Raw genomic sequence first — 115,343 nt, 5'->3', positions numbered from 1 at the left:
CTATTTTTTTCTTCTCCTTCTAAATGCTTTCCGTTAAACGTTATCGTAACATCTTTTGTATCAAGTTGTGGATGTAGTGCAAATTTACTTAACCCCCATGCCACAACTGCACTTGGAGGACTCATTAACATTTTGAAAACAAATCCTATCAATATCGAACTAGCCAAAGCCCATGTCATATCAGCTCAACTCCTTCAGTAATAATATCAGGTTAACAATATAGCTATGGGCATTTTTTTACAGCACGTAATATATTATCAGAAGTCTAGTGATTGTCAAATGGAGGATATTTCTAAAATGGAGACATGTACAGCATCTTTGTGTAGAGTTTAGACGATGTACGTTCACCTCTTCTTCAAACAAAGTTTTTCATATAATTTTATAGTCCTCTGTTTTGGATTTGGATAGGAACTACCTGTACTTACCATTATAAAGGACTTTTTGTTTTGATTTTATTTTTGAGTGATTTGTTACTATCGGGTTTAAATTACTGCAACGCAAGTGATTTTTTGTAAAGTAGCATGCGAATTCAGTAATCGACATCAAGGAATTTGATAATCAGCCTAACTTATATCAGCCATCTTATAATAATCATTCATTACCTTATTATACTGCTCGGTAACCTGATTAAATTGTTCAACAACCTCAGACATATGTATACTATCTTCGTTTATGGCATCGATCTCATCTTCAAGTGTATTCAGCTCAAATTTTCCTTGTTCAAGATTTCCAAAGAATGTAGTTTGTGAGTTCAATTGATCTCGATAGGTGTCAAAAAAGTTCTCCATCAGCTTTTTCCGATTGTTCATGAGTGTCATGAGCTTCGTTGCTTGCTTCTTTTGGTCAGCATCTTTAATCAGCTCAATGTTTTCATCAATGGACATCAGTTTACTATAAGCAGTTTGGAAGTTTTCTTCAGCCTCGTTCAACTTCTTTTTTTCCATGGATATTTCGTGATCCCCCACCCTTTGTTTGATGGCGTCAGTGTCATTACTGTCAAGGCTTAGTACATCATGGTAAATCTCTTGTACCCTTTTTCTATTTACATCTAAGTCCTTTTGGTTCTCCACGAATTTCTCTTCGATGGATGCCGACTCCTCCATTTTCTCATGTATTTCGGCGGCTTGCTTATGATCAGATTGACAACCAGACAACAAAGTAAACAAACCTAAGAGCATGACAAGAAAAACTACTCGTTTCAACTTAAATCCCTCCTCGATTCAATCAGTGAATTAGCTGATTGAATGACAGCGACCTTCACATTGAAATGTTACGGGTGGCTGTTCATTGGTTAGTACTTTCGTTTGATACCCTTGCTTCTTAATGTAAGATAGTAGCTCGGGCAAGTATTCAATAGTATGGGGCTTATCATGCAGCAACACGACAGGTGTAACCCCCGCTTGCATATAGCGATCGATTTCCTGCTTTGTATGTTGAACATACCGTCTATCTTTTAGTTCCCAGTCACGACTATCCACATTCCAATCCCACACCTTGAAATCGCTTTTGTCCAATAAATACCGCATATCTTCGGTTAAATACGGGATGCTCCCGTAAGGAAGTCGGATAAGATTGGATCGGACTCCCGTCACGTTCTCGAGAATGTCCCGATCCTCGGACATTTCATCTACTGGAGCAGACGGACTGCTGTAGATTTTTCCTGCTTCATGAGTTATCCCATGTAAGCCGAGACCAAAGCCTTCCTTCTTCATGCGGACTACTGACTTGGAGTGCTCCTTTATATTTGGTCCGATCATGAAGAACGTGGCTTTCATTTGATAGTCATCCAAGATGTCTAGCAACTGATCCGAAACAGCAGACGGACCGTCGTCAAATGTTAAATAAATCGATTTCTCCTGTTGATCGATTTCATTTTGCTTGGCAACTGCTTGCTTTCTAGTAACCTCCTTATCTGCTCTTTCCTTTAAAATAATGGAGTGCCTTAATGGGGATTCCTCAAAACCTTCCATTGGTTCAAATGAAACCGGCAATGTTTCTAAAGAATTTTTATGTAGAGTGGACGCAGCCTCATCGTTCTTATTTGGCATAACTAATTCCACTAATAGAATAACCACTGCAACCACTAGAATAGCCGACAGAACTTTGCCCTTATCGTTTAAATGTTTTTGCAAGTTTCCTCCTCCTATTCTTGATAGATTCAGTATCAACAATGTAATTAAGTCTCGATAAGAGGATAGGATTAACCCTATCCTCCTATGGCTCGTACATCCAAAAATCTCATTGTTTTCCGAGGAATTTGTTCAACTCTATGTATTTATTATATTTGTATATGGTAACACAATTCCACCTATTTCATGTGAAGTGACGTGTTTTTAATTGTCATTTACTCAACCAATAATCTTTCTTAAAATCACATTAATAAGATGTTATTAGTCCATTAAGTATGAACACAGGTAAGTACTATCTCACTGCTTAATCGCTATGTAAAAATCCGACAATCAAAAAAATCCCTATCTAGCAATGATTTATCAGCTAGATAGGGATTTTACCTCCTCAATTGTGTTTAGCATAGATCCAGTATACAGCGTATGAATCACAAATATTTCCCTTTATTCTTCTAACCGCTTTTCAATTAGTACATCCGCACCTTTAGTAAGTCCTTGATGAGCAACATCAGTAATTTGTTTCTTTCTCAATTGCTTGTCCAACAGAGATTTGAATTTATTTAATTCCTTAATGACATTCTTATTTCGTTTCTCCTCTTCCTTCTTTTGTTTATCTTTGTCTTTATCTTTGTCTTTGTCTTTGTCTTTGTCTTTGTCTTTGTCTTTGTCTTTGTCTTTGTCTTTGTTATCTTCCTTCTCGATTTTACCTATCTGCTTTTCTAAGTCTTTGACTACTTTCTTATCTAAAATATCATCCGACTCTTTGTATTGAGCAACTAGCACATAGAGATCCGCTATTTCAGTAATAGGTTGGGGTTGTACTTTTTCTACAGTGACAGTTGCAGTTTTCACTACTGTTTCTACTTTGTCTTCCGCCAACGTAAACGTAACTTCGTAAGTGCCAGGTGTGTTATTATCAAAACCATCTGCTTCGATAACGACGAATTGAGTCGCATCGTTACCTTTAGAATCTAAAGCAATTGTAATCAGAGAGCGTAAATCCAACTCTTCTCCAGCTGTGATTGTTGCGTTTTCAACCTCTAATTCAAGAGTCACAAGATTGACTACTAAATTGTCCAATGCTGCCCTTAGGTTAGTTGTCGCTTGATCCACTTCTGATTGAGTTCCTGTTGTTTTCTTATTCACTTCTTGCGCTACTAGCAATGTTTCACTAAACACTTTCCAGCTTTCCGCAGTATAGTCCGCCTGCTCTTTCTTCTCCGCTTCCGCGATGGTCGAAGCAAGTGCTGTTTTATCAACTTTCTCAACCAAGTCTTTGTTAGTTGAAATATTCATTTCGTAGATAAGCGGCTGGACATCTTCCCAAGACAATTTAATTTCAAAAATATTGTCATACGATGAATTATAGAAGGTATTGAGACTGCTATCCAAAGTCCCAAGTCTCACCCATTCGTCCTCACCGACTCTAGCACTTACGGTAGCATTGGAAATATTTTTCGAGCCTTGCACGATTGTAATTGCTGTCGCATCTGTCTTTTCTGATAAACGATATATCAAAGACCCATCAGTTCGGTCGGTCATGTTAGGCTTGAACGCTGTTGTCAAATCACCATCAAATAACTGCCCCGGACCAAATCCTTCTTCTTCAATTGGATCTGTTGCAAATGTTGGGTTATTCTCTGTCTTCACAAACTCCCCGCCATTAATCAAGATTTCATTGATATGCGCAAATCGCGCTGGATAATTGGCTGTGTAGAGAATTCGAATATATTTCGCTTCAATGCCGCCAATCTTTTCGTTCCCAAAATAGTAATTCCCAGGATTTACAGAATCATGGGTGTAGCCATCTTTAATCTTGTCTGAATAATCCGGTTTTCCTCCTGCCATATTATCTTGACCATCGCCCAATGTTGCGATATCCGTCCATGTTTTGTTATCCATCGACAATTGTATAACCGCGTCTCGAATATAGTTACTATCATTTTCATCATTGTAGATTCGAAGACTGTTAAAGACTCTTGGTTCACCTACCGAATAGGTGATGTATTCACCTTTTCTTTGGTAGTCCGCGAAAATTGTCTTCGTTCCAAGCTTTTTATCAAACAAATTCAGGAGCGTATTCTTCTTTCTAGAGTCATTTTCCGACCAGTTTGGCGCAATGCCCATTGTTGTTTCTACAAATTCTGGACCGTGGATTTCTTTCGATGAAACATTGAATTCGTCCAAGTTGAAAGTAATTGCTTCATTCGTATTGTTAATAAATTTTACATAACGTGCAATTGTTCCTTCTTGCGGCGTTGACCATTCCACTGAATTCGCAGAAGCCTGCAGTGTAAGTTTGCCGCTCGTTTCAGACGCATTTACAACATCCAATTCCTTAATGCGTTCTAATTTCACACCAATATACTCTTCTGGTTGAAGTGTAATGCCCGCTGTTTGATTCAAACTCGTGTTTTCTAGGGAATGCTGAGAAGGAATTCCTTTGTAAGATTCATTGTTTGTATACGTAAACTCAGAATTCGATTTCGCAGACTCTACTTTGATTTCACTAAACTTCAGCCAAACAGGAACGTTTTTGAGATTTTTAACACGTACATATCGCGCTTCTATACCTGTTAAATCTTCTTCGATTTTATCCATTCCTGAAGCTTTCCCTTTATACTCTTTGAACTTTGTATACGTTACATTGTCTGTCGAGTACTCCAACTGATAGTCTGTCCACTTATCTACATTATCTCTACCGATAGCAAATGATACCTTCCCAATATCTCTTACTTTCAATAAATCCACACCAATATAATCGCCAACAACTGACGTATCTTTCACTGTACCTGAAGGATTGTACCAAGCAAACGTCGTGTCATTTCCATCAAATAGATTCGCTTCAGTTCCTTGATAGAGTTTGAAATGGTCTGGTACCATCAACTTTGTTTCCAACTCTTCGACTTCATCTTGTTGTTCATTAATGACAATATCTTTAATTCCAAACCAAGTTCCTTCACGATTTTCTGTTGCAATTAAACGAACACCTTTGACCTTTAAATTCAAGTTTTCGACAGCAGCTTGCGTGACATGACCAAACACTTGTCCATCGACGTCAGTCCATGTTGTCCCGTCTACTGTCACCTGCAACTTACTTGCGTTAAATGTATCGTTATTATTTCCAACTCTCCCCAGTTCAAAGCGAGCTGAATCCAATGTAAACGGCTTTTCATAAAGTACACCAATATACGTTCCGACCGTGATAGCACTCGGTGTTTTATAGACAACATCCGTATTCGTATTGTTGTCTAAAAGGTTTTTCAAATCTCCAGTTGGTGTGTCCGTACGATTTGTAATGACACGTACACTGTTCAAGTCTGGATTCACAATGGATTGCACTTTCGATGACACATCGTTCAGTAGTGTCTTCACAAATGGCACGATATGTTGTACGCCTACTTCTGCATATTGATAGTGGTCAATATAGCTGAACGGGTGATTTTTTGAAGCATCAAATGCAGCCTGCCCTTGGCTGTATTTCTCCCATACTGCAGGCTTGTCCCCTGCTTCATGCGCAATTTCTGCTTCCAATAATGAAATCGCAGCATTCGCTGTATCGATCGCACTATCTAACCAGTAAATGATTTGATCACGTGTTCTTGCATTCCCTGGGTTCTCTTTATATGTCTGTGCCGCATACAAAATAGTTTCAAATTCTGTAATCAGCTCTGTTGCTTGACCTGTGATTGGTTCTTTTCCAAGTGCTGTTTTAAAAGCATTCAACTTCGGAGCTAATTCAACCGACTCTTCTAGTTTCGCTACACGACCGTCCATGTTTTGGTTGATCATATGTTTCGACAGCTCTTTCAACGCATTCGATGCCTCTGTTTCATTATTGTTGGCGTGGTCCACATAAGCAAAAGCGTCATTCCAGTTTTGGTCTGCTTGTTCAGAACTATCCCATATGTTCCAAGCATAATCTGCATTCGCAAAAATCGCTATTTTACTTGGCTCCGCTTGTTGCATTGGATTGAGCACGATGCCTTCAATGTTTTCTGGATTCACATTAGGCTGAAGGAATGTCTCATGCCCACCCATGATTAAGTGCTGTTTAGAGTTATCCGTACACGGCCAGTTAATCCAAAGAAATGGCCCTCTTCCAGCATTTTTAGTGAACGTTGAAGTAAAATTATTCGATACTTCTCCCCAAACCTTACCACCTGTTTGGATCACGCTCACAGACTTCGGCAAATCTCTTAGTGTCTGAATTTGTCCGCTTTCTCCCCATCCCATATAATCATTCGGACAGAAAATCATATCAGTGACGAGACCGTCGTAATCAGCTTGTTTTTTCACTAGCCAATTCGTTAGATCCGTCATTAATCGTACGTAAGTTTCCGCTCCTTGAGGAGGAACGCCAGCGTCATCTGCTAAAATACCGAACTTCCTCACTCCCGAATCCATTAATTGCGTAAACTTTTCTTTTATAATCGCTAAATCGTGTTGGTAATTTTCTTCTGTATTAAATCGAATCGCATTATTCATAAATGGATGCAGAGTATATACAAATCGCGTCTTACTTGCATTTCCTGCCTCAGCAAGTCTACTGATTTTCACTAACTCGTCTTGTGTATATAATTCTCTCCATTTACCATTGTGTTTAGGATCATCTTTTGGCGCATAAATATATGAATTCATTTTAAAGTCGCCGCCAAAAGTCATGAGGTCCGCACGGTCTTCATTTGACCACGGTTCACCGTAATACCCTTCGATAAATCCTCTACCTTTAACATCTGCGTAATCTTTAATGTTTAATTCTTCAATCGAACGGTTCTGCATTTGCTTAAAAATATGCTTAACCGTAGTAACTCCGTAGAAAGCAGAATCGATATCTTTTCCTAGTACGGCAATGACATTATCTTGAACGGAGACAATATTTGCATCGAGCTTCGCCAAGATTGTATCGTCCGTCAACTGGTTGTCCTTAAAATAGCTGTCGACAGTCTCACCTGATTGGTGAATTCCGACCAAAAAGTTCGTTCGATCTGCAACGATTTCTGCAGACTCTGTGATAGTGAGGTCTTTCGAGTTCAACAGTTCTTCCACTCGATTTTTCGTATACTGATCTACTTGTGTTTCATAAACAACGTTAACTGAATCGCTCACTTCGAATTGCTGTCCACTATACGTAATCTCATGTGGATTCGGGTAAATTGTATACGGTTTCATTTCAGCTGTCTGTTCAGCAGCGTGCACCACTTGGACTCCAGACAAACCGATAGACCCAGCAATCGTACTTACCAACATGAGTAAAGCAACAGCCAAACTTGCCATAGACTTTTTACTCTTTTTCAAGCTCCATTCCCCCTTTTAGTTTTGTAATTATTTTCTAGTCATCAACTGGCATATATAACTGGTATATACCAGTTGATAATAGCAATATACCACATGGCGACTAGATAAAGAGGAATATTTTATAAATGATTCAGAATACTTAGATTAAAGGGGTAGTAAATGCCTATTCACCAAACAAACGGGAATGTTAAAACAACCAGAAAATTTTTGTACCAATATTTATTATGTTTAAAAGGTATGCGAAAACAAACATGAATGTTTATACTAACACGAGAATCTCACCAACGTATTATTAGAATAGGGCGATAAAAAGCTCTATCACTATTAAACACTTTGAGTACTTTTTAGCAAAATCGATCGAAATTTTAAAATACAAGGAATAAAAATAGCCTTCTAGTCAGTTGATTGACTAGAAGGCTACTTTAAAAACGAATTCCAAGTTGTCAGTTCAGTTCCTGAATGGTACGATAAAAAATTTTCTTACTGCACATTTAAATCGTTAGCCACCATATTCGGTAATCATATCCTTCGTTTTTGATAACTCATCATCGGGTACCATCAAATACCAAATATTATTAATGAATTTCCCCTGACCTGTCATTTGGTAAGATGTCGTGTTAGCGCTCACATTTCTATAGTTCGTCATTAAATTCTGCATATCGGCAAACTGCATATTCGTTACCATGTTTTCCCCAAGAATATCTATCAATTTATGGATCTTTGTCACAGACGTCAAACTTGCACCACTCTCAAGTACACCTTGAATGACTTGACGTTGTCTTTCATTACGTCCCACATCACCTTCTGGGTCCTTTTTGCGCATCCGTACATAGCTGAGCGCTTGTTTTCCATCTAGCGTATTCGTACCTTTAGTGAATGTATGCCCATCCTGACTAAACTCTAATGCGTTATTTACTGTAATCCCACCAACTGCATCGACTAGCTGTTCCAATCCTTCCATATTCATTCGCACGTAGTAATCCAAGTCAACATCTAAAAAGTTTTCTACAGTAGCGACAGACATCTCACTACCTCCAAAAGCGTAAGCATGGTTAATTTTATCCTCTACGCCTTTGCCGATAATTTCAGTACGACTGTCTCGCGGTATACTAACCATTTGCATTCTAGAATGCGATGCATCCAATGTCATGACAATCATCGTATCAGATCGTCCGCGGTCGCCTTCGCGTTCGTCAACTCCAAGCAATAATACATTCAATGATTCTCGATTCTCCAATTTCTTCTTTGTCACTTCGGTATCAATCGCTTCTACAGGTTCATGGCTCGTTTCATTAACCGTAGATTTGATAGAGCTATAAACTGTGAATAAGTAAATTCCGATACTCGCAACCAATAGAAATACGATGAGAAGCGAAATCCACAACCATTTTAATTTACTACTTTTCTTCGTTACCAATTAGTTCATCTCCTGGTTATTCTGTCTTTCAATAATTTTTTTGTAGATTATCTCCACCAAACATTTACAAATCGGTCTGAATCTAGTATCCATTTGACGAGACTCGTTTTTTTAGATTATAACCTATAGTGAAGAGCAAAACAGCATTAGGAAAAATTAAAGGCTAGCCCTACTTACAGAGTAAACAGTTGAGTTTTTATTGATGAAAACTTTGAGTGTTTTGTATCAACACTGTTGAATTCTACTTTGAAAAGTACCTGTTCGCGAAACAAACGTGAATTTTTACACAAACACGAAAGTTTCATGTACAGGTACTTTTAAAATCTTTCACTCGAAACCATTCAGCTCTCCAATAAAACCAAATCATCTATAGTAATTTCTTTTTTCAATACATCACTCGACTGGTTGCTGCTCCCCACTGCCAGGCGGTAGTCGACTTTTCGGGTCATTTCTTTCGCCATCTTCTTAGATAGACCCGCATTACCAAAGGTTTCGTCCCTTCTTTCATAGATGTCCTGGTAATGTCGAACTAGCGCTTCCTTCGCTTCCGCCGTAATGTCATATCCTTGAATGTAGAGCTCCGTAATCTTCATCAGTTCTTCTGGAGTATAATCTTCAAAATGTAAAGTTAGCCCGAAGCGACGGCGTAGCCCTGCGTTGCTGTCCAAGAAGCGATCCATTTCTTTTTCGTAGCCTGCTGCAATCAGCAAGAACTCACCCTGTCGATCGGACATCTGCTTCAGCAGCACTTCCAACGCTTTTTTTCCGTAGTCATTCTCGCTACTACCTTCTAAGGTGTAAGCTTCGTCGATGAACAGCGCACTGCCCATCGCCTGCTCAATCTGGTCAGCTGTACGCTTTTCTGTTTCGCCAATATGTGTACCGACTAAATCGCTTCGATCCACTTCAATCAGTTCGCCTCTTTCGAGTAATCCAAGCGCTTGGTAGATGCCAGCAAGCACGCGGGCAATCTCTGTTTTGCCTGTCCCAGGTTTTCCAATTAGCAATGTATGGTTCATCAGCTTTTCGGCTGAGTGGTTTTCTCTTTTGTAATACCTCATCAGTTCAATCATTTCATCAATTTCAGCTTTTACTGTCTTAAGACCAATAAACTGATGGAGTTCCGCTCTTTTCTTTTCGAGCAGTTCCTCATCAATCGGAATTTCGTAACTCTTTACATCACGCTCTTTCACTACTTGAAGAACGTCTTCTTCTTCAAAAACCGTCAATAACTCTTCAGTCCATTGCTCACGCGGGGACTTCGAGATCCTTAAGGACTGGGCTACCCCAATCTGGTCGTAAAGCGTGCGCACCATCCGGGCATTACTGAATGTCTCGTCACGCTTGCGATATCGTACAATGAACTCATTGTTCAGAGCCTTCTTGGCAGCATCTGTTATCGAATAACTTCCTTCACATTTGTTTAAGAAGAGTTGCATCAGCTCATCAGGCGTATAATCCTGGAAGTGGATTTTCTCAGTAAAACGATCTTTCAATCCTGGATTGGAGTTTAAGAAGCTATCCATTTCCTCTGTATAACCTGCTGCAATTACAACAAATTCCCCACGATGATTTTCCATTGCTGGAAGCAATGTGTCGATTACCTTTTTTCCGAAATCGTTGCTTGAGTTCTTTCCTGCTGTTAGAGAATAAGCCTCGTCAATGAAGAGGACCCCGCCCATCGCCTCTTTTATCTTCAACTTCGTTAATTCCTCAGAACTCCCTACGTGTGTTCCTACAAGGTCCTCTCGTTTCACTTCAACAAGATGCCCTTTCTTCAACAGACCTAGCCACTTAAAAAATCCGCCCATGAGTCGTGCAATCGTTGTTTTCCCAGTGCCTGGATTTCCTTGAAAGATCATATGAGGTGCTGTCAACTCAATGGTTTTCAATCCACGTTCCGATTTAAAGTGGTTGATCTCCACTAGATTCATCATATCGCGCATTTTGTCTTTTACGTTTTCAAGACCAATGAACTCATCCAGTTCGCTCATTAAAATGTCCAACATTTCTGGATTGCTAAAGACTACTTGTCTTTCAGTCTGTTCTGTCAGTGCTCCTACTCTAGAATTTCTATCTTGTCGACTAGCCACCGTAGGTATCAACAATTCAGTGTTTTTCAGCACCGGTTTGCTATCATCTAGCCTTTTCAAATCCCCCGCACGATTGTTGGCGAAGCGGCAATCTTCAAGTACAGGTGCTGATTTCTCCAGCATTAATCCCGCCTTCGCTCCGTTCATCACCTGCATTGATTTGAAGATAGAGGTAGAGCAATCCTGCATGACGATTTGGTCTTCACGATGTCCGTGGACTCTAGTATCCGTCACTTCAGTTCGTCGCACCTCACTCAACAACACCCCAGATGAGTTGCCATCATAGAGTTCGCATTCCGTCAGGTAAACTTCGGCAGACTTCGTTGCACTTACTTGCTGTCTCTTATGATTGAACAAAACCGTCCGTTCCAGTGAAACAATTACGCCAGGACCTGCAAGTACTCCATTCTTCTCTCCATTTGAAATCCTGCAGTCTGTTATTTCTGCCTTCGCATCAGAACTCAGTAAGATGTTCGACCCTTTGTGACCAATGAGGATACAGTTAGCAATTTCCATTGTAGATTCTTTCGCGGACACACCAGCACTTTTTCCACTCTTGACTTCAGTTGCTGAAACGATTAGTTCTGATTGTTCAGTAGCAAAAATCTGTATATCACCGTGATGGCTGACCTGCGAATCAGATATCTTCACTTGACTGCCAGCTGAATAAATTCCGATGCTTTTCCCATTTTCAATTTCACAACCAAGGATTGTTAAATTACTTTGACTAGATGCAGTCAGCTGCGTCATCTGGTTGTACTTCACCTCAGATTCAGTGACTGTACAAATTGAATTCATGCAAACGATCCCTCGTTCTTTCCCTGAAAGAAACTGCGTTCGTTTAACCGAAACATTGCTTTTCTCAATACAGGTCAACTGATCACCTTTTTGGCCTTTAAACATCGAATCTGAGATTTCAACAGAAGAGCCTTTGATGGTCATTCCCTCGGATTCCCCATTTTCTAACGTACTGGCTACTATTTCAAAATGCGATCCATTTGCAAGTTCTACATGAGCGAGATCTTGCATGTTAAAGGCACAGTTTTTCATGACTCCTTTTGAATGGTCAGAAAAAATCCCCTGTGCCTTCCCCATATAGAAATTCGTCTGTTCTAAATCTAAAAAGCTATCTTTTTCCAAACAAATTTGCGCTCCACTATTTCCAATGATGGAACTCTTCGTAATCGTGCATCGACTGCCACCAGTCAGGCTAATCCCTTCTTCCTGACCACTTAAAATTCCACAATCGTTTAGTGCGACTTCCCCTCCATCGCGCACAGTAAGCTGTGCCTTATCGATTGTTTCTTCTACGATACAATCGAACAGAGACATACGACCAGACACTTCGATACCATGAATATTCTTTTTAAATATCGTATGCTCTGCTGATACTTTTGCAGACGCACCAACTCGCATAGCAATTCCTTGAATCTCAGAGAAGAGGCAGTGATGTAGAGTTAACTGCCCTGACTCAATATGAAGTCCGCACTCAATCGGTGCAGGGCCGCTTCCAACAGTGATCGATTCAATATGCACTACATCGATTAATACAATATGAACACCGCCTGTTATACAGACCGAACGAGCATCCCCATTTAAACTTCTGAGGGTAAGTGGCTTATCGATGTCCAAATACTCATGGTAGATGCCCTCATCAATTTCCACTGTATCTCCTGGCAGAGCTGCCTGTATTGCGGAAGTGATGGTTTGATAGTTTGAAATCACACGCTGAGAAACGTTAATAATCGCCATGAGGCTTTCCTCCTTTCTCTCGTTAAATTCAGTCATTCTGCGTACTATGTATTTTACCGTTATTTCCACACCGTTCTGGTACTCATTCCGAAATACTCAATACACGTATATATAACAGTCATAAAAAAGACGCTGTAAAAGATACAGTCCCCTTACCTATCTCATTCCTAAATCACCCGCAAAATATAACTTCAGTTTAGCATATTATTCAGCATGGAGTCAGTGTAATAACCCTCTCGTGAAGTACTGATATAACTATAAATGAAGCGGGTATACGTTCACTCAAAACTGTTATAATACCTGCCTAGCTGCGCTGTAATACAGTAGTGTCTCTAGATTATTAAATGATTACAAATAAGACTTGCAAGTAATCCAGTTGCACTCTTAAATTCCCCAAAAAAGGTAGAGCTTTTTCAGCTGCCTGATGCTACGATTAAAACGAAAAATAAGTTGCAATTCAGACTTCAGCAACCGAATGAGATTTAATAACAGTTTCACATTCTACTGGGCAGGTGAATGATATGGATTACGTACAATTAAAAGAAGAACTAGACAGAATCGCTTATGAAACAACGGGAGACGTCTCGATTTACGCAACTACACCTGACGGGGTGATTGCTATACGAGAGAATGAAGTGAAACGATCCGCCAGCATTTTGAAAGTGCCAGTCGCCATGGCATGTCTTGCGGCAGCGGACCGAGGAGAGATTGACTTGGATACCCTATTGAAAATAGAAGAACCTGTCGGAGGCTCTGGAGTTTTAGCGTACATGAGCGATATGGAACAGATAACGTTGCGGAATGCCTTGACCTTGTCCATCATTGTCTCAGATAATTCGGCAGCAAACCTCGTCATTGAGCATGTAGGGATTGAGCGCATTCAGAATTTCTTCAAACACGTCGGTGCCACTCACTCGCAGCTGACACGGAAATTCATGGACTATGACGCGTTGGCACAAGGGCTAGAAAATGTTGCAACCGCAAAAGACATGGTCCGTTTCCTTATGTGTCTGGACCCAGCAAGTGAAAACCTATCACAGACAAGTAAACAACAATTGAAAACGATCATGCGTGACCAGCAGCTGATCGATAAGCTCCCTGCCTTCCAGCCGATATTCGATGAAACGCTAATAATCGGTAACAAAACCGGCACGCTCCCTGGTGTCGAACACGACATCGCCTACTTTGAAAACGGTGAAAGGTGCGTCAACATCGCCGTACTGACGACAGATTGGGAATATAACCATGATGGTCAACAGACCCTTGCTCAAATCGGCAAAGCAATTATCAAGTATCTTCAGACAGACTTAAAAAGTATTGAGTCGTGAAACACCTATAGTTTTATTAGACCTACTAGATAAAGGAAGGGTTGTCGATTATGATGCAAGTGGCTAAAGCGCATTTAGTTCAACTTCAATGGGAGGGGCCATATAAATTAGCGGATATCCCATCCTTAAATCATGAAGAATGGGATTATGGAATTTATCAAATTTATGGAAAGCACCCTGTTTACGGAAGTGACGTTTTACTGTATATCGGTAAAGCAGACCTTCAAACGCTAGGAAAAAGAATATCACAGGAAAATTGGCTCGATACGAACGACTCCAATAATACTAAAATTTATGTTGGAAGATTACATGGGCCGGTAAACAAAAGTGAAGAAGAATGGTCAATGGAGATTGATTTAGCAGAGCGCTTATTAATTTATGTCCATAAGCCGGCTTATAATGCTAGAAGCATCACTTCACTTCCTGATTCAAAATTGCAAGATATACATCTTCTTAATTGGGGTCATCATAGAGATTTACTACCTGAAGTATCAGGATTACGGTGGACTCAAAAACTTGATCATTTGCCATACGAAAAGTACAAGTTAATTTAAGGTTATCATTTATAGAAATGTGCCTATGTTCGAAACTAACGTGTCTACCTAGAAATTTTAGTTTCATACATGTGAATCTACTATAACAGCGACAATTCAACTCTTCGTAATCTCCAAACTAACATTTTAGTTTTATATTTGCTTTTTCTTTATACATGGAACTCGCTTTCAAAAGGAGGGAGTTCCGTGAGGCGAACAAAGGAATACATCCATTAAGGGATAACGACTCGATTTTTTTAAGTAAGTCAATCTTATAGCTTCCAAAAGACCGACCCTGAACTAACGAAAAAAATAGAGCGAATGGATATTTGTGTAATGCATAAGCAGCGCTTTTTCGAATACTCGTTCGCCCAAATTGTGTGGTACACAGTGCTCACTCGATATTGTATTGTTTAATTTTATTATAAAGGCTTACTCTCGAGATACCCAATTTTTTTGCCGCAGCACTTTTATTCCCGAAAGTTTCCAGTAGTGTTTCTTTAATTCTATCGCACTCTAGTAAGGCTTTCTCCTGTGCCAAGCCCTCTTTATTTATTGCATTATTCATGGTAACAGGAATAATATTTATTAAATCCTCTGCATGTATAGTAGGTTTATCAGTAAAAATTATCATTCTTTCTACAATATTACGCAGTTCTCTAATATTACCTGGCCATTGATAATTTATAAACGTATCCATTGCACTATTCAACAGACTAGGACGCTGTTTATTGTATTTCGTAGAAAACTCATGAACTAAGCTAGCTACTAAATCCGGAATATCTTCAAGCCTTTCCCGAAGCGGAGGTACGTTCAAAGATACGACATTCAACCGATAAAACAGGTCCTCTCGAAATAATCCTTTTTTAACCATGCTTTCCATGTCGCTATTGGTTGCTGCTACAATTCTAATGTCAACTTTTCTTGAAGTCACTCCTCCTATACGTGATACCTCCCTCTCTTGCAAGACCCTTAATAACTTCACCTGCATATCCAAAGGTAACATCCCGACCTCATCCAGGAATAATGTGCCACCGTCTGCCATTTCCACTTTTCCAGCTTTACCGTCCTTGTTAGCACCTGTAAAAGCACCTTTTTCATATCCAAAAAATTCGCTTTCAAATAGAGCTTCTGGAATAGCCCCACAGTTAATGGGGATAAACGGTTCCTCTTTTCTAAGGCTAGCTTCATGCAGACCTTTCGCAAATAGTTCTTTACCTACTCCACTTTCCCCTTGTATTAGTAAGGTCGCATCCGTTTTAGCTACTTTATGTGTTAGCTCTTTTGCAGTTTGTATAGCGGCACCCTTTCCAATAATCCCAGATAACGGTCCCATCTGTTCTTGCAGGTTATATTGCTGTTTGATTTTTTGCAATTCATTCGTTGTTAAGGCTAGCTTGTCATTTAGTTTTACAATACTTGTTATATCTTGATCGATTGAAATTGCTCCAATTAAATTTCCTTGGTCATCAAAAATTGGAGATGAACTGATTAATACGTGTTTATCCGGTCGTGGTAGATGATAGACATTACTAACCTTTTCTTTTGTTTCGAGAATCTCTAAAATTTTTAAGTCTTCTTTTTTAAAGAAGTTGATAATTTTTTTATTTCTAATGGTAGTAAACGGAATATCATAAATTTGTTCTGCTTGAGAGTTCCAATACTCTACTTCCCCTAGTGTGTTAATAATTATTATTGCATCTGAACTCGTTTCAATTAATGTATTTAAGTAATGAAATAAATGCTTACTTGGAGTTTTAACTATTTTACTCACCCTTTTTCAATAATAATGATTGCGCATCATAGTTGTATTTACACAATTGTAAACATACTGTACACTTTTCATTTTACGGAGTACGAAAAAAAATTGCAATACAAGCATTAGACACATTTCGACAAGTTGGCACGCATCTTGCAAATAGAGACTATTGAAGTAACGAATTCATCTATTTGGGAGGTATTGGAATCTAGTGGTCATACTAAAAAATTATATCGAAACGATTGATGCCCATACGATGGGCGAAGCAGCTAGAATTGTAATGGAAGGGATTCCAGAAATCGTTGGAGATACTATGATGCAAAAGAAAATTTATATGCAATCTGAAATGGATTCTATAAGAAAATTACTGATGCATGAGCCAAGAGGGCATTTAAATATGTTTGGAGCAATTTTAACTGATCCTTGCAATGAAGAATGCGATTTGGGAGTTATGTTTATGGATAGTGGCGGTTATCTGAACATGTGTGGTCATGGAACAATTGCATCAGTGACTGTAGCCATCAATAATGGCTTGATAGCAAAAAAAGAAAAAGTATTACTGGATACCCCTTCAGGAATTGTCGAATGCCATATTGCTTACGAAAATGATCGGGTTAAGGAGGTTTCTTTCATTAACGTTCCTGCATTTGTTTTGAAAAAGAATGTAAGCGTTTCAATAGAAGGAATTGGTACTATCTCTATGGACATCGCATTTGGTGGAAGCTTTTTTGCCATCGTCGATGCGAAACAATTCAATTTCGAACTAATCATTGAGGAACAGGATAAGATAGCCGCACTTGGAATGGAAATCCGAAAAGCCGCTAATGAGCAATTAAACATAATGCACCCGGGAATCCCGGAAATAAACACAATTGACCTTGTTGAATTCACCATGGAAGTGAAAAAAAATCATTTCCGAAACACAGTTGTTTTTGGTGATGGACAAGTAGATAGATCACCTTGTGGGACAGGTACCTGTGCTAAACTTGCCACTTTAAATCTCAATAAAAATGAACCAATCATCCAAGAGAGTATTATTGGTTCAAAATTTAAAGGAGAAATCGTCGGTTATACCACTGTAAACGGTATTGATGCGATTATTCCCAAAATCACAGGTTCTGCTTGGATAACGGGTATCCATAAGTTTTCAATTGATGCAACAGATCCCTATAGAGAAGGTTTTTTATTGAAATAAAGAAGTTGTAGTAGCACTTCTTGAGTAAAAAAATGAGTGTACACTAAGTTATTGGAGGAATGGAAAATGGGCTTTACAAGAGACTTTTTTATTATGCTTTCACAAAATAAGGTGTTAAATAGTGGTGCAAAACGTTGGGGATTAAAACTAGGTGCCCAAACAGTTGTAGCAGGTACAACTATTCCAGAAATGGTTAAAAGTGTTCATCAATTAAACCAAAAAGGTATATCCGTTACTATTGATAACCTAGGTGAATTTGTCTTTGAAAAACAGGAAGCCATTGACGCGAAAATACAGATTCTTGAGGTTATAGAAGCGATACATGAATATAACTTGGATGCACATATTTCACTGAAACCAACACAACTTGGATTGGATATTGGATATGACTTTTGTTTGAATAACCTTAGAGAAATCGTTGCCAAAGCGAATGGATATAATATATTTATCAATTTTGACATGGAAGATTACAGTCATTTGCAGCCTTCATTCAATTTGCTCGATGAACTTTCAAAAGACTATTCGAATATTGGAACTGTCATTCAAGCCTATTTCTATCAAGCGGAAGCAGACATTGAAAAGTACAAGGACTACCGTTTACGTATTGTAAAAGGAGCTTACAAGGAGCCTGTGAACTTAGCTTTTCAAGACAAAAAAGAAATCGATCAGAACTATATCAAGCTGATTGAGTACCACTTGCTAAATGGTAAATTCACATCTATTGCAACACACGATCATCATGTCATTAATCATGTTAAAAAGTTTGTAGAAGAACATAAGATTCCAAAAGATAAATTTGAATTCCAGATGCTCTATGGATTTAGAAAAGAATTGCAGCTCGAACTTGCGGGTGAGGGGTATAATTTCTGTACATATGTCCCATTCGGCATTGATTGGTACGGCTATTTCATGCGTCGATTAGCAGAACGTCCTCAAAACCTTAATCTTGTCGCTAAACAAGTATTCAATAAAAAAACTAATACATTAATTGGAATTGGAACAACAGCATTTCTACTGGGGAGAATAAGCAAGAAGAACATTAATAAGTAAACCGTACAAAGGGATATGCGATGCATGCTTACATTTACAACTTAAGGGGGAACAAGGATGGAGACAAACGTACCATTTTCAAAAATAATCATCATCGGTTTTATGCTTTTTGCTATGTTCTTAGGGGCAGGTAATGTCATATTCGCCCCAATGCTTGGTCAAGAGGCTGGAACAAACACTTGGATTGCCATGAGCGGCTTCTTAATAACAGGAGTTGGACTAGTCTTTCTTGCAATTATCGCGTTAACACGCGGAGGAGGGACAGTAGAAAAACTTGCTGGAAGGGTACATCCTCTATTCGCAACTGTATTTTCCGTCCTACTCTTTTTGACGCTTGGACCTATTTATGTGATACCCCGAACAACATCTGTTGTTTTTGAAATTGGTATAAATCCATTAGTCCAAACAGAATCGAGTAAAGGTGTCTATTTATTTATTTTCTCTTTGCTATTCATTATACTTACCATCATTCTCTCGTGGAATACGACAAAATTTGTAGACCGATTAGGTAAAGTAATAACGCCTATATTTATCGTATTATTAGTAGTTTTAGTTGCCAAGTCCATTTTAACACCTATGGGAGTCTTTGGAGAGCCTAATGGTGAATATATTACAGCTCCTTTCTTAAAAGGATTTACACAAGGATATTATACAATGGATGTTCTTGCAGCTTTTGTATTTGGTGGTATATTCATTAAGTCCATCAGCTCACTGGGCATTAAATCTGAAAAGGCGATCTCCAAGGTATTTATCAAAGCTGGCCTAATTACAGTAGTCGGGTTGGTTGCATTACAAGTTTCCATGGCTTGGATAGGTGCTTCTAGCATAAATTTAATTGGATATAAAGAAAACGGCGGAGAAGTGTTGGCTCAAAGCGCCATAGCCTTATTTGGACAAATTGGAATTTATATCATCGGGGTCGTCATTCTATTAACTGGTATTACAACAAATGTTGCTTGTTTAGCTGCCGTTTCAGAGTATTTCGAAAGAATCATTCCATCTATCAGTTATAAGAAATGGTTAATTGTCTTTGCTCTTTTAGGTCTAGTCATTACAAACTTTGGACTTACTACTATTTTGACACTAGCATCTCCAATTTTGCTTTTACTATATCCTTTAGCAATTTCTTTAATCGTATTGATATTTACAAATAACTTGTTTGATGGCCATCAATCGGTTTATGTTGGTACAGTAATTGGTGCTGGATTTGTCGCAATTCTAGATGCTTTAAAGGATGCGAACATCGCAACAGAAACAATTAACAGTGTTTTCAATTTCATACCGTTATTTGAAAATGGTGCTGGATGGATTATCACAGGTACCCTAGGATTTTTTATAGGTTTAATAATTGCGAAAACAAGGAAAGAACCCACCTCAATAATCAATATCGCAGGAGAAGAAGTCGGTTGATCTTCTCATCTTCATTGGTTAGGTGATGTGCAAGCCTTCTCTCAGAAAAATTGTCGTATACTTTTGAGTAATTCATTTTTTAAAAGGTACGTACGTATGTATGAATACCACATGGATGTTTAAACAAATCCCATAATTCGTGCACAAATACCTTATTTATATCCAAAACAAATACCCTGCCATTCGACAGCTTTAGTCCAATGGCAGGGTTACTCTATCTCATAAAATAAGCGTTATATAGTGCCTACTTGAAAATAAGCTGAAAGTTTCTTGCGTAAGTACTTTTCACTAACTTAGTCATCCTGTGCTAGATGAATGTTACGTACTAAGGGAGTCTAATAAATCATATTTTAGAGCCCACCTAACATTCTAGGTGGGCTCTATTAGACTCTTACTTATAAACATATACCAACATGCACAGTGTTGCGTCTGAACTGTAGGATATAATATGTATACGATTTTATTAGAGAGTAATTCATCATTCAATGCGGTAAATTTCTTTGCGTTGCAGTCCTGTATGCTGTTCAATGCACTTGTGATACCTCATCCGAGATTTCTTCAAATTCGTAGGAAACGAACCATGAAGAGGATGAGGAAGACGATCTGCAATCGGGTAGTCCAGTTGGCCGTCTTTTACCATTTGACGGAGAGTTCTTCCCACTTCTTCACTGAGAGGGACAATGAAAGAAGGCTGTACAATTTTCATCTCTTCCACAAAAGACTCGATAAAATGATGACGAACGTGACGAGGTAGAATATAATAATTCAAGTTCTTGCCGTCACGCATGAAACCATACCAGGAAAGATTGGTTACATATACAGAGTCCTGAAACTCACCGGCTCCATATTCCTCAATGATGGACAGCATGAATTGGGCACTTCTCTCCTTCTCCTGTCGGTCATGTCCGGGTAGCAGTCGACTAATACCGTGGAAGTCGATGAAAGGCACTCCCGTTTTCCCTGCCCCATATTTACCCGGGTTAATACCACAAAAGACGATACGTCGTCCCGGCTTGGAGTAATACTTTGTGTAATATGAGCGGACAAGTTCCGCCTGTTCTGTAAACCCAGGCAATATAGAAATGCGCTCTCGTTCCAACTCCCGCAGTACATCCCCTTCTTCAACTAGGTGGTCCATAAAAGATAGATGCAAATCGATAATCTTGTCCATTGGTCACCCCTCCTTCTTCACAAACCAAAATCACATCTTTTAATCACTTTTCTTTATCATCTGATTTCTCACGCCATATTCTCTATTTCTTAATATTACCAGATGCCACTCTCAAATGACATGATATTTATACTATTCTATATTGTTCACTTTTGTCAGGGTGTGTTGTTAAAATGATTACTGAAAGCGCGGATCTGTCACTCACATACTTAGATAAATTTCTTTCAAGTTTGTTGTGTATGATAATACATTCAGAGTCCTCTTGCCAGTAATGTTAGAGGACTTTCCAAGTCAACTCATTAATGCCGCATAAGACAATACGCTGTCCAGGCTTGAAATAAAATATCTGAGAATACGATTGGACAAGCTCTGACTGATCCGTGAACCCAGACAAGATAGAAATGCCCACTCGTTCAAGTACGTGCAACACGATTCCCTCTTCTACCAGCTGCTCCATAAAGGAAAGATGTAAATCGATAATCTTATCCATTGGCCAACCTCCTGTTTTGTATTTAGAATCTCACTTCATTTCTCATATTAAAGCACGTACCGACACGCAAATTGATGTAACCATTCCATAGCGAGTGCAAAGTTTTACGAATAACGAAAAAATGGCATGGTCCCGGTTGAAAAGCTTAATGATTTAATGGTCAATGCAAAAAAAGAAGAGTACTGTGACACGCTTGACGAATATGATCCTATATTTTAGGAGTCGAAACTGTACTTTCACCAAACAAGGACTCCTTTCTACAATTTCCTGTACACATCGGGTACTTGTTCAGCCTTGGAATCTACGCACATCCACGAGAATGTGGGAGCGATTTGGAGGACGATTGTATCGCCCTCTTACAAGAATTAGGCCGTATGACTGTGGAAGATTTGGCTCTAAAGCACTTGGACGCCTGCCTGACAAAGCCGGACTTCCCGGAAAAAGCAATCCAATTATGCGTGAATGTTGTGGATGAATTCATGCAACTGACAAAGTAACTAAACAATGCCACCATAAGACCCTGAGTAATGCACAACTCGAACAATGCTATGTATTCCACTCGAGTTGTGTGACGCAGAGCAATATAATCATTTTAGGCATCAACTCTTCTCTGCTATCTGCTTTTGGCTTCAACGTTCAACAGCCAAATCTTTTACTCAAAAAGTCTGACAACATGTTGTATAGTTGGCAGACTTTTATTTGAAATGTCTATAAAGTTATCTGAACCCTACCTGAATTACATAGTACACAGGCAAGATTTTTCATGAAAAGTTATTTTCATCTATACTCTTCCAGCTACCAAAGGGTGATTCGTATTTATGTATAAATTCATCTTTTGATATCCTAGCAAACACACTGCAATGTCTTATGTTACGGAATACATTATTCATTTATCAAATAATCTGGATAACGTCTTAATCTTGCAGTTTACGACTTATCAATGTAGGAAAAGTAAATGCCTTCCAACGTATTGTATGGATGACAAACGGATATTAGGTAAGACTCTTCAACTTTATGACTAGTGTTCCTATTACGAGGTGCATTGGCAGCCATTTCAATTAATTATACAGGTATGCTTACTAAAATTTCTTTAATATTTGAGAATTCAATAATAAAAAGAAATAATAAAACACCCTTTAGATAGCGCTTTCAAAATGAAAAATAGTTAGAAAAAACGATTAACATAATTTTCTTTATCAAATGTTGATAATGTGAAATTGACATTTGATAATTTTTTTAGATAATATGAAGCAGAAATTAGAGATTCAAAGACTTTCCGAATAGGAGGAATGCAATGATCACTTTACTGACGATTGGGCAAACTCCAAGACCCGACTTACTGGCACCTTTTGTTTCGAAGAATATTTCTCATGTTCGTTTGGTTGGCGCGCTGGATGATATTACACCAGAAGCGATTCATCAGTTGCCGATTTCCGATAAAGAAGAGAAACTATACGCAGTTTTGAATGACGGTTCTGCTACTGTCGGTCATCAATTTATCGAGCAGCGGTTACAAAAACTTGTACATCAATTTGAACCTACGTCCGAAGCCATTGCGATTTTGTGTATGAGTGAGTTTTCTCATCTATCCAGTGAGGTTCCCTTGCTTTTTCCTTTCGAGGAATTGAAGGTGCAGAGTTCAGTGATCCGCTCAAACAATCGAACTGCAATTTTTGTTCCTATCCCTGAACAGCTCATTACAGCCCCTGCTAAATGGGATTGTGTCGAAGGTGACAAACATTTTTTTGCAGTTGGCCCTAAATCGGAATGCCACTATTCACAAATAATGGCTCAGGTCAGAAAGTATGCGCCTGAATTCGTGATTTTAGACTGCTACGGTTATGGCACGGAATTACCTGACACCATTGAAAATGCCTATCCCTGTAGATGTTTTGGTGCCCAGAATGCATTACTTGATAAAGTGATACAACTTTCCAACTAACTATAAAAGGAGAATGCCTAAGTGAAAATCAATTCAAGCAGGTTGTGGGATATGGTCCATGAATTAGCTGGATTCACAATACCAGGAAAACCTTGGACAAGACGTTCTTTTTCTCCTATCTATAACGAGGGCAGACAGTGGCTGATGAAAGAGATGAAAGCGTGTGGATTGGAAGTCAAGATGGACGCAGCAGCTAATGTTATAGGACGCCTAGAAGGTAAAAATCCAGCATTACCACCTATAATCATCGGCTCCCACACGGACACGGTTACAGACGGGGGAAGATTTGATGGGATTGCAGGTGTGCTGGCAGGTTTGGAAGTTGCCCGTACGCTGCATGATCATTCCTTTCAATTGGATCGCCCGCTTGAAATCGTCGACTTCACTGCAGAAGAACCTTCAGAATATGGGCTGTCCACAGTAGGAAGCAGGGCTTGGAGCGGTAATTTGTCTGAAGAGATGCTTACTTATACCAATACAGAAGGCCAAACATTAGGTGAAGCTATTGCATTCGCTGGAGGAAAACCAGATGAGATTGCTGCTTGTTTAAAAAAACAGCGCGATATCTATTTATATCTTGAACTCCATATTGAACAAGGACCAGTTCTTTTACACGAACAAGCCGATTTAGGAATTGTGACAGGTATTGTGGGTATCCAACGTTATAAAATAATAGTAGATGGCAAGCCCAATCACGCCGGTACGACACCTATGCATTTACGGAATGATGCACTGGCTGCTGCTTCACAAATGATTCTTGCACTGGAAGAAGTAGCTAGTAGAACATACGAAGAGTCAGTCGTTGGCACGGCAGGTGTCATTGCTAATTATCCAAATGGCTCCAACGTAGTACCAGGAAAAGTAGAATTCCTTTTGGAGATCAGAAGCACGTCCGAAAAGGCAATTGATGAAGTCAGTGAGTCATTTATCAAAAAAGCTCAAAATATCGCCAGTCAGCGGGCTGTCCACGTTGCACATGAAGATATTTCTCGCTCTCAAGCGATTACGATAGACAAGGACATCCAGTCCCTTCTTCACAAGGCAGGCAGTAAGGTGACTGACAGGCTCTTAGAATTGCCTAGCGGTGCGGGTCATGATGCGAATCAGATGTCCCTTCTGGCACCTGTCGGTATGCTGTTCATCCCCTGCAAAGACGGAAGAAGCCATTGTCCAGAAGAATGGGCTGACCAACAAGATCTGGCAAAGGGCGCCCAGACTTTGCTGAACACTGTATTAGAGGTCGGCAAGCCGTCCAAATAAGTCGCACCTTTTAATCGCCGATATTTCTGAAAGCAATTACGTCCAATAAATAATTGTAAATGAGTAGTCAATTCTCTATATTATCAAATATAGAGAATTGATAACTACTAATCAGAAAAGGTGATTATATGAGCGCTGAAAAAACATTGGAAATACTGGAACAATTCGATTTTGAAAATCGGGCATATACCGTACCTGAGCTAGCTGAAAGACTTCAGCAGCCACAAAGCTCCGTCTATCGGCATATGCGTCTACTTAAGGAAAAAGGATATATCGTTGAATATTCTCCTGGTGTGTACTGCCTTGGCTATATTTTTCTGAAGCTCGCGAAGATTATCAAAATGGATACCGACCTTCCAGTTATCTCTCAGGAAGCGATGCGGGAACTGACCAAAGTGACCGGTGAAACCTCCATTTTACTAGTACCTTCCAATATGCAAGCAGTCTGCCTGTCTTCCGTACCATCCGGCCATCCGGTAAAAGTGTCGTCTGAACAGGGTAATATTGTACCTCTATATGGTGGAGCTTCCTCCAAGGCTTTACTTGCCTTCATGGGAGATAGCACAGTAGATGAACTGTACGAACGTGTTCCTATCGAGGCTCACACTGACAATACGATTATCCAGGCAAAGAAGATGAAGGAACATTTAGAAGCAATACGGCAAGTGGGCTTTGCATATTCAGACAGTGAAATCGATGAAGGTGTAGTATCCATTGGCCTTCCTATTTTCGATAGTGATGACAAATTATTGGGCTCCTTAAGTGTTGCTGGCCCACGAGACCGAATGACTAAGAAACCGGCAGAGGAGTTTGTAGCCGAAATCAGAAAAGCTGTGACAAAAATCGAAGTACAGCTATAGAGGAGTGTTTAAATTGAATCAAAAATTAGACCGCATCATTCAAGGACACCTAGTATTGCCAAACCGAACCATACAAGGGGAAGTTGGCATCAAAAACGGTAAAATAGTCGCTATCCACGAAGGATCAGGGAAACTGACAGCAGACAACGTCCAGGACTTCGGTCAAGCATATGTATTCCCAGGAATAATTGACGTGCATGTGCACTGCTTCAGCAACCCGGCAGAAGGCTTTGTCACAACAAGCTCATCTGCTGCAGCCGGCGGAATAACAACCTTTATGGACATGCCTTATGACTTGCCGAATCCAATCAATAATGTCGATATCTTTAAAAAGAAAGTGGAACAGCTGGAAAAGGAAGCGGTCGTGGATATTTGTCTCTGGGGAACGATTTCCAAAACGAATGGAACGGACCAAGTAATCCCGATGGCGGAAGCAGGCGCCATCGCATTCAAAATGTCTACATTCGAAACAGACGAATACCGTTTCCCCCGGATTCCTGATCCAGAAATCCTAAGGGCTATGGAACTCATTGAACAAACCGGATTACGTGCCGCTTTCCACTCGGAAAATGATGAGATTATTGTGGATATGATTGACACTTATCAAAATGAAGGAAAAGTATATCCAAAGGCTCATAACGAAACCCGTCCCCCACTAACGGAAACCAGTGCAGTCCTAAAATTGATGGAATTTGCATATTGGACGAATGTAAAGCTTCATATCGTTCATGTCAGCCATCCGCGCACAATCGATTTGATTCAAAACTTTAAACAACAGGGGGTAAATGTTACTTGTGAAACTTGCTATCCTTATCTACTGTTGGATGTAGACGATTTGGACAAGTTGGGACCGATAGCGAAAAACAATCCTCCTCTCCGTGAAAAAGAAGAAGTGGCCGGGCTATGGAATCACCTGGAGGATGGAAATATCAACCTGATTTCTTCCGACCATGCCCCTTGGGGATCTGAACATAAAGCAAAAGGCAACGACAATATCTTCCTCGCGTCTTCTGGCCTGCCCGGTGTTGAAGTCATGACACCACTGATGTTTAATAGCACAGTGGCGGAAGGACGTTTGACAGCAAATCAATTTGCCGATTTAATGTCTACCCATCCAGCAGAAGTCTTTTCTATTCCCGGTAAAGGTAAAATTAGCGAAGGCTACGATGCTGACTTTACAGTTATCGATCCTGCGCAAACAACAATTGTTGACCAGGAAAGCTTCCGCTCACATTCAAAGCTGACTCCGTTTAATGGGCAGAAATTGAGCGGAAAAGTCATTTCAACGATTGTACGCGGTGAAGAGGTATATGATGGCGAGAACGTAAAAAAAGAGCCGGGTTACGGAAAATTCGTACCAGGTTCGGCAGCAAAATAAAAAATATAATAGAAAAGAGCTCCTAAAAGAGCTTCTTTTCTTTCTCCTCAGAAGAAAGCGTTTGCATTACTACAATTAGAAAGGTCAGGTGATTTGATGAAGCCCTATTATCTGCTGGCTGTTCTCCCTTTTATAGCAATATTAGGAGGCGCCGCTTTTGTCAACAAGGTAGAACCTTACGTTTTAGGTCTCCCCTTCTTCTTATTCTGGATAATCCTTTGGTCAGTTCTCTGTTCCATCATTATGTTTACAATCTATCAATTAGATCCTTTAAATAAAGGGAGTGAAGAAGATTGAATATCGCATTGCTTATAATAATTGTATTCCTGGTATTAAGTATTACACTCGGACTGCTTGCGAAACGCGGGAAAGATATGAGCATGGAGCAGTGGGCTATCGGGGGCAGGGGTTTTGGCGGAATCTTCATTTTCTTACTCCTTGCAGGTGAGACCTATTCCGTGTTTACTCTACTCGGAACAAGTGGATTAGCATTTAACAACGGCGCAGCTGCTTTTTATTTACTGGCCTTTACGGCATTGGGCACTATTACCTCCTACTGGATTTTGCCTCCTATTTGGAAATACGCGAAAGAGAAAAATATTGTGTCCCAGTCCCAGTTTTTCTCTGTAAAATACAACAGTAAAGGACTCGGTGTATTTGTAGCCATAATCGGCGTAGTCGCATTGATTCCATACATTACGATTTTGTTCAAATCCATGGGAATCTTAGTCGCAACGACTTCTTACGGGGCCATCTCGCCAACGGTTGCCATTTGGATTGGTATGTTTGCATTACTAGCATACGTAATGGCGTCCGGCATTCACGGTTCTGCCTGGACATCTATCGTAAAAGATATCTTAATATTCTTTGTCATTCTATTTTTAGGTATTTATTTACCAATCCATTATCATGGAAGTTTTCATGGTCTGTTTCAAGCAGTCAAGGAGGTAAAACCGGAAGCGCTCACACTCCCTTCCAAAGGCATGAGTGTCTCCTGGTTTGTCTCAACGGTTGCTATCAGTGCGTTTGCTTATTTCATGTGGCCACATAACGCACCAACCATCTATGCTTCCAAAAGTGCAAAATCCTTTCGGTTGAACGCCGTTCTTCTGCCGCTTTATGCAATAATGGTATTATTCATTTACTTTGTCGGTTTCACAGCAATTGTAGAACTGCCAGGGCTTAAGAACGGAGATTTCGCCTTGTTGGAATTGTCCATGAAAACATTCAATCCTTGGTTTGTTGGCATTATCGGAGCAACAGGTTTGCTGGCCACCCTCGTACCCGGTTCTATGATGCTCATGGCAGCAGCGACCATGATTACCACTAATGTCATCGAACCGCTGAAACCAACGATTTCCGAAAAAAGTAAATCCCTGTCTGCAAAAGGCTTTGTCGTACTGCTATCCTTAGTATGCGCATTCTTTTCAATGAGCGGCAGTGAAACACTGGCCACTTTGTATTTGACATCTTTCAGTCTCATTACACAGATGGCACCTTCTTTATACTTAAGTCTGAGGAAAACGAATACTGTTAACAAATTCGGAGCTGGCATCGGGATGTTTACAGGCGTAGCCATTGTCATATATGTCACTTTCTCCAAAACAACAATGGCGCAATTATTCCCCAGCCTTCCGAGTGTCATACAAGACTTAAACATTGGAATTATCGCACTGTTTACGAACATTATCTTGATGTTTGTCATCAGTCTGGCTACAAGAAAATCACATTCTTTTCAAACAAACACTGCACCAACTGAATAACAATTGCAATATTAGCTAAAAGCATTTGATGGGCATTCTATCTTATCCGATGATAGAATGCCTTAAATTTCTTCTGTTTTCATTTTGAACTTATGTGAGTGAATTTCATTATTCTCAGCCCTTATACACTAAAGATTTAGAGACGTAAAAAGAAGTACCTCCCCAAGTCTAGTAGAATGGTAGTCAACTAAAAAACCAAAAAAGACTGGAGGTACTCCCTTTGCCCTTGATACGACGACAGAGCCTATTTGTCATCTAAGAATTATATAAGAGGGAATCTCCTCGACAATACGAAGGATTCATGAGTGCCATCGACTGGATGCAATCTTCTTCGCAAAAGCTATGCCTGTGCACGACACAATTCCAGAACATTTCTGAATAGTGACCGATTTGTGTGGTGCACAGGCAGCCTTTCTAGATTCGTGGTTTGGTTGTTGAAATAGAACGCAAAAACCCTCCCAACGTTGTATTTGAAGGCTTTGATATCGTTGCCGGGTTTTCCACATACTTCTCAAGAATAATATATATATCACAGAAATAGCCATCTAGCGTCGAACTTATCTAGATGACCACTTTATTGTAAATTGCAGTGCTTTCATACATGAAGTAAAAGTGTCTCCCAGCATGCTGTATAGCTAAAAGACTGCTTTTCAGAAAGGACTATTTAATTATCAGACTAGTATCTGAATTGCACGGTGCACAGGCAGGATTTTTTTCATTCAGTTTTTTTAACTAAGTTCCCCAGCTACAAGCGCTCCTTTGTGAAAAACAGCTGTTCGTTTTGCCCGCCTGGCTACTGCTTCTGCCGAACACTTTGCATCGACTAGAACAAAGTTAGCTAAGTCTCCTTGTACAGGCCATACTTGCTCTCCATTCAACGTAAGCGGTGTCACACCATTCGTGATAAAACGCAAGGATTGAGACAGGGAGAGCTCATCTGTCCAACGATTGATCTCTATTAGTCTACCCAGCCGCTCCAAAATGTCTCCATTCCCTGTCGGCCACCATGAATCGTAAATATTATCATTACCAAGTGCCACGTTTACTCCAACCTCATCCAACAGAGGAATTGGCGGAATGTTTCTGCCAATAGGCACACTGGAGATAACCGACACCCCAGCCTCTTTTAATCGTTCTGCCACGTCTCTTGCTTCTGCAGGTGTAACATCTCCTAATCCAAACGCATGGCTAACTGCAACTTTTCCTTGTAATCCAGCTTCCATAGTCAGGGCAGCTAAACGCTTCATGGTGAATGTTCCTAGATGACCCGGATCATGCAGATGTAAATCGATTCCGGCATTACCTTCCACTGCTATATCGATTAACTGAACGAGAGAGGATTCGATATTCAAGTCAACCGTTGCTGGGTCAACTGCTCCAACTAAACCAGCTCCATTGCGTACTGCTTCTCTCATTAGCTGAACTGTATTTCCATGGAGCAAACCATGCTGGGCAAAAGCTACAATCTCCGAATCCACTTTATGTTGGTAATCAGTCAATACGTTCTGCACACCTTTTAGGTTTGCCAGTCCAACTTCCGGATAGATATCTACATGGGTTCTTATCGAAGTTGATCCATGAGATAGCAGAACATCCAATAAGTTTTTCGCTCTTTCTTCGGTACCCGCATCCATTGACGAAAGAATATTCTTTTCAATTTCACTTCGCTCGATGACAGAATAAGCCGGTACACAGGCACGCCAAGGTTCCCCCATATACGTCTTATCAAGATGAACGTGCCGTTCTTTGAAAGAAGGTAAGACAAGCTGCCCCTTACCATCTATCGTTTTCTCATCTATGGGCAATTCATTTTCGAAGTTGATGATTTCAGCAATATGACCATCGGAAATCTTTAGGTGAAACGATTTAGTCTCTGTAGCCTTTACCTGTTCATTTTCTTTACTATAACCAGTTTCTAATAAGATGTTTTTCAGGATGTACATGTGAGTCCTCCTATGCTTTAGTTCTACTACCTAATAAGTATAGAAGAGATATCCTACTCGAATACCCCTTCTGTACATATCATTTTATGGAGACGTTATTGATTTCCAAATAGCCGGATGGACTAATTTCAAAACCGCTGACATCTTTAGAAATCGCTGCTACGTTTTCGATTATCCGAACCGGAATATAAACGGCATCCTCCGTTTCAATTTCCTGTGCTTTTGCATACATCTCAAGACGCTTTTCGGGATCCGATTCTTTGCGGGCGTCCTCGATTAATTCATCCACTTCCGAGTTGCCATAGAACGATGTATTGCCGCTTGCTCCTTTTGAACTTGAATGCATCAGGTTGTACTGATTATAGTCAGCATCACCCGTCACGTTTCTCCAGCTGGTAATGATCATTTCTGTATTACCTGAGTGCGTGGTCGCCACAAAAGTTCCATATTCCATCACTTCAATGTTTACTTTGATTCCGATTCCTTTTAATTGGGACTGGACCACTTCCGCTAAACCAATTCTCTCCTTATTATCCATTGTAGTCAGCTTAATTTCGAGACCGTCTGAATAGCCTGCTTCAGCAAGCAATCGTTTTGCTTCGGATAGATTGTATTCATAAATTTCCAATCCATCATGGTATCCAAAGACTTTAGTACCTAATAGTGAATTCGCTTCTCCGCCAACATTATTATAGACTCCCTTTCGGATCGCATCCATTTCAATGGCATGTGAAACTGCTTTCCTAACTCTCACATCGTCGAAGGGTTCTTTCTCAACGTTGAATGTAATATACTCTGTTCCAAATCCTTCACTTTGGTAAACTTCCGAGTTTTGAGAATTATTCACTGCATCCATTTGAGAAATCGACAATGGTTCTGCAATATGAGCTTCTCCCAATTCAACCATCGATGTCCGCGTTGACTCTTCCGGTACGACTTTGAATTCAACTCTACTCACTTTCGCTGCTGTTCCCCAATAGTCTTCATTTCGATTTAATACAATTGTTTGACCAGACGTCCACGATTCAAATTTAAATGGTCCCGTTCCACTTGGTTCCTGTATATCATCGCCGCCAAACTTCTCGATTGCTTTCGGATTAATAATTCCGCTTTCATGGCTTGCCAGAATAGAAAGCAGTGGAGAATATGGCCTGGACAATAGAAATTGAACCGTGTACTCATCGATAACTTTCACTTCTTCAACCATTGAAAATACACCTGCTTTTGGAGATCCCACCGCTGGATCCAATAAACGATCTAAGGTAGCTTTGACAGCATCAGCCGTAAAGTTGGTTCCATCATGGAATACAACATCTTGACGAAGCTTAAACTCCCACGTTGTGTCATCGAGCTGCTCCCAGCTTTCGGCTAGCAAAGGTTGAAGGTTCGCACTTTTATCACGTCCGACCAATCCCTCGTAAATATTTCCATGAGTGACACTGGCAGCATTAATGGTTGACATAAAATGATGATCTAAGCTTTCAGCATCTGAAAGTCTTGCGATAATTAACGTATCTTCTGAACTAACGCCTTTACCTTTCCCTTTCCCCTCTTCTGTCATTACGCTTTTCTCTCCGGTTGAGCAGCCAGCCAGAACCATAATAACCATCGCTAAAATCATTCCGTTTCTTAGCCTTCGAATCTTATTCAAATTAGTTACCCCCTCGAGTCGCGTTTTAGTTATTTAGATTATATCAAATATTCATACAATTATTTTTCGATATTTCAACTACATTTTACATAATCTTTACCTAAATCATTGGCGACAGACTCAATAAATGATAAAGATGGATGAAATGGTCTGTATACTTTCGATTTTTGATAGTCTCTTTGTATGCACTTTTCATTTTTTCAAAGTAGGATTGTCACTTTTATTAAAGTTCTTTTAAATCCGCACGTGGAATTATTCTGTCTTTCACAACAATTCCCCATTTATGACGGATAATTTAACAACTCTTCCGGAACCGTACCCGATCAGGGTTCCTTCGGCTCATCATGCTACTTGGGACTTGTGCACAACCCAACCCCAACTCACTTCTGAGTAGTGTTGTTCATCGGCTACAAGTGGATAAGAAGCCAGTGTGGACTTAACCATCCTCACTGGCTTCTTGGAATATCAATCGAAACATCTGGAAGACTACTATCTAGATAAGACCTTTTAATTGTCAGACTAGTTTATGTATCGCGCGGTGCACATGCAGCTATTTTTGGCTTTTTGATTATTATTTAGAATATCGATAGGGACAACTGGAATCCTACTATCTAGGTACGTAATCTGAATTGTGCATTAATAGCGTTGCCTGTGCACGACACAACTCCAGAACAATTCTGAATAGCGTTCTAGTTGTGCAAAGCACAGGCACGGCTTTTAAAAATATAAAAATATCCCCCCAGCCACGGTCTATTGCTGGGAGATTAATACTCGTTTTCTGTTCTTGAATTATCAGACTAATGTCTGTATTGTGTGGTGCACAGGCACGCGATTTTTTTATTTCTTTAGCCTATTTGATGCTCACTTTTACCTACCAATTACATAACAAGCAAAGGTTATCCATTTTTCTCGCCTAAATTGTTAGATTAGTGTATGAATCGTGTAGGGTCCGGGTACCTATTGTAATCACGAACAATTCCGAATAGTATTTAAATCGCATGGTGCAAGGCAGATTTTTTTTAATTGGATACAGTGATTTATTGATCATGTTATGCGCTCGGGATTTCAACCTTACTTTTGTTGTTTTAGAGGGAGATTCTTTTTATGTGCATAACCTTTTTCCATAAATATAAAAAGGAGGGTATCCAATATTTTCATATTTTTCATAGTGGACGATGTATTTTAAAAAAGTGTGTACGTTAAAAAACAATGACACTCGTAGTCATTAAGTAGAAAAGAAGGAACGTAAACTATTTTAAATAGTAAAGGGGAATTCACATGCATTTATCTAGAAAAAAGAAACATTCTTTATTAGCAATACTGATGTCTTTGGTAATGTTAATTTCATTACTACCACCTAGCTTTATTGTACAAGCAGAAGAAGGAAAAAAAGAAGCTAGCAAAAAAGTTAGTACCCCGGCAAAAGCAAAAGATAAGAAAGGTTATGAAATTTACCCACTTCCTCAAAGCATTGTATACAACAAAGGAAATCTTGACTTAGGTTCAGATATTAACGTTGTCTTTGAAAGTGGTTTAGATGAAGCAACAAAAAATCGGTTAAACGAAGTGTTAGCAATTAAAAATATTAACCATACAGTAGGTACAGAAATTCAAGAAGGAAAAACAAACGTTATTGTTGGGATCAACAACTCAGGCGAAATCGTTGATAAGTACTTCAATTCAAAAGGGTTAGATGATGAAGCTCATTTTAAAGAAAACGATTCTCATATCATATCTGTTCGTGATAATGTAATCGCTGTATTAGGTAAAGATACAGATTCTGCTTTCTATGGGATTACATCTTTAAAATTAATCTTTAAGCAATTAGAAGGCTATGAAATTAAAAACCTCTTACTAAAAGATTATTCAGATGGGCATTGGCGAGGATTTATTGAAGGATATTATGGTATTCCTTGGAGCAATGAAAACCGTAAGAGCTTAATGGAATTTGGTGGAGACTTTAAGATGAATGCTTACATCTTCGCACCAAAAGATGATGAGTATCACAGTCTTAAATGGAGAGAACCCTACCCAGTCGGAAAGTTAACTGAAATTAAAGAATTGGTTGAAGTTGGAGCTGCTTCAAAGAACAAATTCATTTGGACGATTCATCCATTCTTACACAATCCAATTCAATTTGAGGATGAAGCAAAATATCAAGAGGATTTAGCAACAATCATTACTAAATTTGAGCAATTATACGATGTTGGTGTACGTCAATTTGGTGTACTTGGTGATGATGCAGCAGAAGGAGAAGCAGCAGATCAAGTAAGGTTAATGAACGACTTAGAAGAGTGGAGCATATCGAAAGGCGATGTTTATAGCTTTATCTTCGTCCCTAAGGTATATACAAAAGAGTCTGCAGGTGGCGATGTTAATAACGAATATTTGAATACAATTGGACAAATGCCTAAATCTACTGAAATTATGTGGACAGGTGACGTAGTTCTTGGTGATGTAAATAAAGAAACATTTGATTTCTTTGAAGAAGCAGTTGGCCGTGAAGCATTCATGTGGTTAAACTGGCCAGTTAATGATATTAACAATAAGAGGTTACTCATGGGGAAAGGTGAAATGCTAGACCCATCTGTTACCAACTTCCGTGGTATTGTAACGAACCCAATGCAAGAAGCTCAATCTTCAAAAGTAGCTCTATTTGCAATCGCAGACTACGGTTGGAATCGAGCAGGTTTCGACATGGACAAAAGCTGGAAGGATTCTTTCAAGTACATCGAACCAGATGCAGCAGAAGAGTTACACACATTTGCAAAACATATGAGTGATCCAACTCCAAACTGGCATGGTTTAGCTTTAGAAGAGTCAGAAGAATTAGCTCCCTATATAAAAGATTTCACAAAAAAACTATTTGCTGGAAAGTCCATTAAAAAAGATAGCAAGTACTTGTTAAAAGAGTATAGCAAGATTGTAGATGATACAAATAGCTTCGCACAAAAATCTGAAAATGAACTATTAAAGACAGAAATTAAAGGTTGGGTTGATTCGTTAAGAGATGAAGCCGAATCAACAATTGCCTATATAAATGCAGCAGTAGCTTTCGAACAAGGTAATTATGATGAGGCCATGAAGTACTATGTTCAAGGTGAAGATGAATACACTGCTTCAAAATCCCATAGAGTTCCAGCAATCAATAATGGTCAAACTAGACCAGAACCAGGAACAAAATATTTAGTACCATTTATTAATGACTTATCAAGATTAATAAGCGAAAAGTTTAATCAAAAAAATAATCCAGATACGAATGGATTAGTACTCTTCCCTTACACAAACATGGGACCAAACTTATATTGGGGACATATTCAAAATATCGTAGATGGTGGTACTGATAGATTATCAACTATGTGGGTACGCCGCGGTGCGAAGGAAGATGACTTTGTTGCGGTAGAATTAAATAAAGTAACTGACGTTCATAGCATTACTTTTGAACAGGGTGAGCCAGGTGCTGGTGACTCATTTAACTATGTTAAATTCCAATATTCCATGAACGGGAAAAAGTGGAAAGACGTAGATGGAAAAATATATGGTCCTAATACGCAAAAAATCGTTATCGATGACTTACATGTAAAAGCGAAACATATAAGAGTAATTCCAACAGGTGAACTTAAGAATAACTGGATATCTGTTCGTGAATTATCCATCAACAAAGATGATGCGGATCATATTAAAAGAAATGTATACACAAACGTTAAAAAGTTAGCAACAAACCAAGTAGATATCTACCCATCGAACGCGACACTTGAGAATCTAAAAGGGATTAAATTAGGAAAAGGTCAATATGTTGGTATCAAACTCAACAAAATTAAAGAATTAACATCGATCATTGCTGATGTTACAAACAATGAACAATTAACATTAGAAGCATCCATCAATGGTGTTGAATGGACAGCAGTAACGGATTTAACAAAGGTTAGAAGTGCAAATTATGTTCGTTTGATTAACAACACAAAACATGCAGTTACATTTGATATTACCAATTTAGAAGTACAATATTCCAATAATGATGTTACATTTGAGGTTAGTCCAACTGCTGAAGCTAAATTTGAAGCAGCTAACATCATCGACAGTAAATTAAACACAGCATTTAAACCAAATGTAAATGCACCTAAGAGTGGCAGCCTGGTATACAAACTTTCTGATAGCACTGATATCAATAAGTTTACTGTAAACCAAAACCCCTCAACTATTTCAAATGCAGTTGTTTCAATAAGAACTGAAAATGGTTGGTCTAAAGTTGGTACGCTAACTAAATCTGAGAATGTATTTAGCACACCTAAATCTAAAAATGTATTTGAAATCAAGATTGAATGGGATGGTGTGGCACCCACACTTCATGAAATCGGTCTTTCATCAGGTAAGAAGAAAGGCAAGTAAATAAAGATGTATTAGTTATATTGTTAAGATGTTATCTGTGTACAACACAACTCCAGAACAATTCTGAATAGTGTTCGAGTTGTTCTGCGCACAGACAATCTATTAATTCACAATTATCAAATTTGTGAAAGACGACTCCCACGACCACGGTAATGGCCGGCAACCAGGGAGGCGTCTTTTCCTTTCTACTGATTTCCTTTCTACTGATTTCCTTTGGACATTATATCCTCCAGAAGCGGGAATGGTAGGCCATCTTAAACACAAATTTCGCATTCCTATAATTCATCGCCCATTATAATTCATATACTCAATATAGTACTTAATCGTCCGCGAATACGCTTTTACTGAATCATTATAATGTACAGCAATCTGCTTCTCCATCTCTTCTGTCAACTCCGGTTCTCCATTATATATTTTAAGCCTCTTCAAGTTTAGCAAGCGTTTATTGTACTGCTCTGCCGAATTATCTTTCAACTGCTTTTCCCCTGAAGTTAAGGTATGTCTAATTTTAAGATAATCAATAAACTCCATTGCTTATTTTCCCCTTATGTCTTATTCTCTACTACTTTTGGTCTCATAGCTAATTTCGCTACTTCGACTAGACGCTTAGCGTGTGTGTAGTGCAAAATAGAAGTACATAGTTTTGAAATGAAAAAGTACATAACGTTGCCTGAGCACGACACAATTCCAGAACAATTCTGGAGTTGTGTCGTGCTCAGGCGGTCGTTTTTTTATTACCTTACTATATCATCTTATTTAGATTCTAATTGTCTTTTTCTCTTATTTGCAAATTCGGCTGATACCTTAAAAGTATAACTTGCACCATTATAGCTCCAGATATCTCCATAGCAGTACCCATTTTGGATAGCATTGAATCGCTTGAATCGATCTCCTGTATACTGTTGCAAGTAGCGACCTGCATCTTGAATGCTTTCACATTCTTTCAACAACTCACCATTTTTATAAATTTCAACAGAAATCATCCAATCACCTTATGTATTTATTTTTTTATAAAAAAACTACTCTTGTTGTATATAACTTATCGAATTATTGAGTGGTGCCTAGTTATTCTTAGTTTTACTAGGTACACTGACAAGTCTTTTCATACTACATAGTTTTAATCACATTTCTATCTTTATCATAGCCGTTTAATTTGAAAGTTCTTTTTGCTGCAGTTGCTATTGTTTTCGTACTAACAACATCAAAACTTCCTCCAATCACTCCGCCTAAAACCGGAACCATCTTCCCTAAATTGATAATACCTTTTTGACCAAACTTAGTGACCAAACGAAAACCAACTTTTTGATTAATCTTTACTAATACTTGTGTTGGAATTCTTTTAACCTGAGCCTCCCCAACATTCAAACCAATTTTCACTCCAGCGGACTTCACTACTTCCGCCACACTTTGTCCAGTTAAACATGCGTATACAAATGTTTGCACATGGTCATCATAACCTCTTAAATGGGCTATCGATGCAACCATTCTCATTTGAACATAGATTAATGATGCAATGTTAGCTGGGATTGCCACGGGCAAAGTGATTACTCCACCCAGCCCAGTAATAAAACCTGAAGTAGCACACTTTGTCGTCTGCCAATTGATTAGACTATCTATATCTTGGTCTATATTTAAGTTTTTCTCTAAGTAGCTATCTGCTAACTCGTAAGCCGTATCCGTTCCTGGAATACCCTCGATAACCTTATTATATGACCACTCAAGTACTTTTCCAATATTATCTTCGCTTAAAGCCCCCATCTAATTCCCACTAATATCCTCTATAATTAGCGATGCCTGTACACGACACAAAATCAGAACAAGTCTAATTAATGTTCGGATTTTGCGGTGCACAGGCAGCCCTTTTAAATCCCAAAAAACTCCTCCACCTTATCAATCGTATACTGGTTCCGCAGTTTGAATGCCGAGTTTTGATTGGAGCGAAGTCCTAGTGTCCAGAATGCCTTCTGGATTGGAACGGTTTTTTGCCATTCAATTGCAACGACATATTCACATTTTTCAAGGTCATCGGCGTCGTGCCCGATATTCGAATTATGCAGATTGCAATCTAGCAGTCGGCGCTCCCCTTCCTCCAGCAAAACAACCGCCTTTTTTGCTGGAACCGCTTCCTTCACGACTTTTCCTATACCGACATAGCCTTTCCCTGGAATCATACAGAAAATCCGGGCACCAAGAAATAAGTTGTTTAGAGTCTGACTGTACCACTTTCCATTGCCCGCAGCGATAAATCCAAAATTCATCGCATCTGCCCAACTGCGATGTGTTCCATCTTCAAAGTTGACGACGAAATCTCGCTTGTTCCATGGCTCTTTCTTTTTCGCTGCCTTGCTGCTGACTAAGGCATTCTCAGGTAAGTGCGGGTCAATCAGCCACGTTCTTGCAAGAAACTCTTCATCATTTTCGACAAAATACCGGAAATATAATGCGTTGATCGGTACGTTATAATTCTCCGTTAAGTAGTTAATAATTCGTTCTGTTGCGTAATCAAGCTCTGCACAGACGATCACCATCCGATGACTTGCATTCAACTCTTCCGGCAGTTGTTCTTGAAACTGTGCAGCAAATCCTTTTTCGAGCGGCTCCTTATATTTCCCCTCATATAGTTCCTCCACGGCCTCATAAGTCAGTGTTTGGGCCCAGCTTGCATAATCCATCGCCTGAGCCGCCACTTCTCTCGATGTCTGGTTTTTCTTCAGTTCATAAATAATCAGATTCCCTTCACGGTCCATGCCAAGTAGATCTATCGATTTCCCATGTTCCGTCATCACTTGTCGGCCAATGATTAGGACGTCCTCCCCAAGAATAGATGTATCCTTTTCTAGCAATGTCTCTAATTTCTTTTCGGACTGGATAGCTGAATAATGCAAGCGCTTCGGGTGGTCGTTCTCCACCTTCCAAATTCCTACTTCGATCGGCATAAACTTCACTCCCCCTCCTAGTTCCCGTTATATTGTCCCTGCTAGTCGCAACTACAATACAGACATATATACAAGACATGCACAGACCAATACTCCGAACTAATAATATTCCATTAATAATTCCAACAACTCTATAGTTAGTTTCACAAATGGTTGGTACAGTGATTGTAGTTTAAAAGCTTTGCTTGTGTACAACACAAAGCCAGAACTATTCTGAATAGCTATTAATTTTCGTGGTACACAGGCAGGTGCTTTACTAAATCTTTTCAGAAAAGCACGAGCAGACCTTCCCTTTATGCAAAACAAATACAAACATTATGCAAAAAATCGCCGTCTTTTAATTCTCCTTCCTCTTCATCATTACCACCCCTTCTTCCACATCAGTTTCCACTAACTCAAATCCTAAACGCATTACCACTATCCAAGATTACTTAGTTCCATTAAAGGTTCAATGAAAAATTTCACTATCCATTACTAAATAAGTGAGTTCTCTAAATATCGCATTCTCTTTGCTTTCATTTTCGAGAAAAGTGTAAAGACAAAGTGCCCATCACCAAATCTGCGATGGGCTTTGATTCTTTATTCTCCAAGTACATCATATCTCAATCCTGCACCCAGAACCTTTTCCGTGCTTAATCATAATTAGCGAATTTTTAAATATACGACTTGTCCTATATATCTTCCGCTTTCAACCTATTTATAATGTAACAGCTAGCGGCACTTCAATTAACCTAACGTGACCAATTCACATGATATCACATCAGTCCTTAAGGTATAATTCCTCTTAATACCGGCACTTTCTTGATGAAACGAACCAGTATTGTACTAATTGTAACGATGAGTAACACTTTATAAGGTATGCCAATAATCGGATGCAAATCGAACCAAACAAAATCGAATTTTTCGTAAAGCGTCTGCATAACCAAGACATGGATAAGATAGATTCCAAAGCTTGCTTGGCTAATGACTTTTCCAATCCATGGCACCTTTACTTCACCTATTTTGCTCGACTTGAACACCATGAAGAGTGCCACTGCCATAAGAAGTACGTTCGGAGAGTGTTCGTCATACCAAAACTGTTCGAGTGGTTCATCGATTTTTAACGACTCATGGTAAGTCATGAAAAACGTAGTGACAAAGCCTGCAATTCCACCAATATATATAAGGATTCTCCACTTAGCATGGAATTCAAATGTAAATAAATAATAGCCCAGCACGTAATAACCTATGTAATGGGTCACGAAGAATAATTCGATTTCGAAACGATACCCTATGAAATATTCCAGCCAATTAGAAAAGACGGATGCAAAAAGCCACAGTATTAAAAAATACTCAATATCTTTACGCTTAGCGTGCTGTATCAGTATTTTAAGCAGAGGAGTAATGAGATACAACCCTGCAATCATATAGAGAAACCATAGATGATACATGATGTCATCGGTTGCAAAACGTTTTATGAAGTCAGCAACGGAAAACGTTATTTCATCTTTTCGTACTTCGTTCGCATAATAAATGACACTCCATGCAAACAGCGGAATCAGGATTTTCGCTAACTTCTTCTTCAAAAACGACAATATTGTGATTTCCCGTGTACTGCCCAGCATGAGCGCTCCACTGATCATGACGAACATCGGTACCGCCCATCTTGAAATCGATTCATAAAAATTGCCCGCCATCCATGGACTTTTATAGTCTTGCGCGTCATCTGTCACAACCCCCGCCGAAACGTGAATTGTCACAACCGCAAGTGCCGCAAGAATGCGGAGCCAATCCATATAGACAAGCCGTTTCATAGTCGTCCCTCATTTCACTCATTATGTAGATGTACCCTCTCTTATTCCCCATATTCTACTGATGCTAACTTGGTTATGCAGATTGTAAACACTCTGTAATAGTAGGTACCCGCATCAGCGACGGTATTGCACTATGTTTCAAGCGGTCTCAGCGAAACTTAGGCTGTCTTCCACTTCGTACAATGGAAATGGCTGATATTCATTTTTAGATCTAAGTCCTTTGTCACTTGTAGGCATTCCCCCTTATTCACCAGTAAACTCTATCTCATCCTGATTCAACGAAAACCACAGCGCAGGCGTCTGCTGAGGTCGCCGAAGCAAAGAGACAAGACGCACTTCCTTGGCTCTTTGCGAAAGGCATCCTCCAGCGCCAAGCGGTCTCACACCAGTTCCCCCTGCACAACCGCCCAAAATATGTTATACTCGCACCATGAAAAAACTAGTCGTCGTTGTATTACTCATTGGCATTATCGCAGGGCTCTTCATATCCTCCAGTCAAACCTACGAACAACAAACGATTGTTCCAAAACTGCAACAACTGTTGCCTAACCAGCCGCTCGAACAACCGTTATCCAAACTACAGATCCCATACTGGGGGAAAACCATTTCAGTCGACGAACGTGGCTATTACTACTTCATCGAATTTCTAGTACGGAAAAGCGCTCACTTCTTCACATTCGGTGCACTCGCTGCAGTATTCTATTGGCTCTTACCTAAAATGAGATTTCGCTTCTTCATGGCTGCACTCCTTACATTTCTCGCAGCCTCGGCTGATGAATTCCATCAATCGATCACAGGAGGACGCACCGCAACTTGGCAAGATGTCATGCTCGACATGTCCGGAGCACTCGTATTTTTAATCATCATTCAACTTTTCAAACTTTTTCGTTCCAAATCACGCAAAACGTGGACTATGGGCTAAACGAAACGGGCAGCCTGCATCCATTGAGGCTGCCCGTTTTTCATTATAAAATTGAAAGGATGATTCCGATGAAAGAATTTAAAATCACGTATTTCTTTGACGAAGAACACTACATCCGTCGATTTGTTCACTATGAATCAGCGGACGAGGTCATCGCACTACTCGCAAGTGAACGAGACCGCTATATTTCATTTTGGGACAGTCGGGAAATTTACCATGAACTGAACACTGCAAACGTCCGAGTCATTCAACTTTCCGAATACCATCGGGACAATCAGTCTGACCCTCTTTAATTGACGAACAATTCAATCTTCTTGTTTCAGGTTAAGCGTAAAGGGTATCAATAAACAAAGTCTCATAGTATACGTTCTTAACCCGAATGGAGGAAATTGAAGATGAATCGAGAATTTGCTGGAATTTTCCATAGTGAGAATGAGTTGCTAGATAAGATCCATGAACTGCACAAAAACGGAATCGCCGAAGAAAATATGTATGTGGTTACAGAAGACAAAGAAGATGTCTCAATCGTTCGCGGAATGACAGAAGCTGAAATACAAAAAGCGGATGCCTCATGGTGGGACCGATTCACGACATTTCTGTCTGATGAACAACCTGCACGAAAAGCATTGACTCAGATGGATTTGACTGAAGATGAGACAGATCGCTACCTGGCCGCTGTAGAGAACGGTGCCTTCTTATTGTATGTAGATAAAGGTGATTTTTGGGATGCATCTAATCATGATAAAGGAGACCTGACTTCTGCAGTGATAGAAAAGAAGGATCTTGGTAGTTTCAATATTCCTGAGAGTAATGAAATGCTGGAGCGGGATGTTCGTGCTGAGGCACGAGATACGAATTTGCGGGATATTCCTACTAAGTACTGAAATAGATATAAATTTAAGGTTTGAAAAAGGCTCTCCGCTTCTGCGAAGAGCCTTTTTAGTTTAACTTAATTTGAAACGGTAATGTTTGTTGGTACAGATAGCAAATTGCCGTTTTCATCTTTAATGTCCATTGTTTCAACTGGCTTCAATGTGATGCCTTTGTTGATTTGTTCAGATGTCAATGCTGTGTCTAGAGTAATTGTCGCTGTTTTTTTGTCAGCACCGATTACTGCATTCATTTCTTTTGCATCTGCGATTGTCTTACCATCTGATAAGATTGCAAAGTCTGCCAAAGCTCCGCTTGTAACTGCTTCAGAGAATGTCAAAGTAATTTTATTCGTTTCAGTCAAGTTTGCAGAAGTTACCGTTGGTGCAACGTTTTCTTTCAAATCAACTGAACCATTCCATTGCTCCATTGTTTTTGTTGAACCAAGCGCTTTGATGTTTTTAATTGTCATTGCACGCTCGCCATTGAATGTGCTTGAACCTGTTGTCAAATTCAAGATTGCCTCTTGAGTGCCTCCCTTAGCCGCAAGTAACGTTACCGAATCGATTGTAGCACCTTGGATAGAGTAGTTTGCTTTGTTTACTGCAGATGCTCCATCCACTTTTTTATCGAACACTACTTTCACTTTGTTGTTATCCACAACTCCATCAGTGTCTGTAAATGCCTGAACTGATGTGATCCCAACTACTTCTGTGTTTTCAGGAGTCTCATCCGCTACACGAGTAAATTTAAGATTCCCCGTGTTCTCACTTAAGGCAACACCTGATAGCGATTTAACTCCTGAAAGTGTATACGTTAAGTCATATTTCGCCCCTTCAACATCTGCAGTGTCGCCAAGTAGATCAGTAAGCGCAACACGTACTACTTTCTTATTAGACTCATCTTTGTACGAAACTGTTTTCGCATCTAAGGTCACTTTAGGAGTTGTCACGTTGTCTTTTACATAGCTTCCTTTTGCAGAAACTTTTGCATCGGTAAGTGTCACGTCTTTGTTAAATGTAAATTCTACATACTGCTTCAAGTCAGTTGCATCTGCAACGATGTTCGTTCCTGTCACAACTGGTGCTTCAGTATCTTCTGTGAATGTGATTACTTTTGAATAGTCTGTACCAGCTTGTCCACTTAAATCTGAGAAGCCATTTACAACTACTGTTTGTGCTGTTGTTAGGCTATTTCCAGCTGTCACCACATATTTAAGTGGATTTCCAGCATCCTTCTCAACAGTAGTTGCTACTCCGCCAACCGTTACTGTAGGGTTTCCAACTAGTTCTTCAGAGAATAAGACTGTGAATTGGTTTGCATTTATCTGCTCAATGGACTTGACAGTAGGCGCCACTCCGTCAGGTTGTCCTTTAGTTAGTGTAAACTCAGTAGGATTTGGTGAAATTAGGTTACCTGACATATCTTTCGCCGCTACCATTTGTAAGTTGATTGCTTTACCTGCCTCTAATGTCGATGGAAGCGTGAATAAAACTTCTGTTGCACCTTCTTTAAATGTATTAGCTAGTGCGTCAACTGTATTGCCATCTTCGCCTTTGTACGTAATATTGCCTAACGTTTTAATCGGCTCAGAGAATTTCACCTTGTATTGGGAAGCATTTACTTTTTCAGTTGTAAGAACTTTTGGTGCAGTTTTATCTGCAGCGATTGTTACGACTTTAGAGAACTTTTCAATTGCTTTGTTATCTGCTGATTTCACTTTATCAATAACGACTGTGTAATCGCCTTCAACTACTTTACCTGTTGTTACAGTTAATGTTTTGCCGTCTTTTGAAAGTGAACCAGTAGCCGTTTCAGCAGCATTGCTTACTTTAGACATCGTGAATACGCCATCTTTAAACTCTCCCATTTTGCCGTCTTTGAACAAGCTTGCGGGATTGACTGCATCGGTGAATTTCACTTCAATTTGTGTGCCGTTAACGCCTTCGACACTCTCAACCTTGTATTCTTGAGCCGGAGCGTCAAGAGTTTCTAGTCTATGCAAGAAGATTGCTAGCTCACCACGTGTAATAGATAGCGCAGTTCCGAAACTAGTATCTGTCTTACCTGTTGTGATTTTGTTATCCACTAGAGCTGCAACTGCTTCTTTGTAGCGTGTACCCACATCTCCGAATTTCACGTTCGCTGTGTCGCCTTCGATACCGTAAGCTTTTGAAAGCATAATTGCTGCTTCACCGCGTGTAATTGAAAGGTCAGAACCGAATGATGTATTGGTTTTACCATTGATAATGCCTTTTTCTTTCAATGCGCTTACATATTTAGTTGCGCGAGCCGGCACATCACCAAATGTTGAAGCAGGTGCTTTTTTGATTTCATCTTCAGTTAGAGTCGCTTTAGCGATGAGAACTGCAACGTCTACACGTTTAATATTTAATTGTGTGCCGAATTTAGAATCAGAGATTCCTTGTGTAATATTGTTTTCTACTAAATAGTTTACAGCGTCTGCATAACGATCGCTGACGTCTGAGAATTTCATTTCTTTTGCGGATGCTGCTGGTACGACTGCAGTTGCAACGAGTGTAGCTGTAGCTGCTGTTGCAACGAATTTAGAGTAATTATTAGACTTTTTCATTAATAAATCTTCCTCTCAAACTAAAAATTAGATTCTATTCATCCGAAGTAGAATAGGATTCTATTCTATGTTAATACCCAATAGAATGATAGTGGTAAACATTACGTTCACATCATAAATATTCCAACAAAATTACTTTTTTCACAAAATTGTTTCGTAGATTACTATACAAGTTTTTTCGTAAATGGGAACTGATTTGAATAGTTTAGTTGATAGATTGAAAGAAGACTGCGCAGTCTTCTTTCATTTATATAGAGGTTCGACTAGTGCCAAGACCGCTTCTTCAAGCGCTTCACACTTTTTGACGGCGTCCATCCCGCTGTCACCACGGACGCCGATATAGAATTTGCATTTAGGTTCCGTTCCAGATGGCCTAGCGCAACACCAAGACCCATCTGCAAGGCGGAATTTCAACACATTGGATTTTGGTAGACCTGTTGGTTGTTCAGTTCCGTCTGTTGATAGAATTTTGCCTGTTTCATAATCTTCAATTGCTACTATTTCAATGCCTGCAAGATTTATAGGTGGCGTATTCCGTAATGTTGTGAGCACTCTTTCGATCGTTGCCACCCCTTCTTTGCCAGGAATCGTAATTGATTGTAGCGATTCTCTGTAATAACCGACTTTCGTGTAAAGCTTTTGTAATTGTGCATGTAACGAACTGCCTTGACTTTTGTAGTAGGCAGCCGCCTCTGCTGTAAGCAGCGCAGCTTGTACGGCATCCTTATCACGTACAAAATCTTCGATCAAATATCCGTAACTTTCCTCATATCCGAATAGAAATTCGTATTCTCCGGATGTGTTATATTCTTCGATTTTCTCAGCAATGTACTTGAATCCAGTGAGCGTATCCTCTGTAGCGACTCCATATTGTGAGGCAATCGCACGTCCCATTTCTGACGTGACAATCGTTTTCAATAGGAGCCCATTATCCGGTAACGTTCCTGCTTGTTGACGCTGCTCTAGCAAATAGTTCAGCAGCAGTGCACCGAGCTGATTACCCGTCAGCAAATCGTACCCTCTTGTTGGCAAAGCGATTGCTGCACCAAGACGGTCTGCGTCGGGATCAGTTGCAAGTAATAAATCTGCATCTACTCTTGCCCCGAGTTGGATTGCAAGCTTGAAAGCTTCCTCTTCTTCCGGATTTGGATAAGACACCGTGGGGAACTCTGGATCTGGTTGTTCTTGTTCAGGAACAATCGTTACTTGTTCATAGCCGAAGTTGTGCAACGCTTGTTGAACCGGGACGTTTCCGGTTCCGTGAATGGGCGTATAGACGATTTTCACTTCATCACGAGAGAATTCTCCTAATTGTAGGGTTTTCAGTCTTTCCTGGTACGATGCATCCATATCTTCAGTAAGGAACGTGAGCAAACCATTTTCCTTTAATCCGGCTTCAGACAGGGCTTCAATGAAGAAAACATCTTCAATTGCTTCCATATGATCTACAATTGAAGCAGCTTTCTCAGGAGGCAATTGCCCCCCGTCTTCCCCGTATACTTTGAAGCCGTTGTATTCTTTTGGATTATGGCTCGCAGTAATGACTACACCACTAAATGTAGCCAATTCGCGGACAGCGAAAGACAGTTCAGGTGTCGGCCTTGGTTCGCTGAACACAAACGAGCGGATGTTATGTGCTCCAAGGACTTTCGCTGTCTCGAGTGCAAATTCTCTCGACTGGTAACGCGTATCATAAGCGATTGCGACACCCCGTTGCTTTGCACTTGGCCCATGTTCTTCAATCATTCTGGCCAACCCTTCAGCTACTCTACGAATCGTACATCGATTTATACGGTTCGTACCTGCACCAAGTAAACCACGCATGCCACCCGTCCCAAATTCCAGCCACTTATAAAATCGATCAGCAATCTCATTTTCACTTTCCGCAATCGCTTTCAATTCATCGAGAAGAACATCAGGCAACTCTTCCTGACCTAACCATTGCTGAAATCTATCTATCACTTCTGTCACAACCTTCGCCCCCTTAAAATATATTCATCTTTTTTGTCTATTTCTATAGTCGAAGTATACTATTTTCAACCAATTAGAGCAAAACATTGGTAGATCCTGGTTTTCCTAATTTATAAAAGGGTATTCAGATAACAGCAAACACCAGTTTTCATACCTTGGAGCTAAGAAACAACTAGTGATTGAAGTAATCTTACAGCACCACTAGCAAAACTAAGCTGTATAATCAATACTGTTCATGGTAAAATGCACTCTAAGCTTACTCACAAAAGGAGATACTCTATGGAAATCGCAATACTTGTTCCCTGTTACAATGAAGAACAGACTATTGGTAATGTAATCGATGACTTTAAGCGAGAACTGCCCAATGCCAAAATTTATGTCTATGACAACAACTCGTCCGATAAAACGTCCGAAGTTGCTCGTGCGCACGGTGCCATCGTACGGTTTGAACCGCGCCAAGGAAAAGGAAATGTCGTTCGTTCCATGTTCCGTGACATCGAAGCCGATTATTACGTTATGGTAGACGGAGACGATACCTATCCGGCTGAATTTGTGCATGATATTTTAGCACCTGTTCAAAATGGTGAAGCGAACCTCGTAATCGGCGATCGTTTATCAAATGGTACTTATTTTAATGAAAACAAACGTCAATTCCACGGATTTGGTAACAATCTCGTCAAAGGTCTCATTAATAAGCTCTATAAAAGCAACATAACGGACATCATGACAGGTTACCGTGGATTCGATCGACTGTTCGTCAAGTCCATGCCTGTCACAAGCCCTGGTTTTGAAATCGAGACAGAGATGTCCATTCATGCACTTGATAATCGTTTTTTGATAAAAGAAGTACCGATCGATTACCGAGATCGTCCCGAAGGCAGTGAGTCGAAGTTGAACACAATCACTGACGGCATAAAAGTGCTACGGATGATCTTTACGCTGTTCAAAGATTACAAACCGATGCTGTTCTTCTCGGTGTGGGCGGCTCTTTTCCTAGTGCTCGGTCTAGCTGTTGGCACACCTGTCATTATGGAATACGTCCAGACAAGCTTCATTAGTAAAGTACCTTCAGCCATTCTTGCAGTAGGCTTCGTATTACTTGCTATGCTGTCGCTTGCATGCGGACTTATTTTGGATACCGTCGCGGGTACGCACCGCAAAAACTATGAATTACAGTTGAATCGTATTAGCGAACGCACAGAGAGAGGGTGATCCGATGTCGAAGAACATTCTTCGCTGGGTGATCATTTCTGCCTTTGGTCTTTATCTTAGTGGATCGATGTTGTTCTTTTTTATGCCGATTCGAAACGTTTCAATAGTAATTGTTTTACTAGTAACTGCTCTCATGGCAGGATGCGTCTATTACGCACTTAAATTTTGGCCGATGCTACGTAAACTACCTAAAGGCAAGCAGATTAGTTTTGCCATTTTCGGCACGCTTTTCCCAATGTTCATCGCAGTTAGTATTCGTGGTGAACAGCCTTATTTAACGGATAATCATTTTGTTGTCATTCTGGCTGTATGGTTTGGTGTCTTCCTTGCGGTTCTGGCCATTGTAACAGCAATCATATATTGGTGTTTAACCGCCACCTTGAGCCCTATCAAAAGGCGAGTATCACCTTGGAAAATCGCCTTGTATGCACTTCCTTCACTGATTGTATCGTCGTACTTCCTACTCGCTTTTTATCCCGGTGCAATGACACCCGACTCACTCGCCCAGTGGGATCAAGCACATACGCATAAGTATACGGATTGGCACCCTGTCATCCATACGATGCTGTTAAGTGTTCTAGTAAAAATTTGGGATTCCCCCGCAATCATTGCAATTTTTCAGATTGTATTGATCGGCGCGGGTACTGGACTTGCTGGATGGTCTCTCGAGCACGCTCGGGTTCCTAAACCTTTCATCTGGGTCTCACTCTTGCTGTTTGCAATCAGTCCAGTTCATGCCATCTCTTCTATCACCTTATGGAAAGACGTCGCATATAGTGCTGCGCTATTGTTGTTCACTTTACTCATGTTTATGATTGTCCGCTCTTCTGGAAGAGTGCTTCAACGATGGCCGTTCATTGCCGGGTATGCATTGATTGGATTTATGGTGATGTTTTTCCGTCACAATGGATTCCCTGTATTTTTAATTGTTACAGCGTTTGTCCTGATCATGTATCGATCCTACTGGATAAAGCTATTGCCAGTTGCTGCTGGCATGATATTGATCTATCAAATCATCGTGAACCCTGTGTATACTGCGCTGGAGGTACACCCTTCCGATCCGCAAGAAATGCTCTCTATTCCGACGCAACAAATTGCAGCGATCGTCACTGAAGACGGTGACATGACAGAAAAACAGCGGGACTACGTGAACCGGATTTTCCCAATTGAAAAATGGCATGAGAAATACAATCCATACAGCGTCGACTCCATTAAGTTTTCTTGGGGCGACTACGATCGTTTTACAATTTATGACGATTGGGGTCGCTATGCTCGGAATTATTTACATCTCGTGAAACAGAACCCTGATATTGCTGCAGGAGCGCTTTTCAAACAAACATCGCTCATCTGGCAAATCAATGAACCTGCTGACGGCTATACGAGTAAATACACCACGAACATTTACCTTAATAATGAGTTCGGTCTTGTCAATACTGTGTTGAATGATGATCTTAAAAGGAATGCCTTCAGTTACTTAAAAGAGGCAGATGATTCGATCCCGTTCTTATGGCGCCCTGCTTTTTACACAGCTCTAGCCTTATTGTTTACGTATATTGCGTATTTACGTAATACCTGGCGTGCGTGGTTATTGTTACTACCTGTTGCCCTCAATACAGGTGCTGTGTTCGTCGGCATTCCTGCACAAGATTTCCGTTACCTCCTTGCGAACTCGATGATTATGTTGCCCTTGATTCTGATTAGTTTCGTGAAATTCGAACCGCTGGTGATGGAGGTGGCGAAAGATGACTGAAGCGCGGTCGACGTCACAACTCGGTATCCTCCTTATGGTCGCAGCGGCATTCAGCACAGCGACAGGACAGTTTTTTTGGAAACTTGCAGCTGGTGGGGGGCTATTCGACTGGCACTTATGGATCGGATTCGTGTTCTATGGAATGGGTGCGGTCCTTATGACGATTGCGTTCCGCTTCGGGAGGCTTTCCGTACTTCATCCACTTCTGACAATCGGATATATAATCGCACTAGTTTACGGAGTCAGCTTTTTGAATGAGCCTTTGACTGTTCCCTTAACAATCGGCACTGTACTGATTCTTGTTGGGGTTTGGTTGATTGGAGGCGACGAACATTAATCTGCTGCTAATTCTAATGTTGCTCGTCATGACATGGTGCGGTGCATTCGGTGGTTACTTTTTGAAGCTTGCTTCAGACACTGATTTAAAAAAGGATTTTCCTGCGCTCGTAAAATGGCTCATCATCGGATTGTTGAGTTACGGCTCAGGTGCGATACTGAACATCATTGTTCTGCGCTATTTGCCTTATACGGTCGTGTTCCCGCTAACATCGATCACGTACATTTGGACATTTGCACTCTCTTATTTCCTTCTAGGAGAGCCGATCACGAAACGTAAGTTACTCGGTATTGGCCTAATCATAATTGGGGCAGTTTGTCTCGTTATATAAAAAAGCATCGGCAGAAGAGAATTTTTCTCTTCCCGCCGATGCTTTTTAGTTTACCTTCGTTTTATAGGTCTCAAGTAGACGTTCCATCATCTCAAGCACATCATCTTTTAAATCATCGCGCTCAAGTGCAAACGTCATCGTCGTCTCGATAAACCCTAATTTTTCCCCAACATCAAAGCGACGGCCTTCAAACGCATAGCCATAAACGTCTTGAGTTGTATTCAGCTTTTCAATCGCATCCGTCAGCTGGATCTCTCCACCTTTACCTACTTCCTTATGATCCAAAATCTCAAAGATTTCCGGCGTCAGAACATACCGTCCAACGATTGCGAAATCCGATGGTGCTTCTTCTTGACTTGGTTTCTCCACGAAATTTCTGACTTTCATCAGCCTTGATTCAGTCGTAATCGGGTCAATGACACCATATCGATGAATGTCTTCATGCGGTACTTCCTGGACCCCAATAACACTAGAACCAGTTGCTTCATATTGTTCAATCAATTGCTTTAGCGCCGGTTTATCATTTCGAATGATATCATCGCCAAGCAAGACACCAAAAGGCTCATCTCCGATAAAGTTACGCGCACACCAGATTGCATGTCCAAGTCCTAGCGGTTCTTTTTGACGAATGTAGTGGATATCGACCGCAGCCGACTCTTTGACTTTCTCAAGCAAGTCGTATTTCTCTTTTTGCATCAAGTTTTCTTCCAATTCAAGCGCATTGTCGAAATGATCTTCAATTGCACGTTTGCCTTTTCCTGTCACAATAATGATGTCTTCAATCCCTGATGCAATCGCTTCTTCCACGATATACTGAATTGTTGGCATGTCGACGATTGGAAGCATTTCTTTTGGCATAGCTTTGGTGGCAGGTAAAAAGCGCGTGCCAAGCCCAGCTGCTGGTATGATCACTTTTTTTACTGTTTTCATGGAAACCTCCTGAGTTGTTCATAATTATATAGCTGAAGTATAGCACAGAAAGATAAAATGTAGGTCTGGTGTTGACGACACGTTTGCGCAAATCAGTTTGTGTAACTGAATCGTTTCTTAATACTGATTCAATACCCTAAATTACAGATTTCAAAAGTCCGTGATTTCCCCCTTCCTAAACAAGCGAAGCGCACCCAATTAATCTCTTTAAAAAGTAGTTGAATTGTGTCTCGATTCCTATTAATTTTCCGATCTTGCCGATTCTTCGTGCGAAAGTTCCAATTCCAGCCCCAAACTTTCCGATTACCCAAGTAACAGTTCCGATATCACGCACCCTAATACCGATTCCACTTTCAGCAACACACCACTTCTCGCCGATTTCATCTATTGAGCCATTCGCCCCTTTGCACGTAACTGGAAAACATTGTAGACTTATACAAAGAATATACTGAAGGAGGCACTAAACTTGAAGAAAAAAATTACTGTTGCACTTGCCGCAGGTGTTTTAGCATTTACTATGTCTGCGTCCACATCACTCGCTGCATTTACAGACGTTAGTCCACGTTATGAAAAGGAAGTCAATTACCTCATATCGAACAATTATGCACATGGTCTTACGAGCACGACTTTTGGGACAACCAATTCAATTAAGCGTATCGACGCTGCCGTAATGGTTGCCCGTGCACTCGGATTCTCCGAGTCGAGCAATCTGCCTGATGCAGGATTCACGGATGTTCCTAAAAGTAGAGCTTGGGCTGTCAATGCTCTTGCTTCACGAGATGTCATCTCCGGAAAAACAGCTACAAAATTTGGTGCATCCGATACGATGACTCGTAACGAAATGGCAAGAGTTATCGCTATCGCCTATGGAATGGGTACCTCACTTGACCCCCTTCCGTTTACTGATGTTAACCAGCGGTTCGCACCATATGTCGGTGCTCTCGTTCAAAACGACATCACACAAGGGAAATCCCCTACTAAGTTTGGTGCCGTTGATCCCATTACCCGCGGAGAATTTGCGATTTTCATTTACAAGTCAGAAGGGTTATCTAAAATTGAACCACCTGAAGTTGAAGAAGTTTCTTGACGAATTGGAAAAAATAAGGCTGAAGACACCCTTGCAAAGGTTCTAAAAAAAGTGAACGAATGTGTTTGTGTTATCGTGAAAGTGTGGTAAGATAATACGTGTAGGTAAACCCTGTTTTATTGAATATAGCAAGAATTGTTGAGGCCGAAAAAGAAGCCTGGAGACCCCCTGTGTCTCCAGGCTTCTTTTTGCCTATTTTTCTCCATTCTTGTAATTATTAGATTGTTAGTCCTATATCCTTCATCTAAATTTTTCCTTATACTGGTCTTATCATAAGAGTTAAGGGAGTTTTTTCATGTTATTGAAACGCACACTGCTTTCTAGCGTTGCAGCTGTTGCCCTATTCGGCACGGTATTGCTACAAGCAGAAGCTGCTTCTGTTTCACAAGGGGTCTATCATACAAAGCAATCGATTACAGTCAATGGCAATGCTCAAACGCTCAATCAGTTGAACATTAATCTGACGAAGCCTTACACAACAGTAGATGTCGGCATCAATACACCATTTAACAAACTGGCTACTGTCAATTCACTGGCAACTGCGCATACACAAGTTAACCACCATGTAGTCGGTGCCATCAATGCGTCCCTCTTCCACTTCAAAAATGGATATCCTAGTTATTTATTGACAAAAGACGGTCAAATCCAGCATATCGGTGCGGTTTCTACGAATTATAACGATTTCATGCACACGCCTGCAGCATTCGGTATGACCGCAGACAATCGAGGTAAGATTGGTACATATACGCTATCCCCAACGGTTGAACATAATGGTAAGTCTGTCACGATGACTTCGTTGAACCGAGAGCGTGAAAATAATGAAAGCATCCTCTACACTTCCAGCTGGCCGTACGAAACCACTCGTACAAATGCGACAGGACTTGAAGTGGTCGTTGAGACTTCCAAATCTGCGGAAGGTGGTTTCGCTCTCGGTGAAAAAGTGACTGGAACCGTAACAGGCATTCGCCCATTCGGACAGCAGACCCCTGCGACGGTCCCAAAAAATAGTAAAGGGTTCGTCCTTTCTGCACACGGCAAGGAAGTTGATAAAATCCGCAATATGAAAAAAGGCGATACAGTTTCCATTTCATACAACGTGGATCCATCATGGCGCGACTCGAAATTCATGCTTGCATCAGGTCCATTGCTCGTCCAAAACGGTAAAGTCGATATGACGATTGATCCGAATACTGATAAGGCGACAAGGCGCACCGCGCGTACAGCTGTTGCGACGGATAAAACCGGTCAGCAGGTATATCTTGTTACAGCCGATGCTGGTTTGAAAGGGAAAAGTACAGGAATGACTATGAAGGAATTCGCTCAATACCTAGTTTCGATCGGTGCGTACAACGCGTTGAACTTGGATGGTGGCGGTTCAACGACTATGGTGACCCGCAAACCTGGAAACGTCTATCCAACACTTGCGAACCGCCCTTCAGAGGCAACTGACCGTTCAGTTAGTGCAATTCTAGAAGCAGTCAGCACAGCTCCATACGACAAAGCGGCAACAATTTCCGCAAGTCAAGCACAAGAAGGACAAGTCGGAATTGGCGCTTCAGTCGGTTTCAAAGTCAACTCTGCACTCGACCAATATTTGAATGTACGCACCGTCAACCAAGCAAATGTGAAATTACTTGGCGTTTCTAGTGGCATCGGTAAAATTGAAAATAATAAATTCGTTGGTGTGAAAGCTGGAACTGGTACGGTTACAGTTGGTTATGAAAATGCAAAAGTGAATGTACCTGTTACAGTTACAGACTCGATCGATGACATTGTCTTTACACCTTCTGTCATCACACTAGGTACAGGTGAATCGATTAAATTGAACGTTTCCGGTACATCTAAAAATAATAAAGTCATCTTCAATCCAAATGCGATTGACGTGACTGCATCTGCTGGAATCGGAACGGTGAATAACAAGACGTTTACTGCTGCAGCAAAAGAAGGTACTGGAACACTCACAGCAACCTATGGACGGACATCGAAAAAAGTTCCTGTTACGGTTACCGACAAACCTATAAGTCTTGAATCATTCGAGTCAACTGCCGGAATGAGCGCAACAGGTATTCGTGCCTCCGCTTCCCTCTCTTCGGAAAAGAGAATTCAAGCACATGAAGGTAAGGTCTCTGCCCGCCTAAACTATGATTACACAGCAAACAAGGACGGTGTGTCTGCAGCGTACCTGAACTTTGCTGGCGGTCTTCCATTAGCATCCAGTCCAAAAGAACTTGGTGTTTGGGTGTATGGTGACGGAAACGCACATTGGCTACGCGGATCACTGCGTGATGCAAATGGTAAGGAAGTTATCGTAGATTTCACGAAGGAAAATGGACAAGACTGGAGAGGCTGGAAGTACGTCACTGCAAGCATTCCTTCTTCCGCTCCAGCTCCATTAAAACTTGATAAAGTCTACGTTGCGGAACGCTCTTCTGCTAAGAAGGACAAAGGGTTCTTACTCTTTGACCAACTTCAAGTCAGATATTCTGATAAAACATATCAGGAACGCGCATTCCAGCCTTCTTCATCCGCACGTACTGAAAATGCAAATAAAACATTCACTGTGAAATTTACGCAAGCGATGGATGAGCGTTACTTTACGAATGGCTATGTATATGTTGAAGATGAATTCGGAGAACGCCAAGCTGTCACAGTTTCAAAAACAGCAGATGCTCGGAAAGTCAGCGTGAAAGCACCTGCTTCCGGATATACGGCTGGCAAAAACTATCGTCTTGTTGTCACGCATTTCGCCAAAAATGCTCAAGGAGTATCGATGGTGAAAGACAGTGTGACTGAATTTAAGGTTCGGTAAATAATCACCCTGCAGGCAAATTCTGCAGGGTTTTTCTCTGTCCTAAAACTGTGTTCGAAACCAATATGTTACAATAGGGGAATGAAAATCTCCTATCAGAGAAGAGGTGCCCGTTGTGAAATTTAAATTTGATGTAAAGTCTTTTATCGCTATGTTGTTCGCGATGATATGGTTTCTCCTCCTGATCATAGGTGTAGAATCCTTCTTACTTGGCTCATTTGAACAAGCAATTACATGGAGTCAGGAGCGAACGACTACTTATTTGTTGAATGTCCTTATTGTCTTCGCTCTATTCCTAGTTATGATGGGAATCATCAATCGGTTTGTAATCAGTTTCCTTTTGACGAACGTTATCGTTATTCTGCTCCCCGTGTTCAGCTATTTCAAATTCAGCTTTCTCGGTGAGAATTTGTATCCATGGGATTTATTGCTATACAATAATATCTTTAACTTATTGCCGAATCTATATAAAGAGGCGAATGTCGGTGCCGCACTTGTTGGAATTGTCGTAGTCTTTCTGATTCTGGTCGGGTTGTTCATCTACATGTTAAAAAAGCGCCCAAAGCCCGTTATGCGGCTACCTTGGTGGGTGCGAATTCTTTTCATTGTGCTCGGTGCTACTTACTTAAGTGCTTTCATCTTCTACCGGACGTTCCCAAATATGGAGCAAGCGCTTAAGAAAGCTGAAATCACAAATATCACGTTTAACCAAGAGCGGAATTATCAACAAAATGGCTTTTACGGAGCGTTTATGCTCAATATGCAAAGTGCGATTGTGCTGGCACCGAACGGCTACAGCAAGTCGGCCATTGAGGATATCGTGAAGAAGCTTGAGAAAGAAGCGAATCAGCAAAAGACTCCTACCGGTGAAAAGCCCAATATTATTTTTGTGATGAGTGAATCGTTCTGGGATCCAACGTTGCTTGAAAAGATTCAGTTTGAACCTGATCCGATGCCATTCATTCGTGAAAACCAGACAGGTTGGTTGCTATCGCCTACGTTTGGGGGCGGAACGAGTAATGTAGAGTTCGAAGTACTGACCGGTTTTTCAAACAATTTCTTGCCTGTCGGATCCGTGCCGTATCAGCAATATGTGAAGGATACACAACCTGCTGCAATGCCGAATTATTTGAAAGGCCTCGGGTATGACACGCTTGCAATCCACCCATATGCAAAGTGGTTCTGGAATCGTGAGAATGTATACAAGCATTTTGGATTCAATGAGTTCCTTGATGATAAATCGTTTAAGGATCCCATTTATAAAGGTCCATTCATTTCCGACGAACAAGTAACCAAGACAATTATCGAGCGGACAGAAGCATCCGACGATCCGATGTTCGTTTACGCAGTAACGATGCAAAATCATACTGGATATGCGGAAGACAAATACGAGAAATTTGACGTCAAGACAACAGTTCCTGAAGATATTGATGACGTATTTAACGTATTGCTACGCTCATACACACAAGGCGTTTACGATGCGGATAAAGCATTAGAGCAGTTAATTGACCACTTTAAAGATTCAGATGAGCCGACTGTGATTGCCTTTTTCGGGGATCATTTACCTGCAATTGGAAAAGACTACCGATTGTACAAAATTGCTGACTTTGTTCCTCGAGGCTTAGGTGAAAGTCAGTGGGATTTGGGTGATTTCGAGAAGACGCGTTCCACTCCTTTGTTGTTGTGGAATAACTTTGAGTCCCCGATTCCTGACATTGATCATTTGAGTCCGAATCAGCTCGGCCCTGCTGTGTTGAGTATGGCGGGTATCCAAAAACCTGTTTATTATGAACTACTCGAGCAGTTCGGGGCAAAAATCCCTGGATTTACACGAGATGTGAAGATCGATGGTGATGGAAAACTGTCCCGTGAGATACCTTCTGATGCGAAGAAGTTGAGTAAAGAGTATCAGTTGCTCCAGTATGATTTGTTGTTCGGGAAACAGTACGGAAAAGATGCTGTTAAGTGATTTGTTTGATGGTATAGTGAAGCCGCCACTCCTTAGTTGCAGGAGTGGCGGCTTTTTTTGTGGTGGATAGGGCATTATGATGATCTGATACTTGGGTGACTATCGCGATATCGTTCAGCTTGGTTTAGGGATTAATTGGTAGCGCTTCGCTTGTTTAGGGCTGAAAGGGCTCGTGTCTTTGGTTATTTGTGAAGAAGTATGATCTGTTTTTTGAGTTTATGAGCACTTTTTGTGAGTTATGAGCACTTTTCCTGGGTTATGATCACTTTTCAAACTTTATGAGCACTTCCCATGGGTTATGATCACTTTTCAACTTTTATGAGCACTTTCCCTGGGTTATGATCACTTTTCAACTTTTATGAGCATTCTCCCTGGGTTATGATCACTTTTCAAACTTTATGAGCACTTCCCCTGGGTTATGATCACTTTTCAAACTTTATGAGCACTTTCTCTGGATTATGAGCACTTCCCCTGGGTTATGATCACTTTTCAAATTTTATGAGCACTCATTTCTCTAGATCACTTAATCCCCTTCAGCACAGACACGGTATTCCCGTTTTTATCCAAAACCTTAACAATTCCAATGCCTTTTACATAATAGTTTTTGTACCCAGTCGAAGTCGTCACTTCTACAGCATTGGCAAAGGTTTTGTATGGTGTTACAACCGTTTTATGCACAGCTGTGTAGGTACTCTTCTCTTGATAGTAGTTCCATGATTTGCCCGTTTCGATTGGATATAATAACTCCGTATAGTAATTGGATTGTAGGAGCCCTGTTGCAAACCCTTGATAGGTTTCATCCTCTATGAAATACTGGCTCTCCCCAGTCTTCAAATCCTTCTCTTGCCATACGAATCCAAGTTTACTGCCGGATATTTCAAGTGTACTGTTCACATAAGTGAGAATGCGATCTCCAGCAGACCCTCCATATGTGTATTGCTTAGTTTTGTCATGGGCAAAAGTGTCTGCAATTGCTGAACGTTGTTTAAAGTCGGCAGATAATCCTCGCGCTAGGAATGCAGTAAATTGCTCGCGTGATACGTTACCCGTTGGCTTAAATGTGCCATCGGGATATCCTGCGGTGATCGATGCTGCAGATATTTTACGAATGGATATTGCGGATCTCATGTTGGGACCGACATCAGTGAACAAAAACTGAGAGGTGAACTGCAAGTCAAACGTACGGTCCACGATTGCCGCCATATCACCACGAGATATTAACGCATTCGGACGAAACGTACCATCCGGATATCCATTGATGATGCCTTCTTTCGCAGCGGAGGCAATGTAGCCGCTTGCGGATAAATTCTTACCGACATCATTGAACTGAGTCGCACGCTTCGTTCCATCCAACTTCAGTAAACGTCCAATGAAAATCGCAGCTTCTCCACGTGTGACATCTTTTTTAGGTGCAAACGTTTTGTCGGGATATCCCGAGATAATATTTTTAGATACTAAGTATTGAATTTCATCATGAAATCGATTCGATTTTGGAACATCCGGAAAGCTCACAGCAGCAGCAGACTGTGCAGTTATCCCCAGAGAACACATTAGAACAGCAAACATCGTTATGATTCGTTTCATGTACTCACTCCTTCATTTAATAGATACGTCTAGTATATCAAACAAAAAAGACGTAGGAATGAAAAAAACGCTAGCTCAATGCTAGCGCCTTCCTGTTATTCCATCGATTTCAATTCGCTTACTACATCACCATTCTCGTCAAGTGTCTTTACATGCCCTACGCCTTTGACGTAGTACGATGTGTATCCAAGGTCAGAGGTTACCTCAACAGCATTGGTAAATGTTTTAAATGGAGTTTCCACAGTTTCCGTAACACTCGTAATCTCGTCTACAAGCGTTTCTTCCTCATCGATATACCAACCTGCACCGACTTCGATCGGATATAGCAAGTCTACGAAACCGTCTGAGAATGGAAATAATGTAACAAGTTCATTTGCTGTTTCTTCCTGGAAGAAGTAAGCAACTTCCTTAGTCGTCAAGTCTGTATTTTTCCATGCGAATCCGGCATAGTCCGGAACATCAAAACCTTCTAGACCCTTTTGGAATACTTCTTCCACATCTCCATTAGGGGTTGCATACACATAGCGCTTCGTCATATTCAGAGCATAGCCTTCATTTCCCACAGCGCGCTGCTTAAATTCAGGGCTCATCCCTCTTGATAGAAATGCAGAGAATTGCTCACGAGTGACTTTCCCATTAGGACGGAATGAATTGTCTTCATATCCTGTCGTAATGTACTCACCCGCAATATTATAAATCGCTTCACTTGCCTTCATGTTCATCCCAACATCATTGAACTCACGAATGCTGCCAAACTCCAATCCGAATACACGACTTAAAATAATAGCCATATCTCCGCGGATAATCTGTTGGTCAGGTCGGAACGTACCATCAGGGTAACCACCAATAATTCCTTTCGCCGCTGCAGAGGCAATATAGCCACTAGCTCTATTATTTTTAGAAACATCTTTGAACTTCGTATCGCGCACCGTACCATCTAAGTCAAGCGCGCGTCCAATCATAATCGCTGCCTCACCACGAGTTACATTCCGTTTCGGCTGAAAACTACCATCCGGGTAACCACTGATTATTTCTTGATTCACTAAAAATTGAATTTCATCATGAAACCGGTTTGACGCCGGTACATCTGGAAAACTTACTGCCGCCGCAGCGGGCTGCATAGATACTACAAGAGAACCTACTAAAATGGCAACTGTCATTAATAACTTCTTCATACACACTCTCCTCTTTTTGGTTAGCTTTATTATAGCAAACTACTACAAGTAATAATTAAGAAATTTTTCCCATAAAATACGACGATTACGTGTCAAATCGATCCGTTAAATGAAACTGCATGTATGAAGTTGAGTGAGTGCCCCCCCTCTTCTATTCCATATAAGTAAAACGCACCAATATAATCAAATTGACAAAGTGAAATAAAAAAAGCGCCAGCACAAGGCTGACACTTTTCATCACTTCATAGATTTTAATTCTCGTACTACTTTTCCTGCAGGATCAATTGTCTTAACAAGACCCACACCTTTTACATAATAAAACTTGTAGCCGCTCTGAGAAGTCGTTTCCACTGCATTCGTAAATGTCTTGTATGGTGTTTTCACAGATTTAGACAAGTTTGTAATCTTAACTGTGTCCTCGCCCTCACCGTTATACCATGGAACGCCTGCTTTAAGTGGATACTTCAAGTCAGTATAGTATTCTGAGAACGGATATCCCGTTATCATTTCATCCGATGTTTCTTCCTGCAATGAATAATCTACTTTACCTGTCCTCAGATTGGTTTCTTTCCAAGCAAATCCTTTGTAATTTGGAGCTAGATTACTTTGAATCCCTTGCTGGAAAACCAACTGACGATCCCCATCAGATGTGCCAAATGTATATTGCTTTGTCATGTTTAGGGAGTATCCGTTATTCCCTATCACACGTTGTTTATACACGGGGCTCATACCTCTCGCTAAGAAAGCTGAAAACTGTTCACGAGTTACCGTGCCCTTTGGACGGAACGTGCCATCGTTATATCCAGTTGTGATATATTCTCCTGCAATATTATAAATAGCACCGCTAGCCTTCATATTTTCTCCTACATCTTTAAAAACTCGGATGCTTCCGAATTCCAACCTCCACGCACGGTCTAGAATAATCGCCATATCCCCGCGCGATATGTGCTCGTTTGGACGGAATGTTCCATCTGGATAGCCACCGATGATTCCCTTGTCAGTTGCGGCAGCTATATAACCACTTGCTCCATACGCTTTCGTCACGTCTTTGAACTTTGTATCACGTTTAGCTCCATCCACTCCAAGCATTCGTCCGATCATGATAGCCGCTTCTCCGCGTGTTACATTCTTTTTCGGCAGGAAATTTCCATTTGAGTAGCCACTAATGATCTCTTTACCTACTAAATAGTTAACCTCATCGTGAAATCTGTTGGATTTTGGTACATCCGGAAAACTCGCTGCCGCTGCAGCCGGTTGCACTGCTACCACAAGTGAGAGTGCTCCTGCTGCTACAATAGTTATAAATTTCTTCATCCCTATTCCCTCCTATTTTGAACTGATATTTTGAATCGCTTATTGAATTGATTTCAATTCAGAGATCGTTTCACCTGATTTCGTGATAACTTTCACTAATCCGATTCCTTTGACGAAGTAATGTTTCATACCATCATCAGTGACTTCAACTGCATTCGCAAATGTTTTATAAGGTGTTTTAACAGTTTTGTTGACTCCTGTAATGGTCTTTCTGCCATCCATATCATAGCCAGTCTGCCATGTTGAATTTATCTTAATTGGATAAGCGAGTTCCAATACCCCACTCGATATAGGATAGACCAACATGAGTCCTCTTTCTGATTCATCCTGTGCTAAATAAGTTATTTTACCAGTCCCTGAATGTTTAAACTCCCAAAGAAAGCCTGTGAATGGTACTTCGGCAAACTTAGTACTCACCTTTTTATAAGTCACTTGGAGGTCTCCGTCAGATTGGCCATATACATATGTTTTCGTGAGGTCGTACGCATAGCCGTCTTTATTTTGTGTGCGCTGTTTGAATTCAGGGCTTAGACCGCGCGCAACGAAAGCCGCGAATTGTTCGCGAGTTACAAGTCCTTGTGGACGGAATGTACCGTCCGGATAACCAGTTGTAATATAGTTACCCGCCATGTGATTAATCGCTTCGGAAGCTTTCATGTTAGATCCAACATCTTTGAACTCTCTTTTACTGCCCAGTTGCAATTCAAACCCACGTGAAAGGATGATCGCCATGTCTCCACGAGAGATCGATTTGTTCGGCTGGAATGTACCATCCGGATATCCCCCAATGATTCCCTTCTCTGTTGCAGCAGCAATATATCCACTTGCTCCATAGGTTTTCGGTACGTCTTTAAACTTAGTATTGCGCTTCGTTCCATCTAATCCGAGCGTGCGTCCAATCATAATTGCCGCCTCTCCGCGTGTTACGTTACGTTTTGGCTGGAAGCTCCCATTTGAGTAGCCACTTATAATCTGTTTATCAACTAAAAATTGAATTTCATCGTGGAAGCGATTGGTTTTGGGGACATCTGGGAACTTAGCAGCTGCAGCTGCTGGTTGCACAGCAAGTACCAGCGTGAGTGCTAGCACAGTAATCAAAGTAAATAAGCGTTTCATTAAACCCCTCCTCAAAATATTATTTGGTAAATTCAGTATACCAGTTTTTTCCCAATCATTCTATTGTTTTCAGTGAATTGTTAATATTTATCTACTATATTAATAGTTTTATATGTCCTTTGGCATACTAAAGCGCCATCCTTTCCGCGTCCGGATTGGATGGCGCCTTGTCAGTCTATGCATTGGTTTGTTGTAATGATAACTATATCTGTTCGATTATTTATAGCAAATCTTGTTATTGTATTACTAACGCAACTAAGAGTAGCTTCAGTACGCCTACTTTCTACGTGCTAGCCCATCCCCAACAGCCTAGTCCGGAAGTTAAAAAATCATTAAAATTGAAGAGTTTTTGTGATTCGTTGAACTACCGTTTCCTTCTGTTGTTACATAGTTTTCCTCAACTGCAAAATGGTTATCCAATACGCCAACATACGTTTCTCCCATCGTTGTACTTAGAGACCTAATTTCCTTTAAACTATTACAACCTAATTTTAGAGATTACATTTCTAATTTCTATTCAGTCCATTGCTCAGTCCGCATGAGGTGCAAATCTATATTGTTTATATGTAAATGAAAAAACTCCCTCTTCACCAAACTGAATTGGCAAAGAAGGAGTTCGTTAACTAAAACTTATTTTTGGAAGCTAGCTGCATACGTATTAACGTCAGAAATTGTAGGGCTTGTCATGTAGTGACCACCGTCAACCACAAGCAATTGACCTGTCATGAATTTAGAATCATCTGAAGCCAAGAACAGAACTGTATTTCCGATATCTTCTGGCTCACCGTGGTAAGGAAGCGCATTATACTTCATGAAGATTTCGCGTACTTCTTCAGGCAAGTTATCTTTTGCGGCAGGTGTTAAGATAAGTCCTGGTGCGATTGCGTTACAACGGATTTTGTCTTTTCCGTATTGAGTTGCAATGTAACGAGTCAAACCAGTTACAGCTGTCTTAGAAGCGCCATACGCTGAACGGATTGCGTCTCCAGCCACTGCAGCGGTTGAAGCTGTGTTAATGATAGAACCGCCACCCGCTTTTTGCATGTGTGGAATTGCATAACGCGCGCCGATCAATACACTCTTCAAGTTCATGTTCATCAAACGATCCCACTCATCCAAGTCAAGGTTGACAACGTCCAAATCTTTTTTAAGGTTTGTTCCTCCAACATTGTTGAACATTACAGTAAGTGAACCATATGTGTTCACTGTGAATTCTACAGCTTCTTTGATGGAATCTTCTTTAGTAGCATCTAAAAATACTGCAGATGCTTCGCCACCGTTTGCTTTGATTTCTTCAGCAGCAGCTTTTGCACCTTCAATGTTGAAATCACCGATAACAACTTTTGCGCCTTCTTTAGCAAGTAACTGCGCAGATGCAAGACCGATTCCTGATGCTCCACCTGTAACCAATGCGACTTTCTGAGCAACTCTTCCCATTTATAAAATCTCCTTTTATGTGGTATACAGTCTCGAGTGACTGCAACCCCTTTGATTGATAAACAACGATGAATATTTTAACATGAAAATACTTACATCGTTACTGTTTTTCTGTGTCTATTTCCCAACCAAATCAAGAAGTTTTCATGTGCTAGTTTGTTCACAATTGCATACAGTTTTTTTCAACTATCCTATTAACGATGTATCACCTTAGCTCAGAAGTCTTTAATGTGTCTTACTTCATATAGAGTTAGACTCGAATCCCCATTTTTTTGCACGGTATTAGGCAATATCCGCTTTGTAATGAGATACTATCGAATCAAGATTATTTACTTATTTCCACTTTCTCGTACTGCTTGTTCAGCGAGTTCTCGTACATCTTGAAGATGTTCTTCTAGATTATCAGCTGTTACGTATACACCAAAATCTTCAGGAACTTCTGTCGTATCTGTATTCTGTATTCGTTTAGCAATAAGCTTCCCGATTTCAGGATAGAAATGGTGTCCATCAATATAGTTCATGTTGTCATTCGTAATCGAATTCGGATACATGAAATTCCAAACGCCGCCGTTCACTTTAACTAAATCCCGTATCCAATGTTCGTACTCGTCCAAAAGACCAGATTCAACTAGGGACACAAACAATCCAGTCGAAATAGGCGTGGTATAGACAGAAAGCTCATCGTCCCCTGCTGCATCCTTAATTTTTTGAAGAATCATCGGATAATCTTTGTAGTACGTGTAGTTACTTCCGTAGAATTCTTTTTCAAATCGTGCAATTTTCGCACTTGTGCTTTCTTCCACTTCTTCTTTTGTCAGTCGATTAGCGAACGCTTCCCCTTTTCGGTTGTAGAGACGATCTTCATCTACAGTGTCAGTCACTGATTTTTTGAAGTTCTGAATGGAAATCTCCAAAGTATCGAGAGACAATAAATTCTTCGTCCGATAAAAAGGTTGGTCTATCTTATTCTCATAATTCGTTAAAGCACGCGGAGCTCCCGCTTCTTTCTCACTCGACTTGAAGAAATCCACTCCGATTAGATAGCGCTCCAAACCAGGCAATTGAGATTGGCTATAAATCATGAAACTATGCACTTCCCGTATAGACAAATTGGCGACAGAAAAGTTAAATACATCCCATCCTTCAAACGCGGTTGGATGAATATATGTGGAACGACTGCTTCCAATCAGTAACGTATCATAATCATGACGCCCATAATGTAGCATAGCAATTTTCTGTTCCCGTTCGTTGGTCACCTTCTGAACGGTGTTGAACGCGTTGGCATGTCCATAATGCCAAAGTGGGTCTATCCAGTAATTGACGCCAGCCGTTGCGGCGGCCAACGTCAGAAATAATAATAGTGCTGTTCGTGCAAATTTTTTATCTGTCAATTGACTCACCGCCTTAGAAGTTAAAGTATAGGAATTCGCTGACGCGCTGAAGTTGCATCGAGCTGTAATACAGCAACATGACGACAAATAGCATCATGAGCGGAGTCCGCTTTTGTGTTTCCATAATTTGAACGGAATTCTTAGCAAATAGTGCGATTGCTAATCCGATAAGTAAATAAAGAGCTAGATACATGATACTTTCATTGAATATCGAAACGATTCCTGTCAACTGGAATCCTTCGAGACCAAACATAGCTTTGTAGACGCTCATTGCAACGGACATATCCGGAGCGCGGAAGATAACAAACGCTAAGTGAACAAACAGGAATGTGATCCCCCATGCCCATATCTTCGGTAACTTCCCTCCTGAACGCTTCCAGATTCGCGCAATGACACTCGCTAGTCCATGGAGAATTCCCCAAATGACGAACGTCCATCCAGCACCATGCCAAAATCCACTAATCAAGAAGATGATAAAGATATTGACGTAGGTCTGAGGAATACCTTTACGACTCCCACCAAGTGGAATGTAAATGTACTTCGTCAAAAAACCGGATAATGTAATATGCCAGCGACGCCAGAAGTCTTGGATATCTAGTGCTTTATAAGGCGAGTTGAAGTTAATCGGCAATCGAATGTTGAAAAATAACGCGAGTCCAATCGCCATATCCGAATACCCACTGAAATCGAAATAGAGTTGAAGCGTATACGAAAGTGACGTAAACCATCCGCTTATCATCGTCAGTGTTTCAACGGAACCATATCCGCTATTTGCGAACCCTGCAAAAGTATCTGCAATAGCTACCTTTTTAAATAAACCGATAGAAAAAATAACGAGTCCTTTCGCTAAGTTTTCATGATTGATGCGATAGGTTTTCCGATCACTGAACTGAGGCATCATATCCCCATGATGTACAATGGGTCCAGCAATTAACTGTGGGAAAAAAGAAACGAATAAACCATAATTCAAGAAATTGTATTCGTTCGTTTCAAGCCGATAGGAGTCAACGAGATACGCAATTTGTTGGAACGTATAGAAACTGATGGCCAACGGAAGAATAACTTGGATCAAAGAAATGTGTGTTCCCAAGACTGAGTTTATATTTTCTGCAAAGAAATCCCGATATTTGAAGTAACCTAACAGGCTGACATTGAACAAAATACCGAGTGTCAGAATTACTTTACGCGTTGGGACCCATTTGTTTTTCCCTAGAAATACGCCAATGATGTAGTTCACAATCATGGAACCGATAATTAACGGTAAATAGGCAGGATTCCAATACGCATAGAAAAACAATGAAGCGAGCAATAGCCATGCTTTTGCGAATGGTGGCGCGACTTTCCCGACAAGGAAAAATACTATCCAAACGATTGGTAAAAATAGAAATATAAATTCAAACGAGTTAAAAATCATAGTATACCCCACATACAAATTTAGTAGTTTAATCTGTCATGAAGTATACCATACGAGCCGAACTGTGCGATATAAAGAAAAAGAAGGTGCATGATTCGCACCTTCCTTAATAGGTAGTTTTGGGGACAACTTGTTTTCCGCTTTCTTTTCTGAGCTGAACAATCTTCACCCCATAGAAAATAGCAAGTATCCCAACTACGACTAAACCAATTGTTACGGAAATCCCATAGCCTAACTGCAATCCTTCAGGAGCATACAACCAGTAAGTTGCTACGACCCCACTCATGAACAAAGCGGGAATGCCTGCAATATAATGCGCACGCCCTTCACGTAGAAGATAAGATGTTGCAGTCCACAACATGATTGCAGCGACAAACTGATTGGTTCCCCCTACATAACGCCATAAAAAAGAGTAGTCAATCATCGATAAGTAAAACATGGGGACACCTAGAACTGCAGTTGCTAGGAGTACTACCCATCGTCTATCAGGATTAATCCAAGGAGAGGTTGCTTCCGTCAGCATCATACGTGCAGAACGTAAAGCAGTATCACCTGTTGTAATCGGTAAGATAATGACACCTAGTATTGCTAAAATCCCACCAAAAGTCCCTAACAGCGTGCCCGATATTTCATTTACTACTCCTGCAGGTCCGCCAGCAGCGAGTGCTCCTTGAAGACCTCCTGTTCCACCAAAAAACGTCATTCCTGCAGCTGCCCATATCAAGGCGATAACCCCTTCTCCGATCATCGCTCCGTAGAAAACTTTACGACCTTCTGATTCTTTCTTCATTGTTCTGGAAACAATCGGACTTTGCGTTGAGTGGAAACCTGAAATGGCTCCACATGAAATTGTGACCATTAGGAGTGGCCAAATTGGAAGTTCCCCCGGATGCATATTTGTAAAAGTTAAGTTGGGGATTTTAGCAGTTCCAAATACTAGTGCCCCTGCAATCGCTACTGCCATGATGATTAAGATTGCTCCAAAAATCGGATAAATTCGACCTATGATTTTATTAATAGGTAGAATTGCAGCTAATGTAAAGTAACCAAATACGAGTACTAATGCCATAGTAAAAGTGATTGGAGTTATGGAAGCAATAAGTTGCGCGGGTCCTGCTGTAAATGCCGCTGCAACAAGGACCATTAAAACAATTGAAACTACACTTGTCACTTTTCGAACAGTGCTCCCTAGATATTCCCCAACTAGTTTAGGAAATTGTGCACCCCCGTGTTTCAGCGAGAGCATTCCTGAAAAATAATCATGTACACCACCTGCAAAGATACTTCCTAAGACAATCCATATGAAAGCTACAGGACCGTAAAGCGCACCTGCAATCGCACCAAAAATCGGGCCAAGACCTGCAATATTTAAGAGTTGAATGAGCCAACCTCTCCACCAACTCATCGGCACATAGTCCATCCCATCCGTCTTCGTATAAGCTGGCGTTTTACGGGCATCATCTACAACAAATACTTTTTCTACTACTTTCGAATATGTGAAATATCCTGCGAATAACAAAACGATAGACGATACAAATGTGAGCAATGTTATTCCCCCTTAAATAAATCGTATTTATTTAAACTATTATAAATGTTCCGACTATATATTCAACACCCAATTTAGAAGTATGCATCAAATGGCTGACTTTATTTATATTTTTTCTAATTCTATCCAAATATTTGATTCCTTTATGTTATAATCATCTAAGGAATTAGAACTGTTTTATTACTATAAAAAAAAGGAATGTTGCATGTGTTAAAAAAGAAAAGCTGGTCTGTTTTATGGGCTGGTCTGTTAGTGTGTTTTCTAGTTGTAGTGTCACAACCTAGTGCTCAAGCTGCTACTCAAAGTTCAATGGTTACTTTATCAAAGTCTACGGGCGGTTATGCAATTGATGGGGATCAGTTGATTGGTACAGCAACTTTCATGAAAGGTGTTCCTTACGAGATGGTTGCGCAAGATGAAAAGTACGGGTATTTGTCATTTGGAAACGATAAATTGGTAGTCCCGATCCATCTTATTCAACCCGCTCCTCAGTCGAAGGCAAAACCTTTGCCTAAAGGACGGAAAACCGTAATTACACAAAGTCGTATCTCCGTTGCAAGTGCACTGCGTGGCGGATATCGGGTCGGATACATTAACCCTGGACAGCGTCTCCCGGTTATTGCTGAAACTAAAACCCATGTACAAGTAAACCTCGGTGGCGTTCTGGGATTCGTTCCCAAAGCGTTCGTGACCGCAGATCCAGGTATTCCTGTTCTCATGTATCATCAAATCGTTGAAAATCGGGCAGCTACACCTTTTGCAAACAATAACATGGTAATTGACTTGGCTCCATTTCAACAACAAATGGACTACTTAAAAAAGAATGGCTGGAAAACTATCACTCCTGAAGAATTGGATAATTGGCTCATGCTCCGTAAAAATCTTACGGATAAAACCGTATTAATCACTTTTGACGATGGTCTACTTTCACTTCAAAAGTATGCATATCCTTCGTTAGCGGAAAAAGGGTTCACTGCAACTTCATTTCTCATTACATCCCGTATTAAGCAACAGGCTCAACCTTGGGATGACCAAGCGTTTCAATATGTAGGACTGAAAGAGATCCGTGAAACCGTTGATGTCTTTTCGTTCCAACACCACACTCACGGATTGCATCTACGCAGACCTGGTACACGAGAACCTTACTTGACAACATCTACACCTGAAGAAATTAAAGCTGATATCGATCTCGGTCGTTTCCAAGTTTCGAAAGCTTTTGACATGCTAGATCCCAATATTCGATATCTTGCGTACCCGTTCGGCCAATTTAATGAAACGAGTAAAAAAGCCATTTCAGCTGCTGGCATTCGGATGGCATTTACGACAAACCCCGGAAACGTAAAACTCGGTGACAACCGATACGAACTAAAGCGCCAAGGAATTTCTCCGATTCATTCGTTGAAAGACTTTGAAAAGAAATTGTATGGTGCATACTAATTTGAAGATAGGTGACAGAGATGCGATTGCATCTCTGTTTTTGTTTTTCTACATTAAAGAAACCTCCACTTAGGATTCCATAATAGATGACAACTCGATTACAAATTGATGACGTTTGCCCTCAATGGGTATTATTGAGGTTTCCGTGGCTTATAGCCTGGGTATTCAAACACTAACAACGAATCATTTGAATACTAGCAAACTAACTCAATAGGAGGCGTTTACAAATGGAAACAGGCAAACGATTCATCGGAATGTTTCATACAGAGCCAGAACTATTGGCTAAGGTAGAAGAGCTAAAAGTAGAAGGTTATGTAGATCATCAAATCTTTGTAATTGCTAAAAGTGAAGATAATGTAAAAATGTTGCAAAGTCGAACGGATGCCGAGATTCAAACGACTCATGAATCTTGGCTGGATAAATTCATGGATTTCATGACAGGTGAAGATCGCGTCAGAAGTATGATGGATGATCTCGGGTTTACTGAAGATGAGAAGGCTGGATTTTACCAAGATGTTAACAATGGCAGCATGTTGCTGTACGTGGATGAAACGAGCGACATGCCTGGACAGCACCAAGAGGTTGGTAACCAGTTCGGCATCGGAGAGAATGTAGGAGATCCGAATCTTGGTGCAAATACGTGGGTCGGACCTCCAGGCGACGGTGTCACGCGTGTACCTGAGCAACCGGCGTTCGGCGATACGATGCCCGACCCCCAACATACACAAGAAAGAGTAACACCATTACGCGAGCGTTCAATCGAGCGTTCTGAATTCAGTGTAGCAGCGGATGATACGATTTCCAACGGATTAGAAACGACTGATTTTGCTGGTGAACTGGGACGTGATCCTGAAGAGGAACAGCGTCGCCAAGAGTTTCAAGACGCTGTGAATGGTAGTCCAGATAGAATTGCCGAAGAACTTGAACGAGATTCACTAATCTCCCGTAAAGAGCGTGTAGAGAATGAACCGGTACAAGGTGATTTCTTTGATGAACCGTTGAATAAACGAGATTATTAACAACTTCTTTTCTTATATACATTTCAAACAGAGGCTTCCACTTAGCCTCTGTTTCTTTGTTTTAATAACACCTCTACATGTTAAGAGTTTTGATTTTTCTTTATCGGGTATAAATGAAAAGTCAAATTCATACCCTTTGACCTAATCTAGATTATCCAAAAACCTATTTTAGTTTCTATATCATTTTCTCAAGATAATACTTTACCCAAAAACTAGTTCTATTAAATCACTTCTAATTTGAATTATTGTATATACCATGTCAAAACGTTAATTACACTAGTACATATGATACACACTGTGTATAATGGATAATAATTCATTACAGAAGTCCTAGGAGGAAATTAAGTGAACGTATCAACGTCTGAATCTGTATCCGACCAACTCGTTGTAAGCGCGTTAGAAGAAAACCTTGCGATTATTCGATTTGGAATCGACAAACGCATCGCTTATGTAAACAAGAACTTTGCATCTGCTGTTGGATATCGTCCTGAAGAAATGATTGGTATGCCTCATGAAAAGTTATGTTTCCCAGAATTTGCGAACAGCCCTGCTTACGGAGCAATGTGGAAAGACTTACATAAAGGAGTCGCTTCTTCTGGAAAAATTAAGCGGAAAGCCAAAGATGGCTCAACTGTTTGGCTAGAAGCGACCTATATGCCTGTCTTCAGCGAAGACAAGCGGACTGTTCTCGGTGTCACAAAGGTGGCGACAGATGTAACGAAGCGTCACGATACTGCATTAGGCGTCGTAACGGAACTTAATCAAATGGCGCAATCCCTCACTGAGCAGGCAGACGAAGGAAGAAATCGAAACGAAGAATTGTTAAAGCGAATTGGTGAGTTAGCTGATGTGTCTACCAACAACACCAATAACTTAGAGGTACTTCAAAAGCATTCAGAAAACATTCAAGGCATCGTTAAAACGATCCGCGCGATTGCTTCACAGACGAACTTACTTGCATTGAATGCTGCCATTGAAGCTGCACGTGCTGGTGAGCATGGTCGAGGATTTGACGTTGTTGCTAAAGAAGTTAGAAAACTGTCATCCAATGTGGAGGCTTCCATTGTAGAAGTACGTGACGGAATAGAATCCATCAAGAAAGAAGTTACCTTGATTGCTTCTGGAACTGAGCGAGCACAGGCCAACATCGATGAATGTAAAAAAGAAGTGGAAGTTGCAATGGATGCATTTTTCCACCTTGCCTCGTCTGCTGCTGAGTTAGAAAGCCAGGCGCACGAAGTAACCAATATTGTTTAAAGGAAAAAGGAGCTCCCGCTTAAGCGGAAGACTCCTTTTTCTCATTTTCAGGTTGCATGACGACAAGGATGTCGCCTTCTTCTAGATTAATTTTTTTACGCAACGTAACGAGTACGATTGTCTCGTTCTCTTTCTTAATGAAAAGTGGAGTGATTTGCTCTGGCAATTCATCTAACCAGTTATCGACATTTTCAATCTCGTTCGTAGCAATTTCGCCGATTTCAAATGTTGTATTAATTTTCCGGTTGAGTTCCGCAAAAGTCGCATCTTCCCTGAAGAGTAAATGGGCTTTCAGTGAAATCGGAAGCTCCGATGCATTCATTTGATGATTTACAGCAACCGGCAATGAAAACGTATTGTTAAAGCCGAATTCAGGTGCGAATGATTGAGAAACGAGAGCGTTATACGACGCGTCTCCTGTCATCGACAAAATCGTACTATAAGGTGTTAAGTCGACTGCAAATCTCGCTTGTTCCGACAAAATTTGACCTTCGAACGTCTGAACACCTTTTGCGGCTGCTAAGTTTAAGCGTCCTCTAGAAGGATCCATGATCAATGCTGGAACTCCCAAATTTTTCAACTCCTCACCAAGCGATGCTGAAAAGTTACTTGCTCCGATAATCAGGATTCCAGGTGGTTCATTGCTCGCTAAATGAAGCTTTTTCGCTAGCGGGCCGATTGTGAAGCCGTGCGCACATACGGTTATAATGACAAGCGCAAACGTCAAGGCTGTAAGAAGACTCGCTTCTTCATATCCATCATTGACGAGAATGCTCGAAAAGTATCCGGCGACAGTAAGCGCAACGATTCCGCGTGGCGCAATCCATCCGATTAATATTTTCTCATTCCGTTCAAGTTCCGTACCGATCGTTGAAATCCAAATCGACAACGGACGTACAACAAACAACGTCACTAACACGAATGCCAGAATCGGTAGTGTAAACATTTGAGCGATCGTCTCTCTCGGCAAAGATGCCGTCAAGAGTATGAACACCGTAGAAGTTAACATGACAGAGACATTTTCAACAAAATGCCCAAGGTTTCCAATCGATGACACATATTGCTTAGAACGACCAATAGTCAGACCCATCACGGTGACTGCGAGCATGCCTGTTTCGTGCATGATCACTTCTGCAAGCATGAAACATATCAAGACCAAAGCAAGTACAATCGGTGATTTCAAGTACTCAGGAAACTGTCCTTTTGACGCCATAACCGTGATGAGAAGCCCCACTCCAAGTCCAAGAAGAACCGCAAGACCTGCGCCTCCAAAGAAACTGAGCAAATTACTCATCGTCAAACTATCATTGCTCAACACTTTAATTACTTCATATGCAAATAACGCAAGAAGAGGCCCCGCAGGATCGACGATAATCCCTTCCCACTTCAATACAGCAGCTGTTCGGGATTTCAATTTTGCACTCCTAAGCAGCGGGATGATCACTGTAGGACCCGTAACTACAAATAACCCTCCTATAATGAAGGCAATTTCCCATTGCAGTCCAGCAAAATAGTGCGCCGCAAGGGACCCGAGAATCCATGCGAGAAACGCACCGATCGTAACAATACGTGTAACGGATTTAGAGATCCCTTTAATTTCACGAATATCGAGATTCGAACTACCTTCAAAAAGAATAACCGCAACCGCAAGTGAAATGAGTGGTCCGTATAAATCACCGAGCGCGGCTTCCGGGTTGATCAATCCTAAAACAGGACCAATAAGCAATCCTGCGATTGACATGATAACAATTGACGGCCACTGAATCCGCCAGGCAAGCCACTGGGAAAAGATTCCGAGCGCGAGTACTGCGACTACGCTGATTAATGCTAAGTTTTCCATTCTCCCACTTCCTAACAGGATCCATATGATCCGTGAATTTCGTTAGAGACAAGTGTAACAAAACAAGGGGATTCTGCCTACTCTCACCCATGTGTGTTCTAAGATTTTCCGGATATGATAGACTGAAGAAAAGGCTCTATTAGAAAAGTACTCAACTATGATTGGAGGAATTTCTATGAAAGAGAAGTATATGCTTGCACTTGACCAAGGTACAACCAGTTCACGGGCTATTTTGTTCAATGAACAAGGTGAATCAGTGTTCACTGCGCAACAAGAATTCAAGCAATATTTTCCACAAACTGGATGGGTCGAGCATAATGCCACCGAAATTTGGAGTTCAATTTTGTCCGTAATCGCAGGTGTGTTGTCAGAGAAAAATTTGTCTCCTGATCAAATTGCAGGTATCGGGATTACAAACCAACGAGAAACAACGGTCGTTTGGGATAAAGCAACGGGTAATCCAATTTACAATGCAATTGTATGGCAGTCCCGTCAAACATCTAGTATTTGTGAAAAGTTAAAAAAGGCTGGCCATTCGGATTTGATTCGCAAGAAAACAGGGCTTCTTATTGATCCTTATTTCTCCGGTACGAAAGTGAAATGGATTCTTGACCATGTGGAAGGCGCTCGCGAGAAGGCAGAACGTGGGGACTTGTTATTCGGTACAATCGACACTTGGCTTGTGTGGAAATTATCGGGTGGCGAGGCGCACATAACAGATTACTCAAACGCTTCCCGTACGCTGATGTACAATATTCACGATTTGCAGTGGGATGAAGAATTGCTGGATATTTTGGATGTCCCCGCCGCGATGCTTCCGGAAGTCCGACCCTCCTCGGAAGTGTATGCGCAAACGGAACCGAGTAAGTTTTTCGGTCGCGCGGTTCCAATTGCAGGCATTGCTGGAGATCAGCAAGCTGCACTTTTCGGGCAAGCTTGTTTTGAAAAAGGCATGGTGAAAAGTACGTATGGCACAGGTTGTTTCATGTTGATGAACACGGGTGAAGAAGCTGTTCAATCCGAAAACGGTCTATTGACGACAATTGCTTGGGGACTTGACGGAAAAGTTGAGTATGCGTTGGAAGGAAGTATTTTTGTGGCCGGTTCAGCGATTCAATGGCTGCGCGATGGACTGCGGATGTTGCGCAGTTCCGAACAAAGCGAAGCCTATGCAGAGCGTGTCACGTCTTCCGATGGCGTATACGTGGTCCCAGCGTTTGTCGGGCTCGGTACACCTCATTGGGATAGCGATGTCCGCGGGGCTGTATTCGGATTGACTCGCGGAACGGAGAAAGAGCATTTCATCCGGGCGACTCTTGAATCTCTCGCCTATCAGACAAAAGATGTCTTGGACGCGATGGAAGCCGATTCAGGTATTTCGTTGAAGTCTATGCGAGTAGACGGCGGTGCTGTCGCTAACAACTTCTTAATGCAATTTCAAGCGGACTTATTAGGCGTACCCGTTGAACGTCCTTCTATTAATGAAACAACCGCACTCGGAGCTGCTTATCTGGCGGGCCTTGCGGTCGGATTCTGGAAAGATTGCTCGCAGATTGCGGATCGTTGGCAGCTCGATCGAGAGTTTGAGCCGAAGATGGACGATGCAGAACGCGATTCTTTATATGGCGGTTGGCAAAAGGCAGTGAAGGCTGCTCAAGTATTTAAGTGAAGTTTGAAGGGGCGCACCGAGTGAATTGGGTGCGCTTTTTTGTTTTGGATGTGATTTTGGACAAACTCAGCGAAGTACAGTGCAGTTATGCGCAACCAATAAATCCCTTTATGAGGTTGAATTGTGTCCCGTTATCGAGAAACTTCAGGATGTGTCGGAAAAATGTAGGGATTTGATTGGTAAAGGGCACTATGTGATCGAGAATTCGCTCTAAGTGTCGGAGAAAATCATATATCTGATTGAGAAACATTCGCTAGTGTCACAGGGAGCGTTTCTGCAGCGGAATAGCCTACACAACAAGCGCAGCGCTACCAATTAATCCTTTAACGCCGTTGAATTGTGTCCCGCTATCGAGAAACTTCGGGAGGTGTCGGAGAAATGCAGGAATTTGATTGGTAAAGGGCACTATGCGATCGAGAAATCGCTCTAAGTGTCTGACAAACTCATTTATCTGGTCGAGAAACGTTCCCTAGTGTCACAGGGAACATTTATGCAGCGGAATAGCCTACACAACAAGAGGTGCGCTACCAATTAATCCCTTAACTCAGTTGAATTGTGTCCCGTTATCGAGAAACTTTGTGATGTGTCGGAGAAATGCAGTTGTATGATTGAGTAATTAGATTATGTGATGGACAAACCCTTGCAATTCATCAAGAATACGACAGTTTTGATCGACAACGTAAAAACGACCCATCCCGAAAGACGAAGCGCTAAAATACTTCACTTTATAATGGGTACCAACATCCTCAAGTGCCCAGGAAGTAATTGAATACATCCTGATTGAAAATCGTATAGCTCCCCGTCCATATCCACTCTCCGCTGACTCGGAGCATCTATTTGCAACTCATTCACTTGCATATACTCCAACATATTGAGTTGCGACGTATCCGCTTCAGGCTTCCGTAGCGACATCAACTCAAGAAGCGTCGTTAAATTGGAATTTTTCACTACGAGTACATCCAGTTTGCTATCAGATGGACTAATTGCTCCTATTGGAATCGGCGTCGTCGCGAGCGAGCTACCATTCAACACAAATATGGCAATGGCCACACCTTCTATGTCGATTCCATCCGAAACAATATGATACGGAAAACTTTCCGCTTCACGCATCGTTCGAATCGTACTTGCCATGTAACTTAGCGGACCGAAACTCTTCTTTTGTCCGTCATCGACATTTTTAGATGTTTCTGTCACGAGCCCGATCCCCCAAAAGTTAATGAAATGCTGACTTCCTTCTCTTCCTACATCGATTGATCGGATTTCTCCAGTTAGCAATGCTTCAACAGCATCCCGTAAATTTTGAGGAATGCCCAGTGTTCGCGTGAAATCATTCGATGTCCCACCAGGTAAAATTGCAAGTAGCGGTCGCACGTCAAGCTTCGAAATCGCGTCTATGCATTGATGAACCGTTCCATCCCCACCCAAGATTATAACGAGCTCCATGTCACTTGACGTTTCACAAATACGGCGCGTTTCATCAGAACTTTCTGGGCGCACAACCGTCAACTCTTTCACTGCTTTCCCAAGAACCGGCATAACCGCCGCAAGTTTCGCTTCCACGTCATCATTCCCAGCATGCTCATTATAGATGAGCAGCGCTTTGTTAAACGTGTGCATCTAAATTCCTCCTTTACTCAAGAAATGCAATTCATTCCTATCAACAAAAATAATCTCCTCATCCATACGCTTTGTGATGTGCTTTTTTCGGCTTTAAATAGTCGTCATCTTTTCTAACTTCATTCCACTCCATACCAACAAAGTCATCGCACTTTCGTATCGCTTCAAATACTTATAGATTTTCTGTGCAAATTCTTAAGCGATTTTCGGCTTCTTGAATCGCTAATACGGCAAAACCGCACTCTTATACAGTGCCAAATCCTTTAGAATACTTTCCCCTGCTATCCGCTATCGAAACACGTGCTCAGGATCTATATTAGCCTGTGGATTTCGAATGACCGCAAAAAGTATCTATAAATACTTTTTGAATTGATCTTAAAGAAGTTACTTCTTAATACGCGCTTATATTAGATCAATAATACTCACTCAGCAACTCGATAGTACTTTTTTCAAAACATGGTGAACTCAATAACTACGATGTAGGCATATTCAATCTAATCAACTACCATACCAACGCCCTAATTATCTGTCGAATTATGTCGTAAAATAATTACTTTTTCACACTATTCCAATTACTAAGAATGTCGTATAATGGAACTATTAAACAGTTATAGGAGATGAATCGGAATGAATTGTGAAAGTTATTTGCTTGATAGCCAAGCTTTAGCACTAATGGCTCACAAAGATGATTATGGAAGTCGATCCAAAATTGTAACACTACACGGAACATACACTTCAAAAAAATCACCTGTGGAACTTCTCAACTTAGCCTGCTTGCATAACCAAACAACTAAACGTATACAAAAACAAGCGGCTTTTGAAGTGTTGAAGTTTAAGCAAAAACCTCCATTCATTCTCTCTGAAGGCGTCGGAGTTTTTCCGACCAGCTCCTCTAAACACGATACGTGCTGCTGGATTTTCAATCATTTCTTCACAACTCGAGAAATTGACAAAAAGACGACTGAACTTACGTTTTCCACTGGTATCAAAGTAACAGTAGCAGCCTCTTTACATATCATTCATCAACAAAATGGTCGATTACACACATTACTTAGTCATTCTGCCCAAACAAAGAAAGAGCTTTACTTTGAGCAATTTTTGTTTAATAGCGAGCGGTTGCATCGATAACGATATGATATTTTTCAGCGACCTTCTCTAGGTCGCTTTTTTTAATGTTTATGGATGTATGAAAAACAACTTTTAACAAAAGCTAAGGTTGGATGATTTTCTACAATTAGAAAATGAAGTCCTAATTAGAAAAGGAGTTGAAAACATGCGAATCGTTACACGAATTGCACTCGTTCTCGTCATTATCGGGGCGTTAAATTGGGGTCTTATTGGATTATTCCAATTCGACTTAGTTGCCACCTTGTTCGGCGGACAGGCTTCTATTTTGTCTAGAATTGTTTACACATTAGTAGGAATCAGCGGAATCGTCAGTCTCGGGATATTGTTTGAAACGGATGATGCGACCGATTCTGATGTGGAGCACACTCGGTTCTCAAATCCTAATTACGGAACAGAATTCGGAGAGGAACCCGATTTCACAGAGCAACGGGATGCTGCTCGACGGCGTTCAGATGACGATACGATGCTCTAATTGAAAATACCGCCAAATCGAGTCATTCGATTTTGGCGGCATTTTTTTGGATCAAGCTCGTTGCCTTAAGTAACAAGCGAGTTGCAACTGGAGGGCGTCGTCCGTATTCTTCAACGAGAGATCTAATGTTTCTTCTATCTTTTTTAACCGTTGGTACAACGTATTAATGTGTATGTGTAACTTGTTAGCCGCTTCGCCTGCTGAGCGATTACTTGCAAAATAAGTAAGGAGAGTCTGTTCCAGCGTTCCGTCTGACCGATCTGCTTCACGTAGCGGATTAAAGATATCTGTCAGAAACTTACTCACTTCTTCCGTATTGCGGCTCGTGAACAATCGGCTAATTCCAATATCGATATAGCGTACCAGCTGATGATTCCGCTGTCCTTCAAGCGGATTGGTCAGTGCGATTTCTGCCTCTCGATACGTTTGTTCGATTTGGCTCATTTCATGAACGAGTGAACCAATTCCACCGTGAAGTTCATAGTCTGAGTCCGCCTTGGTTCGTTGGAATATTAAGTCCTCGAGCTTCTTCTCAAAAATTGATAATTGTGATTGTCCTGCCACTCCTGCTACTAAAATCACTTTGTTTTGCCATCCGAATATCGTTTGAATGAGTCCGCTTACTGTTGAACGCAGTTCTGCAATCAATCTGAATATGTGGGCTTCTAGCTCCTGTGGATCCGAGCATCCAGTTACCTGGAGCATTGCAACCACAAATCCATCCATATTCCGAATACCGAGCGCTTCCATTTTTTTATTCAAAACGTCTGGATTCGTTGCGTGTAATAATTCATCAAACAGCTCTCGCTGAGTTTTATAATAGAACGCCAACACATTCTGCTTTTGCACCCGCTCCAGTGCTAGTAGGACACTTCCTTGTTCAATAGCTAACTCACCAATCCGCTCTAACTTTTGCGAGGATGTAGAAATAAGACAGCCGAGAACAACAGATCCCGATCGAATCGGATACAAAACGATGTCACCCGATCCGGTTAGTATAATTGTTTTTGCAATACCTTCTAGCTTAATCTTCTCTAGCAAATCTTTGAATGATACGCCTGAAGGTAGATTTGCAGATGATGGGATCATTTCGTTGACTAACAAATCCGCGAACACTAAAGGTTGCCCCGCCATCTTACTTAACTCATCAATCATTTTCTCAGTTCCCATATTTCGGACCGACAACTCAGTGAGCGTTGCGTGAATGGCATCCCGCTGCACTAGCTTTTCGTTCAATTCACGAATGTTGGCGAACTGTTTTGCATTGCGGATTGCGATTCCAACCTGGGTCGTAAAGATTTGTAACAGCCACAAATCCCGCTCAGTCAGCAGTTGGTCTGAATTTATCTGCCCTAAATACATGACACATTCAATACGACCGTCCACTCCGATTGGGTAGGCAATCACTGACCTGATATTGGTGATATCCTCAACTCTTCTTCCCCAACGTCGCTTATTTTCCTGTGAGATCCGTTTGACTTTCTCATATTCCAAATCTCTTGGATCCGTAATTAGAACGGGATTTCCAACTTCGAATGCATAGCCAACTGGGCCTTCCCCTAAGTCGAATTCCATTTGTTGAATCTCTTCAAACCGATACCCTTCCGATGCCTTACAGATGATTTTCCCTCGTGTTTCATCCAACAACCAAAGCGTTCCATAATCGGCATTCGTGATGACGTCGAGCGTATGCGTCAATATGTTCGAAAATACGTCTTCCAAGTCGAGTGACGCGGTCGTATAGCGAATGCTGTCGACAATGCGCGCTAGCTTGGTACGCCCGGTTTCATCAGAATACTCAGAATATTCTTTGTGCAAAAAGTCGAAGAGCATTTCAAGTTCGATTTCATCCAAATTAAATTCTCCATCTATTAATAAGATGACCCGATAATCTTGGGAATACGTGAACTGCATGGCACTTCTTCCTTCATCTTGTATGACTTCAATAGGTTTTCCTTGCGTCGTTTTTGGAGGAGACATTCCATTCGGGTTGACGAGCGGATAGACTTGTTGCAGTTCATCCTTCGCAATCCAAATTGAATAAGGAGAAGTGATTCCAATCCGTTTTAATAAGGTTTCAATAGGTAGTGACACAGCGCTCTCCTTCTCTCTATGGAATAATCTCTAATTATCTACTGCTAACTATAGAGATTCATACATTGTGCTGTCAATAAAATTAACATACTATTTTAATTAGGCGGAATTTTAAAAGAATACTTATGGAGGTGCCTCATGGATTTAGATAAAAGCATGATTGGGATCGCAAGCAAACCTTATATTGCTGAAGTCGATCGAGAGCGTGTCACCCGCTTTGCTCAAGCAGTCGGTGATGAGAATCCCCTCTATTTTGATGAAACCTACGCGGCTGACACTGCTTATGAAGGGATGACTGTTCCACCCACCTTTTTAGTTGCACTTGGTAGCAATGCTAAGTTTCCACTGAAATTGGACTTCAAACGAATGTTGCATGGTGAACAGGAATTCATCTACCACAAGCCAGTCCGAATTGGAGATCGACTTGAATGTACGATGACTGTAACTGATGTGTACGACCGCGTCGGGAAAAGCGGGACGATGCAATTCCTCGTTCTCGATACGGAGATGAAAACTGAAGATGGTGTTCTTGCCGCAGTATCGCGAAACACGATTATCTATAGACCCGCAAAAAAGGGGGCTAATTGAATGAAAGCGATTACAAAAATTCCGTTTTCAGAATTGCACAAGGAGATGCAACTTCCTTCTCTCGCGAAACCACCTGTAACACATGAACAACTCGTCCAGTATGCTCAAGCCTCAGGCGATTTGAATCTTCTCCATACTGATGATGCGTTCGCTAAAAGCATCGGCATGGATGGTGTCATTGCACATGGCATGCTCATTATGGGATTTCTCGGACAATACGTTCAGGAACTTGCTGGAACTGAAGCAATCGTCAGCAAATTCAACATGCGTTTCGGCGCGATGACGAAGCCCGGTGACGCGATTACGTGTAGTGGTGTTGTGAAGCAACTCATTGAAATCGATGGCAAACGTGTAGCAGAACTTGAATTGAATGCAGAGAAAGCACCTGGTGAACGTGTTGGAACTGGATCTGCAACGCTTACTTGTAAAATCGAGAACGACTGACTAAGGAGGTCGCACAGATGTCAACTTATTCAAATCAATGCGCAATCGTCGGTGTCGGGGAAAATCAGCGCTCCCGCAAATCAGGTACGACTCCCCTTCATATGGCGCTCACTGCAGCACGTAATGCATTGGCAGATGCTGGGTTGGAAGCTAAAGATCTCGATGGGATCATGAACTATTCCACTGGCGGCGATTCATGCCCTTCACACGAACTCGCAACTTACCTTGGATGTCATCCTAAATATGTAAAAGACGTGAGTGGAGGTGGCAGTAGTACGGAGCTGCTGATTGCAGATGCAGTTGCATTAATTGAAGCCGGTATGTTAGAAACCGTTCTCATTTATCGTTCGATGAATGGGAGTTCGGGTGTACAAGTAGGACGAGGTTATGATCCGAACATGCTTCAGGAAATGCTGCCAGGTGGTAGTTTCATCATGCCATACGGTTCTGCAAGCCCTTCTCAATGGTTCGGGATGTTCGCGAATCGACATATGCATGAAACGGGAATTACGAAAGAGCATTTAGGACATGTGTGTATTAGTTTTTATGAACACGCACAACGGAATCCGAATGCATTTTTGAATGGAAAACCACTCGATATGGAAACGTATCTCGCAACACCTGACATCAGTATGCCATTCAATATCCATGACTGTTGTGTGGAATTGGATGAAGCGAATGCAATCATCGTGACGTCTGCATCGAATGCGAAAAACTGCAAATCGAAGCCGGTTTTCATTGCTGGCATGGCACCTCGGACGACACATTCCCAAGTGCATTACTGGACACAAGTCGATGAAGTGGCCGCGGATCACGCAGCAGCTGATCTATACAAGTCCGCTGGTGTGAAACCTGAAGATATACAAGTCGCTTCGATTTACGATTGCTTCAGTTGGGTTGTTCTACGACAGCTTGAATCATACGGGTTTGCGAAACGTGGTGAAGTCGGTGATTTCGTTGCGGCGGGCAATTTGAAATTGGGAGGAAGTCTTCCTTCCAACACTGCCGGCGGCATGCTTTCTGAAGGCTATACACATGGAATGAATAACGTCTTGGAACTCGTTCGACAATTACGACATGACTATAAAGGGACAGAGCGCCAAGTGAAGGATTGCGAGCTCGGGATTGCTACTGGATGGGCCGGTCCTGACATTGCAGGTGCGATGATTTTACGAAATTAAAGGAGGCGTCTTGATGACTAAACAGACTGCATATGAAAAGCCGATTCCGTTGAAGACCCCTGATAATCACGAGTATTGGGATGCCGCGGATCGACATGAACTTAAACTTCAGAAGTGTTCTGCGTGTAGCACGTTCATTCACCCCCCTGGCCCAGCTTGTCCGACTTGCGGAAGTCCGGAGACGGAGTGGGAACTGCTGGGTTCGGATATTTCGGCGACGGTGTATTCCTATATCGTTTCGTATCGACCATTTTTACCTGGGTTCCAGCATGAGTTGCCGACTGTGATCACGGTGGCTGCACTGGATGCTGCGCCAGATGTGAAGATTATGGCGAATATTATTGAGTGTGATCCGGGAGATGTTGAGATTGGCATGCCATTGAAGATGACGTGGGTGGATATTACGGATGACCGCGCGTTGCCGCAGTGGGTACTGGCACGGGGGTAGTAGACGGGGTTGATCTACGTTATGGGTGGACGCTTTCCGAGGGGCTTGATCTCAGCCAATCGAACCACGAAGAGTTCGATTTGCCGTATTTCTGCGCACCTTACAGAAATTAAGGCATCCCTGTGCTCCCAACGCTTTGCTTATGGTCGCAAAAGCCGTTCTACGTTACGACTTTTTCTGCGGGGTCTTCGATCTTCGCTGATTCCGCTGGAGTCGCCGTCTTGCGCTTCAATCAACGGATCAGGTAAGCCCTACTATCTACCTTTTTAAAAAGAAAGTAAGAAAGAGAGAAAGAATGAGAAAGGGTGTGTCTCTATGGATTTTACATTTACGGAAAAAGAGGAGAAGTTTCGTGGGGAACTGCGTGGCTGGCTTGAGGTGAATTTGCCGAAAGGTTGGCTGCAAGGTGATCGGAAGCTTTCTGATGACAATGAACACTACTCGAAATTCCTGCGCGATTGGCAACGGACGCTATATGAAGGCGGTTGGGCAGCGATTTCCTGGCCGAAAGAATACGGTGGCCGTGATGCGACGCTTATGGAAGAAATCATTTATCACCAAGAAATGGTTCGCGTCCAATCCCCTCCCCTTGTGAACTATATCGGTATTCACATGGTCGCGCCGACCCTCATGCAAATGGGAACGGATGCGCAAAAAGAAGAATTCATCGAAAAAATCCTAACTGGTGAACAAGTTTGGAGCCAAGGGTATTCAGAACCGGGTGCAGGATCCGACCTTACCGCTCTCCAGACAACTGCTGTGAAAAAAGATGGCAAATGGGTCATTAACGGACAAAAGGTTTGGACGAGTTTTGCACATCTGGCAGACCGGTGTTTCCTACTGACGAAAACGAGCCAATCGGAAAAGAAACACGAAGGCATTACCGTGTTCCTTCTCGATATGGACCAAGATGGTGTCGAAACGCGTCCGATTGTTCAAATGGATGGGCATCAAGAATTCAACGAAGTCTATTTAACCGATGCCATCGCAACTGACGAGGATATCGTCGGTGAAGAAGGAAAAGGATGGGCTGTCCTCATTGCACTCATGCTTCACGAACGTTCAGGTATCGCAGCTCAAGTGTTTACGCTGGAGCAACAATTCGAACAAGTAATTGAAATGGCGAGAACTGTCCGTGTTAATGGCTGTCTACTGATCGATGACCCTTTCGTTGAAGACGGACTTGCTGATTTATATGCTCGTATTAACGGTGCCAAGCTAAATTACTATCGGAATATTACACACACGCTCAAAAATGGTCGTCCTGGCCCTGAAAGTTCACTTGATAAATTGCTAGTCAGTGAGTTAACGAAAGAACTTTTCGACTTCGCAATGACAATTCAAGGTCATGCTGGCGTGTTAACGAACGATGATTCCATATTCGATGCTGAGATGCAAAGCCAGTATCTTGCATCATTCGGAGCAACGATTGGCGGAGGGACGAGTGAAGTTCAGCGCAATACAATTGGTGAGCGTATTCTCGGACTCCCGAAAGACTTAGGACGATAACGAAAAAGGTGAGGTGACTACTATGGATTTTGCATTAAGCGAAGAACAAGAGCTATTTCGAACAGCGATTCGTAAATATATGAATGATTTAGACAGAACGGAAGCCGCACGTGCCGTCATTAGCGGTAAATTGGATGTTGTTGCTACAGCTACATCCGGGCTTGCTGAAATGGGTGTAACCGCTATCCCCGTATCTGAAGAAGTAGATGGTCTCGGTCTTGGCGCACTCGATCTTGTTCCAGTTTTCGAAGAAACCGGAAGAGTCTTATTACCTGGACTTCAACTTGAGACGCTGGCACTCGCAGTTCCGTTACTCGAGGCGTTTGGGACAACTGCACAAAAGGCAACTCGCCTTCCGAAAGTTGCATCTGGAGAAAGCTCTATTTCTGTCGCCTGGTATGAGCGTGACGGTAGTTTGTTCCCAAATTCCTTTAGCTGTATTGCAGCGAAAACAGAAAGTGGCTATGCACTGACAGGTACTAAAACTCTTGTCCCTGTAATCGGAGATCCCGATACGTTCATTACGAGTGCACAAACTGCTGAAGGTAAGTCGTTATTCCTTGTAAAAGCGAGTGATGTTGCATCATTCCGGACGCTTTCTGTACTTGATGAAACCCAACAGCTAGCTAAAATCACGTTAACCAATGCACCGGGTGAGTTGCTTGGTGAACCGGGTCATGCCACTGACATGTTGAAAGATGGTTTGTTACATTTCAATGCAGCTCTATGCTCCAGCATGGTTGGAGGAATGGATGAACTCGTCAAAATGACAGGAGAATACGCAAAGATTCGTGTGCAGTTCAATCAGCCAATCGGACGTTTTCAAGCGATTAAGCACGGCATCGTCAATATGAAGCTGGATTTAGAGACAGCACGTTCCCTTTCCTACTATGCTGCTTGGGCTGTTGAAACGAATTCTGAGGATAAAGCAGCTGCCGTCCATAGCGCTCGGTCGTTCATTTCCAAGGCATTTATCAAAGCTGCGGCAGATTCGATTCAGATCCATGGCGGCATCGGATTCACTGAAGAACTCGATGTGCAGCTGTATTTGAAGCGTGCACGCTATTATGAAAACTATTTCGGTTCCGTGCGTGATTCGCGTAGAGTAACCGCACAATCACTTGGCTGGCATTCAACTCCTGCCAAACGTGATGCAGTCCCGGTTTCTTGAATTTATAGCATGTGAATAGCTGGATCGGGCTGATGGTTAATGTGTTATGAGCACATTTTGAAGTTTATGAGCACTTTCTAGAGTTTATGAGCACTTCTCGCGGGTTTATGAGCACTTTCTGGAGTTTATGAGCACTTCTCGCGGGTTATGAGCACTTTCTAGAGTTTATGATCACTTCTTGCGGGTTATGAGCACTTTCTAGAGTTTATGAGCACTTCTCGCGGGTTATGAGCACTTTCTAGAGTTTATGAGCACTTCTCGCGGTTTATGAGCACTTTCTAGAGTTTATGATCACTTTTTGCGGTTTATGAGGGATATATCGCAATTTATGATCACATTCCATAATTTACAGGAACTTTGCAATGTTGACGAAATGTACCCACGATACACAAGAAAAAATCATAGCTAAATAAGGAGGAGAATGAATATGGCAGTGTCAACAGACTTGAAAGAGTTTCAAAACTTGATTGGTGGAGAATTGCGTGCAGCAACAGATGGTGCACTTACAGATAGCATTGACCCTTCTACTGGTAAAGCGTGGGCACGAGTTCCAAAAAGTTCCAAGGAAGACGCAGTGAGCTCAATCGAAGCGGCTCAGAAAGCATTTCCTGCGTGGAAAGCATTATCTGCTGGAGAACGAGCAGCGTGTTTGCGTGATGCTGCTGAAATCATTTCCGCGAATGGCGGCGAGCTCGCTGCTCTTGAAACACAAGACAATGGCTGGGTAATTCGGGAAACCACATACGGACTAATTCCTGTCTTGCAGCAAGTTTGGATAGATGCAGCGGGCAAAGCTTCAGAAGCAAATCGAGGTCAAACCGTTCCTATGAGTCCAACAAGTCTTGGGTACACATTACGGGAACCTTATGGAGTCGTCGTTGGTATTACACCGTGGAACGCGCCTCTGTTTACATTTTCAATTAAAGCGGCTTATGCACTAGCTGCAGGAAACACAGTTGTCATCAAACCGTCCGAACAATCGGCGGTCTCTTCTCTTCATCTTGCTAACCTGTTGAAAGATGTTTTCCCTGAAGGCGTTCTCAACGTCATTTGTGGACCAGGCTCTGAAATTGGAGATACACTCGTCGAACACCCTGCTGTTGATAAAGTGAGTTTAACAGGTTCAGGGGGTACTGCTACCTCAATTGCGAAAGCAACGGCTGGCAAACCAAAGCCTTTGATCCTTGAGCTTGGTGGAAAGTCTGCCAATATCCTATTTGAAGATGCCAATATAGAAAAAGCGGTTGAGGCCATTAGTTCATATAGTATTTTCACAGGAAACTCTGGCCAACTTTGTGTCGGAAGTTCACGTCTGCTCGTTCATCGGTCGATTATTGATCAGGTAGCTGAAGGGATTAAAAATTATCTTCAAAATCCAGAGTTGAAACAGTTTGGAGCAACTCTAGATTCAACGACAACTACTGGCCCTATCGCAAACAAATCGCAGTATGAAAAAATACGTTCTTATATCCAACTAGGGTTGGACGAAGGTGCAGAACTTGTTTACGGTGGACGCTCCGGTGGATCTGAACTTATTCCAGATCGAAGCGACTTAGCGGATGGTTATTGGATCGAACCTACTCTTCTTAAATCAGAGTCCAATACATTACGAGTTTGTCAGGAAGAAATTTTCGGTCCTGTTTCAGTTATGATTCCGTTCGATACTGAAGAAGAAGCAATAGAGCTAGCAAACGGAACAGAATTCGGACTAGCTGCGGGCGTCTGGACGAAGGATTTAAGTCGCGCACATCGTATGATTGCTTCACTTGAAGCAGGAAATGTATGGGTAAACACGTATGCACGAGTTGGAGTGGATCTTCCATTTGGTGGCGTAAAGAGTAGTGGATTCGGAACTGACTCAATCGAGGACTATTCTCGAGAGAAAGCATGTGTAATTGAGTTGTAATTCAGCGTCTCGGTTGGTTTCATTACCTGCCGGGACACTACAAACTTCGTACGATTCATGGATTGGGACATATCTCGAGAAGGCGGTGGTTAAATGAACGTTAAACTTTCGAAAAGAGAAAACTACGATCAAGATTTGCCAGAAACACTCGACATTCCGAACGTCACGGCAGGTGCCATATTAAAAGGTAGCGTGAAGCAATACGGGGAGAAAGATGCTTACATCTATCGTGATACACCTATTACGTATAACCAGATTTACACTGAAGCAAAACGATTTGCGAATGCACTTCGCACACTCGGAGTAGGTCGCGGCATGACAGTCTCTACCCATTTGCCTACTTGCCCTCAATACGTCGCTGCGTACTATGGAATTATTCTGTCTGGCGCAGCGTATTCGCCTCTAAATCCGTATTTGCCAGTTGGTGATTTAACGTATCAGCTGAATGATTCGGAAACACGTGTAGTTGTCACCCATGAATCTGTTGCGGGTACGCTCGCGGAAGTTCTAGCAATTACAGGTGTCCAGCACGTCATCATGACTGGTGAATCTGAGATTTATACCAACGATACCCCCGTTGATGTGTCTTCCTACGACGGCTGGCATAGTTTTGCAGCATTAAAATCTGCTGCATCTGATGAAGAATTCAATCCTGGTATCGATCCTCAAGAAGATTTAGTGCACATCGCTTATACGGGTGGTACAACTGGAAGTCCTAAGGGCGTTATGATCACACACGCAAACCTTGTTAGCAACATTACACAAATAGCAGCCTGGACAGCTGGGGCATTGCCAGTAGTAGATGAAGACGGAGCACTTCGTTTTGTAGCGGTAGAACAAGATCCGGAGGCTTACAAGGAGAAGTATTTGATTCCTCTTGGGGAAGAAATCCGGTTAAGTCCCTCTCCCCTGTTTCACATTACTGGAGGCATCGGAATGATTGTTTCCCCGATGGCACAAGGAGTTACAACACTACTACCTGATCGCTTTGTGCCTACACAATTCTTGGAATTAATGGAGAAATACAAAGTTTCATCAATTAATGGAGCACCTGCAATGTGGAATGTCTTATTGAACTTACCAGGCATCGATTCGTACGATTTTTCAACGATTCGTAACGTCAGTTCAGGAGCTGCCCCGCTTTCTCAAAAAGAGATGGGCTTGCTGAAAGAAATGTTCCCGAATGCTCGTGTTGGTGAAGGCTATGGTCTTACAGAAGCGACAGCATCAGTAGCAGGTAGCGTCTGCTTGGCAGGGGGTACCCATAAAATAGGAACAGTCGGACTGCCCACATACAATACAGAGATTAAAGTTGTTTCCCTCGATGGGATGAGCGAAGATGCGCTTCCACCTGGTGAGAGCGGTGAAATTTGTATTTATGGACCTCAAGTGATGAAAGGTTATTTCAACAAACCCGAGGAGACTGCTTCCACATTACGTGGTGGCTGGCTACACACCGGAGATATCGGGATTATTGATGAAGACGGCTACCTCGCGATTGTGGATCGTAAAAAAGAGATGCTTATTTATAATGGGTATAATGTATATCCGAGCCGAATTGAAGAAGTAATCGTCTCTCATCCTGATGTACAAAATGCGATCGTCATCGGAAAGCCTGCAGAAGGTGTCGGTGAGATTCCAAAAGCATTTGTTATCGTTAAACCAGGAAGTACGCTTAGCGGAGAAGAGCTGATGACATATACGAACGAGCGTGTCGTCCACTACTCAAAGGTGCGCGAACTCGAATTCCTTGAACAATTTCCAATGACGGCAGCAGGAAAGATTTCAAAGATCCATTTGAAAAAGATGGAACTTGATAACCAATGATTCTGGACGCTTCGCTCTTATGGCGAGGCGTTTTTTTGATGCCCTACAAGTTCAATACCCACTTCTCTTCCTCTGTAGAACGAAAAAAACACCTCCATGATAGAAGGTGATCGCTACTTCAACATCACTGCATTACAGAACTCTCAAATGCAGACACTTGATTTTTTCCATTCGCTTTTGATTGATATAATGCTTGGTCGGCACGATAAAATACATCAGCAAACTTTGAGTACGCTCCGTTGGCATTGTCTGTCATGCCAATGCTCACAGTGATAGGTATTGGCTGTTCATTGAAAGTAATCCTCAGTTTCTGAATTTCAGCTAGAAGTTGGTTGACTCGCTCCTTCGCGTTATCCAAAGTTTCCCCGTTTAAGATGAAAACCAGTTCATCTCCCCCATATCGTGCTAATAATTCCGTTGAGTCCGACTTCCACAATACTTTTCGGCAAGTTGTACAAATTTCACGCAAGGCTTCATCGCCCGCCAAATGACCATATGTATCATTGATTGACTTGAAATTATCCAAATCCAGTGCAATACAGGTCACAGATCTGCCCTCCTCAGCAGCTTGTGCTAACCAATTCGATGCGACATCTTCTAAATGTCTTCTGTTGAATAATCGAGTCAGATAATCTACTTTAGCATTGCGTTCAATGGAGGCAACATTATGCTTCACTTCAAGTTTTAACGCAGTTTTTGCTAATTCCTGTTCTTGTAAAGTCTTTAAAACCTTAATATATTCTTGCTGCACGACAAATCCTAGTTGTCGATCATCTAGAATTTCACATAAATCACAGCGTCTTTCTTGAATCTCCTTCAATAATAGAAGATCTTGAATCTCTGTCGCGTGATTTGTAGCAACTTCAAATGCTTCCAGAGCACTTGAAAACTCATTGTTCTTCACTAAATAGCGACCATACAAATCGTAACACTGAGCTCTTTCCCGTATATATGTGGATAAAATAGGGTCTGCCAACATCTGTTCAACCATCGGTCCTGCATGACTTGTATCGTCAAGTCCCACGTAAGCATTCGCAATGTTTAACTTCACTCGAAATTTGAGGATTGGAACTTCGGGCACGTACCTTTCTGCCATTTCAAGCCCAATCAGACCATTTTCAAGAGCACCTTCATAATCTTTCTCACACGCACAAATATGGCTATAATTACTGTAGGCATTACTAACCATATTCCAATGCTTAAGACGTGTACCCAATTCTATGCCTCGCATTAATGCGCCCTTTGCTTTTTCGTATTCTCTATTGTAATCGTACAAAATGACAAGGATGTTAATCCCGTTCAGTTGTTCGTTTTCATCTCCATATTGGGAACAATATTGTAGATGTGCGTCGACACTTAAAAACGCCTCTTCAATCGCACCGACGCTATAGAAAGCGGAGGCATGATGAATATGCGCGCACAGTACAGCCTTATGGTCTTGTTGTTTCAATCCTTTTTCTAGTAATACATCACAATGCTCAATTAACTCTTTATAACGACCTTCCACTCGTAACTCTAAAGCCTTTTCACGCATGGAAGTCAACAATTCGTCTGTCATTCGCATTTCCTCCGCAATCACACTAGATAGTAGTGGGAATAAAAACTAAAAACTTATTCCCTCTTATAGTAACATAGTCCGACGCTAATAGACTCATTAAATTGAAAAATAGTTCCACATCGCACTAATTTTTACTGATTCATATATTTAAAGCCAACTAAAAACACCTCCTCTGCACATCGTCAGAGGAGATGTTTTCAAACCCAAACTATTTCAAATTGCTGATTGCCACCGATGTAATTCAGTAAGTCTACGTCTTCTTCAATAACTTGTCCGAGGACGTTCACACGCTCGTCAGCAGCCAATTCTGTTTTCGTCACTTGAAGTTCACCTTGATAGCGCAAATATCGCTCATTATCGACGGTAATTGTTCCTTCTGGTCGAGGTGCGCAATACTGCGCTGGAACTGAACTGCCTGATTTCATAGCCGCTGGACGGGATTCGCTGGAACGAATGACGTCGCGCGCACTGTCTGGACGATTCGTATGTAGGGTCGCAGCTCTTTCCAGTGCTTGGTCATCTGCTTGTTCTGCCGCCTTCGCACGGAGACGGATTTTGTTTTTTTGATACGCTCCAAATTGTAGTAAGCTTGCCTTACTTAATCCAGGATCTCCAATGAGTACTTTATCAACATGTGCATCGGTCATTAGTTCCAAACTTGCTGCAAGTGGAGATGCTTGTCGATGTTTTTCGAGCGTCGGCAACGTTTCAAACAGCGGCCCTCGTAGTTGTCCATCACCGGGTGCAAACGCCATGACCTCCACACCTTCCTCGTGGAGCCAGTTGTTTCGTTTTAAAAAATCTTCGAGACCAAGTGCCGTTTCCGGTCGTGGATAAAAATTATGCCACGCTTCGGTTGCTTCAAGTCGAAGTCCAGCAGCTTTCATCTCACTCAGTTCTTCATGTGTGACTGTACTAGCGTTCAACGCAACTCGCATTACTTGCGACAACTCAGCTATGACCTTTGGAGCACTCCCATAGTCTAGACGTAATCCGCTGATTCCCCATTCTAGTAATCCTTCTGCTTGGTCCAATGTGAATCCAAGACTATCGAGCGCACTTGGACTCACATCCACCATCAACTCCATCCCGAGTTCTCGTGCTAATTTCCCAAGTTGTTGAACTTCATCCTTATATGCAGATGCATCATTTTCTGGAATATGAAGTGATGTAAAAATAGACTGGAAGCCAGCAGCATTCATTTCTCTTATGCGCTGTTCGTGTTCCGCAAAGCTTACTGTTCCTAAATAGACAGACATGCCAAGCATCTCGTTCACCATCCTTTTCTCGTATAAAAAAGTAAGGCACTCATCCCCATTATAGCTAATGGAGATGAATGCTGTTTTTGTTAAATATCGCGTGCCATTTCTTCTTTAAAACCAAACAGGTACGTGAATAGGAATCCGCCACCATAAGCGATGAGCAGTCCAAGGAAGTAGAACAAGTACTTGCCATCATCAATTAGTGGAATGAGTGATATCCCTGATACACCTATTCCTGTCGCTGCCGTGTGCATCACTGCTTGGAAGGCACCACCGAGTGCGCCACCCATACAAGCGGTGATGAACGGACGACCGAGTGGTAACGTAACCCCGTATAACAATGGTTCTCCGATACCGAGGAAGCCAACAGGTAATGCACCCTTGATGATATTACGAAGACGACGGTTTTTCGTTTTCACGAAGATTGCCATTGCTGCACCGACCTGCCCAGCTCCAGCCATTGCGAGAACCGTCAGCAATGCCGTATTTCCATATGTGTTGATCAATTCCAAGTGGATTGGTGTGAGTCCGTGATGCAATCCGACCATAACGAGCGGAAGGAAGAATCCTGCAAGGACAGCACCTGCGACAACCCCACCTACGTCCAGAACGGCGATCAATCCTTTTGTAATGCCGTCAGCTAACAGACCCGCAACCGGTACAATTGCATAGAGTGAGAAGAAACCGACAGTGAGTACGGTAACTAGTGGTGTAAAGATGATATCAATCGCTGCTGGCATCACTTTACGCACATTCTTTTCAACAAACGTCATAAGGAATGCTGCAAAAATGACTCCGAATAAACCACCTCGACCGACAACTAAAGGTTCACCATAAATCGTAATCTCTGCAAGGAATGGATTGAATAAGAACATTCCGGCGATCGCACCAAGTACAGGTGTTCCACCAAATTCTTTCGCAGTGTTCCAACCGACAATCACCGCTAAGTACGTGAAGACACTCGATCCGAGAAGTAGTAAAATCTGCATCCATGTCTGAGTAGGATCCACACCTGCGTTTTTCGCAAAGTTTGCAGCTCCATTGATAATCCCTGAAGCAACAAGTCCCGGGATCAGTGGGATGAAAATGTTACCAATACGTCTTAAGAAATTTTTGAACGGTGTACGGTTTTTCTCTTTTCTACGTTCGTTGTCAATCGCAGCGCGTTCTTCAAATGTCAGACTGTCGTACTCCGGCTCAGACTCTTCTCCGATGCCAAGACCCGTCAACTGGCTCATTTCATCCGCAACTCGATTTACAGTTCCAGGGCCAATGACGACTTGTAGTGTTTCATCGACGACAACCCCCATGACGCCTTCAACTTTTTTCAACGCGGCAATATCTGCTTTACTATCGTCTTTCAATGTTAGGCGAAGTCGTGTCATACAGTGGGCGATTTTACGAATATTCTCTTTGCCGCCAACGTGTTCCAGTATGCCCGTCGCCATTTGTTGCTCTTTTCTCATCCTGTACCCTCCCTCTCTCTTCCTACTAGTGAATGATTTTTCAAAACCCTTTATGCTTGCTGTGTAGCTTTTCTAACAAATCCGCCTGTTGCTTCAATCCGTTCTTGTGCCTGTTCTTTGGAACAATCAAGTAAGATCATGACGGTCGCTGTTTTCACATGCTTGCCAGAAGCTTCATAGAAAGACGTTGCAGTATGTAGATCCACCCCAGTTGCTTCCATAATGATGCGTTTAGAGCGCTCTTGAAGTTTCAAGTTCGTCGCTTGCACATCGATCATCAAGTTTTCGTACGCCTTTCCAATGCCAATCATTGCAGCCGTTGAAATCATATTCAGCACCATTTTCTGTGCACTTCCGGCTTTTAGTCGTGTTGAACCCGTTAACACTTCAGGTCCTGTTGGAAGTTCAATTGCAATGTCTGCATGACTACTCATTTCAGCACCTTCATTACAACTAATACTAATTGTATGAGCAGCAGTTTTGCGTGCGTAATCCAGTGCGCCAATGACGTAAGGGGTTCTACCGCTTGCTGCGATACCGATGACCGTATCGGTTTCATTCAGCTGGATGTCCTTTAAATCTTGGATTCCGAGCGCTGGATTGTCTTCGGCACCTTCCACAGCCTTTGTGAACGCTTTCAATCCTCCGGCTATTAAACCGACTACCATGTCAGGAGATACTCCAAACGTCGGCACACATTCAACAGCATCCAAAATACCAAGTCGTCCACTTGTTCCAGCACCGATATAAATCAGCCTTCCACCCTTTTGAAACGAATCTATTACTGCATTGACCGTTTTTTCAATGGTCGGCAACTGTGCATGAATCACCTCAATCGCGGATCCATCCTCTTTATTCATAGCGGTCAGTACGTCTGCAACACTCATAGTATCCAATGACATCGTATGAGGATTGCGTTGTTCAGTGCCTAACTTCTCAAGCATTCGCCCACTCCTTTCAACGTTTCATTGGCTTCATTGTACGCTTTAAGGAAATTACAAGTCAATAGTTTAGTTGAATTATATGAAATATAATTTCATTTTATGCAAAACTCGTTATCTTCTCAATTTCACCGCCTGTTCCCGAGCATTCTGATAGCGATCTATTATAGTCTCGCCCATTTGGTTTACTAAGCTAATATACAAACTATCGATTACTGTAAGTTGAGTCATACGTGATGTAATACTTCCAACTCGAAAATCCTTCTCAACATTCGGTGTTGCAAGTTGAATATCCGATTCCTTCGACAAAGGAGATTTGTTCAAGTTGGTAATGCCGATAAGAGTAGCACCTTGTTTTTTCGCAAACCTTGCGAGTTCAATGACATCCTTGGTTTCACCAGACATGCTGATTGCGACAAACACATCGTTCTCGCTTAAAAAAGGGATAACCGAGAGCATATAATGGAAATCCGCATGATACTCCACTTGGTACCCGAGTTTTGAAAACTTGAATTGAGCGTCCATCGCTGCAATCGCAGAACCACCTACCCCATAAAACAATATTCTGTGCGCCGATTGAAACGCTTTTACCGCCTTTTCGAGTTCTTTCTTTTCGATTGAAGCAAGTAGTAGATCGATAGCGCCTCGATTGACATGTACAACTTTCTGAAATAGTTCGTATGGTGAATCCTTTTTTTGAGTGATTGAAAAGTCCGTTATATACTCTTCCGTTGTTGCAAGCTCTTGTGCCATTAAAATCTTGAATGCTTTGAAGCTACCAATTCCTACCGCTTTCGTAAAGCGTACTACTGAAGCTTCACTAACGTCAGTCTTTGCTGCCAATTCTTTAGTTGTCATTGTTGGGATCAGTTCCGCATGGTTCAGAATATACTCCGCAATTCGTAGTTCTGTTTTAGAGAATTGACTCAATCTCCCTCTAATTTGTCCTAACATTCCGATCGCCTCCTACACTATTCTTTCCATTATGACTGAAGTAAGATCCTTTTGACAATGTTCATTCACAAGTTTCTAAGGTTTGTAGAAATTTGTGAATAAATGGTTGCGTTTCGCACGTTAAGGGACGGTCTACCTCTGTTCCAGCCCCCTTCTTCCGTTCTCCGACAGTTCTTAAGGTTTGTCGGACATGTGGAGAGCTTTCTTCGACACTGGACTAAGTTTCTCCATCACATGTGCTCTTTTCTCCGACACTTAGCGAAGTTTCTCGATATCGGGACACAATTCAATGGCTTTTAGAGTTCTATTTGGTGGCGCTTCTCGCGATTAGGGATGAGCTACTTCTCTGTCAGCTACATTTTCTCCGTTCTCCGACAGTTCTTAAGGTTTGTCGGACATGTGGAGAGCTTTCTTCGACACTGGACTAAGTTTCTCCATCACATTGGCTCATTTCTCCGACACTTAGCGAAGTTTCTCGATATCGGGACACAATTCAATGACTTTTAGAGATCTATTTGGTGGCGCTTCGCGCATTTAGGGATGAGCTGCTTCTCTGTCAGCTACTTTTTCTCCATTCTCCAACAGTTCTTAAGGTTTCTCAGACATTTGATGAGCTTTCTTCGACACCGAAAGAAATTTCTCCATCACATGGGCTCATTTCTCCGACACTTAGCGAAGTTTCTCGATATCGGGACACAATTCAAATGCGTTAAGGGATTAATTGGTGGCGCTTCGCGCGATCAGGGATGGAATTGCACTATGCGCGAGTCGGATTGGCCAGTTTGAGCCTATTATCAGCCAGGTGACAAGCATAATCATCCAAATTGCATGATGAATCGGCCACACCGTAGAATTAATCAACATCCGTGTACAATTCATCAATTTATTCAATAATTTGTGTTTCCATCCATCTGGAAACCTTGTATAATTATCTTAAAATTTAACAACCGAATGGAGAGCTTATTATGAAAAAAATTGGAGCTGTTCTAACCGCAACAGTATTAGCAGTTGGAGTTTCAGCTATCCCTGTACAACCTGCTGATGCTGCACCTGCAAAATTCAAAAATTGTACAATGCTGAATCAGACATACAAGGGCGGAGTGGCGAAGAGCGCTACTGTACGCAACAAAGGTGGAAAAACTAAATATGCACCGACTGTGAATGCTGCAATTTACAACGCCCATACAACATTAGATCGCGACAAAGACGGTATCGCCTGCGAACGATAAGCTCCCCAAACACTAGGAGGGAATGCATTGACGAGTAAAAAACTCTTTTCAATTGGATACCTTGTATACGTAATTGCCCTAGCTTGTGCTTATTTCATCGTCGAGCCACAAAATATTCTAGCTCCAGTCTTGGCACTCACCTTGTTATTCGGTGTCTATCAAATATATATTTATATAATATGTCCTAGACAACAATTGAAGTCCAAACGGTAAAAGAAGCATCCTCCACTAGCTAGACTGGAGGATGCTTCTTTTCAATTTATCTTCTTTTGTTGAACCACACCCATAATCATTACAATAACCATCAAAGCAAGTAATCCACCGAAAATCCATTGGCTCATTGCATTTGAATGACCAAGTCCGACGCGAACGATTTCCCACTGGATATAAGCCATTAAAAGAATTGAGAGGTTTTTCACTCGGTTTAATAGTTCCTGGCTAGATTGATAAAACCGTGGCGCGTTCATTTCGTTTAAACGACTGGGATAGTTATGCCACTCTGGATGGCGTTCAAAAAATTCAAGCAAAGCCAACAGTCCCACACTAATCATTGGTACCAGCAACAAGACCCATTTCGATCCATAATTATTTACTTCCCCCAATGCGTTAAAGTGGATTGGAACCTGCTCAGGTAGCTGTTTCCATTGAATAAGTGTATAGAAGATAACGGCGACAAAGAGCCCGATGGCAATGAAGTCACAAACTCGATTAACCCTTGTTTTGTGAGTTTCTACATGTTGGGGTAGCTTTTGCATGTTCATCACTTCCTTTTCATATCGTATCTACTATCTATTTTACGATAAAGGCTAATGAAAGTTTCAAATTCTTACCTCACAAAAAACCGCTCTCACAATTACGTGTGGGCGGCCTCCGTTTCACTATTATCCTTCAATCTATCCAGCCCTTATTCCGACAAATCACAAGCGCTTCCACTTTGTTTTTTGCACCGACCTTCTGCAAGATTTCGGACAAATAGTTTCGAACAGTTCCATGAGATAAATACAGCGCTGTCCCTATCTCCTTTGAAGTGAGACCATTTGCTGCATGACTTAATACTTCTTGTTCCCGTTTAGTCAACGGATTTTCATTAGAGAAATGCCCCATCACAAGTTCTGAAGAAAATTCACGTTTGCCTACCATCACATTCTTGATCGCATTCGCTAGCTCATCTATTGATCCGTCCTTTAACAAATATCCTCTGACATCCGCTCGGAGTGCACGTTCAAAGTAACCAGGTCGCGCAAATGTCGTCAAAATAACAACTTTGCATGAAGATCCTGCTGTTTTTAATTCATCTGCAACATCTAAACCACTTTTTTTGGGCATTTCAATATCTAGAATGCACACATCCGGTTTCAGTTGATGAATTAATCGTAATGCTTCTTCACCATCTTGGGCCTGCCCAATTACTGTCAGATCCTCTTCAAAATCGAGCAACGTACCAAGTGCTCCCCGTAAGATTTTTTGGTCTTCTGCAATCACGAGTGAAATCATCCAGTTTCTCCCCCTTTTGTTGTAATGGGAAGTGGCACGACTAGCTTAAATTGAGTACCAGATTGCTCTGTTATTGAAAGCGTTCCTTCCACTAACGCTAGCCGTTCGACGATACCGTTTAGGCCGTTTCCATAGTGAGACCCTGTCATGCCAATCCCATCATCTTCTACACACGTCACCAACCCGCCATCTGTTTCCCGAATCGATACTAGACATTTTGAAGCTCCGCTATGCCGGACAATATTTGTTGCCAACTCCCGGATACACATCCCAATAATCGTTTGTTTTAGTGGGGGTAGATCAGGTAGGGGGGTAGGAAGATCCGTCTTTAGCTCAATGGATGCAGCCGAAAGAATTTCTTGCATTTGCACAAGTTCCTCTGCAACGGAACTCCCTCTCATGTCACTCACAAGTTCTCTTACTTGTTTTAACGCTGAACGCGATGTGTGTTCAATCCCCATTGCTTCTTCTAAGACCCTATCAGAATCATTTCGAACACGTTGAATCACCTGACTTTTCAATGTTATTAATGACAACATATGACCGAGTGTATCATGAAGATCGCGTGCGATACGAACACGCTCTTCTTGCCGACTCAATTCACGGATCTGTTCATTCGCAGCATCCAATTCTTCTTCAAGTCTGCCACGCTCCGCGCTATTACGTACCGCGATTGGCGTGAACGCCATTACAATAATAAATGGAAATGCAACTACCCCGGTTTGTATTCCATATGCATTGACTAATATAACTCCACAGTAAACTAGCACACTGCCAAACACACTTACCGATCGCTTAAATAGACGTGCATCTCCAATCCATCCAATGAAGTTCGAGATATAAAAAGCCAGCATTAGATTATATGGTTGATAAAACCAAGCCAATGCCAGAATAAGAACCAATAGGATAGCAGACCAGACGATAAGGCTAGCATCCGTCACTTGCCGATAGGCCTCCCGATAAGCGACAACAAATACAGCCAACAAAACAAATCCAACCATTCGTTTCATACCGGTCTCCGTCAACACATGAAATAACGGTAGTGCGAGATAGGCAAGAAATACATAAGGAATCCAGCCGAATCGCCGTGGAAATAATTCAAATGTTTTCATCCACTAAATCGCCTCCTGCATCCGCCTTCTTTGTATCGATAGTATCATGAAAACAAAGGTATACGCGATTAATACTAGGATACCGCCTAGACTAGGCGTTTCTCCCCGAATAATCGACCATGCGCCTGCGCCATATTGGTAAGAGGGTATCCATTGTGCCGCTTGTTGCAGAAGCTTCGGCATAAATTCCATAGGCATCCACATCCCCCCCAATACTGCGAGGGCTAAATAGATTAGATTGCTTACGCCTGATGCAGTATCCGACTTCATCATTGTACCGATCAATCCGCCTAGTGCGAGAAAGGGAACCGCTCCAAGTAATATCCATATGCCTGCTGTGATCCATTCGATAGCAGGCATCGAAATTCCATTAACTAGCCCACCACTTACAAAGATCACTATAATCGTAAAGACATGGACCGCCGTCTGTCCCACCATCTTTGCAATAAAATATACAACTCCAGAGACCGGAGTCGTTTTCAAATACATCGTCCATCCCTGATTCCGCTCATGAACGAGCCTCAGTCCAAGTGCCATAATCGAACTTCCCATTACACTGAACGCGGCCATTGACATAAGTAAATGCTTTTCCCAAAGCTTGGGATCCCCAACATCTTGAACCATGACTTTTGTATAAAACACGTAAAAGACAATTGGCATGATGAGCGACCAAAAGATGAAGTAGCGATTTCTGAAGACACGTAATGCTTCCAATCTGCATTCGTTCCATAATATTTTCAATCAACTCACCTCCCGACTGTCCGTTAGCTGACTGTAAGCTTCTTCCAGTGTACCTCTACTTACGGTCACTTCACTGATTTCAAGATCAAGTTCATACAAGACTTTCAATAAGTGATCTGCATCTCCAGTGAGAATGGTCACTTTCTTTCCATCTAAACGAATGTCCGAAACACTAAGCCCTTGAAAAGTTTCCGGACGATACACCTCGTCGGTTAGGAATGAAATTCGTTGAATCACCAACTTCTTTTTCATCATATCAGGCGATTCATCTTCAATCAGTTCACCGTGATTGATCATCAAAACGCGGGTCGCTGCATACTCCACTTCCTCTAAATAATGTGTAGTGAAAATGATAGTTGTGCCACGCTCTGCAAGTTCCCGAATCGATTTCCAAAACGTTTTTCGTGCAGTGGCATCCATGCCAGTAGTTGGTTCATCCAAAAACAGAATATCTGGATTCCCAGCTAGCGCTAGCGCAAAACTGACACGTTGTTTTTGGCCACCAGACAGCTTTTCAGTCCGCATATTCAGTGAGGTTTCATCTAACCCGGTTAGTTTAGATAACTGTTCCATAGAGAGCGGTCGGTGATAATACCCTCGAACCAATTGAAGTATTTCTTTGACGGTAACTGTATCCAACAACCGAACTTCCTGTAACATCACACCTATTCGTTCACGGACTGCCTTCGATTTAGAATTCTGTCCTGAAATGGTGATCCTCCCTGTTGAAGGTTCCAACAGACCAAGTAGCATCTGGATTGTTGTACTTTTGCCAGCTCCATTTGGTCCTAATAGCGCCACTACTTCTCCTTTTTCAATCTGAAAAGAAAGGTCTCTTACAGCGACCTTTCCTTTAAATGACTTTCCCACTCCCAAACAATCGATGATAGTTGTCATACGATCACTCCTTTGACTCTATCGTACTGAAAGTCGAGAGCACGTTGCAGTCCCTTCTGTCACGGATTCATATGACACTTGTCATATCAAAAAAACGCTTTGCGCAGAAGGCAAAGCGTTTTTTTGATATAGACATGTATCGGTGACATTTCGGATACTACTTAAATTAAAGTTGAAAACCAAAGCCCTAGCACCGTACCGATGTAATTCCCAATAATATAGCCAAGAGTTCCAACCACTAATATTGGGCCAATCAAGTCTTTCCACCCTTTTGCGATTGCTAATGCTGCGGCAGTAGTTGGTCCACCAATGTTGGCATTACTAGCTAAAAGCGTATCTTCCAAATTAGCATTTAACAGTTTTCCTGCCGCTAACGAAACGACCATATTGACCATGACAATGATGAATACAAAAACGAGAAGCAGTGGAGCATTCTGTATGATTAATGGAATCGATGCCGGTATCCCGATGACCACAAAGAATAAGTAAATCAAAAATGTCCCGAACTCTTGGCTACCATTGATTTTTTCAAAATAAGATGGAAACAAAGCTAAAACGATAAACGTCACCGTGGTTAATACAAGGTATTTATCTCCTAAAATGGCATGTGCCAAGTTCATGATTCCTGAAACATTTTCACCCGAAGGAATTAGAATGCCAATAAAGTCTGCAAGTTTGAACGAAACGATAACAAGAAAGAAAGCTGTACCAATTGCCATTGCGATATCTTTTAACGATATGTCTTTTCTCTTCCAGAAACTTTCCGCTAATGTCTTCCCGTCCTCTTGCGTCACTCCGTTTTCCACCTGATCGATATGTGGTGTAGAATAACGTTTTCTAAAGAATCCAATCGTCGGGATCAGCATTAAAATGACAAAGTATATGGCCATCATGAGATTATCTGCGACGACTGTTGCAGATACGAGGTCACCGGGTGCTTCAAACTTACCAGCCATCGCTGCAAAGTTCACACCACCTCCAACGTAAGAAGCGCTAATCATCCCGCCGATTTTATCCAGATAGGGGATGTGATCTTTTAAAAGAAAGAAACTAATGATCGTTCCTGCTACGGTTCCGATTGAACTTAATAGGAATAACGCCAGCAACTTACCACTCTCTGTCCATATTTTTTTAATATTGACGTGGAAAAGTAAGAGCGGAATTGCAAGTGGGATAATGACACCCCACACCGCATCGTACACTGGAGATTTAGTGGGTATGATTCCTGTATTTGATAGAAAAATAGCGCCAACTAGCGCAATGATTGCTCCTGAAATCTTGGAGGCCCAACTGAAACGTTGTTCTAAATAGATACTGAGAGATGCCACTACGACAATGATTCCCCATAGTGTGAGCGTGTCGTCAGGCTGAATCAGAGTATTCGTCATTATGTACGCCTTCTTCCTACTATTAAATTGGTTATAAACCGCTCCGCATTTTTATGACTGATTGCTTCAATGTCATCTTGAGAATACCCACGTTGGCTCATCTGTTTCAAAAGTGCAGGAACTTTCGTAACATCTTCCAGCCCTACCGTTAAAATATCCATACCTCCACCTAGCGAGTGATCACTTAAGTAATCAAGAAAGTCGAACCCAAATGCAACATGATTGATCCCTGCAACGGATACTATGTGGTCGATGTGATCTATAAACCGGTCAACGTTAGGATGTTTTTCATCTACAAATTCACCATACGCATTCAGTCCGATTAATCCGTTTCGTTCAGAAATGATACGGATTTGATCATCCGTTAAATTCCGTTCATGATTACATATAGCACGTGCATTGCTATGCGAAGCGATGATGGGGGAAGTTGTGTTGTGGATGACATCCCAGAAACTTTGTTCATCCAGATGGGATACATCTATGAGAAAACCCGATTTTTCTGACTTTAAAAGTAAGTTCAGCCCTAGTGTAGTTACGCCGCGCGCTCTATCGATAGAAGGTGTGCCCGTCCCGCTCGCGAAAGCATTTTGTTCGTTCCAAGCCATGATGATGTGTTGAATATTTTTTTCTTGCATGAATGAGAAGGCGGTATCGATAGTTTCATTTTTCGACTGGCTTATTAGCTGATCTAAGAAGGACAATCCTTCGATTCCTAGATAAACCTTGATTTTATTGTCTAACATAGTCTCTTCATGAATACCATTGAGTGGCTGAATATCCGCGTGCTTTGACTCTATTAAGTCTGCTTCAACGTACTTAATAAGCTCATGAAAACGCTCTAGTGGTTGATGAGAAAAAATAGGTTCCGTCCAAAACACACATATAATTGAACTCACGCCCCCCTTTTTCAGTGCTGGATAATGAATTCTGTCAAAAACGTTCGTCTCGCCGCGCGATCTTCGGAAGGCGATGTCCGTAAACAAATCTGAATGCAAGTCGAAAATTTTCATAGAATCCCCCCTTTATAAGTATTCTAATATATTGGAATTTATACAGTATATCATATTTTTCTGTAGATACTTTTACTCTTCCATAAAAAAAAGCTTTGCACGAGGCAAAGCTTCTTGAATCTATTTTTATTTTGATGGTAAATGTTGAACCATTGTGACGTACGTAGATAATTCAGTACCAAGAATCGGATTATGCGGTGGTGTACCAGTTTGGTTCTTCTCTTGTTCAGCGCGAATCTTCGCCTTTTCGATTGCACGCTTTTGGCGCCACTCTGTGAAGTATTTTTCGTCTTCCCAAGTCGTGCAAACATGGAGCTCATCATGAACTTCGGTATCTTCCTTCAGCCACACTTCCATACGAACAAATCCAGGAAATGTATGGACGGATTTAGGTATCGCGAAGCGTTCCGCAACTTCGGCTCCTTTTCCTTTTTCGATACGAATCACGTTCACTGCTGTCATCTGGCTCATACGAGCGCCTCCTTTGTAGTTGGCAAATCCACTTTTGTACATGGATATTGTGATCTATAGTGTCTCATACATATGACTTCTAACTAAAGCATACGCCTGCCTGAATCCCCAGACAACTTTCCCGCCACTGAAATAGGGAATTCCCTCAGCTGAAACTTGTCCTGTTTCGGATTAATTCTGCAATCATGCCTATTGTTGCCTATACCTACTGCCACGATAATCGGATCCATCTTACCGATTCTCACAAACATCGGGATCGCCCAGCCTTAATCAAGCGAAGCGCACCAAATTAATCCCTTAAAGCTGTTGAATTGTGTTCCGTTATCGACAAACTTCTGGAAGTGTCGGAGAAATTGGCCGATGTGATGGAGAAACTTCCGTCCTTGACGGAGAAAAATCTCTCCGTGTCTGACAAACAATTAGAACTGTCGGAGAACCCTTGATAGGTTCACTAAAAAAACGCTTCATCCACAGGCAAAGCGTTCTCGTTTCTTCTATTATACTTCCACGGCTGGCAAGTGCTGAACAAGTGTTACACAGGTTGATAACTTCGCACCAAGAATCGGATTCGATTTAGGTTTCACTGTCGTTCCAGGCTCTTGAATGGACTGCCCGTGCGCTTTATCATTCTCACGACTTTTCAACCAATCTTTGAAATACTTTTCATCTTCCCACGTCGTACAGATGTGTAATTCATCGTGATCTTCGATGTTCTCTTTCATCCACACTTCCATCCTTACAAATCCAGGGAATGTATGGACTGACTTCGGTTTGGCAAACCGAGCAGCCACTTCCTGGGCTCTTCCTTTTTCAATACTAATCGCGTTCACTGCTGTCATTTGGCTCATACCAACGTCTCCTTTTTTGCTAATAAATACTCAAGTACCGGACGGGCGGCCACCCCACCGCGTTCCGCATGACGAAGCAGTGGAATGCCGTGTGCCCCTTTCGCGTCAATCATTAATGGATACCGCTCTATCAGACTGCGTACGATTGCCAAATCCCCTAGCATTGCTGCTGAAAAGATATCCATTCGCGCATCATTTGCCAGCAGCAGCTCTGCAATTTCCCGATTCCCAGTATGAGCTGCAGCGCCTAGACCACTTTCCCAGTCATCTCCGCCCCAGTTCATGACACTATTCACAAGTGCAGGCTCCACTGCAATTAGGGCTTTTACTTCCGACAAATTCCCATGAGCCGCGATTATAAACTCCCTTACCAACGCATTATCCAGTTGCCCCTTCTTTTCGCCTTCCTGTCGCATATACCTCATCCCTTTGCAATTTAGTAGGTGTGAAAAAGCACATTCCATTCTTCGTAAATATTTCCGCATCGATTTCAAAAATTGACTGAAACATTTCCTTACATAAAACACACTGCGGGATTCCGTCAAATCGAATACAGCCATCTTTCAATACAACGAGTCGGTCGCTGTAGCGTGCAGCTTGATTAATATCATGCAGCACCATTACGATGGTCATTCCAAATGTTGCGTTCAGTTCTTTCACCAGCTCCATCACTTCCAGTTGATGAGCAATGTCCAAATAGGTCGTGGGTTCATCCAACAACAAGACTTTCGGACGTTGGGCAACTGCCATGGCAATCCAGGCCCGTTGCCGTTCGCCTCCTGATAAAGAGTTCAGTAGCCGATTGCGAAATGATTTCATATGCGTTACTTCAAGTGACCATTCAGTCACTTCTCGATCTTCTGCAGAGAATCTCCCAGACCGATTACGATGGGGGTGGCGGCCGAATTCCACAAGCTCCCCAACCGTTAAATCGAGCTGATGGTCTTGCATTTGAGGTAGCATCGCCAATGTTTTGGCGACATCTTTTGTATCCATCTGCACTATTCGTTGCCCGTCCAAAATGACATCACCTGCGTCAGGTGTCAGCAATCTCGAAATGACTCTCAAAAACGTTGATTTTCCGGAACCATTCGGCCCTATTAGACTGACAATCTCCCCTTTAGGAATGTGCAAATTGATATCTTTCAAGCTAAATGTTTCCGACTGGCGATGCGACAATTCTTTAGCTGTCAGCAAACGAATCCCTCCGTTTCTGGATTAAATACAAGAAGAACGGACCACCCAAGAAGGAAAGTAATATTCCAACCGGCAATTCAATTGGACTAAACACCGTTCGTGCAACAGTGTCTGCCACTACAACAAGCAATGCACCGCCTAGTGCAGAAGCAGGTAATAGAAAACGATGATCTCCTCCCACAAGTGAACGCATAATATGAGGGACCACAAGACCCACAAATCCGATCAACCCCGAAACACTAACCGCAATTCCAGCAAGCAATGTACTCAATACGATCAAGTAAAAGCGGCTACGCTCGACTTTATGTCCAAGCAGCTTTGCGACCTCGTCTCCCAACCGTAAAATCCGAATATGAGGTATCGCAAAAATAGCTAGGACTAGCGCCGCAAATGCATACCAGATAATTGTTTCGAACTGCACCCAACCAGCACCTGCAATTCCACCAGCCAACCAAGGCAATACGGATTGTACGCGGTCACTATAAAGAAGCATAAGCGCACTCATACATGCCCCAATGACAGCATTCACTGCAACACCAACTAGGATAATCCTGACCGCGGAAGTCCCACCACGCCAAGACATTGCGTAAATTACAAGTGCTGTCACAAGTGCTCCGAGAAATGCAGCAGCAGGCAAAAGCATAATATACGCTGGGAACAAGATCATGATAGCTGTTGCCGCAAGTCCTGCACCGGACGAAACGCCAATTATCCCTGGATCAGCTAGTGGATTCCTCATAATCCCTTGCAAAATGGAACCTGATGCTGCTAAACACATGCCTACGATAAGGCCGATCAGCAGCCGAGGAAGCCTCAGTTCCCATACGATTCGACGTTCAAGTGTGTCTGCCGAATTGAATAAACCATTCATAATTTCAGTGAACGAAAACGAAACGGATCCGATCATCAAACTCGCGGCTGCCGCAATAACAAGCAGCACAGCAGCTCCTATTAGGACCGTAGTTCGGCGCTTTGCCAGCGGATGACTGACGGTTCTTTCGTTCTCTTGTTCATTAACCGCAATCATTTAGACTTAGCTTCTTTCAAACTGTCATTCATCACTTGAAGTGCATCTGCTATCTTTGTTCCAGGATTTGTACCAAATAAATGCGATGGCAATACTGTCACCTTTCCATTTTTTACAGCGTCTAAATTTTTCCACGCTGGATTCTTTTCCATTTCTCCTTCAAACGCTGTTTTCACGGCTTCCGGATCTCTGTGTGTAATCAGCATGACCGCTTCAGGATTACGCTCAATAATCTTTTCAGTACTTAAGCTTGCATACTGCGGATACTTTTCTTCTTGTGGAAAATCTGAAGCAATGTTTTCACCGCCAGCACGTTCAAGCAAGTCGCCAGACAATGAATTCGGAAGAGCGACTAAGTAGGATCCAGGAGCTCCATAAACAAGAAGCGTTTTAACACCGCTTTCCCCTTCAGCTCCCGCGAGTGCATCCAATTGTTCATTCAGCCCAGCAATTACTTTTTGTGATTCATCGGATTTTCCTAACATCGTTCCAAACATCTCGATTGTTTGTAAAATGTCCTCAACAGAGTTTGCTTGTGTGTACACGACTTTCGTTCCTTGTGCTTCAAGATTAGCTGCGTGCTGTTTGAAACTTGGCGACGCAATCAGCACTTCGGGATGGACTTCTGCAATTTTTTCAAAGTTCGGTTGATGAGGATTTCCGATTTCTTGAATGTCTTTCAACTCTGCTGCTGGTACTCCTTGAGATGAAGGACGGCCAACCACGTTTGCATCGAGCGAAAGCAACATATCTAAATCTCCACTGCTGAGTGTCGCAATGGATGTGGGCGCTTCTTCAAATGTTATCTTCTGACCTGTCGCATCCGTAATCTCTATCTTTTCATTCTCATTTGCTTTGTCTGATTGAGAAGTTTTCGCTCCTGCCGTTTCAGTAGAAGGCGCTTTTTCTACAGATCTATCATCACTACTATTAGCACCACCACACGCGGCAAGCACTGTCATACAAACACTTAATACTAATACCACTATAAATTTCTTCAATTTGACTTCCCCCTTTTTAATTGAGAATCGCTCTCAATGAACAGAGTATAATCGATAATGAGAATCATTGTCAATTAAATTATCAGAATTGGTACTAAGGTTTTACTAGATGTCTTTATGAGTCACTCCATCCTGCAACAAGCACAGCACTACCAATTAATCCCTTAAGCTGTTGAATTGTGTCCCGTTATCGAGAAACTTCGCTATGTGTCGGACAATTCTTGCGGCGTGATCGAGAAGTTTGCTGGAGTGTTGGACACTTACGACGAACTGTCGGACAACATGTGCGACAACACCTATAGCGGGCAGCCCTTCGCTCAACTAGCGAAGCGCTACCAATTAACCCCTAAAATCATGTGAGTTGTGTCTCGAATCCGATTAACTCCACGATGTTACCGATTCCTTTCAGGATAATGCCGATTGTTGCCAGCATGTTGCCCATAACTACTGACAAACTTCCGATAACCGTCCCAATCTTTCCGATTCCTCACGCCAGCCGGCCATTCCAACGCAGGGCATATTGCCCTGCCCAGCGCGATATGCTACACTTACTTTAACTAAATGAACGACTCTTTTCTTATCCAGAGAGACCGAGGGACTTGGCCCGATGACGTCTCAGCAACCTGCTCTCGCAAGGTGCTGCTGCCAACAGGGAAACCTGGCCGATGAGGAGAATTTGCGCTTAAGCAACTCTTCTCTGTTCGGGGGAAGAGTTTTTTGTTTGGCACATTTTTGAGGAGTGATCAAAATGGGCACGATTGAACGATTTACGGCACAAAAGGAACAGATTTTGCAGGAAGAACCACATAGCTCTGCAGGAACCATGAAGCGTCATCAAACGTTTGCACGTGTACAGCAGGAGATCGATTACTTCGACCAAGACGATTTACTTTCTAAAAAAGCGTTGCAAAAAGAACTGCAAGAGATTGCAGAATTGCAACGACAGGCTGATGAACTTGCACTGCAGATTCAAATACGCAAACAAAAGTTGCTCAAAGACACGTTCGGACCCGATGCGACTCAACTATTCAAATAACGCAAAAACCCTCTTCCCCACGAAAATTCGTGAGAAAGAGGGTTTTATTCATATCCACTACTCTTTTTTCCTTGCCAATTCTGCAGGTACATCTTCCCCGCCTCGATTGCGTAAAAACATGTAAAACGACGCGCCGAATATAATGAAATAACCAATGAAGCTATAGACATCCGGAATTTGTCCGAGCAACACAAAGCCAAGGATTGCAGAAAATACGACGGTAAAATAGTTGAACACTGAAATCTCTTTTGCAGGTGCGTATTTGTACGCAAGTGTAATTCCGAATTGCCCCACAGTCGCGAACACTCCTGCCGCGAGTAAATACACAGTCTGTTGTAAAGTCATGGGTTGATAGGTGATTATCACGAACGGCAATAGGACAACGGTCGTGAATGTCGAGAAGTAAAAAACGACGGTGTAAAACTGCTCACGACTTCCAAGTGCTCGTAATACTGTGTAAGCACCACCCGCAAATACTGCGGATAAAACACCAGCTGCATACGGAACAACATCGAGTGAAAACGACGGTTTGATGATGAACAACGTTCCGAGAAACGCGAGTAAAATACTATACCACTGAAATGGTTTTACATGCTCTTTCAAAAATATCGCCGCAAACACAATCGTGAAAAACGGGCTCATTTTGTTCAACATATCCGCATCTGCAAGTACTAGATGGTCAATCGCGTAGAAGTACAACACGATACCTATTGCGCCAAGTGCCGACCTCAACAATAGCAGACGTTGGTTTTCACGCTTTCCAAACAGTCTTTCTTTGAAATGAATGACGAAGAAAAATGCGATGATCATCGACACACCATTGCGGAAAATTGTTTTCTGCATCGTCGGGACGTCACCGGATAATTTCACGAATGCGGTCATAAGTGAAAAACCAAGTGCCGACGCTAATAATAATAAAATTCCTTTGTTGCGATTTGTCATAACAGCCTCCGATTGAAAAACAATACAAGTCGTAACTTATCATACACCGATAGCCGAATCAGTTATAATAAATCGCTCCAAATATTGATGGCAGTCGCTGAAATTAGCACCGCAAGAATCCATTTCAGCACTTTTGGATTCACTTTCTGCCCTAACTTCGCGCCTAGTGGTGCAGCAATGAGCGCTGCGACAATCAGGACAATTGCTGGTCCCCATAACACTTGCCCAGTCGCGATTTTGCCTGTCGCAGAACCGATCGAGGATATGAATGTGATTGCAAGTGATGAGGCAATCGTTATTCGAGTCGGGATTGCGAGGACCGTTAACATGATCGGTACGAGCACAAACGCTCCCCCCGCTCCAACAACTCCTGAAGCTATCCCAACGACAAAAGCGAGTCCCGCCGCTAGCCACTTTTTGAACGTCACTTCACTCGCTGGTCGATCCTCCACCTTTTTCCGTGGAATGAATAAAAGTACGGCGGCCACCACTGCAAGCCCTCCATACACCAGGTTGACCGATTGCTCTGACAACAAACTAGACCCAAGTCCCCCGATGAAACTTCCTACCAACACAGCTCCACCCATATAAAGGATGAGCGTCTTGTGCAGAAGTCCTGTTCCACGATATGCCCAAACTCCCGCAATCGTCGCAAAGAAGATCTCTACTGCACTGATTCCACTCACTTCATGGGCAGTCAACGCAGTTAATCCGAATAGAGGCGGGATGTACAAGAGCATCGGATATTTGACGATGGCGCCTCCTATACCGGCCATTCCGGATAAAAACGATCCGACAAACCCAATTAGAAATAAAATGACGATGAAACTGATACTCATCTCACAAACCTCCTTTCAAGAAAAAAAGGAGGCACACATGTCCCCCTTCTCATTTCAAACTTATCCTTTTTTAATGAAGAATGTATAAACATTGTCTGACTCTGTTTGCTCCAGCAGTTCATGTCCACCAGACTTTGTCCAAGCGGCCAAATCGGCTTTCGCACCTTTGTCAGTTGTCTTCACTTCAAGGATTTCTCCTGAGTTGACGTCTTTCATTGCATTGCGTGTTTTAACGATTGGCATCGGGCACGACAGCCCCGTTGCATCTAAAAAGTGATCTGCTTTCATTATAAAATTCCTCCTTAGTTATCGAACGGCACAACGATTCGGTCCAATTTCCATCTCGCGCTGTGTTTCAGCGTCTGGAGTGAGCACGCCCATATTGGTTTTTCGGATTTCCTGATAAGCATTTGGCTGTGGGGGTAAGTTTTCTGTTACGAGTTCACGAAATTCGTTTTCATCCTCAACTTGCAAGCCGTGGTTTTCTGAAAATAAAGTGCTTAGTTTCTTAGCTACGCTGCCGTCTGCATTCACTTCTTTCATTTCCATGAAGTGCGCTGGTAGCACGACGAGTTCCTCGGATAATTGTTCATAGCGATTGTAGAGTGTTGTTCGTAAGTCACCTACCCAATCATCCGCCATCCCTGCAAGATCAGGGCGCCCGATCGAATCAATGAACAAAATATCTCCAGTTAGTAAGTAAGACTCATCCACGACAAACGACGTCGATCCGCTCGTATGTCCTGGTGAGAATACCGCTTCTACTAAAGTTTTGCCGACTGTGACGCGAAGCCCATCTCCTAATTTGTGATAGTCAAAGACGACTTCCTCTGCATCTTGACTCGGCAAGTAATACGTCGCACCTGTTGCTTCTGCAATGACACGTCCTCCAGAAATATGATCGGCGTGCAAATGCGTATCGAAAACGTGCTCGATCGTTGCGCCCTTTTCTTTCGCGAAGTCGAGGAACAGATCTGTCATGCGCGTTGCGTCGATGACTGCTGCTTTGCCTGCGTCAATCACCATATAGGAGAGACACCCTTTGCCTAGACGAACGAATTGATAGAGTTCTCCACCACTTTTCAACGTGCCCACTTTCACAGGCTCCAAGTATTCACTCCAAGCTTTCATACCGCCTTCAAGATATGCAACGTCCATCCCCTCTTCAGAGAGCATTTCCGCTATCATTTGTGAGGAACCTTCTTTAGCACAGACGACTAGAATATCGCGGTCCTTAGGTAATTCTCCTTTGATTTCATCGACACCATCCAATAAATCGAAGTATGGAATATTCAAGTACTCGATAGATTCCCCTTCGATTTTCCAATCTACAAACGCATCTTCATTGCGCACGTCTAGGATGTAGAGCGGCTTTTTGTCGATACTGTATCTTGCAACTTCTACTGGTTTCATAATACGAACTGTCATGATTGCTACCCCTTTCTTTGATTAATCCTCTAGTTAAAACGTTAGTGTCACGTCTGCTTCTTTCGCGAACTCCAGGAAAGTTACTGCACCACCAACGTCGATACCATCTACAAAAGCATCCACTTCCAATCCCATAACGTCCATTGTCATTTGGCACGCAATGAATTTCACGCCCAGTTCTTGCGACATCGCAATCAATTCCGGAATGGATGGCACGTTTGCATTTTTGAACCCTTCTGCAAAATGCTCTTTCCCTTTAGGTAATGGAAGGTTTGCAGAAGCTTGTTTGTGAATCAAGTTCAACCCTTCAAACGTGAAGAAGATTGTTACTTCGTGTTCGCTTGCTGCCGCTGCAGTGGCGATATTAAATACTTTGTATGCGTCAAAAAGTTCTCCATTTGCTGCGATAATTGCTGTCCGTGTAGTCATGATTTCAGTTCCCCTTTTTTTGTTTGTTTTGTCCACTCGGTCATGCCAGGCACGACATTGTATAGGTTTTTGAATCCGTTTTCTGCTAGTTGGATCCCTGCGATTCCACTTCTTCTGCCTGTTTGACAAATGAGATATATGTCTTCGCTTTTGTTCAATTCATGCATTTGTGATTCTTTTTCGCTTAAAGGAATATGAAGTGCGCCTGGAAAATGCCCTTCATGGTATTCCCGCTCTTCCCGCACATCAACGATTGTGAGTGATTTGTCTTCATCTACTTTTTTTACAAAAGTCTTCAAATCCATTACAGGAATTCCTTCTTTTACTTCGATCTGAGCACTATCTTTTTTCAAGAAGTGATGCAGCACATCAGCTTCTGTTTCAGTTCCTAGATAGGCATGTCCGGAACTCGCTGCCCACGCTTTTATATCAGCCGTAGAACCTTTGTCAGTCGCTAATACTTCCAGTACGTCCCCTGGTGATAAACCCTGGATTGCTTTTCGCGTACGCACGATCGGCATCGGGCATGCAAGCCCTTTTGCATCTAGGATATGAGCAGTTTCCATCATACGATCGCCTCCTTTTTTGATCTATAAAAGCAAATGTAGTTATTCCACAGACCCGTCCCAAGCCATCATTCCGCCTACCATGTTAGTTGCTTGGTAACCGTGATCTTCAAGAATTTGCACGGCGCGACCACTTCGTCCACCCGAACGACACACCATAATGTAGGGTGTTACTTTATCTAAGTCTTGTAATTTGAATTCAAGAAGACCCAGTGGAATGTGTGTGATTCCAGGAATTTTGCCACTTTCAACTTCTTCGGTTTCACGCACGTCAATCAAATGAATAGGTTGCTTATCAGCTAGTAGCCGCTGTACTTCTTGAGGTGTTATTTCTTTCATCGCAATTTTCCGCCTCCCAATTACCCCTCGGGGTATAATTTCAGATAAAAATATATGCAGGTTCGAATACCCTGTACCGTATATTACACAGAGTATCTTTGATTGTCAAAGAACTTGTTTCACCTGATTAGTAAATTAGATTCGTAGCATTTGCGGAGAGGGTAAGGTTATGAGCACTTTCCATGATTTATGAGCACTATCTCAGCTTTATGAGCACTTCCCCTGGTTTATGAGCGGAATCTTAACTTTATGAGCACTTTCCGTGA

General features: G+C 41.8%; 95 protein-coding genes and 1 riboswitch (1 of these 96 running past the window's edge). Of the genes, 40 read left to right on the top strand and 55 right to left on the bottom strand.

What is annotated here, in order from left to right:
* From N693_RS0116300 to N693_RS19760, 6 genes are all read right to left on the bottom strand, one after another.
* On the bottom strand, positions 1–179 hold the 5' portion of the coding sequence (locus tag N693_RS0116300; protein ID WP_025785895.1) for a YfmQ family protein. 247 nt of this gene lie to the left of the window's left edge; 179 of the gene's 426 nt are visible here — the first part of the coding sequence; the start codon lies at positions 177–179; the stop codon falls past the left edge of the window.
* A gap of 384 nt (positions 180–563) precedes the next feature.
* Positions 564–1,202, bottom strand: a complete 639-nt coding sequence (locus tag N693_RS0116295) for a YkyA family protein (RefSeq protein WP_025785894.1) — start codon at positions 1,200–1,202, stop codon at positions 564–566.
* A 30-nt stretch (positions 1,203–1,232) separates the two neighbouring features.
* On the bottom strand, positions 1,233–2,132 hold the full coding sequence (locus tag N693_RS0116290) for a polysaccharide deacetylase family protein (RefSeq protein WP_025785893.1): 900 nt from the start codon (positions 2,130–2,132) through the stop codon (positions 1,233–1,235).
* Positions 2,133–2,570: 438 nt separating this feature from the next.
* Positions 2,571–7,424, bottom strand: coding sequence for a beta-N-acetylglucosaminidase domain-containing protein (locus N693_RS0116285; RefSeq protein WP_025785892.1), 4,854 nt, complete (start codon positions 7,422–7,424; stop codon positions 2,571–2,573).
* A 499-nt stretch (positions 7,425–7,923) separates the two neighbouring features.
* Positions 7,924–8,841 carry an LCP family protein gene (locus N693_RS19450; RefSeq protein WP_156028952.1) on the bottom strand — a complete coding sequence of 306 codons (918 nt, stop codon included), beginning with the start codon at positions 8,839–8,841 and terminating at the stop codon, positions 7,924–7,926.
* Positions 8,842–9,182: 341 nt separating this feature from the next.
* A complete protein-coding gene (locus tag N693_RS19760) occupies positions 9,183–12,686 on the bottom strand; it encodes a right-handed parallel beta-helix repeat-containing protein (protein ID WP_025785891.1) in 3,504 nt (1,167 codons plus the stop codon).
* A gap of 521 nt (positions 12,687–13,207) precedes the next feature.
* On the opposite strand from N693_RS19760, the gene N693_RS0116270 reads away from it, so the two are divergent.
* Positions 13,208–14,014 (top strand): serine hydrolase, encoded by an 807-nt coding sequence (locus tag N693_RS0116270; protein WP_025785890.1) that lies wholly within the window; start codon positions 13,208–13,210, stop codon positions 14,012–14,014.
* A 50-nt stretch (positions 14,015–14,064) separates the two neighbouring features.
* Positions 14,065–14,568: a hypothetical protein gene (locus N693_RS0116265; RefSeq protein WP_253271213.1), complete on the top strand. Its 504-nt coding sequence runs from the start codon at positions 14,065–14,067 to the stop codon at positions 14,566–14,568.
* Between the two features lie 373 nt (positions 14,569–14,941).
* On the opposite strand, the gene N693_RS0116260 is transcribed toward N693_RS0116265, so the two are convergent.
* The gene (locus N693_RS0116260; protein WP_025785888.1) at positions 14,942–16,321 is read right to left on the bottom strand and encodes a sigma-54-dependent Fis family transcriptional regulator; all 1,380 of its coding nucleotides are present in this window, start codon (positions 16,319–16,321) and stop codon (positions 14,942–14,944) included.
* 196 nt (positions 16,322–16,517) lie between these two features.
* Here N693_RS0116260 and N693_RS0116255 point away from each other — a divergent pair, with 196 nt between their 5' ends.
* From N693_RS0116255 to brnQ, 3 genes are all read left to right on the top strand, one after another.
* A complete protein-coding gene (locus tag N693_RS0116255; protein ID WP_025785887.1) occupies positions 16,518–17,501 on the top strand; it encodes a proline racemase family protein in 984 nt (327 codons plus the stop codon).
* 66 nt (positions 17,502–17,567) lie between these two features.
* The gene (locus N693_RS0116250; RefSeq protein ID WP_025785886.1) at positions 17,568–18,551 is read left to right on the top strand and encodes a proline dehydrogenase family protein; all 984 of its coding nucleotides are present in this window, start codon (positions 17,568–17,570) and stop codon (positions 18,549–18,551) included.
* A 57-nt stretch (positions 18,552–18,608) separates the two neighbouring features.
* A complete protein-coding gene (brnQ, locus tag N693_RS0116245) occupies positions 18,609–19,961 on the top strand; it encodes a branched-chain amino acid transport system II carrier protein (protein ID WP_025785885.1) in 1,353 nt (450 codons plus the stop codon).
* A 478-nt stretch (positions 19,962–20,439) separates the two neighbouring features.
* On the opposite strand, the gene N693_RS0116240 is transcribed toward brnQ, so the two are convergent.
* Both N693_RS0116240 and N693_RS0116235 read right to left on the bottom strand, forming a co-directional pair.
* Positions 20,440–21,132, bottom strand: coding sequence for a uracil-DNA glycosylase family protein (locus N693_RS0116240; RefSeq protein ID WP_025785884.1), 693 nt, complete (start codon positions 21,130–21,132; stop codon positions 20,440–20,442).
* Between the two features lie 274 nt (positions 21,133–21,406).
* A complete protein-coding gene (locus tag N693_RS0116235) occupies positions 21,407–21,622 on the bottom strand; it encodes a hypothetical protein (protein WP_025785883.1) in 216 nt (71 codons plus the stop codon).
* A gap of 332 nt (positions 21,623–21,954) precedes the next feature.
* Between N693_RS0116235 and N693_RS20310 the strand changes: the two genes are divergently transcribed.
* The 7 genes from N693_RS20310 (at position 21,955) to N693_RS0116200 (ending at position 28,825) form a co-directional block, all read left to right on the top strand.
* Positions 21,955–22,119 carry a hypothetical protein gene (locus N693_RS20310; protein WP_156028950.1) on the top strand — a complete coding sequence of 55 codons (165 nt, stop codon included), beginning with the start codon at positions 21,955–21,957 and terminating at the stop codon, positions 22,117–22,119.
* 797 nt (positions 22,120–22,916) lie between these two features.
* Complete coding sequence (locus N693_RS0116225) at positions 22,917–23,564, top strand: AroM family protein (protein WP_025785882.1); 648 nt, start codon at positions 22,917–22,919, stop codon at positions 23,562–23,564.
* 21 nt (positions 23,565–23,585) lie between these two features.
* Positions 23,586–24,824, top strand: coding sequence for a Zn-dependent hydrolase (locus tag N693_RS0116220; protein WP_025785881.1), 1,239 nt, complete (start codon positions 23,586–23,588; stop codon positions 24,822–24,824).
* A gap of 128 nt (positions 24,825–24,952) precedes the next feature.
* A complete protein-coding gene (locus N693_RS0116215; RefSeq protein WP_025785880.1) occupies positions 24,953–25,684 on the top strand; it encodes an IclR family transcriptional regulator in 732 nt (243 codons plus the stop codon).
* Between the two features lie 13 nt (positions 25,685–25,697).
* Entirely contained in the window at positions 25,698–27,062 is a 1,365-nt protein-coding gene (locus N693_RS0116210; RefSeq protein WP_025785879.1) for a dihydroorotase family protein, read from the top strand.
* Between the two features lie 96 nt (positions 27,063–27,158).
* The gene (locus N693_RS0116205) at positions 27,159–27,359 is read left to right on the top strand and encodes a DUF3311 domain-containing protein (RefSeq protein ID WP_025785878.1); all 201 of its coding nucleotides are present in this window, start codon (positions 27,159–27,161) and stop codon (positions 27,357–27,359) included.
* Complete coding sequence (locus N693_RS0116200) at positions 27,356–28,825, top strand: sodium:solute symporter (RefSeq protein WP_025785877.1); 1,470 nt, start codon at positions 27,356–27,358, stop codon at positions 28,823–28,825. Before N693_RS0116205 ends, N693_RS0116200 begins: the two co-directional genes overlap by 4 nt.
* 728 nt (positions 28,826–29,553) lie before the next feature.
* Here N693_RS0116200 and N693_RS0116195 read toward each other — a convergent pair.
* Entirely contained in the window at positions 29,554–30,768 is a 1,215-nt protein-coding gene (locus N693_RS0116195; protein ID WP_025785876.1) for an amidohydrolase, read from the bottom strand.
* A gap of 79 nt (positions 30,769–30,847) precedes the next feature.
* Complete coding sequence (locus N693_RS0116190; protein ID WP_037593588.1) at positions 30,848–32,389, bottom strand: glutathione ABC transporter substrate-binding protein; 1,542 nt, start codon at positions 32,387–32,389, stop codon at positions 30,848–30,850.
* Between the two features lie 1,308 nt (positions 32,390–33,697).
* Between N693_RS0116190 and N693_RS19440 the strand changes: the two genes are divergently transcribed.
* Positions 33,698–36,808, top strand: a complete 3,111-nt coding sequence (locus N693_RS19440) for a beta-N-acetylglucosaminidase domain-containing protein (protein WP_051508763.1) — start codon at positions 33,698–33,700, stop codon at positions 36,806–36,808.
* A 282-nt stretch (positions 36,809–37,090) separates the two neighbouring features.
* Here the strand turns inward: N693_RS19440 and N693_RS0116180 are convergent, their stop codons facing one another.
* The 5 genes from N693_RS0116180 to N693_RS0116160 form a co-directional block, all read right to left on the bottom strand.
* Entirely contained in the window at positions 37,091–37,282 is a 192-nt protein-coding gene (locus tag N693_RS0116180) for a hypothetical protein (RefSeq protein ID WP_156028949.1), read from the bottom strand.
* A gap of 278 nt (positions 37,283–37,560) precedes the next feature.
* Positions 37,561–37,791 (bottom strand): hypothetical protein, encoded by a 231-nt coding sequence (locus N693_RS0116175; protein WP_025785873.1) that lies wholly within the window; start codon positions 37,789–37,791, stop codon positions 37,561–37,563.
* A 124-nt stretch (positions 37,792–37,915) separates the two neighbouring features.
* Entirely contained in the window at positions 37,916–38,566 is a 651-nt protein-coding gene (locus N693_RS0116170) for an EcsC family protein (RefSeq protein ID WP_025785872.1), read from the bottom strand.
* Positions 38,567–38,670: 104 nt separating this feature from the next.
* A complete protein-coding gene (locus tag N693_RS0116165; RefSeq protein ID WP_025785871.1) occupies positions 38,671–39,744 on the bottom strand; it encodes an endonuclease NucS domain-containing protein in 1,074 nt (357 codons plus the stop codon).
* Between the two features lie 767 nt (positions 39,745–40,511).
* The gene (locus N693_RS0116160; protein WP_025785870.1) at positions 40,512–41,537 is read right to left on the bottom strand and encodes an acyltransferase; all 1,026 of its coding nucleotides are present in this window, start codon (positions 41,535–41,537) and stop codon (positions 40,512–40,514) included.
* 430 nt (positions 41,538–41,967) lie between these two features.
* Here N693_RS0116160 and N693_RS0116150 point away from each other — a divergent pair, with 430 nt between their 5' ends.
* The 3 genes from N693_RS0116150 (at position 41,968) to N693_RS0116140 (ending at position 43,343) form a co-directional block, all read left to right on the top strand.
* On the top strand, positions 41,968–42,459 hold the full coding sequence (locus tag N693_RS0116150; RefSeq protein WP_025785869.1) for a VanZ family protein: 492 nt from the start codon (positions 41,968–41,970) through the stop codon (positions 42,457–42,459).
* A 68-nt stretch (positions 42,460–42,527) separates the two neighbouring features.
* On the top strand, positions 42,528–42,752 hold the full coding sequence (locus N693_RS0116145) for a hypothetical protein (RefSeq protein WP_025785868.1): 225 nt from the start codon (positions 42,528–42,530) through the stop codon (positions 42,750–42,752).
* A gap of 102 nt (positions 42,753–42,854) precedes the next feature.
* Positions 42,855–43,343 (top strand): general stress protein, encoded by a 489-nt coding sequence (locus tag N693_RS0116140; RefSeq protein WP_025785867.1) that lies wholly within the window; start codon positions 42,855–42,857, stop codon positions 43,341–43,343.
* A 65-nt stretch (positions 43,344–43,408) separates the two neighbouring features.
* Here the strand turns inward: N693_RS0116140 and N693_RS19435 are convergent, their stop codons facing one another.
* Both N693_RS19435 and N693_RS0116130 read right to left on the bottom strand, forming a co-directional pair.
* Positions 43,409–45,922 (bottom strand): S-layer homology domain-containing protein, encoded by a 2,514-nt coding sequence (locus N693_RS19435; protein ID WP_025785866.1) that lies wholly within the window; start codon positions 45,920–45,922, stop codon positions 43,409–43,411.
* A 243-nt stretch (positions 45,923–46,165) separates the two neighbouring features.
* Complete coding sequence (locus tag N693_RS0116130) at positions 46,166–47,893, bottom strand: phospho-sugar mutase (protein ID WP_156028948.1); 1,728 nt, start codon at positions 47,891–47,893, stop codon at positions 46,166–46,168.
* 279 nt (positions 47,894–48,172) lie between these two features.
* Between N693_RS0116130 and N693_RS0116125 the strand changes: the two genes are divergently transcribed.
* The 4 genes from N693_RS0116125 to N693_RS0116110 are packed head-to-tail and all read left to right on the top strand — an operon-like array spanning position 48,173 to position 51,523.
* Positions 48,173–49,105 carry a glycosyltransferase family 2 protein gene (locus N693_RS0116125; RefSeq protein ID WP_025785864.1) on the top strand — a complete coding sequence of 311 codons (933 nt, stop codon included), beginning with the start codon at positions 48,173–48,175 and terminating at the stop codon, positions 49,103–49,105.
* Between the two features lie 4 nt (positions 49,106–49,109).
* Complete coding sequence (locus tag N693_RS19430; RefSeq protein WP_025785863.1) at positions 49,110–50,855, top strand: DUF6020 family protein; 1,746 nt, start codon at positions 49,110–49,112, stop codon at positions 50,853–50,855.
* The gene (locus N693_RS0116115) at positions 50,848–51,192 is read left to right on the top strand and encodes a membrane protein (RefSeq protein WP_025785862.1); all 345 of its coding nucleotides are present in this window, start codon (positions 50,848–50,850) and stop codon (positions 51,190–51,192) included. Before N693_RS19430 ends, N693_RS0116115 begins: the two co-directional genes overlap by 8 nt.
* Positions 51,173–51,523 carry an EamA family transporter gene (locus N693_RS0116110; RefSeq protein WP_253271212.1) on the top strand — a complete coding sequence of 117 codons (351 nt, stop codon included), beginning with the start codon at positions 51,173–51,175 and terminating at the stop codon, positions 51,521–51,523. The genes N693_RS0116115 and N693_RS0116110 overlap by 20 nt, the downstream gene beginning before the upstream one ends.
* A 45-nt stretch (positions 51,524–51,568) precedes the next feature.
* Here N693_RS0116110 and galU read toward each other — a convergent pair whose 3' ends face one another.
* Positions 51,569–52,453 carry a UTP--glucose-1-phosphate uridylyltransferase GalU gene (gene galU, locus N693_RS0116105; RefSeq protein ID WP_025785860.1) on the bottom strand — a complete coding sequence of 295 codons (885 nt, stop codon included), beginning with the start codon at positions 52,451–52,453 and terminating at the stop codon, positions 51,569–51,571.
* Positions 52,454–52,919: 466 nt separating this feature from the next.
* Here galU and N693_RS0116100 point away from each other — a divergent pair, with 466 nt between their 5' ends.
* From N693_RS0116100 to N693_RS0116090, 3 genes are all read left to right on the top strand, one after another.
* Positions 52,920–53,540, top strand: coding sequence for an S-layer homology domain-containing protein (locus N693_RS0116100; RefSeq protein ID WP_025785859.1), 621 nt, complete (start codon positions 52,920–52,922; stop codon positions 53,538–53,540).
* 295 nt (positions 53,541–53,835) lie between these two features.
* Positions 53,836–56,349 (top strand): phosphodiester glycosidase family protein, encoded by a 2,514-nt coding sequence (locus N693_RS0116095; protein ID WP_025785858.1) that lies wholly within the window; start codon positions 53,836–53,838, stop codon positions 56,347–56,349.
* A gap of 115 nt (positions 56,350–56,464) precedes the next feature.
* On the top strand, positions 56,465–58,318 hold the full coding sequence (locus N693_RS0116090) for an LTA synthase family protein (RefSeq protein ID WP_025785857.1): 1,854 nt from the start codon (positions 56,465–56,467) through the stop codon (positions 58,316–58,318).
* A gap of 519 nt (positions 58,319–58,837) precedes the next feature.
* On the opposite strand, the gene N693_RS19755 is transcribed toward N693_RS0116090, so the two are convergent.
* The 8 genes from N693_RS19755 to N693_RS0116045 all read right to left on the bottom strand — a co-directional run bounded on the left by N693_RS19755 (position 58,838) and on the right by N693_RS0116045 (position 69,295).
* Complete coding sequence (locus tag N693_RS19755; RefSeq protein WP_025785856.1) at positions 58,838–59,902, bottom strand: S-layer homology domain-containing protein; 1,065 nt, start codon at positions 59,900–59,902, stop codon at positions 58,838–58,840.
* Positions 59,903–59,997: 95 nt separating this feature from the next.
* Entirely contained in the window at positions 59,998–61,077 is a 1,080-nt protein-coding gene (locus tag N693_RS19750; protein WP_025785855.1) for an S-layer homology domain-containing protein, read from the bottom strand.
* Between the two features lie 237 nt (positions 61,078–61,314).
* Positions 61,315–62,391, bottom strand: a complete 1,077-nt coding sequence (locus N693_RS19745) for an S-layer homology domain-containing protein (RefSeq protein ID WP_025785854.1) — start codon at positions 62,389–62,391, stop codon at positions 61,315–61,317.
* Positions 62,392–62,430: 39 nt separating this feature from the next.
* Positions 62,431–63,507, bottom strand: a complete 1,077-nt coding sequence (locus tag N693_RS19740; RefSeq protein WP_025785853.1) for an S-layer homology domain-containing protein — start codon at positions 63,505–63,507, stop codon at positions 62,431–62,433.
* A gap of 630 nt (positions 63,508–64,137) precedes the next feature.
* A complete protein-coding gene (locus N693_RS0116060; RefSeq protein ID WP_025785852.1) occupies positions 64,138–64,944 on the bottom strand; it encodes an SDR family NAD(P)-dependent oxidoreductase in 807 nt (268 codons plus the stop codon).
* 329 nt (positions 64,945–65,273) lie between these two features.
* Positions 65,274–66,335, bottom strand: a complete 1,062-nt coding sequence (locus tag N693_RS0116055; protein WP_025785851.1) for a hypothetical protein — start codon at positions 66,333–66,335, stop codon at positions 65,274–65,276.
* Between the two features lie 13 nt (positions 66,336–66,348).
* A complete protein-coding gene (locus N693_RS0116050; protein ID WP_025785850.1) occupies positions 66,349–67,749 on the bottom strand; it encodes an MBOAT family protein in 1,401 nt (466 codons plus the stop codon).
* Between the two features lie 106 nt (positions 67,750–67,855).
* On the bottom strand, positions 67,856–69,295 hold the full coding sequence (locus N693_RS0116045) for a carbon starvation protein A (protein ID WP_025785849.1): 1,440 nt from the start codon (positions 69,293–69,295) through the stop codon (positions 67,856–67,858).
* A gap of 207 nt (positions 69,296–69,502) precedes the next feature.
* Here N693_RS0116045 and N693_RS0116040 point away from each other — a divergent pair, with 207 nt between their 5' ends.
* The 3 genes from N693_RS0116040 to N693_RS0116030 all read left to right on the top strand — a co-directional run bounded on the left by N693_RS0116040 (position 69,503) and on the right by N693_RS0116030 (position 73,008).
* Complete coding sequence (locus N693_RS0116040; protein WP_025785848.1) at positions 69,503–70,732, top strand: polysaccharide deacetylase family protein; 1,230 nt, start codon at positions 69,503–69,505, stop codon at positions 70,730–70,732.
* A gap of 227 nt (positions 70,733–70,959) precedes the next feature.
* Entirely contained in the window at positions 70,960–71,751 is a 792-nt protein-coding gene (locus tag N693_RS19735; protein WP_025785847.1) for a general stress protein, read from the top strand.
* A 345-nt stretch (positions 71,752–72,096) separates the two neighbouring features.
* On the top strand, positions 72,097–73,008 hold the full coding sequence (locus N693_RS0116030; protein ID WP_025785846.1) for a PAS domain-containing methyl-accepting chemotaxis protein: 912 nt from the start codon (positions 72,097–72,099) through the stop codon (positions 73,006–73,008).
* A gap of 19 nt (positions 73,009–73,027) precedes the next feature.
* On the opposite strand, the gene N693_RS0116025 is transcribed toward N693_RS0116030, so the two are convergent.
* On the bottom strand, positions 73,028–74,848 hold the full coding sequence (locus N693_RS0116025; RefSeq protein ID WP_025785845.1) for a sodium:proton antiporter: 1,821 nt from the start codon (positions 74,846–74,848) through the stop codon (positions 73,028–73,030).
* A 175-nt stretch (positions 74,849–75,023) separates the two neighbouring features.
* On the opposite strand from N693_RS0116025, the gene glpK reads away from it, so the two are divergent.
* Positions 75,024–76,517, top strand: a complete 1,494-nt coding sequence (glpK, locus tag N693_RS0116020) for a glycerol kinase GlpK (RefSeq protein WP_025785844.1) — start codon at positions 75,024–75,026, stop codon at positions 76,515–76,517.
* 720 nt (positions 76,518–77,237) lie between these two features.
* Here glpK and N693_RS0116015 read toward each other — a convergent pair.
* The gene (locus N693_RS0116015; protein WP_025785843.1) at positions 77,238–78,134 is read right to left on the bottom strand and encodes a diacylglycerol kinase family protein; all 897 of its coding nucleotides are present in this window, start codon (positions 78,132–78,134) and stop codon (positions 77,238–77,240) included.
* Positions 78,135–78,761: 627 nt separating this feature from the next.
* Between N693_RS0116015 and N693_RS0116010 the strand changes: the two genes are divergently transcribed.
* Both N693_RS0116010 and N693_RS0116005 read left to right on the top strand, forming a co-directional pair.
* A complete protein-coding gene (locus N693_RS0116010; protein WP_025785842.1) occupies positions 78,762–79,262 on the top strand; it encodes a competence protein ComK in 501 nt (166 codons plus the stop codon).
* A 145-nt stretch (positions 79,263–79,407) separates the two neighbouring features.
* Complete coding sequence (locus tag N693_RS0116005) at positions 79,408–79,734, top strand: DUF378 domain-containing protein (protein ID WP_025785841.1); 327 nt, start codon at positions 79,408–79,410, stop codon at positions 79,732–79,734.
* 51 nt (positions 79,735–79,785) lie between these two features.
* Here the strand turns inward: N693_RS0116005 and N693_RS0116000 are convergent, their stop codons facing one another.
* Entirely contained in the window at positions 79,786–81,828 is a 2,043-nt protein-coding gene (locus tag N693_RS0116000; RefSeq protein ID WP_025785840.1) for a helix-turn-helix domain-containing protein, read from the bottom strand.
* A 138-nt stretch (positions 81,829–81,966) separates the two neighbouring features.
* On the opposite strand from N693_RS0116000, the gene N693_RS0115995 reads away from it, so the two are divergent.
* From N693_RS0115995 to N693_RS0115960, 8 genes are all read left to right on the top strand, one after another.
* Positions 81,967–82,416: a MaoC family dehydratase N-terminal domain-containing protein gene (locus tag N693_RS0115995; protein WP_025785839.1), complete on the top strand. Its 450-nt coding sequence runs from the start codon at positions 81,967–81,969 to the stop codon at positions 82,414–82,416.
* A complete protein-coding gene (locus N693_RS0115990; protein ID WP_037593547.1) occupies positions 82,417–82,860 on the top strand; it encodes a MaoC/PaaZ C-terminal domain-containing protein in 444 nt (147 codons plus the stop codon).
* Positions 82,861–82,877: 17 nt separating this feature from the next.
* Entirely contained in the window at positions 82,878–84,041 is a 1,164-nt protein-coding gene (locus N693_RS0115985; protein ID WP_025785837.1) for a thiolase, read from the top strand.
* 13 nt (positions 84,042–84,054) lie between these two features.
* Positions 84,055–84,489, top strand: a complete 435-nt coding sequence (locus N693_RS0115980) for a Zn-ribbon domain-containing OB-fold protein (RefSeq protein ID WP_025785836.1) — start codon at positions 84,055–84,057, stop codon at positions 84,487–84,489.
* A 315-nt stretch (positions 84,490–84,804) separates the two neighbouring features.
* Complete coding sequence (locus N693_RS0115975) at positions 84,805–85,998, top strand: acyl-CoA dehydrogenase family protein (protein WP_025785835.1); 1,194 nt, start codon at positions 84,805–84,807, stop codon at positions 85,996–85,998.
* A gap of 22 nt (positions 85,999–86,020) precedes the next feature.
* Positions 86,021–87,169, top strand: a complete 1,149-nt coding sequence (locus N693_RS0115970; protein WP_025785834.1) for an acyl-CoA dehydrogenase family protein — start codon at positions 86,021–86,023, stop codon at positions 87,167–87,169.
* A gap of 427 nt (positions 87,170–87,596) precedes the next feature.
* On the top strand, positions 87,597–89,075 hold the full coding sequence (locus N693_RS0115965) for an aldehyde dehydrogenase (RefSeq protein ID WP_025785833.1): 1,479 nt from the start codon (positions 87,597–87,599) through the stop codon (positions 89,073–89,075).
* Between the two features lie 93 nt (positions 89,076–89,168).
* On the top strand, positions 89,169–90,902 hold the full coding sequence (locus N693_RS0115960; RefSeq protein WP_025785832.1) for an AMP-binding protein: 1,734 nt from the start codon (positions 89,169–89,171) through the stop codon (positions 90,900–90,902).
* 124 nt (positions 90,903–91,026) lie between these two features.
* Here the strand turns inward: N693_RS0115960 and N693_RS0115955 are convergent, their stop codons facing one another.
* The 5 genes from N693_RS0115955 to N693_RS0115935 all read right to left on the bottom strand — a co-directional run bounded on the left by N693_RS0115955 (position 91,027) and on the right by N693_RS0115935 (position 97,083).
* Positions 91,027–92,460: a GGDEF domain-containing protein gene (locus N693_RS0115955; protein WP_025785831.1), complete on the bottom strand. Its 1,434-nt coding sequence runs from the start codon at positions 92,458–92,460 to the stop codon at positions 91,027–91,029.
* Between the two features lie 197 nt (positions 92,461–92,657).
* Positions 92,658–93,740, bottom strand: a complete 1,083-nt coding sequence (locus tag N693_RS0115950; protein WP_371257571.1) for a DUF871 domain-containing protein — start codon at positions 93,738–93,740, stop codon at positions 92,658–92,660.
* A gap of 68 nt (positions 93,741–93,808) precedes the next feature.
* Positions 93,809–95,188, bottom strand: coding sequence for a PTS transporter subunit EIIC (locus N693_RS0115945; RefSeq protein WP_025785829.1), 1,380 nt, complete (start codon positions 95,186–95,188; stop codon positions 93,809–93,811).
* Positions 95,189–95,238: 50 nt separating this feature from the next.
* Positions 95,239–96,132: an N-acetylmuramic acid 6-phosphate etherase gene (gene murQ, locus N693_RS0115940; RefSeq protein WP_025785828.1), complete on the bottom strand. Its 894-nt coding sequence runs from the start codon at positions 96,130–96,132 to the stop codon at positions 95,239–95,241.
* 111 nt (positions 96,133–96,243) lie between these two features.
* The gene (locus N693_RS0115935) at positions 96,244–97,083 is read right to left on the bottom strand and encodes a MurR/RpiR family transcriptional regulator (protein ID WP_037593545.1); all 840 of its coding nucleotides are present in this window, start codon (positions 97,081–97,083) and stop codon (positions 96,244–96,246) included.
* A 965-nt stretch (positions 97,084–98,048) separates the two neighbouring features.
* Here N693_RS0115935 and N693_RS0115930 point away from each other — a divergent pair.
* Both N693_RS0115930 and N693_RS0115925 read left to right on the top strand, forming a co-directional pair.
* Entirely contained in the window at positions 98,049–98,312 is a 264-nt protein-coding gene (locus tag N693_RS0115930; protein ID WP_025785826.1) for an excalibur calcium-binding domain-containing protein, read from the top strand.
* Positions 98,313–98,339: 27 nt separating this feature from the next.
* Positions 98,340–98,525 (top strand): hypothetical protein, encoded by a 186-nt coding sequence (locus N693_RS0115925; RefSeq protein ID WP_025785825.1) that lies wholly within the window; start codon positions 98,340–98,342, stop codon positions 98,523–98,525.
* Between the two features lie 41 nt (positions 98,526–98,566).
* On the opposite strand, the gene N693_RS0115920 is transcribed toward N693_RS0115925, so the two are convergent.
* The 13 genes from N693_RS0115920 to N693_RS0115860 all read right to left on the bottom strand — a co-directional run bounded on the left by N693_RS0115920 (position 98,567) and on the right by N693_RS0115860 (position 109,498).
* On the bottom strand, positions 98,567–99,067 hold the full coding sequence (locus N693_RS0115920) for a DUF1648 domain-containing protein (RefSeq protein ID WP_025785824.1): 501 nt from the start codon (positions 99,065–99,067) through the stop codon (positions 98,567–98,569).
* A gap of 133 nt (positions 99,068–99,200) precedes the next feature.
* Positions 99,201–99,806, bottom strand: coding sequence for a response regulator transcription factor (locus N693_RS0115915; protein WP_025785823.1), 606 nt, complete (start codon positions 99,804–99,806; stop codon positions 99,201–99,203).
* A complete protein-coding gene (locus tag N693_RS0115910; RefSeq protein WP_025785822.1) occupies positions 99,803–100,918 on the bottom strand; it encodes a sensor histidine kinase in 1,116 nt (371 codons plus the stop codon). The genes N693_RS0115915 and N693_RS0115910 overlap by 4 nt, the downstream gene beginning before the upstream one ends.
* Positions 100,919–100,921: 3 nt before the next feature.
* The gene (locus tag N693_RS0115905; RefSeq protein WP_025785821.1) at positions 100,922–101,659 is read right to left on the bottom strand and encodes an ABC transporter permease; all 738 of its coding nucleotides are present in this window, start codon (positions 101,657–101,659) and stop codon (positions 100,922–100,924) included.
* Entirely contained in the window at positions 101,660–102,556 is an 897-nt protein-coding gene (locus N693_RS0115900) for an ABC transporter ATP-binding protein (protein ID WP_025785820.1), read from the bottom strand. It abuts the gene before it with no gap.
* A 161-nt stretch (positions 102,557–102,717) separates the two neighbouring features.
* Positions 102,718–103,944: a DUF819 domain-containing protein gene (locus tag N693_RS0115895; RefSeq protein WP_025785819.1), complete on the bottom strand. Its 1,227-nt coding sequence runs from the start codon at positions 103,942–103,944 to the stop codon at positions 102,718–102,720.
* Entirely contained in the window at positions 103,944–104,954 is a 1,011-nt protein-coding gene (locus N693_RS0115890; protein WP_025785818.1) for a dipeptidase, read from the bottom strand. Before N693_RS0115890 ends, N693_RS0115895 begins: the two co-directional genes overlap by 1 nt.
* Positions 104,955–105,080: 126 nt before the next feature.
* Positions 105,081–105,425 carry an antibiotic biosynthesis monooxygenase gene (locus N693_RS0115885; RefSeq protein ID WP_037593543.1) on the bottom strand — a complete coding sequence of 115 codons (345 nt, stop codon included), beginning with the start codon at positions 105,423–105,425 and terminating at the stop codon, positions 105,081–105,083.
* A 497-nt stretch (positions 105,426–105,922) separates the two neighbouring features.
* Positions 105,923–106,273, bottom strand: a complete 351-nt coding sequence (locus N693_RS0115880) for an antibiotic biosynthesis monooxygenase (RefSeq protein WP_051508762.1) — start codon at positions 106,271–106,273, stop codon at positions 105,923–105,925.
* Entirely contained in the window at positions 106,270–106,689 is a 420-nt protein-coding gene (locus N693_RS0115875; protein ID WP_025785815.1) for a hypothetical protein, read from the bottom strand. Before N693_RS0115875 ends, N693_RS0115880 begins: the two co-directional genes overlap by 4 nt.
* Complete coding sequence (locus tag N693_RS0115870; protein ID WP_025785814.1) at positions 106,652–107,470, bottom strand: ABC transporter ATP-binding protein; 819 nt, start codon at positions 107,468–107,470, stop codon at positions 106,652–106,654. Before N693_RS0115870 ends, N693_RS0115875 begins: the two co-directional genes overlap by 38 nt.
* Positions 107,457–108,497 (bottom strand): iron ABC transporter permease, encoded by a 1,041-nt coding sequence (locus tag N693_RS0115865; RefSeq protein WP_025785813.1) that lies wholly within the window; start codon positions 108,495–108,497, stop codon positions 107,457–107,459. Before N693_RS0115865 ends, N693_RS0115870 begins: the two co-directional genes overlap by 14 nt.
* A complete protein-coding gene (locus N693_RS0115860) occupies positions 108,494–109,498 on the bottom strand; it encodes an ABC transporter substrate-binding protein (protein WP_025785812.1) in 1,005 nt (334 codons plus the stop codon). Before N693_RS0115860 ends, N693_RS0115865 begins: the two co-directional genes overlap by 4 nt.
* Positions 109,499–110,072: 574 nt before the next feature.
* A riboswitch (SAM riboswitch) is annotated at positions 110,073–110,170 on the top strand.
* A gap of 76 nt (positions 110,171–110,246) precedes the next feature.
* Here N693_RS0115860 and N693_RS0115850 point away from each other — a divergent pair.
* Positions 110,247–110,534 (top strand): hypothetical protein, encoded by a 288-nt coding sequence (locus N693_RS0115850; RefSeq protein WP_025785811.1) that lies wholly within the window; start codon positions 110,247–110,249, stop codon positions 110,532–110,534.
* A 57-nt stretch (positions 110,535–110,591) separates the two neighbouring features.
* Here the strand turns inward: N693_RS0115850 and N693_RS0115845 are convergent, their stop codons facing one another.
* The 7 genes from N693_RS0115845 to N693_RS0115815 form a co-directional block, all read right to left on the bottom strand.
* Positions 110,592–111,476 (bottom strand): DMT family transporter, encoded by an 885-nt coding sequence (locus N693_RS0115845; RefSeq protein WP_025785810.1) that lies wholly within the window; start codon positions 111,474–111,476, stop codon positions 110,592–110,594.
* 62 nt (positions 111,477–111,538) lie between these two features.
* Complete coding sequence (locus N693_RS0115840; RefSeq protein WP_025785809.1) at positions 111,539–112,315, bottom strand: sulfite exporter TauE/SafE family protein; 777 nt, start codon at positions 112,313–112,315, stop codon at positions 111,539–111,541.
* A 60-nt stretch (positions 112,316–112,375) separates the two neighbouring features.
* Positions 112,376–112,603 carry a sulfurtransferase TusA family protein gene (locus N693_RS0115835; protein WP_025785808.1) on the bottom strand — a complete coding sequence of 76 codons (228 nt, stop codon included), beginning with the start codon at positions 112,601–112,603 and terminating at the stop codon, positions 112,376–112,378.
* A gap of 18 nt (positions 112,604–112,621) precedes the next feature.
* A complete protein-coding gene (locus tag N693_RS0115830; protein ID WP_025785807.1) occupies positions 112,622–113,743 on the bottom strand; it encodes an MBL fold metallo-hydrolase in 1,122 nt (373 codons plus the stop codon).
* Positions 113,744–113,776: 33 nt separating this feature from the next.
* Positions 113,777–114,172, bottom strand: coding sequence for a DsrE/DsrF/DrsH-like family protein (locus N693_RS0115825; RefSeq protein WP_025785806.1), 396 nt, complete (start codon positions 114,170–114,172; stop codon positions 113,777–113,779).
* Positions 114,169–114,741 carry a sulfurtransferase TusA family protein gene (locus N693_RS0115820; RefSeq protein ID WP_025785805.1) on the bottom strand — a complete coding sequence of 191 codons (573 nt, stop codon included), beginning with the start codon at positions 114,739–114,741 and terminating at the stop codon, positions 114,169–114,171. The genes N693_RS0115825 and N693_RS0115820 overlap by 4 nt, the downstream gene beginning before the upstream one ends.
* Positions 114,742–114,780: 39 nt before the next feature.
* On the bottom strand, positions 114,781–115,077 hold the full coding sequence (locus tag N693_RS0115815; RefSeq protein ID WP_025785804.1) for a rhodanese-like domain-containing protein: 297 nt from the start codon (positions 115,075–115,077) through the stop codon (positions 114,781–114,783).
* Positions 115,078–115,343: the final 266 nt, after the last annotated feature.

Origin of the sequence: Sporosarcina sp. D27, from assembly GCF_000586555.1 — a bacterium.
Classification (GTDB): domain Bacteria; phylum Bacillota; class Bacilli; order Bacillales_A; family Planococcaceae; genus Sporosarcina.
The sequence above is the reverse complement of the archived record's forward strand: the minus strand, read 5'-3'. Positions and strand labels throughout refer to the sequence as shown.

What these genes read in the sequence shown, in the direction of transcription:
- N693_RS19760 (WP_025785891.1), bottom strand. Translation starts at nt 12,686, where the DNA reads ATGGCGATTATTAACGTTTCTCAGCGTGTGATTTCAAACTATCAAACC.
- N693_RS0116270 (WP_025785890.1), top strand. Translation starts at nt 13,208, where the DNA reads ATGGATTACGTACAATTAAAAGAAGAACTAGACAGAATCGCTTATGAA.
- N693_RS0116265 (WP_253271213.1), top strand. Translation starts at nt 14,065, where the DNA reads ATGATGCAAGTGGCTAAAGCGCATTTAGTTCAACTTCAATGGGAGGGG.
- N693_RS0116250 (WP_025785886.1), top strand. Translation starts at nt 17,568, where the DNA reads ATGGGCTTTACAAGAGACTTTTTTATTATGCTTTCACAAAATAAGGTG.
- brnQ (WP_025785885.1), top strand. Translation starts at nt 18,609, where the DNA reads ATGGAGACAAACGTACCATTTTCAAAAATAATCATCATCGGTTTTATG.
- N693_RS0116240 (WP_025785884.1), bottom strand. Translation starts at nt 21,132, where the DNA reads ATGGACAAGATTATCGATTTGCATCTATCTTTTATGGACCACCTAGTT.
- N693_RS0116235 (WP_025785883.1), bottom strand. Translation starts at nt 21,622, where the DNA reads ATGGATAAGATTATCGATTTACATCTTTCCTTTATGGAGCAGCTGGTA.
- N693_RS0116225 (WP_025785882.1), top strand. Translation starts at nt 22,917, where the DNA reads ATGATCACTTTACTGACGATTGGGCAAACTCCAAGACCCGACTTACTG.
- N693_RS0116215 (WP_025785880.1), top strand. Translation starts at nt 24,953, where the DNA reads ATGAGCGCTGAAAAAACATTGGAAATACTGGAACAATTCGATTTTGAA.
- N693_RS0116205 (WP_025785878.1), top strand. Translation starts at nt 27,159, where the DNA reads ATGAAGCCCTATTATCTGCTGGCTGTTCTCCCTTTTATAGCAATATTA.
- N693_RS0116195 (WP_025785876.1), bottom strand. Translation starts at nt 30,768, where the DNA reads ATGTACATCCTGAAAAACATCTTATTAGAAACTGGTTATAGTAAAGAA.
- N693_RS0116190 (WP_037593588.1), bottom strand. Translation starts at nt 32,389, where the DNA reads ATGATTTTAGCGATGGTTATTATGGTTCTGGCTGGCTGCTCAACCGGA.
- N693_RS19440 (WP_051508763.1), top strand. Translation starts at nt 33,698, where the DNA reads ATGCATTTATCTAGAAAAAAGAAACATTCTTTATTAGCAATACTGATG.
- N693_RS0116175 (WP_025785873.1), bottom strand. Translation starts at nt 37,791, where the DNA reads ATGATTTCTGTTGAAATTTATAAAAATGGTGAGTTGTTGAAAGAATGT.
- N693_RS0116170 (WP_025785872.1), bottom strand. Translation starts at nt 38,566, where the DNA reads ATGGGGGCTTTAAGCGAAGATAATATTGGAAAAGTACTTGAGTGGTCA.
- N693_RS0116165 (WP_025785871.1), bottom strand. Translation starts at nt 39,744, where the DNA reads ATGCCGATCGAAGTAGGAATTTGGAAGGTGGAGAACGACCACCCGAAG.
- N693_RS0116160 (WP_025785870.1), bottom strand. Translation starts at nt 41,537, where the DNA reads ATGAAACGGCTTGTCTATATGGATTGGCTCCGCATTCTTGCGGCACTT.
- N693_RS0116150 (WP_025785869.1), top strand. Translation starts at nt 41,968, where the DNA reads ATGAAAAAACTAGTCGTCGTTGTATTACTCATTGGCATTATCGCAGGG.
- N693_RS0116145 (WP_025785868.1), top strand. Translation starts at nt 42,528, where the DNA reads ATGAAAGAATTTAAAATCACGTATTTCTTTGACGAAGAACACTACATC.
- N693_RS0116140 (WP_025785867.1), top strand. Translation starts at nt 42,855, where the DNA reads ATGAATCGAGAATTTGCTGGAATTTTCCATAGTGAGAATGAGTTGCTA.
- N693_RS19435 (WP_025785866.1), bottom strand. Translation starts at nt 45,922, where the DNA reads ATGAAAAAGTCTAATAATTACTCTAAATTCGTTGCAACAGCAGCTACA.
- N693_RS0116125 (WP_025785864.1), top strand. Translation starts at nt 48,173, where the DNA reads ATGGAAATCGCAATACTTGTTCCCTGTTACAATGAAGAACAGACTATT.
- N693_RS19430 (WP_025785863.1), top strand. Translation starts at nt 49,110, where the DNA reads ATGTCGAAGAACATTCTTCGCTGGGTGATCATTTCTGCCTTTGGTCTT.
- N693_RS0116115 (WP_025785862.1), top strand. Translation starts at nt 50,848, where the DNA reads ATGACTGAAGCGCGGTCGACGTCACAACTCGGTATCCTCCTTATGGTC.
- galU (WP_025785860.1), bottom strand. Translation starts at nt 52,453, where the DNA reads ATGAAAACAGTAAAAAAAGTGATCATACCAGCAGCTGGGCTTGGCACG.
- N693_RS0116095 (WP_025785858.1), top strand. Translation starts at nt 53,836, where the DNA reads ATGTTATTGAAACGCACACTGCTTTCTAGCGTTGCAGCTGTTGCCCTA.
- N693_RS19755 (WP_025785856.1), bottom strand. Translation starts at nt 59,902, where the DNA reads ATGAAACGAATCATAACGATGTTTGCTGTTCTAATGTGTTCTCTGGGG.
- N693_RS19750 (WP_025785855.1), bottom strand. Translation starts at nt 61,077, where the DNA reads ATGAAGAAGTTATTAATGACAGTTGCCATTTTAGTAGGTTCTCTTGTA.
- N693_RS19745 (WP_025785854.1), bottom strand. Translation starts at nt 62,391, where the DNA reads ATGAAGAAATTTATAACTATTGTAGCAGCAGGAGCACTCTCACTTGTG.
- N693_RS19740 (WP_025785853.1), bottom strand. Translation starts at nt 63,507, where the DNA reads ATGAAACGCTTATTTACTTTGATTACTGTGCTAGCACTCACGCTGGTA.
- N693_RS0116060 (WP_025785852.1), bottom strand. Translation starts at nt 64,944, where the DNA reads ATGGGAAGAGTTGCTCAGAAAGTCGCATTGGTTACAGGTGGAGCATCA.
- N693_RS0116050 (WP_025785850.1), bottom strand. Translation starts at nt 67,749, where the DNA reads ATGATTTTTAACTCGTTTGAATTTATATTTCTATTTTTACCAATCGTT.
- N693_RS19735 (WP_025785847.1), top strand. Translation starts at nt 70,960, where the DNA reads ATGGAAACAGGCAAACGATTCATCGGAATGTTTCATACAGAGCCAGAA.
- N693_RS0116025 (WP_025785845.1), bottom strand. Translation starts at nt 74,848, where the DNA reads ATGGAAAACTTAGCATTAATCAGCGTAGTCGCAGTACTCGCGCTCGGA.
- glpK (WP_025785844.1), top strand. Translation starts at nt 75,024, where the DNA reads ATGAAAGAGAAGTATATGCTTGCACTTGACCAAGGTACAACCAGTTCA.
- N693_RS0116015 (WP_025785843.1), bottom strand. Translation starts at nt 78,134, where the DNA reads ATGCACACGTTTAACAAAGCGCTGCTCATCTATAATGAGCATGCTGGG.
- N693_RS0116010 (WP_025785842.1), top strand. Translation starts at nt 78,762, where the DNA reads ATGAATTGTGAAAGTTATTTGCTTGATAGCCAAGCTTTAGCACTAATG.
- N693_RS0116005 (WP_025785841.1), top strand. Translation starts at nt 79,408, where the DNA reads ATGCGAATCGTTACACGAATTGCACTCGTTCTCGTCATTATCGGGGCG.
- N693_RS0115995 (WP_025785839.1), top strand. Translation starts at nt 81,967, where the DNA reads ATGGATTTAGATAAAAGCATGATTGGGATCGCAAGCAAACCTTATATT.
- N693_RS0115990 (WP_037593547.1), top strand. Translation starts at nt 82,417, where the DNA reads ATGAAAGCGATTACAAAAATTCCGTTTTCAGAATTGCACAAGGAGATG.
- N693_RS0115985 (WP_025785837.1), top strand. Translation starts at nt 82,878, where the DNA reads ATGTCAACTTATTCAAATCAATGCGCAATCGTCGGTGTCGGGGAAAAT.
- N693_RS0115980 (WP_025785836.1), top strand. Translation starts at nt 84,055, where the DNA reads ATGACTAAACAGACTGCATATGAAAAGCCGATTCCGTTGAAGACCCCT.
- N693_RS0115975 (WP_025785835.1), top strand. Translation starts at nt 84,805, where the DNA reads ATGGATTTTACATTTACGGAAAAAGAGGAGAAGTTTCGTGGGGAACTG.
- N693_RS0115970 (WP_025785834.1), top strand. Translation starts at nt 86,021, where the DNA reads ATGGATTTTGCATTAAGCGAAGAACAAGAGCTATTTCGAACAGCGATT.
- N693_RS0115965 (WP_025785833.1), top strand. Translation starts at nt 87,597, where the DNA reads ATGGCAGTGTCAACAGACTTGAAAGAGTTTCAAAACTTGATTGGTGGA.
- N693_RS0115960 (WP_025785832.1), top strand. Translation starts at nt 89,169, where the DNA reads ATGAACGTTAAACTTTCGAAAAGAGAAAACTACGATCAAGATTTGCCA.
- N693_RS0115955 (WP_025785831.1), bottom strand. Translation starts at nt 92,460, where the DNA reads ATGACAGACGAATTGTTGACTTCCATGCGTGAAAAGGCTTTAGAGTTA.
- N693_RS0115950 (WP_371257571.1), bottom strand. Translation starts at nt 93,740, where the DNA reads ATGGTGAACGAGATGCTTGGCATGTCTGTCTATTTAGGAACAGTAAGC.
- N693_RS0115945 (WP_025785829.1), bottom strand. Translation starts at nt 95,188, where the DNA reads ATGAGAAAAGAGCAACAAATGGCGACGGGCATACTGGAACACGTTGGC.
- murQ (WP_025785828.1), bottom strand. Translation starts at nt 96,132, where the DNA reads ATGCTTGAGAAGTTAGGCACTGAACAACGCAATCCTCATACGATGTCA.
- N693_RS0115935 (WP_037593545.1), bottom strand. Translation starts at nt 97,083, where the DNA reads ATGTTAGGACAAATTAGAGGGAGATTGAGTCAATTCTCTAAAACAGAA.
- N693_RS0115930 (WP_025785826.1), top strand. Translation starts at nt 98,049, where the DNA reads ATGAAAAAAATTGGAGCTGTTCTAACCGCAACAGTATTAGCAGTTGGA.
- N693_RS0115920 (WP_025785824.1), bottom strand. Translation starts at nt 99,067, where the DNA reads ATGCAAAAGCTACCCCAACATGTAGAAACTCACAAAACAAGGGTTAAT.
- N693_RS0115915 (WP_025785823.1), bottom strand. Translation starts at nt 99,806, where the DNA reads ATGATTTCACTCGTGATTGCAGAAGACCAAAAAATCTTACGGGGAGCA.
- N693_RS0115910 (WP_025785822.1), bottom strand. Translation starts at nt 100,918, where the DNA reads ATGAAAACATTTGAATTATTTCCACGGCGATTCGGCTGGATTCCTTAT.
- N693_RS0115900 (WP_025785820.1), bottom strand. Translation starts at nt 102,556, where the DNA reads ATGACAACTATCATCGATTGTTTGGGAGTGGGAAAGTCATTTAAAGGA.
- N693_RS0115895 (WP_025785819.1), bottom strand. Translation starts at nt 103,944, where the DNA reads ATGACGAATACTCTGATTCAGCCTGACGACACGCTCACACTATGGGGA.
- N693_RS0115890 (WP_025785818.1), bottom strand. Translation starts at nt 104,954, where the DNA reads ATGAAAATTTTCGACTTGCATTCAGATTTGTTTACGGACATCGCCTTC.
- N693_RS0115885 (WP_037593543.1), bottom strand. Translation starts at nt 105,425, where the DNA reads ATGAGCCAGATGACAGCAGTGAACGTGATTCGTATCGAAAAAGGAAAA.
- N693_RS0115880 (WP_051508762.1), bottom strand. Translation starts at nt 106,273, where the DNA reads ATGAGCCAAATGACAGCAGTGAACGCGATTAGTATTGAAAAAGGAAGA.
- N693_RS0115875 (WP_025785815.1), bottom strand. Translation starts at nt 106,689, where the DNA reads ATGCGACAGGAAGGCGAAAAGAAGGGGCAACTGGATAATGCGTTGGTA.
- N693_RS0115865 (WP_025785813.1), bottom strand. Translation starts at nt 108,497, where the DNA reads ATGATTGCGGTTAATGAACAAGAGAACGAAAGAACCGTCAGTCATCCG.
- N693_RS0115850 (WP_025785811.1), top strand. Translation starts at nt 110,247, where the DNA reads ATGGGCACGATTGAACGATTTACGGCACAAAAGGAACAGATTTTGCAG.
- N693_RS0115845 (WP_025785810.1), bottom strand. Translation starts at nt 111,476, where the DNA reads ATGACAAATCGCAACAAAGGAATTTTATTATTATTAGCGTCGGCACTT.
- N693_RS0115840 (WP_025785809.1), bottom strand. Translation starts at nt 112,315, where the DNA reads ATGAGTATCAGTTTCATCGTCATTTTATTTCTAATTGGGTTTGTCGGA.
- N693_RS0115835 (WP_025785808.1), bottom strand. Translation starts at nt 112,603, where the DNA reads ATGAAAGCAGATCACTTTTTAGATGCAACGGGGCTGTCGTGCCCGATG.
- N693_RS0115830 (WP_025785807.1), bottom strand. Translation starts at nt 113,743, where the DNA reads ATGACAGTTCGTATTATGAAACCAGTAGAAGTTGCAAGATACAGTATC.
- N693_RS0115825 (WP_025785806.1), bottom strand. Translation starts at nt 114,172, where the DNA reads ATGACTACACGGACAGCAATTATCGCAGCAAATGGAGAACTTTTTGAC.
- N693_RS0115820 (WP_025785805.1), bottom strand. Translation starts at nt 114,741, where the DNA reads ATGATGGAAACTGCTCATATCCTAGATGCAAAAGGGCTTGCATGCCCG.
- N693_RS0115815 (WP_025785804.1), bottom strand. Translation starts at nt 115,077, where the DNA reads ATGAAAGAAATAACACCTCAAGAAGTACAGCGGCTACTAGCTGATAAG.